General features: G+C 69.9%; 112 protein-coding genes and 5 pseudogenes (1 of these 117 cut by a window edge). 58 read left to right on the forward strand and 59 right to left on the reverse strand.

Going from position 1 to position 111,349, the window contains the following annotated elements; all coding sequences use genetic code 11:
• Window positions 1-94: 94 nt before the first annotated feature.
• Window positions 95-262 (forward strand): annotated as a pseudogene (locus ACWD4G_RS06905) (Scr1 family TA system antitoxin-like transcriptional regulator); the annotation flags it as partial.
• Window positions 259-459 (forward strand): DUF397 domain-containing protein, encoded by a 201-nt coding sequence (locus tag ACWD4G_RS06910; RefSeq protein ID WP_451291166.1) that lies wholly within the window; start codon window positions 259-261, stop codon window positions 457-459. The pseudogene ACWD4G_RS06905 and the gene ACWD4G_RS06910, both read left to right, overlap by 4 nt.
• Here the strand turns inward: ACWD4G_RS06910 and ACWD4G_RS06915 are convergent, their stop codons facing one another.
• The gene (locus ACWD4G_RS06915; protein ID WP_451291167.1) at window positions 460-1,251 is read right to left on the reverse strand and encodes a pentapeptide repeat-containing protein; all 792 of its coding nucleotides are present in this window, start codon (window positions 1,249-1,251) and stop codon (window positions 460-462) included.
• 109 nt (window positions 1,252-1,360) lie between these two features.
• Between ACWD4G_RS06915 and ACWD4G_RS06920 the strand changes: the two genes are divergently transcribed.
• The 9 genes from ACWD4G_RS06920 (at window position 1,361) to tgmC (ACWD4G_RS06960) (ending at window position 8,281) form a co-directional block, all read left to right on the forward strand.
• Window positions 1,361-1,624, forward strand: coding sequence for a hypothetical protein (locus ACWD4G_RS06920; RefSeq protein WP_451291168.1), 264 nt, complete (start codon window positions 1,361-1,363; stop codon window positions 1,622-1,624).
• Window positions 1,605-2,120, forward strand: a complete 516-nt coding sequence (locus ACWD4G_RS06925; RefSeq protein ID WP_451291661.1) for a DUF6879 family protein — start codon at window positions 1,605-1,607, stop codon at window positions 2,118-2,120. The genes ACWD4G_RS06920 and ACWD4G_RS06925 overlap by 20 nt, the downstream gene beginning before the upstream one ends.
• Before the next feature lie 12 nt (window positions 2,121-2,132).
• Window positions 2,133-2,981, forward strand: coding sequence for a helix-turn-helix domain-containing protein (locus ACWD4G_RS06930; protein WP_451291169.1), 849 nt, complete (start codon window positions 2,133-2,135; stop codon window positions 2,979-2,981).
• A 126-nt stretch (window positions 2,982-3,107) separates the two neighbouring features.
• On the forward strand, window positions 3,108-4,013 hold the full coding sequence (locus ACWD4G_RS06935) for a radical SAM protein (RefSeq protein ID WP_451291170.1): 906 nt from the start codon (window positions 3,108-3,110) through the stop codon (window positions 4,011-4,013).
• 7 nt (window positions 4,014-4,020) lie between these two features.
• Complete coding sequence (locus ACWD4G_RS06940; protein ID WP_451291171.1) at window positions 4,021-4,767, forward strand: AAA family ATPase; 747 nt, start codon at window positions 4,021-4,023, stop codon at window positions 4,765-4,767.
• Entirely contained in the window at window positions 4,764-5,609 is an 846-nt protein-coding gene (locus ACWD4G_RS06945) for an aminoglycoside phosphotransferase (RefSeq protein ID WP_451291172.1), read from the forward strand. Before ACWD4G_RS06940 ends, ACWD4G_RS06945 begins: the two co-directional genes overlap by 4 nt.
• A 34-nt stretch (window positions 5,610-5,643) precedes the next feature.
• The gene (locus ACWD4G_RS06950; protein ID WP_451291173.1) at window positions 5,644-6,522 is read left to right on the forward strand and encodes a protein kinase domain-containing protein; all 879 of its coding nucleotides are present in this window, start codon (window positions 5,644-5,646) and stop codon (window positions 6,520-6,522) included.
• Window positions 6,519-7,049: a GNAT family N-acetyltransferase gene (locus ACWD4G_RS06955; protein WP_451291174.1), complete on the forward strand. Its 531-nt coding sequence runs from the start codon at window positions 6,519-6,521 to the stop codon at window positions 7,047-7,049. Before ACWD4G_RS06950 ends, ACWD4G_RS06955 begins: the two co-directional genes overlap by 4 nt.
• Entirely contained in the window at window positions 7,046-8,281 is a 1,236-nt protein-coding gene (tgmC, locus tag ACWD4G_RS06960; RefSeq protein WP_451291175.1) for an ATP-grasp peptide maturase system methyltransferase, read from the forward strand. The genes ACWD4G_RS06955 and tgmC (ACWD4G_RS06960) overlap by 4 nt, the downstream gene beginning before the upstream one ends.
• Before the next feature lie 14 nt (window positions 8,282-8,295).
• On the opposite strand, the gene ACWD4G_RS06965 is transcribed toward tgmC (ACWD4G_RS06960), so the two are convergent.
• Together ACWD4G_RS06965 and ACWD4G_RS06970 are read right to left on the reverse strand one after the other, a co-directional pair.
• Window positions 8,296-8,895: an NPCBM/NEW2 domain-containing protein gene (locus ACWD4G_RS06965; RefSeq protein ID WP_451291176.1), complete on the reverse strand. Its 600-nt coding sequence runs from the start codon at window positions 8,893-8,895 to the stop codon at window positions 8,296-8,298.
• A gap of 296 nt (window positions 8,896-9,191) precedes the next feature.
• The gene (locus tag ACWD4G_RS06970; protein ID WP_451291177.1) at window positions 9,192-10,292 is read right to left on the reverse strand and encodes a hypothetical protein; all 1,101 of its coding nucleotides are present in this window, start codon (window positions 10,290-10,292) and stop codon (window positions 9,192-9,194) included.
• 106 nt (window positions 10,293-10,398) lie between these two features.
• On the opposite strand from ACWD4G_RS06970, the gene ACWD4G_RS06975 reads away from it, so the two are divergent.
• On the forward strand, window positions 10,399-10,956 hold the full coding sequence (locus ACWD4G_RS06975) for a hypothetical protein (protein WP_451291178.1): 558 nt from the start codon (window positions 10,399-10,401) through the stop codon (window positions 10,954-10,956).
• Between the two features lie 54 nt (window positions 10,957-11,010).
• On the opposite strand, the gene ACWD4G_RS06980 is transcribed toward ACWD4G_RS06975, so the two are convergent.
• The 3 genes from ACWD4G_RS06980 to ACWD4G_RS06990 are packed head-to-tail and all read right to left on the reverse strand — an operon-like array spanning window position 11,011 to window position 13,385.
• The gene (locus ACWD4G_RS06980; protein WP_451291179.1) at window positions 11,011-11,790 is read right to left on the reverse strand and encodes an enoyl-CoA hydratase/isomerase family protein; all 780 of its coding nucleotides are present in this window, start codon (window positions 11,788-11,790) and stop codon (window positions 11,011-11,013) included.
• Window positions 11,787-12,203 (reverse strand): Zn-ribbon domain-containing OB-fold protein, encoded by a 417-nt coding sequence (locus ACWD4G_RS06985; protein ID WP_451291180.1) that lies wholly within the window; start codon window positions 12,201-12,203, stop codon window positions 11,787-11,789. The genes ACWD4G_RS06980 and ACWD4G_RS06985 overlap by 4 nt, the downstream gene beginning before the upstream one ends.
• Window positions 12,204-12,236: 33 nt before the next feature.
• Window positions 12,237-13,385 (reverse strand): lipid-transfer protein, encoded by a 1,149-nt coding sequence (locus ACWD4G_RS06990; RefSeq protein ID WP_451291181.1) that lies wholly within the window; start codon window positions 13,383-13,385, stop codon window positions 12,237-12,239.
• A 139-nt stretch (window positions 13,386-13,524) separates the two neighbouring features.
• On the opposite strand from ACWD4G_RS06990, the gene ACWD4G_RS06995 reads away from it, so the two are divergent.
• Window positions 13,525-15,189, forward strand: coding sequence for a fatty acid--CoA ligase family protein (locus tag ACWD4G_RS06995; RefSeq protein ID WP_451291182.1), 1,665 nt, complete (start codon window positions 13,525-13,527; stop codon window positions 15,187-15,189).
• A 156-nt stretch (window positions 15,190-15,345) separates the two neighbouring features.
• On the opposite strand, the gene ACWD4G_RS07000 is transcribed toward ACWD4G_RS06995, so the two are convergent.
• From ACWD4G_RS07000 to ACWD4G_RS07030, 7 genes are all read right to left on the reverse strand, one after another.
• Complete coding sequence (locus ACWD4G_RS07000) at window positions 15,346-16,698, reverse strand: aspartate aminotransferase family protein (RefSeq protein WP_451291183.1); 1,353 nt, start codon at window positions 16,696-16,698, stop codon at window positions 15,346-15,348.
• Between the two features lie 35 nt (window positions 16,699-16,733).
• Complete coding sequence (locus tag ACWD4G_RS07005) at window positions 16,734-17,864, reverse strand: phosphotransferase (protein ID WP_451291184.1); 1,131 nt, start codon at window positions 17,862-17,864, stop codon at window positions 16,734-16,736.
• Window positions 17,865-17,915: 51 nt separating this feature from the next.
• Complete coding sequence (locus ACWD4G_RS07010) at window positions 17,916-19,406, reverse strand: gamma-aminobutyraldehyde dehydrogenase (protein WP_451291185.1); 1,491 nt, start codon at window positions 19,404-19,406, stop codon at window positions 17,916-17,918.
• Window positions 19,406-20,500, reverse strand: coding sequence for a proline racemase family protein (locus tag ACWD4G_RS07015; RefSeq protein ID WP_451291186.1), 1,095 nt, complete (start codon window positions 20,498-20,500; stop codon window positions 19,406-19,408). The genes ACWD4G_RS07010 and ACWD4G_RS07015 overlap by 1 nt, the downstream gene beginning before the upstream one ends.
• Entirely contained in the window at window positions 20,497-21,417 is a 921-nt protein-coding gene (locus ACWD4G_RS07020) for a dihydrodipicolinate synthase family protein (protein WP_451291187.1), read from the reverse strand. The genes ACWD4G_RS07015 and ACWD4G_RS07020 overlap by 4 nt, the downstream gene beginning before the upstream one ends.
• Window positions 21,418-21,468: 51 nt before the next feature.
• On the reverse strand, window positions 21,469-22,713 hold the full coding sequence (locus tag ACWD4G_RS07025; protein WP_451291188.1) for an NAD(P)/FAD-dependent oxidoreductase: 1,245 nt from the start codon (window positions 22,711-22,713) through the stop codon (window positions 21,469-21,471).
• Window positions 22,714-22,817: 104 nt separating this feature from the next.
• Complete coding sequence (locus ACWD4G_RS07030) at window positions 22,818-23,867, reverse strand: proline racemase family protein (protein ID WP_451291189.1); 1,050 nt, start codon at window positions 23,865-23,867, stop codon at window positions 22,818-22,820.
• Window positions 23,868-24,235: 368 nt separating this feature from the next.
• Here ACWD4G_RS07030 and ACWD4G_RS07035 point away from each other — a divergent pair, with 368 nt between their 5' ends.
• The 6 genes from ACWD4G_RS07035 to ACWD4G_RS07060 all read left to right on the forward strand — a co-directional run bounded on the left by ACWD4G_RS07035 (window position 24,236) and on the right by ACWD4G_RS07060 (window position 29,324).
• Window positions 24,236-25,243 carry a proline racemase family protein gene (locus tag ACWD4G_RS07035; RefSeq protein ID WP_451291190.1) on the forward strand — a complete coding sequence of 336 codons (1,008 nt, stop codon included), beginning with the start codon at window positions 24,236-24,238 and terminating at the stop codon, window positions 25,241-25,243.
• A gap of 122 nt (window positions 25,244-25,365) precedes the next feature.
• Window positions 25,366-26,238, forward strand: a complete 873-nt coding sequence (locus ACWD4G_RS07040) for a transporter substrate-binding domain-containing protein (RefSeq protein ID WP_451291191.1) — start codon at window positions 25,366-25,368, stop codon at window positions 26,236-26,238.
• 34 nt (window positions 26,239-26,272) lie between these two features.
• A complete protein-coding gene (locus tag ACWD4G_RS07045) occupies window positions 26,273-27,085 on the forward strand; it encodes an amino acid ABC transporter permease (RefSeq protein WP_451291192.1) in 813 nt (270 codons plus the stop codon).
• A gap of 5 nt (window positions 27,086-27,090) precedes the next feature.
• A complete protein-coding gene (locus ACWD4G_RS07050) occupies window positions 27,091-27,963 on the forward strand; it encodes an amino acid ABC transporter ATP-binding protein (RefSeq protein ID WP_451291193.1) in 873 nt (290 codons plus the stop codon).
• Between the two features lie 169 nt (window positions 27,964-28,132).
• Window positions 28,133-28,522 (forward strand): PPOX class F420-dependent oxidoreductase, encoded by a 390-nt coding sequence (locus tag ACWD4G_RS07055; protein WP_451291194.1) that lies wholly within the window; start codon window positions 28,133-28,135, stop codon window positions 28,520-28,522.
• Window positions 28,523-28,607: 85 nt separating this feature from the next.
• On the forward strand, window positions 28,608-29,324 hold the full coding sequence (locus tag ACWD4G_RS07060; protein ID WP_451291195.1) for a GntR family transcriptional regulator: 717 nt from the start codon (window positions 28,608-28,610) through the stop codon (window positions 29,322-29,324).
• Between the two features lie 132 nt (window positions 29,325-29,456).
• On the opposite strand, the pseudogene ACWD4G_RS07065 reads toward ACWD4G_RS07060, so the two are convergent.
• Both ACWD4G_RS07065 and ACWD4G_RS07070 read right to left on the reverse strand, forming a co-directional pair.
• A pseudogene (locus tag ACWD4G_RS07065) lies at window positions 29,457-29,700 on the reverse strand (winged helix-turn-helix transcriptional regulator); the annotation flags it as partial.
• Window positions 29,701-29,706: 6 nt separating this feature from the next.
• A complete protein-coding gene (locus ACWD4G_RS07070; protein ID WP_451291196.1) occupies window positions 29,707-30,219 on the reverse strand; it encodes a hypothetical protein in 513 nt (170 codons plus the stop codon).
• Window positions 30,220-30,361: 142 nt separating this feature from the next.
• Between ACWD4G_RS07070 and ACWD4G_RS07075 the strand changes: the two genes are divergently transcribed.
• A complete protein-coding gene (locus tag ACWD4G_RS07075) occupies window positions 30,362-30,796 on the forward strand; it encodes a hypothetical protein (RefSeq protein ID WP_451291197.1) in 435 nt (144 codons plus the stop codon).
• A 107-nt stretch (window positions 30,797-30,903) separates the two neighbouring features.
• Window positions 30,904-31,158 carry a hypothetical protein gene (locus tag ACWD4G_RS07080; protein ID WP_451291198.1) on the forward strand — a complete coding sequence of 85 codons (255 nt, stop codon included), beginning with the start codon at window positions 30,904-30,906 and terminating at the stop codon, window positions 31,156-31,158.
• Between the two features lie 113 nt (window positions 31,159-31,271).
• Here ACWD4G_RS07080 and ACWD4G_RS07085 read toward each other — a convergent pair whose 3' ends face one another.
• Both ACWD4G_RS07085 and ACWD4G_RS07090 read right to left on the reverse strand, forming a co-directional pair.
• On the reverse strand, window positions 31,272-31,523 hold the full coding sequence (locus tag ACWD4G_RS07085) for a sigma-like protein (RefSeq protein ID WP_451291199.1): 252 nt from the start codon (window positions 31,521-31,523) through the stop codon (window positions 31,272-31,274).
• Window positions 31,524-31,752: 229 nt separating this feature from the next.
• Complete coding sequence (locus ACWD4G_RS07090) at window positions 31,753-34,830, reverse strand: BTAD domain-containing putative transcriptional regulator (RefSeq protein WP_451291200.1); 3,078 nt, start codon at window positions 34,828-34,830, stop codon at window positions 31,753-31,755.
• Between the two features lie 334 nt (window positions 34,831-35,164).
• Between ACWD4G_RS07090 and ACWD4G_RS07095 the strand changes: the two genes are divergently transcribed.
• Window positions 35,165-36,436: an amidohydrolase family protein gene (locus ACWD4G_RS07095; RefSeq protein WP_451291201.1), complete on the forward strand. Its 1,272-nt coding sequence runs from the start codon at window positions 35,165-35,167 to the stop codon at window positions 36,434-36,436.
• A 60-nt stretch (window positions 36,437-36,496) separates the two neighbouring features.
• Here ACWD4G_RS07095 and ACWD4G_RS07100 read toward each other — a convergent pair whose 3' ends face one another.
• The gene (locus ACWD4G_RS07100) at window positions 36,497-36,916 is read right to left on the reverse strand and encodes a PIN domain-containing protein (protein WP_451291202.1); all 420 of its coding nucleotides are present in this window, start codon (window positions 36,914-36,916) and stop codon (window positions 36,497-36,499) included.
• Window positions 36,913-37,182, reverse strand: coding sequence for a CopG family transcriptional regulator (locus ACWD4G_RS07105; protein WP_451291203.1), 270 nt, complete (start codon window positions 37,180-37,182; stop codon window positions 36,913-36,915). The genes ACWD4G_RS07100 and ACWD4G_RS07105 overlap by 4 nt, the downstream gene beginning before the upstream one ends.
• A gap of 133 nt (window positions 37,183-37,315) precedes the next feature.
• Between ACWD4G_RS07105 and ACWD4G_RS07110 the strand changes: the two genes are divergently transcribed.
• Window positions 37,316-37,999: a TetR/AcrR family transcriptional regulator C-terminal domain-containing protein gene (locus tag ACWD4G_RS07110; RefSeq protein ID WP_451291663.1), complete on the forward strand. Its 684-nt coding sequence runs from the start codon at window positions 37,316-37,318 to the stop codon at window positions 37,997-37,999.
• Between the two features lie 9 nt (window positions 38,000-38,008).
• On the opposite strand, the gene ACWD4G_RS07115 is transcribed toward ACWD4G_RS07110, so the two are convergent.
• The 6 genes and pseudogenes from ACWD4G_RS07115 to ACWD4G_RS07140 all read right to left on the reverse strand — a co-directional run bounded on the left by ACWD4G_RS07115 (window position 38,009) and on the right by ACWD4G_RS07140 (window position 41,054).
• Complete coding sequence (locus tag ACWD4G_RS07115) at window positions 38,009-38,134, reverse strand: hypothetical protein (RefSeq protein ID WP_451291204.1); 126 nt, start codon at window positions 38,132-38,134, stop codon at window positions 38,009-38,011.
• Window positions 38,135-38,477: 343 nt separating this feature from the next.
• Window positions 38,478-38,788, reverse strand: a pseudogene (locus ACWD4G_RS07120) (FAD-dependent oxidoreductase); the annotation flags it as partial.
• 58 nt (window positions 38,789-38,846) lie between these two features.
• Window positions 38,847-39,077 carry a hypothetical protein gene (locus ACWD4G_RS07125; RefSeq protein WP_451291719.1) on the reverse strand — a complete coding sequence of 77 codons (231 nt, stop codon included), beginning with the start codon at window positions 39,075-39,077 and terminating at the stop codon, window positions 38,847-38,849.
• The gene (locus ACWD4G_RS07130; RefSeq protein WP_451291205.1) at window positions 39,053-39,637 is read right to left on the reverse strand and encodes an HD domain-containing protein; all 585 of its coding nucleotides are present in this window, start codon (window positions 39,635-39,637) and stop codon (window positions 39,053-39,055) included. The genes ACWD4G_RS07125 and ACWD4G_RS07130 overlap by 25 nt, the downstream gene beginning before the upstream one ends.
• Before the next feature lie 214 nt (window positions 39,638-39,851).
• Window positions 39,852-40,496: a class I SAM-dependent methyltransferase gene (locus ACWD4G_RS07135; RefSeq protein ID WP_451291206.1), complete on the reverse strand. Its 645-nt coding sequence runs from the start codon at window positions 40,494-40,496 to the stop codon at window positions 39,852-39,854.
• Between the two features lie 123 nt (window positions 40,497-40,619).
• Window positions 40,620-41,054, reverse strand: coding sequence for a glycine-rich domain-containing protein (locus ACWD4G_RS07140; protein ID WP_451291207.1), 435 nt, complete (start codon window positions 41,052-41,054; stop codon window positions 40,620-40,622).
• A 319-nt stretch (window positions 41,055-41,373) separates the two neighbouring features.
• On the opposite strand from ACWD4G_RS07140, the gene ACWD4G_RS07145 reads away from it, so the two are divergent.
• Genes ACWD4G_RS07145 through ACWD4G_RS07155 form a run of 3 tightly spaced genes read left to right on the forward strand, consistent with a single transcriptional unit; the run spans window position 41,374 to window position 42,984 of the window.
• Window positions 41,374-41,619 (forward strand): hypothetical protein, encoded by a 246-nt coding sequence (locus tag ACWD4G_RS07145; RefSeq protein ID WP_451291208.1) that lies wholly within the window; start codon window positions 41,374-41,376, stop codon window positions 41,617-41,619.
• Window positions 41,588-42,109: a DUF6879 family protein gene (locus ACWD4G_RS07150; protein WP_451291209.1), complete on the forward strand. Its 522-nt coding sequence runs from the start codon at window positions 41,588-41,590 to the stop codon at window positions 42,107-42,109. Before ACWD4G_RS07145 ends, ACWD4G_RS07150 begins: the two co-directional genes overlap by 32 nt.
• 23 nt (window positions 42,110-42,132) lie before the next feature.
• The gene (locus ACWD4G_RS07155) at window positions 42,133-42,984 is read left to right on the forward strand and encodes a helix-turn-helix domain-containing protein (RefSeq protein WP_451291210.1); all 852 of its coding nucleotides are present in this window, start codon (window positions 42,133-42,135) and stop codon (window positions 42,982-42,984) included.
• A gap of 47 nt (window positions 42,985-43,031) precedes the next feature.
• Here the strand turns inward: ACWD4G_RS07155 and ACWD4G_RS07160 are convergent, their stop codons facing one another.
• The gene (locus tag ACWD4G_RS07160; RefSeq protein ID WP_451291211.1) at window positions 43,032-43,256 is read right to left on the reverse strand and encodes a GntR family transcriptional regulator; all 225 of its coding nucleotides are present in this window, start codon (window positions 43,254-43,256) and stop codon (window positions 43,032-43,034) included.
• Window positions 43,246-43,581, reverse strand: coding sequence for a GntR family transcriptional regulator (locus tag ACWD4G_RS07165; RefSeq protein ID WP_451291212.1), 336 nt, complete (start codon window positions 43,579-43,581; stop codon window positions 43,246-43,248). The genes ACWD4G_RS07160 and ACWD4G_RS07165 overlap by 11 nt, the downstream gene beginning before the upstream one ends.
• Window positions 43,582-43,741: 160 nt before the next feature.
• Here ACWD4G_RS07165 and ACWD4G_RS07170 point away from each other — a divergent pair, with 160 nt between their 5' ends.
• A complete protein-coding gene (locus tag ACWD4G_RS07170) occupies window positions 43,742-44,083 on the forward strand; it encodes a hypothetical protein (protein ID WP_451291213.1) in 342 nt (113 codons plus the stop codon).
• 312 nt (window positions 44,084-44,395) lie between these two features.
• On the opposite strand, the gene ACWD4G_RS07175 is transcribed toward ACWD4G_RS07170, so the two are convergent.
• Window positions 44,396-45,298 (reverse strand): LLM class F420-dependent oxidoreductase, encoded by a 903-nt coding sequence (locus ACWD4G_RS07175; RefSeq protein WP_451291665.1) that lies wholly within the window; start codon window positions 45,296-45,298, stop codon window positions 44,396-44,398.
• Window positions 45,299-45,656: 358 nt separating this feature from the next.
• Between ACWD4G_RS07175 and ACWD4G_RS07180 the strand changes: the two genes are divergently transcribed.
• On the forward strand, window positions 45,657-46,496 hold the full coding sequence (locus ACWD4G_RS07180; protein WP_451291214.1) for a response regulator transcription factor: 840 nt from the start codon (window positions 45,657-45,659) through the stop codon (window positions 46,494-46,496).
• Window positions 46,497-46,681: 185 nt separating this feature from the next.
• On the opposite strand, the gene ACWD4G_RS07185 is transcribed toward ACWD4G_RS07180, so the two are convergent.
• Together ACWD4G_RS07185 and ACWD4G_RS07190 are read right to left on the reverse strand one after the other, a co-directional pair.
• Entirely contained in the window at window positions 46,682-47,473 is a 792-nt protein-coding gene (locus tag ACWD4G_RS07185; RefSeq protein WP_451291215.1) for a hypothetical protein, read from the reverse strand.
• 162 nt (window positions 47,474-47,635) lie between these two features.
• Window positions 47,636-48,376, reverse strand: a complete 741-nt coding sequence (locus ACWD4G_RS07190) for a hypothetical protein (RefSeq protein ID WP_451291216.1) — start codon at window positions 48,374-48,376, stop codon at window positions 47,636-47,638.
• A gap of 197 nt (window positions 48,377-48,573) precedes the next feature.
• On the opposite strand from ACWD4G_RS07190, the gene ACWD4G_RS07195 reads away from it, so the two are divergent.
• The 4 genes from ACWD4G_RS07195 (at window position 48,574) to ACWD4G_RS07210 (ending at window position 53,932) form a co-directional block, all read left to right on the forward strand.
• Window positions 48,574-49,338 (forward strand): SDR family NAD(P)-dependent oxidoreductase, encoded by a 765-nt coding sequence (locus ACWD4G_RS07195; RefSeq protein WP_451291217.1) that lies wholly within the window; start codon window positions 48,574-48,576, stop codon window positions 49,336-49,338.
• Between the two features lie 128 nt (window positions 49,339-49,466).
• Entirely contained in the window at window positions 49,467-50,585 is a 1,119-nt protein-coding gene (locus tag ACWD4G_RS07200; protein ID WP_451291218.1) for an LLM class flavin-dependent oxidoreductase, read from the forward strand.
• Window positions 50,586-50,715: 130 nt separating this feature from the next.
• Window positions 50,716-52,446 (forward strand): N-acyl-D-amino-acid deacylase family protein, encoded by a 1,731-nt coding sequence (locus ACWD4G_RS07205; RefSeq protein ID WP_451291219.1) that lies wholly within the window; start codon window positions 50,716-50,718, stop codon window positions 52,444-52,446.
• 7 nt (window positions 52,447-52,453) lie between these two features.
• Window positions 52,454-53,932 carry an aldehyde dehydrogenase family protein gene (locus tag ACWD4G_RS07210; RefSeq protein ID WP_451291220.1) on the forward strand — a complete coding sequence of 493 codons (1,479 nt, stop codon included), beginning with the start codon at window positions 52,454-52,456 and terminating at the stop codon, window positions 53,930-53,932.
• A 105-nt stretch (window positions 53,933-54,037) separates the two neighbouring features.
• On the opposite strand, the gene ACWD4G_RS07215 is transcribed toward ACWD4G_RS07210, so the two are convergent.
• Complete coding sequence (locus ACWD4G_RS07215; protein WP_451291221.1) at window positions 54,038-54,697, reverse strand: LysE family translocator; 660 nt, start codon at window positions 54,695-54,697, stop codon at window positions 54,038-54,040.
• 191 nt (window positions 54,698-54,888) lie between these two features.
• Complete coding sequence (locus tag ACWD4G_RS07220; protein ID WP_451291222.1) at window positions 54,889-55,491, reverse strand: hypothetical protein; 603 nt, start codon at window positions 55,489-55,491, stop codon at window positions 54,889-54,891.
• Window positions 55,492-55,642: 151 nt separating this feature from the next.
• Between ACWD4G_RS07220 and ACWD4G_RS07225 the strand changes: the two genes are divergently transcribed.
• Window positions 55,643-56,380: a class I SAM-dependent methyltransferase gene (locus ACWD4G_RS07225; RefSeq protein ID WP_451291223.1), complete on the forward strand. Its 738-nt coding sequence runs from the start codon at window positions 55,643-55,645 to the stop codon at window positions 56,378-56,380.
• 47 nt (window positions 56,381-56,427) lie between these two features.
• On the opposite strand, the gene ACWD4G_RS07230 is transcribed toward ACWD4G_RS07225, so the two are convergent.
• Window positions 56,428-56,829 (reverse strand): nitroreductase/quinone reductase family protein, encoded by a 402-nt coding sequence (locus ACWD4G_RS07230; RefSeq protein ID WP_451291224.1) that lies wholly within the window; start codon window positions 56,827-56,829, stop codon window positions 56,428-56,430.
• Window positions 56,830-56,938: 109 nt separating this feature from the next.
• Between ACWD4G_RS07230 and ACWD4G_RS07235 the strand changes: the two genes are divergently transcribed.
• Window positions 56,939-57,892 (forward strand): endonuclease/exonuclease/phosphatase family protein, encoded by a 954-nt coding sequence (locus tag ACWD4G_RS07235; protein WP_451291225.1) that lies wholly within the window; start codon window positions 56,939-56,941, stop codon window positions 57,890-57,892.
• A gap of 227 nt (window positions 57,893-58,119) precedes the next feature.
• On the opposite strand, the pseudogene ACWD4G_RS07240 reads toward ACWD4G_RS07235, so the two are convergent.
• Window positions 58,120-58,381, reverse strand: a pseudogene (locus ACWD4G_RS07240) (LLM class flavin-dependent oxidoreductase); the annotation flags it as partial.
• Between the two features lie 215 nt (window positions 58,382-58,596).
• Between ACWD4G_RS07240 and ACWD4G_RS07245 the strand changes: the two are divergent.
• The 3 genes from ACWD4G_RS07245 (at window position 58,597) to ACWD4G_RS07255 (ending at window position 62,125) form a co-directional block, all read left to right on the forward strand.
• Entirely contained in the window at window positions 58,597-60,156 is a 1,560-nt protein-coding gene (locus ACWD4G_RS07245; RefSeq protein ID WP_451291667.1) for a CehA/McbA family metallohydrolase, read from the forward strand.
• 119 nt (window positions 60,157-60,275) lie between these two features.
• Window positions 60,276-61,190 carry an SAM-dependent methyltransferase gene (locus ACWD4G_RS07250; RefSeq protein WP_451291226.1) on the forward strand — a complete coding sequence of 305 codons (915 nt, stop codon included), beginning with the start codon at window positions 60,276-60,278 and terminating at the stop codon, window positions 61,188-61,190.
• Between the two features lie 221 nt (window positions 61,191-61,411).
• Window positions 61,412-62,125, forward strand: coding sequence for a response regulator transcription factor (locus ACWD4G_RS07255; protein WP_451291227.1), 714 nt, complete (start codon window positions 61,412-61,414; stop codon window positions 62,123-62,125).
• Between the two features lie 72 nt (window positions 62,126-62,197).
• Here the strand turns inward: ACWD4G_RS07255 and ACWD4G_RS07260 are convergent, their stop codons facing one another.
• The gene (locus ACWD4G_RS07260) at window positions 62,198-63,838 is read right to left on the reverse strand and encodes a sensor histidine kinase (protein ID WP_451291228.1); all 1,641 of its coding nucleotides are present in this window, start codon (window positions 63,836-63,838) and stop codon (window positions 62,198-62,200) included.
• Window positions 63,839-64,110: 272 nt separating this feature from the next.
• Between ACWD4G_RS07260 and ACWD4G_RS07265 the strand changes: the two genes are divergently transcribed.
• On the forward strand, window positions 64,111-64,464 hold the full coding sequence (locus ACWD4G_RS07265) for an SH3 domain-containing protein (RefSeq protein ID WP_451291229.1): 354 nt from the start codon (window positions 64,111-64,113) through the stop codon (window positions 64,462-64,464).
• Window positions 64,465-64,604: 140 nt separating this feature from the next.
• Here ACWD4G_RS07265 and ACWD4G_RS07270 read toward each other — a convergent pair whose 3' ends face one another.
• The 4 genes from ACWD4G_RS07270 to ACWD4G_RS07285 form a co-directional block, all read right to left on the reverse strand.
• Window positions 64,605-65,786 carry an ABC transporter permease gene (locus ACWD4G_RS07270; protein ID WP_451291669.1) on the reverse strand — a complete coding sequence of 394 codons (1,182 nt, stop codon included), beginning with the start codon at window positions 65,784-65,786 and terminating at the stop codon, window positions 64,605-64,607.
• A 467-nt stretch (window positions 65,787-66,253) separates the two neighbouring features.
• Complete coding sequence (locus ACWD4G_RS07275) at window positions 66,254-67,054, reverse strand: ABC transporter ATP-binding protein (protein WP_451291671.1); 801 nt, start codon at window positions 67,052-67,054, stop codon at window positions 66,254-66,256.
• A 5-nt stretch (window positions 67,055-67,059) separates the two neighbouring features.
• Entirely contained in the window at window positions 67,060-68,424 is a 1,365-nt protein-coding gene (locus ACWD4G_RS07280) for a peptidoglycan-binding protein (RefSeq protein WP_451291230.1), read from the reverse strand.
• A gap of 2 nt (window positions 68,425-68,426) precedes the next feature.
• On the reverse strand, window positions 68,427-69,011 hold the full coding sequence (locus ACWD4G_RS07285; protein ID WP_451291231.1) for a hypothetical protein: 585 nt from the start codon (window positions 69,009-69,011) through the stop codon (window positions 68,427-68,429).
• 163 nt (window positions 69,012-69,174) lie between these two features.
• Here ACWD4G_RS07285 and ACWD4G_RS07290 point away from each other — a divergent pair, with 163 nt between their 5' ends.
• Window positions 69,175-71,781: a bifunctional FO biosynthesis protein CofGH gene (locus ACWD4G_RS07290; RefSeq protein WP_451291232.1), complete on the forward strand. Its 2,607-nt coding sequence runs from the start codon at window positions 69,175-69,177 to the stop codon at window positions 71,779-71,781.
• Between the two features lie 55 nt (window positions 71,782-71,836).
• On the opposite strand, the gene ACWD4G_RS07295 is transcribed toward ACWD4G_RS07290, so the two are convergent.
• Window positions 71,837-72,379, reverse strand: coding sequence for a DUF2165 domain-containing protein (locus ACWD4G_RS07295; protein WP_451291233.1), 543 nt, complete (start codon window positions 72,377-72,379; stop codon window positions 71,837-71,839).
• A gap of 121 nt (window positions 72,380-72,500) precedes the next feature.
• On the opposite strand from ACWD4G_RS07295, the gene ACWD4G_RS07300 reads away from it, so the two are divergent.
• From ACWD4G_RS07300 to ACWD4G_RS07310, 3 genes are all read left to right on the forward strand, one after another.
• Entirely contained in the window at window positions 72,501-75,602 is a 3,102-nt protein-coding gene (locus ACWD4G_RS07300; RefSeq protein ID WP_451291234.1) for a tetratricopeptide repeat protein, read from the forward strand.
• 271 nt (window positions 75,603-75,873) lie between these two features.
• Window positions 75,874-76,989 (forward strand): ADP-ribosylglycohydrolase family protein, encoded by a 1,116-nt coding sequence (locus tag ACWD4G_RS07305; RefSeq protein ID WP_451291235.1) that lies wholly within the window; start codon window positions 75,874-75,876, stop codon window positions 76,987-76,989.
• A 58-nt stretch (window positions 76,990-77,047) separates the two neighbouring features.
• Window positions 77,048-77,509: a GNAT family N-acetyltransferase gene (locus ACWD4G_RS07310; RefSeq protein WP_451291236.1), complete on the forward strand. Its 462-nt coding sequence runs from the start codon at window positions 77,048-77,050 to the stop codon at window positions 77,507-77,509.
• 197 nt (window positions 77,510-77,706) lie between these two features.
• On the opposite strand, the gene ACWD4G_RS07315 is transcribed toward ACWD4G_RS07310, so the two are convergent.
• Both ACWD4G_RS07315 and ACWD4G_RS07320 read right to left on the reverse strand, forming a co-directional pair.
• Entirely contained in the window at window positions 77,707-79,269 is a 1,563-nt protein-coding gene (locus ACWD4G_RS07315; RefSeq protein WP_451291237.1) for a sodium:solute symporter family protein, read from the reverse strand.
• A gap of 184 nt (window positions 79,270-79,453) precedes the next feature.
• The gene (locus tag ACWD4G_RS07320; RefSeq protein WP_451291238.1) at window positions 79,454-80,245 is read right to left on the reverse strand and encodes an SDR family oxidoreductase; all 792 of its coding nucleotides are present in this window, start codon (window positions 80,243-80,245) and stop codon (window positions 79,454-79,456) included.
• Window positions 80,246-80,325: 80 nt separating this feature from the next.
• Between ACWD4G_RS07320 and ACWD4G_RS07325 the strand changes: the two genes are divergently transcribed.
• Entirely contained in the window at window positions 80,326-81,213 is an 888-nt protein-coding gene (locus ACWD4G_RS07325) for a hypothetical protein (RefSeq protein ID WP_451291239.1), read from the forward strand.
• A gap of 38 nt (window positions 81,214-81,251) precedes the next feature.
• Here ACWD4G_RS07325 and ACWD4G_RS07330 read toward each other — a convergent pair whose 3' ends face one another.
• Window positions 81,252-81,620 carry a hypothetical protein gene (locus tag ACWD4G_RS07330; protein ID WP_451291240.1) on the reverse strand — a complete coding sequence of 123 codons (369 nt, stop codon included), beginning with the start codon at window positions 81,618-81,620 and terminating at the stop codon, window positions 81,252-81,254.
• 81 nt (window positions 81,621-81,701) lie between these two features.
• On the opposite strand from ACWD4G_RS07330, the gene ACWD4G_RS07335 reads away from it, so the two are divergent.
• Window positions 81,702-82,649 (forward strand): helix-turn-helix domain-containing protein, encoded by a 948-nt coding sequence (locus tag ACWD4G_RS07335; RefSeq protein ID WP_451291241.1) that lies wholly within the window; start codon window positions 81,702-81,704, stop codon window positions 82,647-82,649.
• 98 nt (window positions 82,650-82,747) lie between these two features.
• Here ACWD4G_RS07335 and ACWD4G_RS07340 read toward each other — a convergent pair whose 3' ends face one another.
• The 4 genes from ACWD4G_RS07340 to ACWD4G_RS07355 all read right to left on the reverse strand — a co-directional run bounded on the left by ACWD4G_RS07340 (window position 82,748) and on the right by ACWD4G_RS07355 (window position 85,642).
• Window positions 82,748-82,936 (reverse strand): DUF397 domain-containing protein, encoded by a 189-nt coding sequence (locus tag ACWD4G_RS07340; protein WP_451291242.1) that lies wholly within the window; start codon window positions 82,934-82,936, stop codon window positions 82,748-82,750.
• 237 nt (window positions 82,937-83,173) lie between these two features.
• Window positions 83,174-84,031, reverse strand: coding sequence for a helix-turn-helix domain-containing protein (locus ACWD4G_RS07345; protein ID WP_451291243.1), 858 nt, complete (start codon window positions 84,029-84,031; stop codon window positions 83,174-83,176).
• Between the two features lie 445 nt (window positions 84,032-84,476).
• Window positions 84,477-85,238: a GOLPH3/VPS74 family protein gene (locus tag ACWD4G_RS07350; protein WP_451291244.1), complete on the reverse strand. Its 762-nt coding sequence runs from the start codon at window positions 85,236-85,238 to the stop codon at window positions 84,477-84,479.
• Window positions 85,239-85,423: 185 nt separating this feature from the next.
• Entirely contained in the window at window positions 85,424-85,642 is a 219-nt protein-coding gene (locus ACWD4G_RS07355; RefSeq protein ID WP_451291245.1) for a hypothetical protein, read from the reverse strand.
• Between the two features lie 217 nt (window positions 85,643-85,859).
• On the opposite strand from ACWD4G_RS07355, the gene ACWD4G_RS07360 reads away from it, so the two are divergent.
• Complete coding sequence (locus ACWD4G_RS07360; protein WP_451291246.1) at window positions 85,860-88,856, forward strand: D-alanyl-D-alanine carboxypeptidase; 2,997 nt, start codon at window positions 85,860-85,862, stop codon at window positions 88,854-88,856.
• 135 nt (window positions 88,857-88,991) lie between these two features.
• Here ACWD4G_RS07360 and ACWD4G_RS07365 read toward each other — a convergent pair whose 3' ends face one another.
• From ACWD4G_RS07365 to ACWD4G_RS07380, 4 genes are all read right to left on the reverse strand, one after another.
• Window positions 88,992-90,665 (reverse strand): hypothetical protein, encoded by a 1,674-nt coding sequence (locus ACWD4G_RS07365; RefSeq protein WP_451291673.1) that lies wholly within the window; start codon window positions 90,663-90,665, stop codon window positions 88,992-88,994.
• Window positions 90,666-90,947: 282 nt separating this feature from the next.
• Window positions 90,948-91,949, reverse strand: coding sequence for a MerR family transcriptional regulator (locus ACWD4G_RS07370; protein WP_451291247.1), 1,002 nt, complete (start codon window positions 91,947-91,949; stop codon window positions 90,948-90,950).
• 148 nt (window positions 91,950-92,097) lie between these two features.
• Window positions 92,098-92,604 carry a glutathione peroxidase gene (locus ACWD4G_RS07375; protein WP_451291248.1) on the reverse strand — a complete coding sequence of 169 codons (507 nt, stop codon included), beginning with the start codon at window positions 92,602-92,604 and terminating at the stop codon, window positions 92,098-92,100.
• 9 nt (window positions 92,605-92,613) lie between these two features.
• Entirely contained in the window at window positions 92,614-93,711 is a 1,098-nt protein-coding gene (locus tag ACWD4G_RS07380; RefSeq protein WP_451291249.1) for a helix-turn-helix domain-containing protein, read from the reverse strand.
• A gap of 84 nt (window positions 93,712-93,795) precedes the next feature.
• Here ACWD4G_RS07380 and ACWD4G_RS07385 point away from each other — a divergent pair, with 84 nt between their 5' ends.
• From ACWD4G_RS07385 to ACWD4G_RS07395, 3 genes are all read left to right on the forward strand, one after another.
• Window positions 93,796-95,028 carry an MFS transporter gene (locus ACWD4G_RS07385; RefSeq protein ID WP_451291250.1) on the forward strand — a complete coding sequence of 411 codons (1,233 nt, stop codon included), beginning with the start codon at window positions 93,796-93,798 and terminating at the stop codon, window positions 95,026-95,028.
• A 29-nt stretch (window positions 95,029-95,057) separates the two neighbouring features.
• Window positions 95,058-95,450, forward strand: a complete 393-nt coding sequence (locus ACWD4G_RS07390) for a hypothetical protein (RefSeq protein ID WP_451291251.1) — start codon at window positions 95,058-95,060, stop codon at window positions 95,448-95,450.
• A gap of 95 nt (window positions 95,451-95,545) precedes the next feature.
• Complete coding sequence (locus ACWD4G_RS07395) at window positions 95,546-96,334, forward strand: fumarylacetoacetate hydrolase family protein (protein WP_451291252.1); 789 nt, start codon at window positions 95,546-95,548, stop codon at window positions 96,332-96,334.
• A gap of 161 nt (window positions 96,335-96,495) precedes the next feature.
• Here ACWD4G_RS07395 and ACWD4G_RS07400 read toward each other — a convergent pair whose 3' ends face one another.
• Both ACWD4G_RS07400 and ACWD4G_RS07405 read right to left on the reverse strand, forming a co-directional pair.
• Window positions 96,496-97,023, reverse strand: a complete 528-nt coding sequence (locus ACWD4G_RS07400) for a GNAT family N-acetyltransferase (protein ID WP_451291253.1) — start codon at window positions 97,021-97,023, stop codon at window positions 96,496-96,498.
• Window positions 97,020-98,006, reverse strand: a complete 987-nt coding sequence (locus ACWD4G_RS07405; protein ID WP_451291254.1) for an XRE family transcriptional regulator — start codon at window positions 98,004-98,006, stop codon at window positions 97,020-97,022. The genes ACWD4G_RS07400 and ACWD4G_RS07405 overlap by 4 nt, the downstream gene beginning before the upstream one ends.
• 824 nt (window positions 98,007-98,830) lie before the next feature.
• Between ACWD4G_RS07405 and ACWD4G_RS07410 the strand changes: the two genes are divergently transcribed.
• From ACWD4G_RS07410 to ACWD4G_RS07455, 10 genes are all read left to right on the forward strand, one after another.
• Window positions 98,831-99,235 carry a hypothetical protein gene (locus ACWD4G_RS07410; RefSeq protein ID WP_451291255.1) on the forward strand — a complete coding sequence of 135 codons (405 nt, stop codon included), beginning with the start codon at window positions 98,831-98,833 and terminating at the stop codon, window positions 99,233-99,235.
• Window positions 99,236-99,386: 151 nt separating this feature from the next.
• The gene (locus tag ACWD4G_RS07415) at window positions 99,387-99,779 is read left to right on the forward strand and encodes a DUF6415 family natural product biosynthesis protein (RefSeq protein WP_451291256.1); all 393 of its coding nucleotides are present in this window, start codon (window positions 99,387-99,389) and stop codon (window positions 99,777-99,779) included.
• 66 nt (window positions 99,780-99,845) lie between these two features.
• A complete protein-coding gene (locus ACWD4G_RS07420) occupies window positions 99,846-100,505 on the forward strand; it encodes a hypothetical protein (protein WP_451291257.1) in 660 nt (219 codons plus the stop codon).
• A 162-nt stretch (window positions 100,506-100,667) separates the two neighbouring features.
• Window positions 100,668-100,910: a helix-turn-helix domain-containing protein gene (locus ACWD4G_RS07425; protein ID WP_451291258.1), complete on the forward strand. Its 243-nt coding sequence runs from the start codon at window positions 100,668-100,670 to the stop codon at window positions 100,908-100,910.
• 38 nt (window positions 100,911-100,948) lie between these two features.
• Window positions 100,949-101,656 (forward strand): GntR family transcriptional regulator, encoded by a 708-nt coding sequence (locus ACWD4G_RS07430; protein ID WP_451291259.1) that lies wholly within the window; start codon window positions 100,949-100,951, stop codon window positions 101,654-101,656.
• Window positions 101,657-101,691: 35 nt separating this feature from the next.
• Window positions 101,692-102,780, forward strand: coding sequence for a serine/threonine dehydratase (locus ACWD4G_RS07435; RefSeq protein ID WP_451291260.1), 1,089 nt, complete (start codon window positions 101,692-101,694; stop codon window positions 102,778-102,780).
• A gap of 270 nt (window positions 102,781-103,050) precedes the next feature.
• Window positions 103,051-103,344 carry a putative ATP-grasp-modified RiPP gene (tgmA, locus tag ACWD4G_RS07440; RefSeq protein ID WP_451291261.1) on the forward strand — a complete coding sequence of 98 codons (294 nt, stop codon included), beginning with the start codon at window positions 103,051-103,053 and terminating at the stop codon, window positions 103,342-103,344.
• On the forward strand, window positions 103,341-104,294 hold the full coding sequence (gene tgmB, locus ACWD4G_RS07445) for an ATP-grasp ribosomal peptide maturase (RefSeq protein WP_451291262.1): 954 nt from the start codon (window positions 103,341-103,343) through the stop codon (window positions 104,292-104,294). Before tgmA ends, tgmB begins: the two co-directional genes overlap by 4 nt.
• Window positions 104,291-105,418 carry an ATP-grasp peptide maturase system methyltransferase gene (gene tgmC / locus ACWD4G_RS07450; protein ID WP_451291263.1) on the forward strand — a complete coding sequence of 376 codons (1,128 nt, stop codon included), beginning with the start codon at window positions 104,291-104,293 and terminating at the stop codon, window positions 105,416-105,418. Before tgmB ends, tgmC (ACWD4G_RS07450) begins: the two co-directional genes overlap by 4 nt.
• Before the next feature lie 33 nt (window positions 105,419-105,451).
• The gene (locus ACWD4G_RS07455; RefSeq protein ID WP_451291264.1) at window positions 105,452-105,769 is read left to right on the forward strand and encodes a DUF6087 family protein; all 318 of its coding nucleotides are present in this window, start codon (window positions 105,452-105,454) and stop codon (window positions 105,767-105,769) included.
• Between the two features lie 650 nt (window positions 105,770-106,419).
• On the opposite strand, the gene ACWD4G_RS07460 is transcribed toward ACWD4G_RS07455, so the two are convergent.
• From ACWD4G_RS07460 to ACWD4G_RS07485, 6 genes and pseudogenes are all read right to left on the reverse strand, one after another.
• Window positions 106,420-106,665, reverse strand: a complete 246-nt coding sequence (locus ACWD4G_RS07460; protein ID WP_451291265.1) for a PIN-like domain-containing protein — start codon at window positions 106,663-106,665, stop codon at window positions 106,420-106,422.
• Complete coding sequence (locus ACWD4G_RS07465; protein ID WP_451291266.1) at window positions 106,655-106,930, reverse strand: DUF433 domain-containing protein; 276 nt, start codon at window positions 106,928-106,930, stop codon at window positions 106,655-106,657. Before ACWD4G_RS07465 ends, ACWD4G_RS07460 begins: the two co-directional genes overlap by 11 nt.
• A gap of 202 nt (window positions 106,931-107,132) precedes the next feature.
• Window positions 107,133-107,354 (reverse strand): annotated as a pseudogene (locus tag ACWD4G_RS07470) (hypothetical protein); the annotation flags it as partial.
• A 43-nt stretch (window positions 107,355-107,397) separates the two neighbouring features.
• Window positions 107,398-108,336 carry a hypothetical protein gene (locus tag ACWD4G_RS07475; RefSeq protein ID WP_451291267.1) on the reverse strand — a complete coding sequence of 313 codons (939 nt, stop codon included), beginning with the start codon at window positions 108,334-108,336 and terminating at the stop codon, window positions 107,398-107,400.
• Window positions 108,337-108,811: 475 nt separating this feature from the next.
• Complete coding sequence (locus ACWD4G_RS07480; RefSeq protein ID WP_451291268.1) at window positions 108,812-110,995, reverse strand: ArnT family glycosyltransferase; 2,184 nt, start codon at window positions 110,993-110,995, stop codon at window positions 108,812-108,814.
• Window positions 110,992-111,349: the 3' end of a dolichyl-phosphate beta-glucosyltransferase gene (locus ACWD4G_RS07485; RefSeq protein WP_451291269.1), read on the reverse strand. Its footprint extends 572 nt past the window's final position; the window shows 358 of its 930 coding nt (coding positions 573-930); its start codon lies beyond the right edge, outside the window — the gene reads right to left on this strand; its stop codon occupies window positions 110,992-110,994. The genes ACWD4G_RS07480 and ACWD4G_RS07485 overlap by 4 nt, the downstream gene beginning before the upstream one ends.

Here is a 111,349-nt window from a genome sequence, read left to right on the forward strand (position 1 = left end):
CAGCAGGCACCGATCGCCTACGAGCAGCAGTCAGCTACCCTGACACTCGCCGCATAGCGACACGAACAGGTGTCCACCCCTCCGGGACAAGGCCCAGGCTGTGAGCGTGGAGCACCTGGGCGGTACGTTGATCCTTGAGGAATCGGACGAACTTGCCGCCTACGTCCGCACGTTTGAGTTGCTGCGGTCGGCGGCGATGACACCGGAAGCGTCGGCCGATTTCATTCGGAGTGCGCTTCGGAGGAGCAGGGAAGCACGATGACACCTGAAGCCATAGGACCTTTTCGGAAGTCGTCCTATACCCATCAAGAAGGCCAGTGCGTCGAAGTCGCCCTAACTCCCACCGGCGGCCGACTCATCCGCGACAGCAAAAACCCCCACGGCCCCCTCCTCCACCTCGGCCCCGACTCCTGGCGGGCCTTCCTGGACGGGGCCAAGGGCGGCTCGCTCGGGCGGTGACTACCGCACGTCGAGATCTTCGCCATAGGTGACGTCCAGCTCCGCCGCGAGCGCCTCGCCCAGTTGCGGGGTCTGCGCCTGGTCGATGATCACCTGCTTGAGCGTGGCAACGCCCCGGAGCTGGGAGAGGTCGTTGCCGCGTAGGTCCAGCCCCTGGTACTTGCCGTTGTCGAACTCGGTCAGCCGCAGGTCGCAGTCGTCGAACAGGGCGGCGGTGAGGTCGGCTGCGGCGAACGTGGCTTCGCGCAGGGAGCACGCGGAGAAGATGACGGGGCCCGCGGTGCGCATGCGAACCACCGTGCTGTAGTCGAGTCTGCAGTTCTCGAACAGGACGTGGTCGAGAGTGATGTCCTCCAGAGCGGCGCCCATGAGTTTGCAGTCGCGGAAGACGGCGCGGGAGATCTTGCTGTTGGTCCAGTGCAGTGTGGAGAGGTCGCAGCCGGTGAACTCGACGGAGTCGAGGCGGAGTTCGTCGAATCGGGTGCGCTGGGTTCTGAGGCCGGTGACGCGGCCGTCCAACAGGTGCGTGTCGGACAGGTCGAGGTCCCGGATGTCGGCGTCGGCGTAGCGGAACGCGGTGAGCCGGCCGCGCCCGCCTTCGAGCGAGCGGACGTTGGACAGGTAGAGGCCGGGCTCGTCGAGGGAAGGGAGGGTGACGCTCGTACGGCGGATCGTGCGGGTTTCCAAGGGGGTGCCTTCCAACGGGATGGGCCTTGTCGCGGTGTCGTGGGAGGAGATCAAGTCCATCACGACGGGTGCGTCGGATGCGGCGAGTCCTTCCAGGAGCGTCACGCTGTGCTTCCCTCTCTTCGGTTGCGAGGTCGGACGCCCTCTTGACGAGTCCTCCTGGCGGCGTCAAGGTCGTGCAATCGGCGCAATCGCAGCGGCTGAAGGGGAAGGCATGCGGTTACGGTTCCTTGGGATCATCCCGAATACGCCTGACACGGAATCGCCGACGATCTGGTTGGACGAGGAGACGGGTGACCTGCTGATCCAGTCGTACAAGGCCACGGAAGCCGAGGTGAAGGCCTGCCAGGAGATCGGTTCAATCCCCGGCCACTCGACGGATGTGCCGGAGCACGAGACGATCATCCGGCTGCCCAAAGTCATGTTGCAGTACATGCCGCGTGCGGAGGACGGCGCCACTGATGAACCCCGTTCTTGAGGCGCTGGCCAAGGCCAAGCACTCCGCCGTGCACCTGGAGATGCGCGATGCCTACCAGCCCAGTGACCCGGAGTTTGTCGCGTGGCAGAGAGGCAGGCGTCTGGACGCCACCGCCGACCGGTCGACGTGGTGGCGTCCGTTCCTGGATGTGGTGACCGAGACGACCGGACGCGGAGTCGTGATGCGGCGCGCTCGGATCGTCTCGGAGCCAGTGACGGACTACATCAAGTACGAGTACGACGTGACGTTTCCCAACATCGCGGCCGGTGAACTGGTGCGCTGGCTGCCCCGGCGGCGAGCGGCGGACATCGCGCTCCCCGGAACCGACCTGTGGATGTTCGACGGCTCCTCAGTGCTCTTCACGTACTTCTCCGGAGACGGGGAGGTCGTCGACCGTGAATGGCGCACCGAGCCAGCCGTCGTGGAGCTGGTCACCACGGCATTCGAAACGGTCTGGGAACGGGCCACACCGCACGAGGAGTACAAGCCGGTCTGACCGGTACGCACCATGCCCGCATCAGGATCGTCCAGTGTTCAGACGGCCCGGAAAGTCCTCGCCGATCGCCTTCGGGAGATGTGCAAGGACGCCGGGCTGGACGGCAAGGCGCTCGCCGAGGCCTGCGGGTGGCATCCCTCCAAGGTGTCCCGGATCTCGACGGCCAAGACCTCACCGTCCGAAGACGACATCCGCGCATGGTGCCGGGCCTGTGGGCAAGAGGACCGAACAGAAGACCTGATCGCTTCCCTCCGGGCCGTTGAAGGCATGTGGATCGAGTGGCGCCGTATGGAGCGCGCGGGGCTCCGGCATGCTCAGGAGGCCGTACTCCCCCTCTTCGAACGCACGCGACGGTTCCGGGCGTACTCGTCATGGCTTGTCCCAGGACTGATCCAGACCCACGGCTACACGGAAGATGTTTTGCGTGCCGTGCAGCTCCGGAGGGTCGAGATCGATGACGTGGCCGACGCCGTGGCCGTACGCATGGAGCGTCAGCGGGTGCTGTACGAGGGGCACCGCCGCTTCGCGTTCCTGATCGAGGAGTCGGTGCTGCGCAATGGTCTTGGCAGCGCCGACACGCAGCAGGAACAGCTTGAGCACCTGCTCAGGGTCGGCACACTGCCCAACGTCAGCCTCGGCGTCGTACCCATGCGGCTCGGCCGGACCCGTATGCCGGTGGAAGGCTTCTGGATCTACGACTCGGCGCAAGTCAATGTCGAGCTGGTCTCCGGCTATCTCACCCTCACCCAGCCCAGCGAGATCAGGGCGTACGCCGACACGTTCGCCATGCTGGCGGACACCGCCGTCCACGGAGTGAAGGCGCACGCGCTGATCAGGGCGGCAATGGACGCGCTCGGGTGATCGCCCCGCAATCACGTGCAATCGCCTGGCAGTTGGGGCGCTCGGATTCCTACGTTGTATTCATGGCGACCACCGAACTCGACCCGGCCACCCAGACCACCGTTTCCGATCACGAGGGGGGAACGAGTGCGTGAACTCAACTTCGCCTGGCTGGAGATCACCGGCAAGTGCCAACTGACGTGTGAGCACTGTTACGCCAAGTCCGGGCCCCAGGGCACCCACGGGACCATGGGGCCGAGCGACTGGCATCGTGTGATCGAACAGCTCGCCTCCTGCGGCGTAACCATGGTGCAATTCATCGGCGGCGAACCGATGCTTCACCCTGACCTGTCCGTCCTGGTTGAACACGCTCTCGACCAGGGCCTGCGGGTGGAGATCTTCTCCAACCTCGTTCACGTCCCCGCCGCCTTGTGGCCACTGCTGGAGCGCGACGGAGTGTCCCTGGCGACCAGCTACTACTCGGACGACCCCGACGAACATGCCGCTATCACCGGACGTCCCAGTCACGCTCGTACCAAGGCCAATGTCGCCGAAGCCGTGCGGCGTAACATTCCGGTCCGGGCGGGAGTCATTGATCTGCGGCAGGAGCAGCGAGTGGCCGCGGCCCAGCGTGAGTTGGTCACCCTCGGCGTCCAGGAAATCGGCGTGGACCGGCTGCGGGAGGTCGGCCGCGGCGTCCGTGAAAGCGGGCCGGATACCTCGCAGCTGTGCGGCCGCTGTACCTCCGGCGTGATCGCCATATCCCCGGACGGCGCGGTGTGGCCCTGCGTGTTCTCCCGGTGGCTGCCGGTTGGCAACGTCATGGACGCCACTCTTGCCGATATCCTGACCAGCCCGGAGGCCCAGCAGGTGAGGTCCGAGCTGGAAGCTGGCTTCGCCGAACGGGAGTCGGTTGCAGCCGGCAAGGGGCAGAAGGACCCGTGTGATCCCCAGTGCGGACCGTCATGCGGGCCGGCCTGTAACCCCTCGTGCTGGCCGACCGGGGCGGGCCCCTGCACTCCCAACGGGGGCTGCCAGCCGAATTACGACTAGGAGCCGCGTGTTCGTCGACCGGGTGTACGTACCGGAAGCTCTGGTCCCCGTCCGCGCTGAACGCGGCCAGTGGCCCTTCACGGTCCCTTGCGTCACCCAGCTCCTGGAACACGGGCTGGCCTTCACCCACCCGGTCACCTTCCTGGTCGGCGACAACGGCTCGGGCAAGTCCACCCTCGTCGAAGCGATCGCCGAGAGCTTCAAACTTGACGCCTACGGTGGACGCCTCGCCCGGCTCCGGGGGCGTCCCGACCCGACGAAGACGCCTCTGGGTGAAGTCCTGCGTGCCGACACCACCAGCGCCGGAGCGCGGATGCTCGCAGGCCCTCGCCGCAACAAGAAGGGTTTCTTCCTGCGGGCCGAGACCGCGTTCGACATGACCGAGAACCTCGGCGGCGTACCCGGCTACTGGGACCAGGACACGAGCGCGATGAGCCACGGCGAGGGCTTCCTCACCATGTTCCAGGCCATGTTCGACGCCCCCGGCTTCTACGTCATGGACGAACCCGAGGCAGCCCTGTCCTTCACCTCCTGCCTCCAACTCGTCGGGCTGATGCACCGACTGGGACAGAGCGGAGCACAGGTCATCTGCGCCACCCATTCACCCATCCTCGCGAGCACCCCCGGTGCGGACATCATCGAGGTCGGAGACCACGGCTTCCGGCGTACGCGATGGGAAGACCTGGAGCTGGTCGACCACTGGCGTCGCTACATGACCAACCCCGCCGCCTATCTGCGCCACATCGTCCCGTGACGGCGACCGGACCCGGACCCCGCGACATCGCCGAGGCGGACCGCCGCTTCCGCGTCTGGATGCGCCAGAACCTGGAAAGCGCCGCCGATCACTTCGGCCTGACCATCACCGCCGACCCCGTTCTCGGCTGGCGCGACCGCTCCATCAGCGCACCCGCCGTCGCCCCCGAGGGCTCCCGCTGGCTCCGTGTCGTCTCCGAACTGACCCGGTGGCCCCAGGGCCACGCCTGGACCGGAAACGCCGACGCCAACCGCGTACACGGGCTGCCCAAACCGCGCGTACTGGATGTCTACGAATGGACGGAAGGCGACTGGCGCCGCCAACGCGCCGAGGTCATGACCCTCCTTCCCGGAACACCATGCTCACCGACCGACACGGCCCGGCCGGGCCTCGACCCGTCCGACGACTGGTGGAACGGTCTTCGTGATGCTCTGCGGCAGCTGGCCGCCACCCCTACCGAACGCCTCAGCACCGACCAGGACAAGGTCGACCTCCGTGTGCAGGCTGCCTTCGGTGACCAAGTCGATGTCCGTATCCAGCGGTGGGAAACCGTTCACGGCGACCTCCACTGGGCAAACCTCCTCAGCCCCCTGGGCATCCTGGACTGGGAACTCTGGGGTCGCGGACCCGTCGGCACCGACGCGGCCACGCTCTACTGCTACAGCCTCCCCGTCCCCGCCCTCGCTCAGAAGGTGCGCGACCGCTTCCCCGTCCTCGACACCCCTGACGGACGCCGAGCCCAGCTCTACGTCGCCGCCCGCCTGCTCCATCGCGCCGAACTGGGCGACCATCCCTATCTCGCCGAGCCTCTCCGCAGCCTGGCGACGAGGCTTTTGCGCTGAAAGACAACGGCAGCGACTGGAAGGACATCAAACAGTGGGCGCAGCACCTCCTACCGAAGCCATCGCCCTCCTCGCGGAGCGGTGCGGTTTCCCGCTCGGCGCAGAGCCGTTGAGCGACCGGCGCGGCTCCCGGGCGTGGAAGGTCCACGGGCCGCTGGGCGCGGTGGTGCTGAAGGCCAACGCCCCCGAGAACGAGAGCGGTTCGCGCTACAAGGCCGCCGAGATGGCCCAGGAGGACCGCCATCTGCTGCGCCTGAGCGAGGCCGGAGCCCTGAGTAAGGGATACCGCGTCGATGCCGGGGCGTGGGCGGAAGGTCAGTGGCTGGCGGTGCGCTGGATCGACGGTGTTCCGCTGTGGCACGCGTTCGCCCCGGCGCGGGACCCGGAGGGAGAGCGACTCCCGTTACAGCCTCGGCTTCTCGGTGTCGCCCGCAGCTGGGCACAGCAGCTCGCACGGCTGCACGCCGCAGGGTGGGCCCACGCCGACGTGCAGCCCACCAACACGCTCGTCATGGGCGACGGCGGCACGGCCGTCATCGACTACGCCTTGGCGTGCGGCCCCGATGACGCGGAGCGGCTGCCCTACCGGGGTGCGCTGACCCACACCACCGCCCCCGAAATCGCCGACGCCGTCCTGACGACCAGCGACGACACGCACATTCAGGCGGAGCCGCCAGCCGACATGTGGGGCCTGGGCGCCTCGCTCTTCTGGTGCTGGACCGGGCGACGTCCCGTGGCGTACGAGGACGAGGTGGACCGGTCGGACAAGCTGCGCGCCATCGCCGAGGGCCGCACGATCTCGCTGAGCGACGCCCGTCCCTGGCCTTTTCCCGCCTTCGAAGACCTCATGACGGCCTGCCTCCACCCTGACCCCGACCAGCGACCCACCGCCGCCGAGGTCGCCTCGTGGTGACCCTGCGGGCACTGGAAGAGGGCGACGCCCCGGCCGTCCGACGCGTCTACAGCGGGGCCTCCGTCCGCTTCCTCGGAGGCCTCGGGATGACGCGGGAGGAAGCCGAACAGTACGTCGCCCGGGCCCGGGCGTGGGGTGGCGAAGAGCCGGTCGCTCAGTACGTCCTCGGCATCGACCGCGCCGGGGACCTGGTGGGAGTGGTGAAGCTGCGCCGTGCGAACGACATCGAGGGACACGTCAGCTACGTACTGCGCGAGGACACCTGGGGCCGAGGCTATGCCACGGAAGCCGTGAGGCTGCTCGTCGACTTCGCCTTCACCACCGCCGACATGAACCTGCTCGGCGCGAAACACCACCCCGACAACCCCGCGTCCGGCCGTGTCCTGCTCAAGTCAGGTTTCGAATACGTAGGCACACTGCCGGCCCGGGAAATCCCGGAGGGACGTATTCCGCCATACCTGGCATACGAACGGCGCCGCCCTTCGCCGATCACCGCCGCCCCCCTGGAGCAAGGAGCCACCGAGTGACGCCCGTTGACCCCGCTCGTCTTCGCCGTGCTCTGGCCGACCGGCTGGAGCAGGGCGGCGTTCTGAAGTCCTCCGCGTGGCGGAAGGCCGTCGAAGCCGTACCCCGGGAGCTGTTTCTCCCGTCGTTCTTCAAGGACGAGACCGGACCCGACGGCCTCACCCGCTACACGCCCGTCAGCCGCGACACCGACGAGGCCGAGTGGCTGACCCTCGCCTACCGGGACGAGACCTGGGTGACCCAACTCGACGGCCACGTCACCCCGGAGACGGCCGACGGCACCGTGACCGGCTTTCCCACCTCGTCCTCCACGATGCCCTCGACCGTCATCGGGATGAGCGAGGCGCTGGACGTGGAGGACGGTATGCGGGTGCTGGAGGTCGGCACGGGGACGGGCTACTCCACCGCCCTGCTCTGTCACCGCCTGGGCGAGGACAACGTCACCAGCGTGGAGGTCGACGCGGCTGTGGCGCGGCGGGCGGACGACGCCCTGGAGGACGCCGGGTACTCGACATGGACCGTCACCGGGGACGGCCTCCTCGGGCACCCGCGCCGGGCCCCGTACGACCGGACCATCGCCACCTGTGCCGTACGCCGCATCCCCTACGCCTGGGTGCGGCAGACCAGGCCCGGCGGGATCATCCTCGCGACCGTGGGGCCCAGCGCCTGGTCGTACGGCACCGGCCTGGCGAAGCTCACAGTCAGGGACGACGGTACGGCGGAGGGCCGGATCATCGGCCGTACGTCGTTCATGCCGGCCCGCGCGGAGGCTGCCGTACCGCTCTCCGGGGATCTCGCCGCCCGCGCCGCTTACGCCGACACCGAGCGGCGGACCAGCCTGTCACCCGACGCACTGAAGGCATGGATGCCCGCCTTCCTGGCCCAACTCGCCGCTCCCGGCGCCCAGTTCGTGCGAGCGGTCGGTGGCGGCCGGGAGACGGCCTACCTCTTCGACACCGGCCGTGAGGCGTTCGCCGCCCTCACCGCCGACGGCGACGAGTGGAACGTCCGGCAAGGCGGACCCGTCGCCCTCTGGGACGCCGTCGAAGGCGCCGTCACCGCTTGGCGGGCCGCAGGCGAGCCCGACATCACCTCTGTGCGTATCGAGGTCACGCCCAAGGCGCACGCCTACTGGATCGGCGGACAGCGGATCAGCACAACCGCCCGCTCGTACTGGATCGGCGACCGGCCGGCGCTCCGCTGGAGCCACGCTCACCCCCCGTTGAGCGCCTGACGGCGGCTCCGGGATCAGGTGCGGTGGAGGACGGGGTCGCCCAGGACGACTGCGCCGTCGCCGTCGAAGTGGATGGTGAGGATGGCGACGCCGGTCACATCCACGGTCACTTCCACCGGGCGGTTGATCTGCGCGTTCGCGCTCTTCAGTGTCTTGCCGTCGCCCAACTCGCCGCTTATGAAGGTCACCGTCCCCGGGTAGGCGACGCCGTCGTCATCGAGGCCCACGGTGACGGTGAGGCGCTTGTAGCGTTCGTTGATGCTGTAGGACAGCCATTCGTAGCCCCCCGAATCGTTGACGATGGAGTTGTCGAAGCGCTTGCCGCCCATGGTCGCCGCCTTGCGCTCCCAGCCGCCTTGGCCCGTGTCCACCGCCTCGACATCGGTGAGCGGCACCTCCGTGGAGGGGGTGGGTGACGTGGAGGAGTCGGCGTTCGCGCCGGGGGCGTCGGCGGTGTCGCTCGGACTCGGCTCCGCCGTGGGGGAGGCCGTCACCGTCGTGGTGGCCGTCGCGGTGACGGTGGCCGTGACCGTGCGGGCCGTGGGCGGCGTGACGAGCGAGGGGACGCCGAAGAAGCCCAGGATCAGACCGACGACACCGGTGAACGCGCTCACCAGCGCCGCCGTCTCGCCTCTGTTGCCGGGGCGTCGCCGCGGCGGGGGCGGCGTCGGTGGTGCGGGCGTGGGTGGCGGTGTGGGTGGCGGTGTGGGTGACGGGTCCGGTATCGGGTGCCCGCTGCTGCTCATGTTCGACTTCCCCCGTATGCAGCGACATTTGCGTCGTACGAGGCAGCATTGAACGGGATGGGGATGGGGACGGCAAGAAGGCCCCGCGCCATCTTCACGGGCGTGGGGGCGACCGCGACAGCCGTCGTCAGGGGCGGCCTCGCCTCCGGCAGTCGGCAGAGGGGCTATGCCGTCCGGGCGGGTCCCGCCGAACCGGCCTGGCTTTCGGGGAACTCCGTGAAGCGCACGCCCATCGATTCCAGGGCGGCCACATCCGCCTTGACGTCCTTCGCTTCCTCGGGGAAGGAGATCCCAGGCTCGGGGCGCTCGCGACCGTTCAGGCCCAGGACACGTTCCAGCTGCGTCACCGCGCCCGCTGCCGTGAGATGGGCCTGTCCTTCGGGGTCCTCGACCAGGATTCTGCGGGTGGTCGGGCCGGTCCTGAGAGTGACGGCGAACTCGTGCGAGGCGCCGGGCTTCTCTCCCGGGCTGTGCAGAATCCCGGTCCGGCGTTCCTTCGAAAGCCTCGCCCAGAGGCCGGAGTTCACCAGCGCGGCGAACACCGAGTTCGTGGCACGGCTGTCGAAGGCCATGCGCACCGACACCCCTCGCGCGTGCCCGGTGGTGATCAGTGTCGCCTGCTCGGGGCTGCTGAAGAGACGGCAGGAACGGGTCCGTCCGTCGCCGAACGTCACCCGACGAGGCTCCGACATGCCGCGCACGGTGCGGGTCTCGCCGCGCTCCCAGAGCTCGAACGGCAGGTGTACGTCGACGAAGCCGGTCGCGGAGTCGGGGCCGGTCCTGTCCTCCAGGCTCAGCAGGATGTCGATGTCGACCTGATCGGCCGGCAGGCCACCTCCGTGTGCCGCCACGGTCACCGCGGCCGCGCTCGCCATCCAGCCCGAGGCGAGGACGACCGGAGCCGTGACCGTTTCCCCCGCCAGGGTCCGGTGCGCGTCCTCGACGCGCTTCAGCCAGCGGGCGATGTCGACGAGGGGGATGCCCCGCCGGGCGGCGGAGTGCAGCAGACGGTCGTTGTGGTCGTTGACGGCCACCAGGACCGCGTCCGGCAGCGGGTCGACGGTGGCGAGCGGATCGTCGTCCGTGACATCGATCCGCACCGCACCCGCGAGGCCGCGGAGCCGTGCCGCCGCTTCCGCCTTGAAGAAGCGCCGGCCTCCGACGATCACCTCCACATCCGGATGCCTGCGGGCGATCAGCTCGCTGATCACCATCCCCACGGTGCCGTATCCGCCCACCACGAGAACCCTGCTGCTCTTCGTCATCTCCCGGACCCCATAAGTTACGAGTAGTAAGTTACGAGGTGTAACTTAACATCGGATCGACGGGCGAAGGAAGCGGGAGATCGGAAAACGTCGCTAAGGTGTCGCCATGCACATGCAAATACGGGGCCGTGGACTGCGGTTCGCGTCGATGGCGGTCGTTGTCGTACTCGCGTTGACGGGGTTCTCGACCGGGCGCGGGGGCAGCGGTGGTTCCAGTGGCAGCAGCAGTGGTGGGGGCGGCGGGTGCAGCAGCTCCAGCCAGGACCATGACAGCTCGTCGTCGTCATCGTCCTCGTCGGGCGGTTACCGCGACTACGACGACGACTACGACGACGATTACGACGATGACGACGACTACGGTTCCAGTTCCTCCGGATCGTCGAACTCCGAGTCGGCGCAGGACGCCACCGTGGAGCTGATCGACTGCGCCACGGAGGCCATGCCGTACGCCATGGTGGAGATCACCAACCCGAATTCCACCGGCTACTACTTCACGGCGACCGTGGACTTCCTCGACGCCTCGTCCCAGCGGGTGGAGCAGCGGACCGGGACCGAGTTCGTCGGCGCCAACGAGACGGTGACGGTCCAGGTGGACCTGTCCGGCCCGGACGTCGCGAAGAGCGTCGACCACTGCGAGGTCGAGCCGACCGCGACCGCGGACTGACGCCACCCACCGTCATCCGGCCTGGTCATCGCACCCGGAAACCACCCGGCCCGGTCATCGCACCCGGAAACCACCCGGCCCGCGCCCCGCGAACAGCTCCGCCTGGCGTTCGTTCGGCAGATTGCCCAGCGACACCAGATGCGGGGCGTACGCGAGGGCGTGCGCCCTGGCCGTCTCCTGGGCCGCCCAGCAGGCGCGTACCGTGCCCTGGACGGCCTCCGGCGGGTACCCGGCGATCACCTCCGCGCAGCGCACGGCCGCCGCCACGGCCTGCCCCGCCTCCGTCACCTCGCTCACCAGCCCCACCTCGTACGCCCGCCGCGCCGACATCCGCTCGGCGGTGCCCATCAGCGCCATGCGCGTGGCCTCGCCGGGCGGCATCCGCTGGGCCATCAGTATCGATTCGAAGGCGCTGACCATGCCGTACGTGGTGTGGGGGTCGAAGAAGGCGGCCGTGGAGTCCGCGATGACGAAGTCCGATTCGCCCAGGAGGTAGAAGGCTCCGCCGCAGGCCATTCCGTTCACCGCCGCGATCACCGGCTTCCAGAGGTCGTTCGACTTCGGGCCTGTCGCGATCAGCGGGTCGTCGATCGTGTAGGGGGAGTTCGGCTGGGGGATGCCGGCCACCGCGTCCCGGTCCAGGCCCACGCAGAAGGCCCGCTCCCCGGCTCCCGTGAGGACGACCGCCCGTACCGTGTCGTCGAACCTCAACTCCCGCCAGGCGGCCGACAGTTCGGCCGCCGTCTCCACGTCCATCGTGTTCAGTTTCCGCTCGCGGTCCAGCGTCAGGACCGCGACCCCCGTCTCCTTGTCCGTCCGTGTGCGCAGGGTCATGGGCGCTCCAGGGTCCACTGGGGCAGGCCCTCGGACGTGAAGACCACGTGTACGCGGGCGCCGACACGTATCCGGTCCGGCGGGGTCGAGTTCAGGGGGGCGTCCGGGGCGGTCACCAGGTTGCCGACCAGGCGGATGCGGGGGGCCTCGGCCAGTTCGACCAGGATCACGGTGTACGGGGCCTGCTCGGCGTAGTCGGGGAGGAGGGGCGGGTGGGGGCGGACGTAGGACCAGATACGGCCCCGGCCCGACATCGGCCGCCAGTCGGCCTCGAAGGAGTGGCAGTGCGGGCAGCACGGGCGGGGCGGGAAGCGGGGCTCGCCGCAGTCCGCGCAGGTCTGGACGCGTAGTTCGCCCTGGGCCGCGTACTCCCAGAAGGGGGCGCCGTCCTCGTCGACCACCGGTGTCAGCATTGCCTCAACTCCCCATCCAAAAGGACCACTTGGTCAGTTCCTCAGCAGCAGTGCCGACGTCGGGACCCCCTCGCCCGCCGTCACCAGGCACGTCGCCGCCCCGGGCACCTGGGCCGTGCTCGTGCCGCGCAGTTGTCGTACACCCTCGGTGATGAGGTTGAAGCCGTGGACGTACGCCTCGCTGAGGCCGCCGCCGGAGGTGTTCAGGGGGAGCCGGCCGCCGGTCTCCAGGGCGCCGCCCTCCGTGAAGGCGCCGCCCTCGCCCCGGCCGCAGAAGCCGTACCCCTCCAGCGACAGGGGGACGAGGGCCGTGAACGCGTCGTAGATCTGGGCCACGTCCACGTCGTCGGGGGTGAAGTCGGCGTGCTTCCACAGGTGCCGGGCGGCGGTCCAGGCGGGGCCGGTCAGGGGGTCGTCGTTCCAGTAGTTGACCATGCCGTGGTGCTGGGCGGGCAGGCCCTGGGCGGCGGAGTGGACGTACACCGGCGTGCGGCGGCAGTCGCGGGCGCGCTCGGCGCTCACGACCACGCACGCCAACGCGCCGTCCGTCTCCAGGCAGTTGTCGAACAGGCACAGGGGCTCGCTGATCCAGCGGGACGTCATGTACATCTCCCGGGTCAGCGGGCGGTCGTACATGATCGCGGCCGGGTTCTGGTTGGCGCGGTTGCGGCAGGCGAGGGCGACGTTGAAGAGGTGGTCGCGGGTGGTGCCGTACTCGTGCATATGGCGGCGGGCCAGCATCGCGATCTCGTCGGCGGGGCGGAGGAGGCCGTAGGGGCGGGTCCACTGGGCGGGGGTGGGGAGTTGGACCGCCGTGTTGCGCCAGGGGCGGGGGCCCGAGCCGCGCTTCCGGGAGCGCCAGGCGACTCCGACCGTGGCCTGGCCCGCCGCGATCGCCGCCGCCAGATGCGCGACCGTCGCGCAGGAACCGCCGCCGCCGTAGCCGACCTTGCTGAAGAAGGTCAGATCACCGAGGCCGACCGCCTTCGCCACCTCGACCTCGTCCGTCTCCTCCATGGTGTACGAGGCGAGCGCGTCCACGTCGCCGGGTGCGATCCCGGCGTCGTCGAGGGCCGCGAGGATCGCCCGGCACGCCAACGCCCGTTCGGACTCGCGGAGTTGTCTGGCGAAGGGCGTCTGGCCGATGCCGACGATCGCTGTCGCGTCCTTGAGCATGGCCATGGGGCGCACCTCCACACCGGGGGCGTTCGGAGCGTTCGGCTCAGTTGCTGACAGTCCGTCAGGGTACAGCTAATCTGACGGTCAGTCAGGTAGTGAGTCGGGTACCGATTACTGGTTCTCAGGTTGCTGGAGGCCCGCTGTGCGCGGTGACTTGGAGTGGGGGACCGTCCCGGAGCTGGTCCGCTCGGCGGTGGAGCGGTACGGCGAGGTGGAGGCCGTCGTCGACGGGCGTACGCGGGTGTCGTACGCGGAGCTGGGCGCCCGGGTGGAGCGTGCGGCGGCGGCCTGTGTCGCGGGCGGGGTGCGGGTCGGCGACCGGGTGGCCATCTGGGCGCCCAACTCCCTCGACTGGATCGTCTCGGCGCTCGGCGCGGTCACGGCCGGGGCGGTACTGGTACCGCTGAACACCCGCTTCAAGGGCGCCGAGGCGGCGGATGTGCTGGCGCGCAGCCGGGCCAGGCTGCTGTTCATCACCGGGACGTTCCTCGGGACGTCGTACGTGGCGTCGCTGCGACGGGCGGCTGGGGCGGCGGGCGCGGTGGGGGCGGCCGGGGGGCGGTTGCGGGCGCCGGGGGCGGGGACCGTGTGCGGGAGCCCGGGGCCGTTGCCCGGACTGCCGCATCTGGAGCGGGTGGTCGTCCTCTCCGACGACGCGCCCCCCGACTTCCAGACATGGAAGGACTTCCTGGCCGGCGGCGAAGGGGTGGGGGCGGCGGAGGTACGGGCGCGCTCGGCGGCGCTGACCGGTGACTCGCCCTCGGACCTCATCTTCACTTCCGGTACGACGGGCCGCCCCAAGGGCGCGGTGATCACCCACTCCCAGACGCTGCGCGGCTACGAGGTGTGGTCCGAACTCGCGGGACTGCGCCAGGGCGACCGCTATCTCATCGTGAACCCCTTCTTCCACACCTTCGGCTACAAGGCGGGCGTGATCGCCTGTCTGACGCGGGGCGCGACGATGATCCCCCAGCCCGTGTTCAACGTGGAGACCGCGATGGCGAACGTGGCGGCCGAACGGGTCTCCGTCCTCCCCGGCCCGCCCACCCTCCACCAGTCCCTCCTGGACCACCCCGCCCGCGACGACTACGACCTGAGCGCCCTGCGGCTGGTGGTGACGGGCGCGGCGGTGGTGCCGTTGCGGCTGGTCGAACGCCTGCGGACGGAGCTGCGCGTGGAGACCGTACTGACGGCGTACGGCCTGTCCGAGGCGAGCGGCATCGTGACGATGTGCCGGCGCGGCGACGAGCCGACGGTGATCGCGTCGACGTCCGGACGGGCGATCCCGGGGGCGGAGGTCAAGGTCGTGGGCCCGTCGGGGGCCGCGCTCCCGCCCGGCTCGCCCGGCGAGGTGCTGGTCCGTGGCTTCAACGTCATGCGCGGCTACTTCGAGGACCCGGAGGAGACCGCGCGAGCGGTGACGGAGGACGGCTGGCTGCGTACGGGGGACGTCGGGGTGCTCGACGCCGACGGCAACCTCCGGATCACCGACCGCATCAAGGACATGTTCATCGTCGGCGGCTTCAACGCCTATCCCGCCGAGATAGAGCAACTGCTGGGGTCGCATCCCGATGTGGCCGACGTGGCCGTCATCGGGGTCCCGGACACACGGCTGGGCGAGGTCGGCAAGGCGTACGTGGTACGCCGCCCGGGCTCCGCCACGACCGCCGACGACCTCATCGCCTGGTCCCGCCGGGAGATGGCCAACTACAAGGTGCCGAGGACGGTGGAGTTCGTGGGGGAGCTGCCGCGCAACGCGAGCGGGAAGGTGGTGAAGGGGGAGTTGCGGAGGGGGCGGGTGGGCTGAAAGGGCTTCCGCCTCACTGCGGGGCCCTCCGCCTCGCTGCGGGGTTTCGGCTTCCCTCCAGGGGCTTCCGCCTCCCTCCAGGGGCTTCCGCCTCCCTCCAGGGGCTTCCGCCTCCCTCCAGGGGCTTCCGCCTCCCTCCAGGGGCTTCCGCCTCCCTCATCTCTCAGCCGTGAGTGCCTCTTCGAGCGCGCTGAGCAGCCGGTCGGCGTCCTTCGTGTCGAAGACCAGCGGCGGGCGGATCTTCAGGACGTTGCCGTCGGCCCCGGTCGCGGAGATCAGGACGCGGCGTTCGCGGAGGCCGTTGACGAGGGCCGTCGCCAGCGCCGTGTTCGGTGACTTGGTGTCGCGATCGGTCACCATCTCCACACCGACATACAGGCCGGCGCCACGGACGTCGCCGATCGCCTCGTGGCGCTCGGCCAGTTCGGCCAGCCCGGCCCGGAGGACCTCGCCGACCCTGCGGGCGTTGGCCAGCAGGTCCTCGCCCCGGATGACGTCGAAGGTCGCCTGTGCGGCGGCGATCGCGACCGTGTTGCCGCCGAAGGTGTTGAAGTAGCGCACGTCATGGCCGAACTCGGCGACGGCGTCGTGGGTGACGGCGAGCCCGGCGACCGGGTAGCCGTTGCCCATGGGCTTGCCCAGCGTGACGATGTCGGGCCGCACGCCGTGCCGCTGGTAACCCCACATCTGTTCGCCGGATCGCGCGAACCCGCACTGGACCTCGTCGGCGACGAACAGCCCGCCGGCCTCGTGCACGGCCTTGACGGCGGGGCCCAGGAGGTCGGTCGGCTCGGCGTAGATGCCGTCGGAGCTGAAGAGCGAGTCGACCACGAAGGCGGCCACGCCCTCTCCGTGGCGTTCGAGGTCACGGATCTGCTCGCGGACGTGGCCGGCGAACCACTCCGCCATCCCCTCGCGCGAGATCCGGTAGGAGTCCGGAGTGGGGACCCGGCGTACCCACGTCCCCAGGACGGCGTTGTCCCCGAGAGCCGGCGAGAACGCCGCCGTCTGGTCGGAGTTGCCGTGGTACGCCTCGGAGGTGACGATGATGCCCCGGTTGCCGGTGCGGTACTTCGCGATGCGCAGCGCGAGGTCGTTGGCCTCCGAACCGGTGCAGGTGAACATCGCGTGGCCGTCGGCCACGGGGCCGGAGAGGGTGCCCAGCAGGTCCTCGGCGTAGTTCAGGACGCCTTCCTGCAGATACCGGGTGTGGGTGCACAGCGTCCGCATCTGGCGGTGCACCGCCTCGACGACGTGCGGATGGGCGTGGCCGACGGAGACGACGTTGTTGTAGGCGTCCAGGTACTCGTTCCCCTCGTCGTCCCACAGTCGGCACCCCTCGCCGCGGACGATGTGGACGGGCTGCTGGTAGAAGAGCCGGTACGCCGGGCCCAGCGCCTTCGTGCGGCGCTCGACCAGTTCGGCGGCGGCAGGGGAGAGTCCCGCCGCGGCGGTGGGATCGAACGCGTTGTTCATCTTTCCGCGTGACTTGGTCTCAGAGGTACTCATCGTCGTCCTCGGGTGGTGTGCGGTGGGCGGGCCGGTCAGAGGAAGGTCGCCGAGATCTCGTCGGGTGTGCGGTCCAGGAACCAGGCCAGTTGCCCCCAGCCCTGCTCGGTGTTGCGCAGGATGTAGGTGGTGTTGCCGGGGATCAGCGCCGCGCGGTGCAGCGTGATCAGTGCTCGCGCGACCACCCGGCCCATCACCAGGTGGGGGATCAGCCCCAGCTCCGTCTCGGTGAGGTCGGCGTACCGCAGATAGCCTCGCAGCACGTCGCGGGCCTCGGCGAACAGGTCCTCGACGGGACGTTGCGCGGCGTCGCGCGGCAGCTGGTTGAGCAGCGCGGTCGACACGTCCACCGCGATCGCGGTGCGCACGGCGTCACCGAAGTCGATGATGCCCGTGACGAATCCGGGGTCGCCGTGGTCGACGAGGATGTTGGACTTGCTGAAGTCGTTGTGCAGCACCTGGCTTCGCAGGAGCGGCAGCCGGGGTTCTACGACGTTCATGAAGCGGGTGAGCCCTGCGGTCAGGACCGTGCGCTGCGCCCCGTCGGTGACATCGTCGAGCAGCGGCCTGAGCGCCGGGAGGTGCCGGACGTCCCAGGCGCACGGTCTGCCATCCGCGGGATGCCGGAAGTCGGCGGTGGCGTGCCGCAGCCTGGCCAGGACCTCCCCCACGCGTTCCCGCTCCGCCGGGGAGGACCCGGTCGAGTCGAGCGGTACGCCTTCGGTGAAGGTCATCATCCGTGCCAGCCGGTGCTGGCCGGCCTCGTCCCGGAGCGGTACGAGGGTCCGGCCGTCGGCCGACCGGAGGAGTCCGGGGACCGGGACGCCGTGCGCGGACTCGTGGACGTGCCCCATCAGCTCGGTCTCGAAGGCGACTTCGTCGGGGTCCTCGTTCGGGTGCGAGACCTTGACGACGAAGGCCTCGCCCTCGGCGGTGTCGAGCCGGAACGTGTCGTCCTTCTCCGTCGCCAGCCGGGTCGCGGCGGTGACGTCGAGGGACCACCATGTGCGGGCCAGGGCGGTCGCCTCGGCCTCGCCCATGACCGTGTGGGCGGCGGCCAGCCGCCCGGTCCCCAGTCCGAGCCGGCCGAGCCCCGCGTCGGGGGTGTCGTCCGGGCCGCCGCGAGCCCGCGCGCCGTCGGCCCGCGTGGAAACAGCGTCCGTCATACGGCCCTCCTCCTTGGGTTGTCGTTCCGGCCGGCCCGGGGAACACACGGGTCAGCGGCTGGTGAAGATCACGTCGTGCCAGCCCTTGTGCTGCTCGCCGGTGATCTCCGTCATGACGTGCTTGATGTGGGTGTACTCGTCGAAGGCGTACTGGGACATGTCCTTGCCGAAGCCGGAGGACTTGTAGCCGCCGTGCGGCATCTCGCTGATGATCGGGATGTGGTCGTTGATCCAGACCGTGCCCGCCTGGATCTCACGGCTCGCCCGCCCCGCGCGGAAGACGTCACGGGTCCAGGCCGACGCGGCGAGCCCGTACGAGGTGTCGTTGGCGAGCCGGAGGGCCTCGTCGTCGGTGTCGAAGGGCAGCGCGACCAGGACCGGGCCGAAGACCTCCTGCTGGACGATCGCCGAGTCCTGGGCGGCGTCGGTGATCAGGGTCGGTTCGTAGTACGCGCCGTCGGCGAAGGCGCCGCCCGCGGCACGGCCGCCGCACACCACCGTGGCACCGGCCTGGCGGGCGGCTTCGACCATGGCGGCGACCTTGTCGCGCTGCTTCAGCGAGATCAGGGAGCCCATGTCGGTGGCGGGGTCGTCGAGAGGGCCGAACCGTACGTCGTCCATGAGTGCGGCGACGCGGGCCACGAACGCCTCGTACAGCGGCCGTTGGACGTAGGCACGGGTGGCGGCCGTGCAGTCCTGGCCCGCGTTGATGAGGGCTCCGGCCACGGCACCGCGGGCGGCGGCCTCCACGTCGGCGTCGTCGAAGACGACGAAGGGGGCCTTGCCGCCGAGTTCGAGGTGGACACGCTTGACCAGTCCGGCGGCCTGGGCGGCGACCTGGCGGCCCACGGCGGTGGAGCCGGTGAAGGAGACCATGGCGACGTCGGGGTGGGTGATCAGGGCCTGCCCGGCGACGGGTCCGGTGCCGGTCACGATGTTGATCACGCCGTCCGGGATGCCGGCCTCCTGGGCCGCCTCGGCGAACAACACCGAGGTGAGCGGGGTGAGTTCGGACGGCTTGAGGACGATGGTGTTGCCGGCGGCGATGGCCGGGAGGATCTTCCAGGCGCCCATCTGGAGGGGGTAGTTCCAGGGGGCGATGGAGCCGATCACGCCGATGGGTTCGCGGCGGATCGTCGAGGTGTGCTCGGCGGAGTACTCGGCGGAGCCCCGGCCCTCCAGGTTGCGGGCGGCGCCGGCGAAGAACCGTACGTTGTCGATGGTGCCGGGAACGTCGAACCCCTCGGTCAGCCGGATCGGCTTGCCCGCGTTGACGCTCTCGACGCGTGCGAGCTCGTCGGCGCGGGCGTCGAGGCGGTCCGCCCAGCGCAGCAGGGCCTCGGAGCGTTCGGCGGGGGTGGCCCGCGACCACTCGGCGAAGGCGGACCGGGCCGCGGCGACCGCCTCGTCGACGTCCTCGGGACCGGCCAGGATCTCGGTGGCCAGGACCTGACCGGTGGCCGGGTTGGTCACCTCGTACCGCTCGCCGGACGTGCCGGAGCGGCGCTTGCCGGCGATGAACTGCAGTCCTGTGATTTCCATCAGTGCTCCAGGTCGGTGTCGGCCGCCCCGGTGGGCGCGGAGCCCCACAGGTCGCCGAGTGTGTAGCCGTGGGGGAAGGGGTCGGTCTCGTCCAGGACGAGCTGGCTGTACGCGGTGATCCAGCCGCGTCCGCTGATCGTCGGCAGCACGGCCTCGTGACCGCCGATGCCGGTGGTGCCCACGAGGGTGCCGGTGAAGGTCGTGCCGATGATCGACTCGTGGACGAAGGGGGTGTCCAGGGCGAGTTCGCCGCGTGCGTGCAGGGCGGCCATCCGGCCCGAGGTGCCGGTGCCGCACGGGGAGCGGTCCAGCGTGCCGGTCCAGGTGGCCGGGTCGGCCAGGTCCACCTCGCCGTTGGGCACGACGACCGCGTTGCGGCCGGAGGCGCCCGGGGTCGGCGAGGGGCCGTGGATCATCGTCAGGGCGACCTGGTTGATGCCGGGGTTCAAGGGGTGGCTGACCGGGAACTGCTGCTGGGCGGCGGCCCGCAGCACCGCCCCGGCGCGGGTGATCTCCTTGGCGGCGGAGGGGTCCAACCGGATGCCGAGGTCCGCCGCGCGCGCCTGGACGAAGTACTGCCCGCCGAAGACGATGTCGACCGGCACCCGGCCGTACTCCGGCAGGTCCAGCTCGTGGTCGAGGGCGACCGCGAAGGCGGGCACGTTGGCGAAGGTGACCCGCGTCGCCTTGCCGCCGGACACCTCGACGCGGACCCGGACGAGTCCGACCGCGGTGTCCATGGTGAGTTCGGTGACCGGTTCGGTGACCGGCACCGCGCCGGTCTCCACGAGGGCGGTGACGGCGCAGATCGTGTTGGAGCCGGACATGGGGCGGAAGCCGCCCTGTTCCAGCACCACCAGGCCGAAGTCGGCCGACGGGTCGGCCGGGGGCAGGACCAGCACCCCGCACAGGGCGGGGTAGCCGCGCGGCTCCTGGAGCACGAGCCTGCGCAGGCCGTCCAGGTGCTTCTCGCAGTACTGCAGCCGCTCGGCCATGGTGGCGCCCTTGACGTGCAGATGACTGCCGATCAGCACGCGGCCGGGTTCGCCCTCGGCGTGGACGTCGATCGCGTGGACGCGGTGGTGCGTGGTCATCCGGCGGCCACCGCGTCCTCGACCGTCTCGACACCGGCGGCGACGAGCAGGTCACGGAGTTCGGCGCGGTACTGCGGGGCCAGCGGCAGGACCGGCCGGCGGGCCGGGCCCGCGCCGACACCGACCAGTTCCAGTCCGGTCTTGATGCCGGCGACGTAGTTGTGGGACTCCAGGAACTGGCAGATCGGGAAGAGCTTCGTCCACAGTTCCCGGCCGGCTTCGAGGTCACGGCGTACGGCGACGGCGTCGTACAGATCGGCGGCCAGCCGGGGAACGATGCTCGCGGCACCCCACACGCCGGCCTGCGCGCCGTTGGCGAGGGCGGCGAAGGTGAGGGTGTCCCAGCCGTTGAGCGCGGTGATGTCCCCCGCGTGCTCCTGCTGGACCGTGGACAGCCACACGTAGTCGCCGCCGGTGTCCTTGTAGCAGGTCACCGCGGTCTCGCGGGCCAGCTGCGCCAGCTGCTCCGGCGTGAGGCTGACGCCCGTGGCCGACGGGATGTTGTAGTACATGACCGGGATGTCGATCGCCTCGGACACCGCGCCGAAGTGGGCCAGCAGTTCCTCGAAGTTCGGGGCGTCGTAGAACGGCGGCACGATCATGACGGCGGACGCGCCGGCCTTCTGGGCGTGGACGCTCAGCTCCACGGTGTGCGCGGTGCTCAGCGCGCCGGTCCCGGCCACGACCGGGACGCGGCCGTCGGCGGCCTCCACGTACAGCTCGGCGACCTGCTTGCGCTCGTCGAGGCTCAGCGTGGTGAACTCACCGGTGCTGCCGCCCGGGACGAGGCCGTGGACACCGCCGCCGATGATGTGATCGGCCTGGCGCTTGATGCCCGCGGCGTCGACGGCGGAAGCGTCCGCGGTCATCGGGGTGACGACGGCGGCGAGGATACCGGTGAACTGCGTGGCGCTCATGGGGAATTCTCCTGGTGTCGAGGGATGGGAGTGGGGTGGGAGCGGGGTGGCTCAGCGCCGGGTGAAACGGCCCGGCGAGAGCGGTTCGGCGACGGCGGGGACCCGCCGCCGGGTGATGGCCTCGGTGACGATCTCGGCGGTGGCCGGGGCGAGGGTGAGCCCGAGCATGCCGTGGCCCGAGGCGACGTAGACGTTGGGGAAGGGGCCGAGGCGGCCGATGACCGGAAGTCCGTCCGGGGTCATGGGGCGCAGCCCTGCCCAGGGGGCGGCCTCGCCCGGCGGGTTGTCCCAGCCGGTGAGGGAGTCGGCGGCCGCCTGCTTGATGGCGGCGATCCGACGGGGGTTGATCTTCTCCTCCAGCCCGCCGAACTCCATCGTGCCCGCCAGCCTCAGGAAGCCGTTCAGCGGGGTCACCGCGACGCGGGCGTCCTCCAGTGTGAGGGGGGTGCGCAGCGGTACCGGGGACGGGGAGTAGTCGACGCTGTAGCCCTTGCCCGGCCGGATCGGCAGCGGGACACCGAGCTGGGCGGCCATCCGGGCGGTCCACACCCCGCCGGTCAGCAGCAGGGTGTCACCGGTGTACTCGCCCTTGTCGGTGATCACACCGGTGACGGAGTCGCCCCGGCGCAGGAAGCGGCGTACGGGCGTGTGCTCGTGTACCTCGACACCGAGTTCCGTACACCGCTTGAGCAGGCCCTGGGTGAGGGAGCCCGGCTCGACCTGGCGGTCGTCCGGGAAGAACAGGCCGTGCTTGATACGGCTGTTGAGAACCGGTTCCTTGGCCTGTACGGCGTCTCCGTGCAGGTGTTCGGCGACCATGCCGAAGCTCTCGAAGATGTCGAGGGAGGCGAGCTGCTCCTCGTAGCGCTCACGTGTCTCGAAGGCCAGCAGGACGCCCGCCTTGTGCATCTCGAAGGCGATGCCGTCCCGGGTCCAGTCGTCGAGGAGGTCCATCGTGCCCTCGGCGAGGCGCAGGGTGGTCTCCAGGCCGGCGCGGAAGTCCCGGGCGGTGCAGTGCCGGGCCATCGTCAGCATGAACTTCACGAACGCCGGGTTGAGCGAGGGCCTGACGTACAGCGGGCTGTCCGGCTTCAGCATCCACTTCAGGGACTGCAGGATCACTCCCGGGGCGGGCACCGGGCCGCTCTCCGCCAGAGCGATCTTGGCGGCGTTGCCGTGCGAGGCGGCGGAGCCCGCGCGGCGGGCGTCCAGGACGACGACCTCGCAGCCGTCCTTGGCCAGACGGTAGGCGGCGGCAAGCCCGACGGCCCCAGCCCCCACAACGATGACGCGCATGGAGACGTGTACCTCCTTACAGGGCGCGAAGAGCGCCTATGAAGTCGCTGAACAGCGTGCATGGCGAAGAACGTCGCATGCGGACACCCGGAATGCCGGGCCGGTCAGACCTCGGGTTCCCACGGCCGCCCCACAACGAATCCGCTCTGGAACGGATCGGTCGGATCGAGGACCAGCTGGTTGAAGGAGGTGAGCCAGGCACGCCCGGAGATGCTCGGTACGACCGCGTCATAGGACCCGACCGTGGTGGTGGACTCGACCCGCGCGTCGAACCGACTGCCGATCAGCGACTCATGCCGGAAGAGTTGTCCCGGTTTCAGCAGGCCGTACGCGTGCAGGACGGCGAGGCGGGCGGAGGTACCGGTACCGCAGGGGGAGCGGTCGATGCGGCCCGGGGAGACGATGGTCGCGTTTCTGGAACGGATCATCTCCGTGCCGTCCTCGTCGCGTTCGTGCAGGAGCGGCCCGGTGAACACCGTGTTGGTGATGCCTGGGATCAGAGGGTTCTCCGGATGGCTCACCTCCAACTGGCGCACAGCGGCCTTCTTCAGTCGCTGCCCGAGGTCGCACAGCGCCGCCTCCTCGCTCACGTCGAGCTTGAAGCCGAGCGACTCCGCGTCCACGAGAACGTAGGTCATCCCCCCGTAGGCGATGTCCACCGTCACCCGGCCGACGCCGGGAACGTCCAGATCCGCGGACCGGTGGTAGACGAAGGCGGGTTGGTTCACCAGCTTCACCCGCCGCACCTTGCCGTCGGCACACTCGCACTCGACCGCGATCAGGCCGGCCGGGGACTCCAGCGTGAGGTGGGTGACCGGCTCGGTCATGGGCAGAATCCCGGTCTCCAGCAACACCGTGGCCACGCACATGGTGTTGGAGCCGGACATCACCGGGTACTCCGTCGACTCCAGGATGATGTATCCCATGTCGGCCCGCCGATCACCGGCCGGCAGTACGACGTTGGCGTTGTGCCACACCGCGCCGCGCGGCTCCTGAAGCAGCAGCTTGCGCAACTGGTCATAGTGCTCTTCGAAGTAGCGCATCTTGTCGAAGACGCTCTCGCCCGGTACCGGCCCGATCCCGCCGACGACGACCTTGCCGGACTCGCCCTCGGCGTGCGCATCCACCACGTTCAAGGTTCGGCTGAACCTCATGGGGCATTCCTTTCGCAACGACACCTGCGGATTGTCAAACAATCCATGGCGTGTCGGTGACGCTAGACATGACCGGGTGGGCCAGTCAATACCCCCGGGCAGATCGCTCCGACCGGCCTGGATCGCCGACGCGCACCGAGCGGAACGCGGGCGAACCGTTGGGGCGCTCAAAGGCACTCCTGTCATCACCTGCAACTCCCTCATGCCCGCATCAGTGTCCAGCTCTGCGCGACGCCGGTCGGGACGGAGTCGCCCGGGTGGCTCGCCCCGACCGAAACCGTCACCGTTCCGGCCATTGACACGACCGATTCTCGTTCCTAACCTTCCCCCAATCGTGCTGCCTGTCAGACAATATTTTGGTAGGGCCTATGAGAGCTCAACACCTCTTCCAGTGCGTCGACTCGCACACCGCAGGCAATCCCACCCGCACCGTCCTGTCGGGCGTTCCCCGCCTCAAGGGGAAGACGATGCTCGACAAGATGCGTGACCTGGAGCAGAACCACGACTGGGTCCGCACCTCACTGATGTTCGAACCGCGCGGTCACGCCGTCATGTCCGGTTGCGCGCTCGTCGAGCCCTGCGACCCGAGTGCCGATGTCGGCGTGCTGTACATCGAGGCCAGCGGGCATCTGCCCATGTGCGGCCACGACACGATCGGCCTGGCCACCGTGCTGGTGGAGACCGGCCAGGTCCCGGTCGTGGAACCGGAGACCCGCCTGCGCTTCGACACCCCGGCCGGGCTGGTCGACGTCGTGGTGGAGGTGTCCGACGGCCACGCCGGACTCGTACGGTTCCTGTCCCCGCCGTCCTTCCTCCTGCATGAGGGCGTCGAGGTCAGGGTCCCCGACCGCCCGCCCATCACCGTCGACATCGCCTACGGCGGCAACTTCTACGCGATCGCCGACGCCGACGCCCTCGGCCTGACGATCACCGCCGACGACACGGCCCCCGCCATCGCCCTCGCCCGCCGGCTGCTCCCGGCCGTCAACGAGGCGATCGACGTACGCCACCCCGTCCACCCGGAGATCGCCGGTGTCACCCACATCCAGTTCACCGCCCACTCCGACTCGCCCGAAGCGGACGGCCGGGTTCTGGTGATCATCCGTCCGGCCGGCGCGGACCGCTCCCCCTGCGGCACCGGCACCTCGGCCCGCGTGGCCGCGCTCGTGGCCCAGGGACGGCTGCCCATGGGCCGGCCGTTCACGCACCAGAGCATCACCGGCGGCACCTTCCGCGCTCGCGCCGTGGAAACGGCCCATGCCGGCGAGATCCCGGGTGTGCGCGTGGAGATCGCGGGCCGGGCCCACCTCACCGCGACCTCGACCCAGCTCCTCGATCCCGAAGACCCCCTGCGGCACGGATTCCTCGTCACCTGAAGCCCGCTCCCCCCACCGCCGTGCTCCCCCACCGCCGCGCCGTCGACCGCGTGCACCCCTCGTCCCCGGCGGATACGTATCCCCGCCCCGCGCCACCCACCCTCTAGCACTGGAGCACGACCATGGCCCTCACCAAGCAGAGCAGATACACCTTCTATGTGATCGGAGTCCTCATCCTGGCCTGGCTGGCCGGCTACTTCGGCGGAAAGGCCGGCTCGGACGGCGGCTCGTCGCAGACCGTCGCCGCTTCCGGCGACTCCGGCAAGGCGGCCTGGGTCGACAAGATCAAGAAGGCGGGCGTGCTGCGGATCGGATGCGCCGACGCCCCGCCCACCATCGTCGTCAAGGCGGACGGTACATGCACCGGGCCGGACCTCCTGCCGCTGGAGAAGTTCGCCGAGGGCATCGGCGTCGACGTCAAGACGGTGGCGACGACCTGGCAGAACATCGTCGCCGGACTCCAGGCCGACAAGTACGACGTCGCCGCCGACCTCGACCAGACGGTCGAGCGCAGCCTGGCGATCCGCTTCACGCACGGCTCCTGGTCCTACCCGGGCGTGTTCCTGGTCGAGCGCGACAGCGACTACACCAGCAGCAAGCAGATCCTCGACGCCGACAAGCCGATCGCGACCTCGCAGGGCACCGCGCTGGACGCGGCCCTCCAGCAGGCCGGGGCCAAGGAACTGCGCGTGGACACCTTCCAGAACGCCGCCTCCGGTGTGAAGGCGGGCCGGGCCATCGCGGTCTTCACCGACCTGGCCACCGCCGTCGACATGGCGACCAAGGACACGTCGATGGGCATCGTCGTCCCCGACCCGGCGATCTTCGTGCACCACGTGGCCTACGGCGTCCCCGCGGACATCGACGCCCGCTCCATGGACATCCTCAACGTCGCCGTCGACAACTCCGTGGCCAGCGGTGAGATCGCCCGCGCCTTCGCCGAGGCCGGCTACCGGGACGTGGACGCCCTGGGCGACCTGCAGATCAAGCCGTGACCCGGAACCGCCGTCCTTCCGGAGGTAGCCCGCGATGAATCCCGCGTATTCCGTGAACCTCGCCTACTCACCCGACTGGAGCGTCTGGGGGCCCGCCCTGCCCACCTTGCTGGACGGGCTGTGGCTGACCCTGGAGATCTCCACGATCGTCATCCTCGCCAGCGCCGTCCTCGGCTTCCCCCTCGCCGTGGCCCGCATGTCGAAGATCGAAGTCATCCGCTGGCCCGCGCAGTTCTACATCGAGGTGTTCCGCTGCACCCCCCTGCTGGTCCAGCTGCTGTGGGTGTTCTACGCCCTGCCGGCGCTCCTCGGCATCGACCTGCCCGGCAAACTCTCGATCATCATCGCGCTCACCGCGCACCTGACCGCGTTCATGTCGGAGACCTACCGGGCCGGCATGCAGGCCGTGCCCGTCGAGCAGGTCGAGGCCGCGCAGATGCTGCGGATGAACCGGTTGCAGATCCTGCGGCACATCATTGTGCCGCAGGCCTTCCGCCAGCAGATCCCGACGATCCTGTCCCTGAACGTGAGCATGTTCAAGGACACCTCGCTGGTCTCCGCGCTGGGCCTGGCGGACCTGACCTTCCAGGGCAACATCCTCTCCAGCCAGACCTACCGGCCCATGGAGGTCTTCACCCTGGTCGCCCTGCTCTACTTCGCGATCGCCTTCCCCGCGACCCTGTTCACCAGCTTCGTCGAGCGGCGCCTGCTCACCAACTCCTCGCGCGGTGCCCCGCCGCCCTCCTCGGGGCTGCGCGGCACCCTCGCCCGGCTGCGCCCCGGTTACCGGCCCCCCGCCCTGGCCAACCCCTCCCTCAAGACGCTGCTCAAGCCGGAAGGTGTCTGATCACGATGACAGAGACCAACCCGACCCTCGACAAGACACCTGCCGCCGACACCGACACCGACACCGGCACCGGCACCGACACCGGCACCGGCACCGGCACCGGCACCGGCACCGGCACCGGCACCGACACCGACGGTGCGTTCCTGCGCACGCGGGGGGTGAGCAAGGCCTTCCACGGCCGCCCCGTCCTCAAGGAGGCCGACTTCCGGATCGGCGCCGGCGAGATCGCCGTACTCATCGGCAAAAGCGGCTCCGGCAAGAGCACCCTCCTGCGGGTCATCGCCGGTCTGGAGGAGCCGGACGCCGGCGACATCGAGATCGCCGGCCAGACAGTCGTCCAGGACGGTGAGTACCAGGACGCATGGCAGGAACTGCGCGGACAGGTCGGAATGATCTTCCAGAGCTACACCCTGTGGCCCCATATGAACGTTCTGGAGAACCTCACCATCGCGCCTCGCCTCACGCTCGGCGAGTCCAGGTCCCAGCTGGTCGAGCGGGCCGAGCGGGCCCTGACCGAGGTGGGCATGGCCCATCACCTGCGCAGCCGCTGTACCCAGCTGTCCGGCGGTGAACGCCAACGGGTGGCCATCGCCCGGGCGTTGATGATGCGGCCACGGCTGCTGCTGTGCGACGAGATCACCTCCGCGCTCGACCCGCCGGTCGCGGCCGAGGTCCTCGGTGTGCTCACCAAGCTGAAGGAGGAAGAGGGCATCGCGTGCGGCATCGTCACCCACGACATGGCCTTCGCCTCCAAGGCCGCCGACCGCATCTGCTTCTTCGAGGACGGCCTGATCAAGGAGGACGTGCCGCCGGAGCAGGCCTTCGACGATCCGCAGACACCGGGACTGCGGGCCTTCATCGACGCCGTCCGCTTCTGAACGGCCTCCCCCGAACCGCAGCCCGCTCACCGCACCGGACCGTACCGGCTCCCGCTGCCCCGGTCCGAGCGGAGCTGCGTGCGGTGGCAGGCCCGAGCTCCCCCTTCGCGGCCTGCCCACCGTGCCTTTCCCCCCACCTGTCCCAGCCCCGCCTGAAAGGATCTCCGGTATGACCCTCCTCACCGAGTTCGCGCGCAAACTGGCCTCCGGACCGAACTTCGCGACGGTCGCCACCATCGGCAAGGACGGTCTGCCCCAGCAGACGGTGGTCTGGGTGAAGGCGACCGAGGACGGGGTGGCCTTCTCCACCGTCGAGGGCCGCGTCAAACACCTCAACCTGCTGCGCGATCCGCGAGCCAGCGTGCTGATCACCGACCGCGACGACGCCCATGTGTACGCCGTCGTGCGCGGAGCGGTCACCATCACCCGGGACGGCGGCCCGGAACTGATCGACGAGCTCTCCCGCAAGTACGAGAGCCGCCCCTGGCAGGAGACGGCGACAACCCCGAGGGTGGTCGTGACGGTCCGTGCCGAGCGCGTCACCGCATACGGTGCATGACGACTGCCTCGGCGGTGAGCAGACCGGCTCCTCGTAGGAGTACCACAGTGCTCTACGATGTGGTCTGACAATCTGCGGAGGATCAATGAGCGAGCACGCCCCTCAAACGGCCACCGGCCCCCGGGCGGTCAACAACCAGACCCGCCGGGACGCCGTCGTCAACGAGCTGCGGCGTTCCATCCTGGCCGGTGAGCTGGAGGCCGGGCAGCGGCTGCGGGAGGTCCAGATCGCCCAGCAGATGGGGGTCAGCCGACCGACGCTCCGCGAGGCCGTCTTTCAGCTGATTCATGAGGGCCTGCTGGAGCAGCAGCCGTACCGCGGGGTCGTGGTCACCACGATCGACGAGAAGTTCATCAAGGACGTGGCCGCGGTCCGTGTCGCCCTGGAACAGCTGGCCGCCCGCGCCCTGGCCGACGACCCCGACGGCTCCCGCAAGGCCATGCTCCGCGCGAGCTGGGAGGAGTACAGGGCCGCGCACGCCTCCCGGGACGCGGATCGCCTCCATCAGGCCCACATCAACCTGCACCGGACGATCTGGACCGCCTCGGAAAACTCCATGCTCGAACGGCTGTGGCCCACCGTCGAGGCCCAGATCAACATCGCCATCACGGTGGACGAGAGCACCCGCTCCGATCCCGAGCGCGCCCTGCACGTCCACGAACGAATGATCGACGCGATCCTCGACGGCGACCACAGGCTCATCGACGTGGAGGTCGAGCGGCACACGGCCTGGAGCGCCGCGGAACTCATCGACATGCTCGCGGAGCGGCGCAGGAGCGGCACGAAGTCGAACACCGCGTAAGAGCTCGCAGATCACCGGCGACGGGATCGGCAGCGCGCATTCGTCCACCGGGCTCGGCCGTCGCCATCGCGTCGAGCCGCCCGGCCACGACGGCCTCGATGAGGGACGGGGGCGCCAGGGCAGGGCCGAGGGCTACCGGGCCGGGCTCCTGTCGTAGTCCTGCCTGGCCTGCTCGACCTTGTCCAGGTCGCTGGTCGCCCACTCGGCGAGGTGTCCGAAGAGCGGGGCGAGGCCGCGGCTCAGTTCGCTGATCTCGTACTCGACTCCTGGGGGCCTCCAGGTAGTACGCGCGCACGACCAGGCCGTCGCGCTCCAGTTGCCGAAGCCGCAGGGTCGACACCTTCGGGGTGATCGAGCCGATACGTCGCTCCAACTCGAACGGTCAGCGCGCGATGTCGTCCTGGTCGGCGAAGTACACGGACGTCGTCGTACCGGAGACCACGTCGAGGAGGAACCGGCCGCACGACACCGGATGGGCCTCCCAGAGAGGGCCGCGCCCCTCGTTGAGGATGACGGTCCAGTCGTCCGGGGCCACCCCGGGCCGGACCAGCCAGTACAGGACGTGCCCCGCGCCCTCCACGTAGCCCCACGGCACCAGCCGGACCCCGTCGTCGAGGAGTTCCGACGGCTTGGCCTCGCCGCCCTCCCAGAGGTCGGTGAGGATCTCCTCGCGCTCCACGGTCTGGGCGAGCAGGTCGTACATGGCGTCCGGGCAGTCCGGCGTCAACAGCAAGATGCTCTCCGCGAAGATGACACGGCCGTACGTGTCGACGAGCCGCTTGTAGTCGGCCGGGAGGGCGAGGCCCAACTTTCCTTCCACGACCGACCAGTTGGTGGTGCGGCCGCCGTCGGAGGGAGGCGGACACAGGGCTGTCAGCTCTTCGAGGATCTGCATGCGCACACGGTAAACGGCGAGTTCCACGAAATGTTCACCCGGTGGGTCCGGGGATCTTCGCGCGCGGATGATCGGCTGTTTCGGCCCGCAGGGCGTGACCTTCGAGAAACACGGCAGAGAAACACAGAAACGGGAGAGAAACATGCGGAACAAGGCGCGGTTCCTCGTGGCGGCCACCGCCGCCACGGCGATCATGGGGCTGTCGGTGCCCGGGGCCACGGCGGTGTCGTCGTCCCCCGCGCAGGCGTCCCAGGCGGCGAGCGCGAAGGCCTCCAAGTGGGCCTGCACGGGCAAGAAGCTGCGGCGCTGCATCATCAAGGTCGCCGAGAACAAGGTCAAGGTCAGCTTCACCAACAAGACCGGCAAGGCCGTCAGGGGCCCCTACGGTGTGGTCTGCCTCGGCGAGGGCGGGCAGAAGTTCGTCGAACTGCGCAAGAGCAGCCTCGGCGCCCACAAGAGCTGGATGTCCAAGGTGTACACCTGCAAGCCCAAGAGGCTCAGCGACGGCGCCCGTGGCTTCCAGGACACCAATGACCCCGTCAACGGGATGAACTTCACCCCCACCATCTACATCTGACCCCCACAACCGGCCGCCGCCGCTCGCTGGTTGAACCGATCCGGGCAGAGAACACCCGTAGGACGCGCAACGGCGAGAGGGGACGCAAGCGCGCGACCGTGATGGACGTGGTGCGGGATGTCGTGGACCAACGGGCCCCGGAAGAACGCCCGTTGGTCGACGATCTGGCGGGACTGGACTACGGGCTCGTCATACAGCGGGTGCGACGGACGAGCGACGGAAGGGGCACGGACCCCCTCGGCTTCGGCCGGATGCTCATGCGACTCACCGAGGCCGTCCAACAGGCCGAGGTGACACTGACGCCCCTGACGGAGCGCGTCTCCGCCGCGACCGAGAGGTGGCCGCAATGGGTGGGCAACTGATCGGGGTCGAGTGGAACGGCGACCCGACAACCAGCCCTTGGGCATGACTCGGCCGCGGTGGCTCCCCCTCCGCGCCACCGCGGCCGATCCCCGTCGGGAAGAAGGTCTGTGGGTTACTTGCCGCCGTCGAGGTCGAGGGCGGGCGGGGCCGGCATGGCGTTCTCCATGGTGCGGATGTCGGCCGGCGGGGCCGGCATGGCGTTCTCCATCGTGGTGATGGTCTCGTCGGCGGGCGGCGTTGGCATGGCGTTCTCGGCCGTGGCGGCGGTCGTGGCCGTCGCGGTCGTCGCGTCCGCCGCGTCCTGCGCGTCCGTCGTGGGCTTCGGCTTCGCGGCGGTGTCCTTGGCCTGCTGCTGGTCGCTCATGTGCTCGCGTCCTCTGCTCTGGTGACTGCTGTCTGACTAGTGAGCAACGCCCGCCCGGGAACTCCCCCGAGGGCCACCGGACGGGCGTACGGAGCCGCACGATAGTCGGATGCGCTCCAGGTCAGACCGTCTGCTCCCCCGCAAGACGGTGTGACGGGTACGAGAGTGCACGAGAGAGATAAACGAACGCTGAACGACGTTCAGCGGGGTTGGCACCCGCCCTCCCCTGTCACGCCGCCCGAGGTGTCGCGAGCAGTGCGCGTACCTCGTCGGCCTCCGGCGCCCCCGTCTGCTCGTACAGGGCGAGCGCGTCGCGCCAGCACGCCCTGGCCCGGTCGGCCTGGCCCAGCGCCCCGAGGGCGCGGCCCAGGAGGATGAGGACGTTGCCCCGCATCCGGTCCCCTCCGATACAGCCCAGCGCGAGGGCCTGTTCGGCGTGCTGCGCGGCTCTGGCCGGGCGTCCGGCGGCCAGGTGCACCTCGGCGACACGGAAGTTGGTCACACCTTCCCAGAGCCGCTGCCGATGGTCGGCGAAGATGCCCAGCGCGTGCCCGAACTCGCCGAGCGCCTCCGCGTGCCGGCCCGCCCGGGTGAGGGCGACGCCCAGCGCGAAGTGACCGTTGCCGAGGCGTACGGTCCGGCCCAGTTCGCGGTGTACGGCGAGGCCGCGCCGTGCGATCTCCACGGCCTTGGTGATGTTGCCCATGCCCAGGTGGGCGCGGGAGAGATTGCCCAGGGCGGTGGCCTCGACGGGACGGTTCCCGGCCTCCCGGCAGCCCTGGATGGCCTGCTCGAAGAACGGCTTGCCCTCGTCGTACCGGCCCTGATGCAGACAGATGAGCCCCAGGCTGTTGGCCATCCAGCTGACGGCGGTGGTGTCCCCGGCGGACCTCGCGCACTCCATCGCGAGCCGCGCCTGTTCCTCCGCCTGCTGGATGCGCCCGGAGAACAGCAGCACATCGGTGAGGGCGGTCCGCGACCTGCCCTCAGCCCAGGCGTCACCGTCCGCCAAGGCGTGTCCGTCCGCCCAGGCGTTCCCGGCTGCCGGCGTGCCCCCACCCACCGACGAACCCCCACCCACCCGAGTCGCCTCGCACATCGCTCGCGCTGTCGTCTCGTACTGGTGGGAGTTCGCGCCGGATTCGGACAGGTCCTTGGCTGCCAGCAGGAGGTCGACGCCGCCGCGCATGCGGCGGGTGCCCGCCGCCTGGCGTACGCAGGCCAGCAGGCAGGACGCCTCCGTGTACAGCCAGTCCAGTGCCGCCGAGCCCTCGGTGAAGCGCAGCCCCGGGTAGCGGGTCGGCTCCAGGTGGTCCACCAACCGGTCGCCGGGCCGCTCGATGGCGTACACCCCGGCCGCCGTCGCCAGATAGAAGTCCAGCAACCGCGACAGCGCCGACTCCGCCTCGCTCGGCGGCTGTTCGTCGCGTTCGGCACATGCACGCGCGTAGAGCCGTACGAGATCGTGGAAGCGGTAGCGGCCGTGCGCCGCCGACTCCAGCAGCGACGTGTCCACCAGGGACTCCAACAGGTCCTCGGTGTCGTCGGCCGGCAGGTCCAGTACGGCCGCGGCCGCCGCCAGGGAGATGTCGGGGCCGTCCGCGAGCCCGAGCAGCCGGAACGCCCGCGCCTGCGCCGGCTCCAGCTGGCCGTAGCCGAGCTCGAAGGTCGCCTTCACCGCCAGGTCGCCCGCCTGGAGTTCGTCCAGCCGTCGCCGCTCGTCGGCGAGTTTGGCGGCGAGGACGGAGACCGTCCAGGTGCGGCGGGCGGCCAGCCGCGACGCGGCGATCCGGATCGCGAGGGGGAGGAAGCCGCAGGCCGCGACGACGTCGAGCGCGGCCTCGCGTTCGGCCGCGACCCGTTCCCGGCCGACGATCCTCGTGAACAGCTGCAGCGCCTCGTCCGGAGACATCACATCCAGGTCGACGAGATGGGCCCCGGCCAGGTCGACCATGCGGATACGGGCCGTGACCAGCGCCGCGCAGCCCGCCGTACCCGGCAGCAGGGGGCGCACCTGGGCGGCGTCGCGCGCGTTGTCCAGCAGCACGAGGACCCGGCGGCCGTCCAGCACCGACCGGTACAGCGCGGCCCGCTCCTCCAGCGAGTCCGGAATCGAGGCGTCCGGCGTGCCCAGGGCCCGCAGGAACGCGCCGAGGACCGTCTCCGGCTCGGCGGGTCTCGCCCCCGCACCCTGGAGGTCGACGTACAACTGCCCGTCCGGGAAGGCCGAACGCGCCTGATGGGCCACATGCACCGCGAGGGTCGTCTTGCCGACGCCCCCGATGCCCGCCAGCGCCGACACGGCCATCACCTGGCCCTCGCCCCCGGACGCCGCCGACAGCACCTCGCTCAGCTCGGCCACGAAAGAGGACCGTCCGGTGAAGTCGGGGACGGTGGCGGGGAGTTGGGCGGGGCGCACGGGGGCGGCGGCCGGCTCGGGGGAGAGGGGGGCGGAGGGTTCGGCGAGGCCGGGGTCGGCCCGCAGAATCCTCTGCTGCAACTCCCGCAGCCCCGGCCGGGGATCGACCCCCAGCTCGTCGGCGAGCAGCCGGCGGGTGTCCGCGTACACCGCCAGCGCCTCCGCCTGACGCCCGCTGCGGTAGAGGGCGAGCATGAGCAGCTCCCGCAGCCGCTCCCGCAGGGGGTGCGCGGCCGTGAGCGCCGTGAGTTCCGAGACGGCCTCCGCGTGACAGCCCTGCTCCAGGTCCATGTCCAGCCGGGTCTCGACGAGTTGCAGTCGCCATTCGTCCAGCCGGGCGCGCTGGGTCTCCGCGTACGGCCCTGGAACGCTCGCCAGGACCTCGCCGTCCCACAGCCCGAGCGCCTTGTTCAGCAGAGCGCGGGCATGGCACAGATCACCGGAGTTCTTGGCCTTCTCCGCGTCGGACGCCAACTCCTGGGCGACCGCGAGATCGAGCGCGCCCCTCGACAGCGCCCGCACCGCGTACCCGCCGGACTCGCTCACCAGCACATCGGCGGAGAGCGCCTTCCGCAGCCGCGAGGCGTACGTCCGTACGGCGGCCAGCGCCTGCGAGGGCGGATCGTCGCCCCACAGCGCGTCGATCAGCTCGCTCGCCGTGGCCGTGCGGCCCTCGCGCAGCAACAGGGCGGCGAGCAGGGCGCGTTGCTGTGGCGAACCGGTCTGCAAAGGCTCGCCGTCGCGCCAGGCCCGTACCGGTCCGAGCACGCTGAAGCGCAGCTCGGCGGTGACTCGGGGGTCCCGAACCGGAGTCCGTCCGTCCCCGGGACCCCGCTGCTCCGGCACCCTCGGCGCATCGGCCTCCGGCACTCGCGATTCACCACCCATCGACGCCCCCCAAGGCTTCCTGACAACCAGGCCAGTTTGCCTTGTTCATGGCAGATACGTCAGCCGCGCGAGACTCCCGTCACAGGTAGCCGCACGGGATATCACCGGGCCCACACATTCTTTTCGCCCTTCGACGACGGTGTGTGGGGGCGGCCGTTGGCGGTGGGGGGCGGGCGGCTGTCGGGGGTGCGGGGCGCGGGTGGCCGTCGGGTGGGGCGGGCGGATGGTCGTCGGCGGAACGTGCGTGTGGCCGTTCGGCGGAGCCTGCGGGGCGGCCGGCTCGTGGTGCCCCGGCTAGCTGACGGAGCGTCAGATCGGCGCTACCGTGGCGGACATGGACACCATGGAGACGAGCGCCACGGAAACCGGTACCCCTGAGGCCCCCACCTTCCCGAAGATCATCTCCGTCGACGACCACACGGTGGAGCCCCCGAACGTCTGGCAGGACCGCCTCCCGAAGAAGTACCTGGACATCGGCCCCCGCATAGTCCGCGCCCCGCTGAAGGAGATGACGTTCCTCGGCGGCCGTTTCAAGCCGGTCATGGGCGCCCCCGGCGACGACGGCCCGATCGGCGACTGGTGGGTCTACGAGGACCTGCACCGCCCCCTGACCCGCCTCGACACGGCGGTCGGCTACAGCAGGGACGAGATCAAGCTGGAGATCATCACGTACGAGCAGATGCGCCCCGGCTCGTACGACGTCCCGCAGCGTCTCGCGGACATGGACGTCAACCACGTCCAGTCGGCCCTCTGCTTCCCGACGTTCCCGCGCTTCTGCGGCCAGACGTTCACGGAGGCGGCGGACCACGAGCTGGGGCTGCTCGGGGTGCGGGCGTACAACGACTGGATGGTGGAGGAGTGGTGCGGGCCGGAGGCGGAGGGCCGCCTCATCCCGCTCACCCTGATCCCCCTCTGGGACGCGGAACTGGCGGCGGCGGAGGTCCGCAGGAACGCGGAGCGCGGCGTCCGGGCGGTCGCGTTCTCCGAGATCCCCCCGCACCTCGGTCTCCCCTCCGTCCACACCGACGACTGGGACCCCTTCTTCGCGGCCTGCGACGAGACGGGAACGGTCGTGGCCATGCACATCGGCTCGTCCAGCCGTATGCCGTCCACATCGGCCGACGCCCCGCCGGCCGTCGGCTCCACCATCACCTTCGCCAACTGCTGCTTCTCGATGGTCGACTGGCTGATGAGCGGCAAGTTCGAACGCTTCCCGAACCTCAAGGTGATGTACGCCGAGAGCCAGATCGGCTGGATTCCGTACATCCTGGAGCGCGCGGACGTGGTGTGGGAGGAGAACCGGGGCTGGGGCGGAGTGGCGGACAAGGTCCACCGCCCGCCGTCCGAACTCTTCGCCGACCATGTCTACGGCTGCTTCTTCGACGACGCCTTCGGGCTGCGCAACCTGGACGCGATCGGCGTCGGCAACGTCCTGTACGAGACCGACTACCCCCACTCCGACTCGACCTGGCCGAAGTCGAGGGAGGTGGGCGAGGCGCAGATGGGCCACCTGGACCCGGAGGTGGTGGACCGGATCGTCCGCCGGAACGCGATCGAGTTGCTGGGGCTGACGGACGAGGGGCTTTGGCCGGGTCCGGGGGCGTGAGCGCTTGATCCCAGCCGGTGTCGGTCATGCATGCGCTGTCCGCACGGCGAAGGGGCGGGGTCAGACCTTGATCACGGTGGCCCCTCCGCGGCACAACGCGGTCAGGTCCTCGGGGTCCGAGGTCAGGATCGTGACGGGGCCGGGGGCTGCGAGAGCCGTGGCGCCGAGCATGGCGTCGATGGCGTACTTGTGGCCGTGCAGGCCGGCGTCGGCGAGAAGGGCGGCGGCGTGCCGGGCGATGGGCTCGGTGACCGGTTCGACGACCAGGCGGGAGAGGGTCCAATCCAGGGCTGGGCGGTTGATCCGAGGGTGGATCACCTCGACGAGGGTGGCCGTGGAGGTGATCACGCGCAGGTCGTCGGCGCGGGCGAGGGCGAGCCAGCCGGTGACCGTGCGGTCGCGCAGCACGGCCTTGGCCAGTCCCTCGCTGTCCAGGACCAGCGTCCCGCCGGGAACCGCAGGGGACGGGGATCGGGTCACGCGGCCGCCCCGCCCCGCGTCTGCCCGGTCTGCTCCCGGCGCGCCTGATGGAGCTGGTCACGCAGGGCCTGGATCTCCTCGTCCGTGACGGGGCCGTGCTCGGCCTCGGCGACCTGGATGAGTTCGTTGAGGTTGTCGCGCTCGATCTGACGGGTGACTGCGGCCGTGACGTAGGCGGACAGACCGGAGGGCCCGCCGCGGGCCTTGGCGGCCTCGGCGATATCACGCGGCATGGTGATCGAGTACTTGCCGGTAGGGTCACTCATGCCACCAATCCTACCTCTGGTCCTCCATCGCTCGTCCAAGAAGGAACTCGGCGTGGTGCCCATGACGCTGTACGCCTACGTCCCCGGCAAGGCCGAACTCCTCGACCTCATGCTCGACGCCGCCTACGCCCGTATGCCCCGCACCGACACCACCGGCCGGCCCTGGCGCGAGCGCGTCACCGCGGTCGCCGAGGAGAACAGAGCCCTCTTCGAACGCCACCCATGGGCCGCGGCCGTCTCCACCGTCAGACCTCCGCTCGGGCCGGGCCAGATGGCGAAGTACGAGCACGAACTGTCGGGGCTGGACGGTCTGGGCCTCAGCGACATCGAGATGGACGACTGCCTGACCCACCTGCTCACCTTCGTGCAGTCATGCGCCCGCGCCACATACGGGAAACAGCCGATGAGCGCGCAGCCCGACCACGCCCCCGCCCGGCGTATGAACCTCTACCGTCGCTACTTCGAACTCGTGGCCTCCGGCCGCAAGAAGATCGAGGTCCGCAGTACGCCAAGCTGCGCAACCTGGCCGCCAGCCACTACATCAAGTTTGCTTGCGGCCAGGACGAATGCCTGGTCCGCGTCGCCCGCTACGCCTCCTTCGAGGAGTGCTCGACACTGCTGCTCCCGGGGAACGCCAACCCCGGCGCCTCCCGAAGCAACTGCTGACGAACATCCGCCGCATCTACGCCCCCGAGAAGGATGCCTTGGGTGTCCTTGCCATCGAGATCGAGCGCGTAACGGCCTGACCCCGAAAGCCACGCCCCACCCAGCACCTCCAGATGCCGGGTGGGGCACTTCGCGCGCTAGCTGCGCCTGACCACGGTGGTCACCGACGGATGTGGACGGTCACGTTGACGATCGTGCCGCCGGCGAAGACGGCGCCGCCGAACCACGCCACAGCAGCGATCTGATCCGTGTGCCCACGGGCGGCCAGGAGGCAGATGGCGACCATGGCCAATAGCGCAGTGATGCCAGGGGCAGCCCGGCTGACCTGGACAAGCCGGGACACTGGTCTCACTGCTGTACTGTTTCGCGGTGTCGCTTCAGGATTCATCTCTCATGATTTCGCTCGTGCGGATGCGATCTCAGCGCGACACCGGGGAGTCCTCGGTCGTACCCCGCCGCCAAGCTCTGGGCACGACCTCCAGGGCTCCCCATTGCGTGCGGAGACCAAGATGGCCAAGCAGAAGATCGCGCGGTGTTAGCCGCCACCCCCTGCAAAGAGATCCAAGACGTGTGTAACTGCTGCGCAGTTACGTCGAGAAGCTCAGGGCGCATCCTGCACCCGTCCGCAGCAGGAAAGCCAATCCGGCACTCTTGGGAGTCACACGATCCGTGGCATCGGTGAGCAGCAGCCGGACTCGTGACCAGGCGCCGTCCGCGCCGACCAGCAGGCTCGTGGCAACGGTGCACCTGCTGGCGAACGTCACCTCGTGGCGGCCCTTGCCAAGAGCCCGGGCACCGTTGACCTCGTGCTCCCACCGGACGGTGCCGGCGGGAGCGAGTCGATCAGCAGCTGTCGCAGGTTGCCGCGCATCACCTTGGGGCGTCCGCCATCGTCATCGGCTTTGTCCGTCAGGACGGTCCCGTCCTGGTCGGTGAGGCGTGACCGTACGGTGGGGGCCCACTCGCGGGGGGAGGCGGAGAGAGAACCAGGGAGCACCTCAGTTGGAAATGATGGCGCGATGCCGCCGGGGATCGAACTTCTCGGGGCTGCCGATGAGGAAGTTGAGGGAGTTGGCGCACACGAAGCATGTGCCGGGCTGGTCATCCCAGCGTTCGCGGGCGTAGTCGGTCTGGCTCGCAGCGCTGGTCCTGAGACGCCAGCGGCCCGCCCACGGGTGGGAGCGAGCCGTCGTGCTCGTGCCGGTCAGCGTAGATACGTCTGCTGCCACTCCACCGACGACATGTTCAGCGCGGCCTCGGCGAGGGCCTGCGCGCTCGCCGTCTTCAGCTTGGCCTGTGAGGTGTCGATCCAGTTCTGCACGTTGCCGCAGCCCTGTTCCCGGTACTCCACGGCCTGGACGAGGCATTCCAACTTGTCGGCGTCGTGGGCGCAGATGACTTCGAGGCTGTCACCGTGTTCGTACTCCTCCACGACGCGCTGAACTCCGGCGCGGACGGCGGGGTGTGCGGCCGAGACCTGATCGGCGGTGACCTTCTCGTTCGAGGCGGCTTCGAGGTAGCGGCGCCCGATGTGCGGGATGTCGGAGACGCGGGTTTCCTGGGTGTCGTGGAAGACGCACATCAGGGCGACCTTTGCCGGGTCGGCGCCCTCCATCATCGCGAGGACGGACCCGATGATCGCCGTGCGGAATGAGTGCTCCGCGATCGTCTCGGGGTCCTTCACGCCGGCGATCCACCAGCCGGACCGCTTGGCACGCTTGAGCATGCCCAGCTCCAGCAGATATCCCGCCGTTCCCTTGGCCTGCTCGGGGGTTGTCTCGTCCGCCATGGTCCCTCCGGGTTCATCGGTGATCGCGTAGAACTTTATGCACGGTGGACAGTTCCTGCGTGGCCCTGGCAGAAATCCGGCTCTCGTCCAGCAATAGGCTCGTGCGCTCGCTCAGCGTCGCGGCCAGGTCGGGAACCGCCTGCGGCAGCCATCTGTGAGCTTCCGGCGCGGTGCCCGCCCTCCGCAGGGGGAAGGACGGGGCTCTGATGGGCTGTCAGACGACGTGGGCCTGGACAATGAGTGTGCCGAGGTTCTTCGGGTCGGGGGCCTCGAAGACCTTCGCGTAGACCTCCAGGAAGCCGTACGTACGCAAGACGCCTTCCCACATCTCGGGCGTGTAGGCCCAACGCTGGACCGGGGTGACCTCACCTCGGAAGCCGTTGCCGTACATGCCCTGTGCGCCGTAACAGCCTTCCACGGGCGGGGCGCAGGAGAAGACGAGAACGCCCCGGTCGGTGAGGCGTGACCGTACGGCGGGGGCCCATTCGCGGGGATCGGAGAACCAGAGCGCACCCCAGTTGGAGAAGATGGCGTCGAACTTCTCGGGGCTGCCGACGAGGAAGTTGAGGGCGTTGGCGCAGACGAAGCGTGTGCCGGGCTGGTCACCCCAGCGTTCGCGGGCGTAGTCGACCTGGCGGGGGGAGAGGTCGACTCCGACGCCCCGGATGCCCTTGCGGGTGAGGTAGGCGAGATCATCCCCGGTTCCGCAGCCGAGTTCGAGCACGGTGTCAGGCTGTCCCAGCAGCTCCTCACCAGGCCCGTGGCCGGGGTATTGCGTCCAGCCGAACCCCTTCTCCAGCGACTCCTCCACGCTGATCGGGTCTTCCGCGTACCGGTTCCAGTAGGTCTCCAGACTCATGCGCCGCACGCTACTCACACGCCCCTCTTGATCACCGGATTTCCATAAATTTTCATGGGTTTATGCGGAAATGGCGGAGGCCGCCGCCCCGAAGGGCAGCGGCCTCCTTGGTTCCCCGGTTGCTCAATGGCAGCCGCTCTGCGTCTTGGACGAGCAGGGCGTGCAGTTGGCCGCGTCCTTTTCCCACAGCGGCCAGTCGACCGCGAACCCGAACGCGGCGATGGCCTCGGCGGTGCGCATCACCGAGCCGTCGGCCTTGCGGTCGATGTAGGGGATGTGGTCGAGGAACTGGCCGTAGTGCTGCTGGCAGAACTCGCGGTAGATCTTGGTGTCGAGGATGAGCTGATGAACGCCCTCGTCCACCAGCTCACCGCAGCCGAGCCCCGCCGTGCCGGACTGCATGGCGGTGATGAGGTAGGCGACGGCCTGACCGAAGACGCGTTCGGCCATGACGGTGTCCCAGGTGTGGTGGTCGCGGACCAGAAGCGCGATCTCCCGCCCCCAGACCTCCGGAGTGACGTAGGTACGTGGGTCGCGCGTGATCGTCGGTGTTGCCATGCGTCGTGCTCCTCTCGTATGTGTCGAGTGGTGCGGTGGTGTGACGCCGGAGACCTCGGGGTACGTGGTTTCCGGCGCCGTTTCCCCATGGCGGCGCTCCTCAGCAGGGGATGGCGGAACCCGGGGAAGTCGTCGCCTCTCCGGGTTCGCTCGTGAGCGTCGACGCTAGGAGTCCGCGCCTCACAGTCGCCAGGAACTTGCAGAAGCTTGCACCTGAATCATCCTTCATGGCTATGACTTGTTTGCGCTCTTGACTGATGTAGCTGCAGAAATTGATGGTGATGCAAGTCTCTGTAAGCAACTGGCTTTGGAGGGTGGCATGGCCCTACGGTTCGTCGGCATCGACCCGAACACCGATGAGAAGAACTGCCCCAGGGTGTGGGTGGACGACGAGAAGAAGGAGTTCGTCTTCCAGGGCTGGAAAGCGAGCAAGGAACTGGAGGACGAGGTGCGGGCTACGGGGCCGCTGCCCGACTACGAGGCAGTCGTGCGTATCCCCGCGCGTATGCTGCACATCCTGAGGGAGGCCATCGATGCCATCGAGCATTCCGACGTCGTACGATGAGCAACTGGCGGGTGCCAAGCGCTCGGCGGTCCACCTGGAGATGCGGGACGCGTACTACAGCAACCCGCGCTTTGAGGCGTGGCAGCGAGGCGAGCGCACCAACTGGGAGGACCGGGCCTCATGGTGGCGCCCCTTCCATCAGGCCATCGCGGAGGCCGTGACCCGCGGTGTGGTCGTACGCCGAGCGCGTGTCGTCTCCGAGCCGGTGACCGAGTACATCCGCTGGGAGCATCACCAGACCCGTGCCAACGTCGAGGCGGGCGAACTCGTACGGTGGCTGCCGCGTCGACACACGGCGGATCTGCTGCTGCCCGGTCGTGACTTCTGGATCTTCGACGACCGGGTGATCCGCCTGCATGACTTCGCCGGGAACGGCGACTGGCTCGGCGAGGATTTCCACGACGACCTGGTCCTGCTCGAACTCAACGCGGCCGCTTTCGAGCGCGTCTGGGAGCGGGCCATCCCGCACGACCAGTACGAGATCCGTTAAGTACGACCGAGACCAGAGCGATCATGCCTCCAACATCCCCGTCGTCCAGCGTGCAGGCCGCACGTGAGGCGCTCGCCGCTCGGCTCCGGGAGATCCGGCTGGACGCGGGGATCACCAAACGCGAACTCTCCGTCAGGTGCGATTGGAGCGAGGCGAAGTCCTCACGCATCGAGAACGCCCGCACCGCCCCCTCCGACGACGACCTGCGAGCCTGGTGCCTGGCCTGCGGGGCAGCTGACGAGGCACCCGCCCTTGTCGCGGCCAACCGTCAGGCCGACTCCATGTATGTCCAGTGGAAGCGGCTCCAGCGCACCGGGCTGAAACAACTGCAGACCGCCAACCTGCGGCTGTTCGAACAGACGAGGCACTTCAAGGTGTACTGCTCCAACGTGGTGCCCGGCTTCCTGCAAACCCCCGGCTACGCCACCGCGCTGCTGCGCGCGATCTCCGCCTTCCGCGGACTGCCGGACGACGTGGCCGACGCCGTCGCCGCGCGCATGGAGCGATCCGGAGTCGTCCGGAAGAGCGGCCGCACTTTTGCGATTCTCCTTGAGGAGACAGTCCTCCGCTATCGGCTCGGTGACTCGGACATGATGGCCGGCCAACTGGGCGCACTGCTCCCGGCGATGGCTCTCCCCTCTGTCTCCATCGGCATCATCCCGGCTTCCACCGAGCGCACCATGTGGCCGATTGAATCGTTCACGGTCTTCGACGACGAACGGGTCGACCATGAACCGCTCTCCGCTTCCGTGAAAATCACCGAGCCGGACGAAGTCACCCAGTACCTGAAGGCGTTCGGCGAACTGCACCGGCATGCCGTGTACGGGGCGGAGGCACGGGCCCTGGTTCTGAAGGCCATCGAGGCCCTGCGCTGACTCGGACGCCGCGCCCAACCTGGGCTGTTGAGTGCGCGGACACGCTCTCACCTGACGACGAACGAGCCCTGCCCCAGCACCGTACGGAGCCTGCCCTCCGCGGGGAGGGCGGCCACGGCCTTCTGGATCGTCGATGCGGCCACGTCGAACTCCGAGGCGAGGTCCACGACGGCGGGGAACCGCGCACCGGCGGCGTAGGTGCCCGCATCGATTCGGCGGCGCAACTCATCCGCGATCTGGGGCCAGACGGGCTTGGAACGGTCAAGATCCACGCTGCGACCCAGCCTCGGGCTGATCCTCCGTCGCGCGGCTCTCGGACGCGTCGGCCGACTCACGCTCAATGACGAACGACCCCTTGCCCACGACCGTACGCACGTAGCCCATCTCGGCCAGCAGGACCAACGTCTTACGGGCCGTCCCGCGCGCGATCCCGAACTCCTGCATGAGTCGGTCGACTCCAGGCACGGCTCGGCCCAGCGGGTACACGCCGGTGTCGATCCGGGAGATCAGTACGGCAGCGAGTTGCAGGTAGAGCGGGTCCGCTGCCTCCGGGTCCAGTTCGTCGTCGGGGCCGTAGCCCTCGGGGATGTCCACCATGGGTTGACCGTATGCGGCCAAGGAAAACCAAGCTCATTTGTGTCATGCCATGGCAGGGCATGACCAGGTTGCCGTAACGTCGGTCATGACACGAGAAGACCCCCGCGACGGATGCGACCCGTCCGGGGGCGTTGGCCACCAACTGAATGGAGTTGACGACATGAGCATTGTCCATGCGTTGCTGCGCTGGGTGCTGGGCGTATTGGCACCCGGCACCGGCAGGCGGCGAGCGGACTGCCGACTTGCCCCGCCGGTCCCCAAGCTCAGTCCCGAGGTCCTTGCAGCGGCCGTACCGCAGGCCCAGACCCCACGCTCCCCCTACGGCCTGGACGACGGCCCGCACGACGGGAGCGCTTCCCCCTTGGTCCGCCCGTATCTCGTCGCCGTCGAGCGGGAGCAGGCCCGGCAGGCGCGACGGCGGATGGCGCTCGTACTCGCGGCCGACTTCGGTATCGATCTGGACCGGCATGTCGTGGGAGCCGAGGCGGTGGTGGGGTGTTGAGGCCGCTGGGGGTGGACGCGGCGTCCTTTGCCGTCGGGTGCGGCGGGGTGCGGTGACCGGGCGGTACCCGGAGGGGGATGCGTCCAGGCTGACGATCCGTACCTACGAGGTCGGGGCCGGCGGTGAATCCGATGGCCGTGTGCGCGGCGCACTGTCACCGCCAGGCGCGACGGTGAGCGGCTGTCGGAGTCGCTTCAGTGGCCGCCGTGCCGGTGCCCCCGGTGCCGGACCGGGCCGGGCCCGGCGCATGGGTAGCGGTGAGGGAGGGGCGTCCGTTTCGCTTCCCGTCCTCACCGGCGGAGACGGACGACCCTACAACTGCGGTCCCACCTTCGTGCCGAACTCGGCCATCTGGTCCGTGAGTTCGGCACGGCTTCGGCTGCGGAACCGAACCTGGATCTGGTGCACGCCCATCGCCGCGTATGCCCGTAACGACTCGGCCAGAGCCTCCGGAGGGCCGGTGAGGGTGCGGTGGCCGGTGTTCCAGGTCGGGGTGCCGAGGTGGAGCGGCTCGGTGATGGCGCCGATGGTGAAGGGGGCGGACAGGTTCGCCTCGGCGCGGAGTCGGCGGATGCGGGCGATCTGGGCCGGGAGGCGGTCGCGGGGGTCGCCCTGGGGGAGCCAGCCGTCCCCGTGCAGGGCGGCTCGGCGTACGGCGGCGGGGGAGGAGCCGCCGACCCAGAGGGGGATGTGGGCCTGGGCGGGGCGGGGGCGCTGGCCCAAGCCCTCGAAGTCGTACGACTTGCCGTGGTGGGCGGGGAATTCATCGGGGCCCAGGGCCGCCCGTAGAGCCTCGACGCATTCATTCAGTACGGCTCCGCGTCGTTCGAAGTCCAGCCCCAGCGCCTCGAACTCCTCCCGTACGTGGCCCGCGCCCACCCCCAGGATCAGACGGCCGGCGGAGAGGTGGTCGAGGGTCGCGTACTGCTTGGCCGTCAGCAGGGGGTGGCGGAGGCCGACCACCGCGACATGGCTGAGGAGTCGTACGCGCTCGGTGACGGCGGCCAGGTGGGCGAGCGTGGCGACCGGGTCGTACCAGACGGTGCCCATCGCGGGCGCGAGGCGGCGGGGGATGGCGACGTGGTCGCAGGTCGCGATGTACGCGAACCCGGCACGGTCGGCGGCGCGGGCGACCTCGACCAGATCCTCGGGCCCGGCATCCGCCTCCCAGCGCTCGGCGTAGAGGGTGCTCTGGGACTGGATGGGGAGTTGCATCCCGTAGAGGAGCCGGTCGCCGGCTGCCTGTTGGGCATGGGCCTGTTGGACTTGGGGCTGTTGGGCATGGGCCTGTTGGGTCTGGGGCTGTCGACCGTCGGACGGAACTCGCATGGTGCGCCCCCTGATGGACGGTTCGGTTCGTCGGTCAAGTGCGTGCTTTCCTCGCCTCATCGTCGTATCTGACGGATCGTCAGGCAAGGGAGTGGGCCGGTCGGTCTGGCCCGACCCGGCCCGGCCCTGGGCGGTATTCGGCCAACCTGTCAGACAGGGTGACATGTGTCATTGAAGTTTTGAACATGTCCACGGCGGCACCCGTATGTACGGACGTCATGGCTTCGGCGGAAGGACACGCGAAGTGCGATCGCCCCGGCACGTCAGAACGTCCAAGCTCGGCTCTTCCCCGCACAACTCCGCACTGCAGGGCACCGCACCGCACGGTGTGGCGCCGCTGTACGGTCCGTCCTCCTCACACGACACCGCCGCCCACACCTCCCCACAGCGCGGCGCGGCCCCGTACCCGGGTTCCCCGCTCTCCGCCGGCACCCGGCCCCGCGGCAACCTCTCCGTCGTAGTCGTCTGCGCGGAGGGTGAGTGGCCGCACCATGACTGGCCGGCGGGCGACGACACCTATGTGGGCCGGGTGTCGCTCATGGCCCCGCCCTGTCGAGGGCTCCACGAGAGCCGCGCCGACGTGGTGATCCTGCGCTGCGACGATCCGCTGGAGTCGTTCCCCGTGCTGCTGAACGCCATGGGCGAGATGAGCGCCCCGGTGATCGTCGTGAGCCCGCGCCGGGACAGCGAGACGGTGGTGGAGGTGTTCCGGGGCGGGGCGGGATATCTCGTCGAGGGCGACTACTGCACCTGCATGCTCTCCTCGGCGGTGATGGCCTCGACCGTCGGCCACACCTATCTCTCGCCCGCCGCCTGCGCCGCCCTCCGCGACGCGGCCCAGGGGATGTCGGGCCAGGGCGGCGAGGCGAGCGAGCGGCTGCGCTCGCTCCTCTCGCCCCGTGAACGGCAGATCATGGAACTGCTCTCCACGGGCCTCGGCGCCCAGGAGATCGGCCTCCGCCTCACCCTCAGCGAGAAGACCGTCCGCAACAACCTCAGCAACATCTACGCCAAGTTGGACGTCCGGGGGAGTACGGAGGCGGTGCTCAGATGGCTGGGGGCCACGCCCGCGGTACGTATGTGACGAGCGGGGCGCGTCTGACGGCGGGCGCGCCGCGCAGACCGGCGGGCGCGGTGCGTCTATGGCCGCTGCTGTTCGCGTGCTTCGCAAACGAGAACGAGCCCCCGTGCCCAGCACAAGGGCTCGTACTGCCGTCTTCCGCCGGCGTGGCCGCTTTTTTCACGCCGGTTTCCGGAACGGCTGGATAATTACTCGATGGTGATGTCCGACAGCGAGACCTCGACGTCGGACACGTTCTCGCCACCCTCTCCGAATCCGGGCTCGGCACGGACGCTGTTCTGGTTGTTGAGAAGGCCGTCCGCCTGCGGCGTACCGCACTGCACATTACGTAGCCAGAGACGGCCGTCAGGGGTGCCGTTCTTCAGGATCTGCGGATAGAAGACATGCACGGTGGTGGCTCCCTCGCTGGGGGAGAAGAACACCTTCTGGCCGTCCTGCGCTTCCTTGTACGTGGCCTTGAGGAAGCCGCTGACGTCGGTGCGCTTGTGGGACCACATGAAGAAGGCGATGTGGTCGGCCTTCACCGTGTCGCTCCGGGAGAAGGAGAACGACTGCGTGGTGTCGTCACGCTTGATGTTGAATTCCTGCGTGCCAAATTTGATGCCGATATCGAAGATCGAGCTTCCCAGCTTCGTACTGCCGTCCGTGTTGAAGCCGTCCTCCAGCTGAATGACGCGTGTCACGGACGCCGTACCGCTGAATGTCTTCGTCGCCGCCGACGAGATGCCGCAGTTGTCGGTGATCGTGGTGACCCGCTCGTTGGGGCCCAGGCTGTCGGCCTTGTTCTGGACGTCGACGAACTCGCAGTTCTCCAGCTTGTCCGAGTCCGTACGGCAGTCCGTGGCCACCTCGTCGGGGGTCGCGGCACCCGCGCTGTACATCAGGGGGACTGCCAGCCCGAGGGCGGCGACCGGCGCCAGCGCGAGGGTGATGCGCTTCTTCTTGCCGCGGTGGTTGCCGCTGCGGCCGCTGCGTGTCATCTGTGTCTCCTGCAGAGGGGTGGAAAGAGGGAAAGTGCTGGTGAGTGGGGGGATGTGGGCCCGTCGGGAGGGGAGGTTCCCGAGGGCCCGTGCGATCCCGTGGGGGGAGAAGTGTGTTGGGGTGAGGGTGGGTGTGGGGTGGGGGTGGGCCTCGGCGGCCGGTCAGCAGTCCTCAAGTACGGCCTTGGTGGTGCCGTCCACGAGGCCGGGCGTGCCCGCGGCTCCCGGGCGGACGACCGGGCCCTCGACGACCTCCGGTGCCACGAAGTTCTTCTCGGGGGAGGGATTCACGGCGAAGCTTCCGGGGTCGGCGTCGATATGCACCCGCCATTCGCCGGTCATGCGCTGCATCTTCGGCGTGAACGTCACGTGCATGACCTTGCCGACGGGGACTTCCCGGACTTCGGACTCGCTGGCGGTGGCAGACTCGATGGTCATGTCCAGCGTGCCCTTGTGCTTCACCCAGCCGCCGCTCAGAACTCCGAAGAGACCACCGAGCGCGCCCTGCTGGGTCGCGGTGTACTTGCCCTGGCCCTGACCGATGGTCTTCGAGAACTCGGTGGTCACCTTCGCCGGTTCGGTGGCGTTCGGCTCGCAGTTCGGGAAGTCGACGGTCACCTTCTCCGTGGGGCCGTCGAAGACCTCGAAATTCGTCTCGACGAAATCACAGGTGTCGGACTCGAAACCGTCTCCGAAGGAGGCCCCGAAATCACTCACCGACTGCTGTTTGCCGTTGAGCTTCTCGGTCCTTTCACACATCCTCATGATGCGGTCGACCGAAGGCTCGTCGGCGGCGTTGGCCGACGGAAGCAGGACGGTGACGGTGGCCGCACCGGTCGCGAGTGAAGCGCCGATCGCCAAGTATCGGACCTTCTTGTTCTTGAAGCGCCTCTTGGCTGCCATGATCTGCTGTCTCCTTGGGGGTAGCTTTACCTTCTGGTGAAGGATTATTGGGGCCCCGTACAGCCTGTGGACAGAGTCAAATATCCCTACTCGCAAGTCACTTGAGATCGCATGTGCAAGCGATTCAGTCGTATCTGACGTACCGTCAGCTCTAGCGGTACCCTGACCTCGGCCAACGCACCGCGAAGGGAGTCCGCATGGGCAAGCTCGACGGACGTGTCGTCCTCGTCACAGGCGCCGCGCGCGGCCAGGGCGAGCAGGAGGCCCGGCTGTTCCGGGCGGAGGGCGCCGAGGTCGTCATCGCCGATGTCCTCGACGACCTCGGCGAGGCCCTCGCCAAGGAGATCGGCGCGCTCTACGTCCACCTCGACGTCGGCCGCGAACCCGACTGGACGGCGGCCGTGACCGCCGCCAAGGAGGCGTACGGCCGTGTCGACGGCCTCGTCAACAACGCCGGCGTCCTCCGCTTCAACGCCCTCGTCGACACCCCCCTCGACGAGTTCATGCGGATCGTCCAGGTCAACCAGGTCGGCGTCTTCCTCGGCCTCAAGACCCTCGCCCCCGAGATCGAGGCGGCCGGCGGCGGCACGATCGTCAACACCGCCTCGTACACCGGGATGACGGGCATGGCGTACGTCGGCGCGTACGCGGCGACCAAGCACGCGATCGTCGGCCTCACCCGCGTCGCCGCGCTGGAGCTGGCCCGCAAGGGGGCGAAGGGGATTCGCGTCAACGCCGTCTGTCCCGGCGCGGTCGACACCGCCATGTCCGACCCCGGCGACGGCGTCACCGCCGAGGCCGTCGACCGTCTCTACCGCAAGCGCATCCCGCTCGGCCGGATCGGCCGGCCCGAGGAGGTCGCCCGCCTCGCCCTCTTCCTCACCTGCGACGACTCCTCGTACATCACCGGCCAGCCGTTCGTGATCGACGGGGGGTGGCTGGCGGGGGTGAGTCTGGGCTGACGATCGCGATGTGGTCGGTCAGGTCAGGACTGACGGGGCGTCAGCTATTGACCCTCCAGGGGTGCGGTGCGACAGTCGGCATGTATCTGACGATCCGTCAGGAATAACCTCGGGGACGGTGAACCTCCTTGGAATTCGGGCTCTTTGTACAGGGATACGTGGGCAAGCGGGCCGAGACCGATCCGCTCGCCGAGCACAAGGCGCTGATGGAGGAGACCGAGTACGTCATCCAGGCGGACAAGTCCGGCTTCAAGTACGCGTGGGCGTCCGAGCACCACTTCCTGGAGGAGTACTCGCATCTGTCGGCCAACGATGTGTTTCTGGGGTACCTCGCGCACGCGACCGAGCGCATCCACCTGGGGTCGGGCATCTTCAACCCCCTCGCCCAGGTCAACCACCCCGTGAAGGTCGCCGAGAAGGTCGCCATGCTCGACCATCTCAGCGAGGGCCGCTTCGAGTTCGGCAGCGGACGCGGCGCCGGCTCCCACGAGATCCTCGGCTTCATCCCCGGGGTGACCGACATGAACCACACCAAGGAGATCTGGGAAGAGACCATCGCCGAGTTCCCGAAGATGTGGCTCCAGGACGAGTACGTCGGCTTCCAGGGCAAACACTGGTCCCTGCCGCCGCGCAAGATCCTGCCCAAGCCGTACGGGAAGTCGCACCCCGCGATGTGGTACGCCGCCGGGTCCCCGCCCTCGTACGCCATGGCCGCCCGCAAGGGGCTCGGGGTGCTCGGCTTCAGCGTGCAGAAGGTCTCCGACATGGAGTGGGTGCTGGAGCAGTACAAGACCGCGATCGTCGACGCCGAGCCGATCGGGGACTTCGTCAACGACAACGTGATGGTGACGACCACGGCGATCTGCGCGCCGACGCACGAGGAGGCGGTACGGGTCGCCGTGAACGGCGGGCTGCACTATCTGCCGTCGCTGGTGTTCCGGTACCACGACACGTTTCCTCGTCCCGAGGGGTTCCCCGTGTGGCCCGAGACGCTGCCCGAGTACGACGAGGAGTTCATCGAACTGCTCATCTCCGAGGAGCTGTTGATCTGCGGCGATCCGGATGAGGTGCTCACGCAGTGCAAGCGGTGGGAGCAGGCCGGGGCCGATCAGCTGAGTTTCGGGTTGCCGGTGGGGGTGCCCAAGGAGGAGACGCTGCGGACGATTCGGCTGGTGGGGGAGCATGTGATTCCGAAGATCGATACCGATCCTGTGCATCGGACTTCGCGGTTCCGGGGGGCGAGTTGAGGATGTACGGCGGCTGCGGGTCGGTGGGGGTTGCTCGCGCCCACGCGGCGGAGCCGCAAGTCAACGCGGCCCCGCGCCCCTAAAAGCATGGTGGCACCCCGTTCTTATTAGGCGCCCGGAGGGGAGAGGCATGCTCGATCACGTCATCAAGAACGCGACCGTCGTCGATGGGACCGGTGCGGCCGCGTATACCGCCGACGTCGGGATACGGGACGGCCGTATCGCCGTTGTCGGTGCGGTCGCCGGCGACGCGCGTACGTCCGAAGACGCCACCGGGCTTGTGCTGTCGCCCGGGTTCGTCGATCCCCATACCCATTACGACGCCCAGCTGTTCTGGGACCCGTATGCGACTCCCTCCCTCAACCACGGGGTGACGACCGTGGCCGGGGGCAACTGCGGGTTCACGCTCGCGCCGCTCAACCCCTCGCGGCCCGGCGACGCCGACTACACGCGGCGGATGATGTCCAAGGTCGAGGGGATGTCGCTCGTCGCGCTGGAGGAAGGGGCGCCCTGGAACTGGAACTCGTTCGGCGATTACCTGGACGCGCTCGAAGGGCGGATCGCCGTCAACGCGGGCTTCATGGTGGGGCATTGCGCGCTGCGGCGGTATGTCATGGGGCCGGAGGCGATCGGTGGGCAGCCGAGCGGCGAGCAGATGAGCGCCATGCTGCGGCTCCTGCACGAGGCCATGGACGCGGGGGCCTGGGGGCTGTCGACCACGCAGTCGTCCACGCACTCCGACGGGGACGGCAAGCCGGTCGCGTCGCGGCACGCGTCGGTGGACGAGTTGATCGCGTTGTCGCGGGCCGTGGGGGAGCACGAGGGGACGCAGATCGAGGCGATCGTCGCGGGGTGTCTGGATCAGTTCAGCGACGACGAGATCGATCTCTTCGTGGAGATGAGCGCGGTGGCGGGGCGGCCGCTCAACTGGAATGTGCTGACGATCGACTCGGCCGTTCCCGAGCGGGTGCCACGGCAGCTGGAGGCGAGCGAGCGGGCGCGGAAGGCCGGGGGCCGCGTGGTGGCGCTGACCATGCCGATCCTCACGCCCATGAACATGTCGCTCGGCACCTTCTGCGCGCTGAACCTGATCCCCGGGTGGGGGCCGATCCTCGCTCTGCCGGTGCCGGAGCGGATCGCGCGGCTGCGGGACCCCGACACCCGCGCCGAGATGCTGCGGCACGCGGAGTCGAAGGAGGCGGGCGTCTTCCGGCGGTTGGCCAACTTCGCCCGGTACGTCATCGGGGACACCTACAGCGAGGCCAACGAGGGGCTGACCGGGCGGGTGGTGAAGGACATCGCCGAGGAGCGCGGGCAGGAACCGTTCGAGTGCCTGGTGGAGATCTGCGCCGCCGACGGACTGCGTACGGTGCTGTGGCCGATGCCCGCCGACAACGACCCCGCGAGCTGGGCCATGCGTGCCGAGGCCTGGCGGCACGAGGACGTTCTCCTCGGCGGCTCCGACGCCGGCGCCCATCTGGACCGGATGTGCGGGGCGCCGTACACGACGCGGTTCATCGGCGACTGTCTGCGCGGCCGGAAGCTGACCTCGCTGGAGCAGGCGGTGAAGATGCTGACGGACGACCCGGCGCGGCTGTTCGGGCTGCGGGAGCGGGGGCGGATCGCGGAGGGCTTCCACGCAGACCTGGTCCTCTTCGACCCCGAGCGGGTCGACGCGGGCAAGGCCACCCTGGTCCACGATCTGCCCGGCGACAGCCCGCGTCTCGACTCCAAGGCCATCGGCGTACGGGCCGTCTGGGTCAACGGGGTCGAGGCGATACGGGACGACGTGGTGACCGGGGCGGTGCCGGGCAAGGTGCTGCGCTCGGGGCGCGACACCCGGACCGTGAGCACGAGGTGAGGGCGGGGTGAGTGCGGGCGGTGCCGGCGCGGGTGGCGAGGCGCGGCGGCTGTTCATCGGTGGGTCGTGGGTGGAGCCCGACGGTGGCCACTACGAGGTGATCGACCCGGCGACCGAGACGGTCGTCGGCCTCGCGCCGGAGGCCTCGCGGGATCAGGTGCGGGCCGCCACCGCCGCGGCCCGCGAGGCCTTCGGCCCCTGGTCGCGTACCCCGGCCGCCGACCGCGCGGCGATCCTCGCCCGTACGGCGGAGCTGATACGACGCCATCTCGTGCCGTACGCGGAGCTGTCCCAGGCCGAGACCGGCGCGACGACGGGTACGGCGCGAGGGATGCAGGTGGGGGTGGCCGCCGCCCGTTTCGCGCGCTACGCGCGCGTGGAGCCCGTCGAAGAACCGATCGCGCCGCAGGTCAACGAGGCGGGCCCGTTCGGCGGGGCGGCGGTGATGGGGGCGCTGGCCGTACGCCGCCCGGTCGGCGTAGTCACCTGCATCACCTCCTACAACAACCCCTGGGCCAACCCGGCCGGCAAGATCGCCCCCGCGCTCGCCATGGGCAACACGGTCGTCGTCAAACCCGCCCCCCAGGACCCCCTCTCCGTCTACCTCATGGCCGAGGCCCTGGAGGCGGCGGGTGTACCGCCGGGGGTCGTGAACGTGGTGAGCGGGTCGGGGGCGGAGGCCGGCGAGGCGGCGGTGGACTCGCCGGACGTCGACATGGTGAGCTTCACCGGCTCCACGGCGGTCGGGCAACGCATCGCCGAGGTGTGCGGGCGGGGCATGAAACGCCAGCTGATGGAGCTGGGCGGCAAGGGCGCGGCGATCGTCTTCGACGACGCGGACCTCGCGTCGGCGGTGGCCGGGATCTCGACCACCTTCTCCTTCTACAGCGGCCAGATCTGCACGGCCCCGACGCGGGTACTGGCGCAGCGGGGCGTGTACGGCGAGGTGGTCGCCCAACTCGCCGAGTACGCACGCCGGTTGCCGCTGGGCGACCCGCGTGAGCGGGGCACGGTGGTGGGCCCGGTGATCTCGTCGACGCACCGGGACCGGATCGAGTCGTACGTGGAGCTGGGCCGCAAGGAGGGCGCGAGAGTGGTCACGGGCGGCGAACGCCCCCGCTCGCCCGACCGGGGTTTCTACGTCGCCCCGACCCTCCTCGCGGACTGCGCCCCCGATATGCGGGTCGTCCGGGAGGAGATCTTCGGCCCGGTGGTCGTAGCCCTCCCCTTCGAGGACGAGGCCGAAGCGATCCACCTCGCGAACGCCACCGACTACGGCCTGATCGACTACATCTGGACCGCCGACGTGGCCCGAGCCTTCCGCATCGCCCCCCACCTCCGCACCGGCGGCGTCGGCGTCAACACCGTGGGCCGCAACATGGAGGCCCCGTTCGGCGGCTTCAAGAAGAGCGGAGTGGGGCGCGACGTGGGCACGTACGCTCTGCACGCGTACAGCGAGACCCAGGCGATCGTCTGGCCGGGGTGAGAGCGACGACCGGGGTGAGAGCGACGACGGGGGTGAGAGCGACGACGGGGGTGAGAGCGATGACCGGGGTGAGGCCGTCGCCCCGCGTGCTCACCCGGGCGGAGGTCAGTCCTTGCGGCCCGTCGCCGCGACCGTGACGCCCAGGCCGATCATGGTGAGGCCGCCGATGCCGCCGACGAGGGAGAGGCGGTCGGGGGAGCGGGCGAACCAGTCGCGGGCGGTGGCGGCGGCCAGGCCCCACAGGGAGTCGAAGACGAGGGCGATGAGGTTGAAGACGAGGCCGAGGAGGAGCATCTGAGCCTGGACGTGGCCCTGTTCCCGGTCCACGAACTGCGGCAGCACCGCGGCGAAGAACACGAAGGTCTTGGGGTTGGTGACGCCGACCGCGAAGCCCTCCCAGAACGTACGCAGACGACGCAGTCGACCGGGGGCGGCGCCCTCCGCCGCACCGAGACCGGTCACCGTGTCCCGCAGCGAGCCACGCTCCCGCCACGCCTTGACCCCCAGGTGGACGAGATAGACGGCCCCCGCCAGCTTCAACAGCGTGAAGACGAGCACCGACCGCTCCACGACCGCCCCGACCCCGAACGCCACGGCCGTGATCAGCACATACGCGCCGAGCGTGTTCCCCACGACCGTCATCAACGCGGCCCGCCGCCCCTGCGCCAGCGCCCGCCCGATCACGAACAGCACACTCGGCCCCGGCACCATGATCAGCAGAAACGACATCGCCGCGAAGGCGAGCAGACGGTCGGTGGACATCATGGGGCCCATGAAGCCCCCGGGGAGGCCCCCGACGCAACCACTTTTCCGGCGCCCGCCGGCAGACTGGAGTGCCCCCGCGACATACGAGGCCTCGGCCTCACCCCCCACAGCCCGGCTCCCCGGGCGCTCGGCCGCAGCCCTGCTCCCCGGGCGCTCGGCCGCGCACAGCAACCGTCGCCGCAAGCCGCCGACTAGCCTTCCCCTCCGGCAGCAGCCCCGAAGATCGCCCCGAACTCCGCCAGCGCCGTGAAATCCGTGTCGAGCAGGCCGAGGCGAGGGTCGATGCGAAGGAGCAGCGCTCGGGCCGGGTGATGCGCCGCGACGAAGGACCGGTCGGGGTCGCCCAGTTCGTCGTCGACCCAGGCGAAGGGGCGACCGGCGGCGTGCGCGACGAGCTGAGGGGTCTTCCAGAACGTCCCGGAGGCCACCTCCCGTAACACCGTGGAGTCGATCTCCGCCTCCGCCCGGCCGTTCACGCGCTTCCAGTCCACCACGGCCAGCTCCGGCAGCCCCAGCACGGGCGAGATGAACGTATTCGCCTCGGCGCCCCAAGTAGTCGCCCACACCAGCTCGAACGCCGCGCCCAGTTCGAGCAGTTGACGCCCGTGATCCGGCTTCAGCCACACCCGCAACGGCTTCACATACGCCCTCGGCTCCCCCGGGTGCTGAGCGAGCCACCCCTCCGGTTTCATCCGATGGGTGGTGTAACCGGCGGGCCGCCGCTCGGGTTTCGCGGCGTACGGATTCAACGGGCCGTCGACATCGAGGTAGAGCAGCGGACGGTCATTCATCATCACCGGACCGTACGCCATCGCCAGGGCACCGATGCGTTGTCGATGCGTTGTCGACGCGGTGTGGACGCGGTGCCGCCGGCGTAGGACAGGGGGGCCGGTCGACGGCGGAGGAGGGGGCCGGTTGATGGCCCTTGTCCCTAGGCTGCCGCCCATGGCCGACGAATGCTTCAGGGACCGGCGGCTTGCCGCGATCTACGATCCGCTCGATCCCGATCGTGCCGATCTGGATGTCTATGTGCGTATCGTCGAGGAGTTCGGGGCCCGGCGGGTGCTGGATGTGGGGTGTGGGACCGGGGCGTTCGCGTTGATGCTGGCCGGGTGTGGGGTCGAGGTCGTCGGGGTGGACCCGGCTCGGGCTTCCGTCGAGGTGGCCCGGGGAAAGCCGGGGAGCGGGCGGGTGCGGTGGATCGTCGGGGACGCCGGTTCGCTGCCGCCGTTGCGCGTCGACCTCGTGACCATGACCGCCAACGTCGCCCAGGCGATCGTCGAGCCCGAGAGGTGGCGGGAGACCCTGCGCGGGGCCTTCACGGCGTTGCGGCCGGGCGGGCGCCTCGTGTTCGAGACCCGGGACCCGGCCGCGAGGGCCTGGGAGGGGTGGAACCGCGAGCAGTCGTACGGGGTGACGCGGGTCGCGGGGGAGGGGCGGGTCGAGAGCTGGGTGGACCTGGTCGGCGTCGACGGGCCGCTGGTCACCTTCCGGTGGAGCTATGTGTTCCTCGACGACCACCGGACCACCCTGACCTCCACCTCCACCCTTCGGTTCCGCGAACGGGCCGAGGTGGAGGGGGAGTTGAGGGCGGCAGGCTTCGAGGTGGCGGAGGTCCGGGGGGCGCCGGACCGGCCGGGGAAGGAGTTCGTGTTCATCGCCCGGCGACCGGAGGGGAGTTGAGCCGACCCTCGTCGCGCCTCAGTCCCGTAGATCCACCCGTACGGTCATCAGTCCCGCAGATCCACCCGTACCGTCATCAGCCCCGACGCCGATCCCAGCAGTCGTACGGCCGCGCTGTTGAAGCGGGGCAGGGAGCGCAGTCGGGCGATGGGGTCGTCCTCCGGCATCGGGTGGGCCGTGCCCTCGTGCCAGCGGCCCCGGAGTCGGACCCGTACCTCCGGGTTGGCCCTGATGTTGCGCACATACTGGGACTGCTCGCCGAACTCCGAGACCAGCCAGAAGGAATCACCGATCCGCCGCCCGCCCACCGGCGTCCGGCGGGGGAGACCGGACTTGCGGCCGGTGGTCTCCAGGACGGTCTGGAGGGGCATCCGGCGGAGGACCGGGTTGCCGACGCGGCGCTGGAAGGTCGTGACGGCACGGTGCTTGAGCTCTGCGGCGCGGGACATCGCTTGGTTCTCCTCGCGGGGTGGGAGGTACGAGGTGGACGGGCTGTACGAGCTTCATGAGCCTTATGACGTACAGGATCAGGCACAGGGTGAAGGCGGTGGGCGGCGGGTGCGGGTCGTTACATGGAATCTGTGGTGGCGCTTCGGTCCCTGGCAGGAGCGTCAGAAGGCGATCCTCGCCGTACTGCGCGAACTCCGGCCCGATGTGGTCGGCCTGCAGGAGGTCTGGGGCCGGGACCCGGAGGGCCCGGACGCGCGGGGCCGGGGCGCGCGGGAGCGGGGAGCCGAGGACGGCGAGAACCTCGCCGGATGGCTCGCCGGGGAACTCGGCATGAACTGGGCCTGGGGCGCGTACGGCGACCCCGAACGCTGGCAGCGGCGCGGCGGCGACGTGAAGGCCGGCGTCGGGGTCGCCGTACTCAGCCGATGGCCACTCCTGGAGAGCGAGGCCATCCACCTGCCCGGCGGGGAGGAGGACGCCGAAGGGGAGGGCGATGAGCAGGCGAACGGGGAGGGCAACGGCGTACGGGGCGCGCTCTACACACTGCTGGACGCGCCGGAGGCGCCCATCCCCTTCTTCACCACCCACCTCAGCTCCGATACCGACGGCTCCGCCCTGCGCTGCCGACAGGTCACCGCACTCGCCGAGTTCATCGACCGCCACCGGCACCGACACGGCCAACGGTCCGGCAACCGCCTCCCGCCCCTCGTCACCGGCGACTTCAACGCCTTCCCGGACTCGGACGAGGTCCGCCTCTTCGGCGGCTACAAGACCACACCCCCCGTACCGGGCCACTGCTTCTACGACGCCTGGGAGTACGCCGACCCGGCCGCCCCCTCCGCCACCTGGGACATGACCAACCCGTACGTCACCCGCGCCCACGGCCCCAGCGCACGCATCGACTACATCCACGTAGGCGTCCCGACCCCCTATGGGACCAAGTACGCCGTCCACTCCGTACGAAGAGCGGCCCACGCCCCCTCGAACAACCACCCCACAGGAGTCTGGCCCTCGGACCACGCGGCGGTGGTGGCGGACTTGGAGGTCCCGGGGACGGATTGAGCCGACGGCCGACGGCCGACGGCCGACTGCCGCCGGCCAATGGGGCGGGGCGAAGCCCCGAAAGGGGCGCGGGGCTGTATCCATATGCGGCTCCGCCGCGTGGGCGCGACCAGCCACGACGGACCGGCAGCCGCGACAGTTCTTTAGCCACCCCACCCCTCAGGCGCCCCCAAACCCCAACCCCCACCCCCTCACCCCAAAAACTCCCCCAACGAATCCAACGCCCCGATCGGGTCGTGCTGGGCGACGAGGGTGATGCCGGTGCCGAGCCCCAGCCGCTCGGTGACGGCGGCGGCCTGGCCGAGCGCGACGAAGGGGTCCAGGGTGCGGCCGTACTCGCGCGGCAGTTCCCCACCGGCCGGGTACGACGTGGTCCGGTCGACCGGTGGGGGTCCCCCCGGACGAAGTCTGGGGGAGGGTGTGCTCGGGGACGTACAGCCCGGCGAACCCCCGTTCCTCCAGCTCACGTGCGAGCCGGACGGGGGTGATGGTCTAGTCGGTGAGAAAAATCGTCACGAAGATACGCATAAGCCATCTGTACCGCCGGACCGACCTCTTGTCCCACGACGTAACTCGGCCAAGTCGAAAGCCGTCGATTCCCTCCCCTTGCCCCGCAGTTCACCACCCCCTACGAAAGTGGCACGCACCACCCCTGCACCACCCGAGCCATGTCAGTCAGTCACGACACCCTGGGGAGCGGCAGCATGTGCGACGACCACCACGAGAACGGCAACGACGGAAACGCGCTCGGCAGGCGTGCGCTGTTCGTGACGTCGGCGGCGGCCGCGCTTACGTTGGGAAGCGTGACCTTTGGGACGAGCGGCGCCGACGCCGCGGACGGCGACACCGAGACCCGTACGATCAAGGGAACCCTCCCCACCGGCTCCCCGGACTTCGTCTATCTTCCGGTCGAAGTGCCGGGCGGGGTAAGGGAGTTGAAGGTCTCGTACACGTACGAGAGACCGACCGTACCGGCGGGCACGATGGGCAACGCGCTCGACATCGGAGTCTTCGACGAACGCGGCACCGCGCTGGGTGGGAAGGGCTTCCGCGGCTGGTCGGGCGGGGCGCGCACGGAGTTCTTCATCCGGGCGGAGGAGGCGACACCCGGATACCTGCCGGGCCCGGTCCGCCCGGGTACGTGGCATATCGCGCTGGGTCCGTACACGGTGGCGCCGCAGGGACTGCCGTACGAGATCACGATCACCCTCACCTACGGCCGCCCCGCCGAGACCCCCGAGCCGGTCTACCCGCCGGAGCGGGCGAAGGGGCGGGGCCGGGCCTGGTACCGGGGCGACTGCCATCTCCACTCCTGGTACTCCGACGGCCGCCGTACGCCCGCCGAGATCGCGGCGCTCGCCCGTGCCGCCGGGCTGGACTTCATCAACTCCTCCGAGCACAACACCCCCTCCGCGCACGCCCATTGGGCCGACCAGGCGGGTGACGACCTGCTGATCCTGCTGGGCGAGGAGGTGACCACGCGCAACGGCCATGTCGTAGCCATCGGCACCGACCCGGGCACCTTCGTCGACTGGCGCTACCGGGCCCGGGACAACCGCTTCGGCAAGTACGCCCGCCAGATCCGCCGCGCCGGCGGCCTCGTCGTCCCCGCCCACCCGCACGCCACCTGCATCGGCTGCAACTGGAAGTTCGGCTTCGGTGAGGCGGACGCGGTGGAGGTGTGGAACGGCGGGTACTCGCCCGAGGACGAGGTGGCGCTCGCCGACTGGGACGGCATGCTCGTCGCCGCCGTACGGGCGAGTGCCTCCGGCGGGGACGGCCGTACGGACTGGCTCCCGGCGATGGGCAACAGCGACGCCCACCGCGACCCCGACCCCGTCGGCCGCCCCCAGACCGTCGTCCTCGCCGACGACCTGACCCGGGAGGCGATCCAGGAGGGCATCCGGGCGGGCCGCTCGTACGTCGCCGAGTCGAAGGACGTCTCGGTCACCTTCACGGCATCCGGGTCGCGCGGCGAGCACGCGGGCATCGGCGAACGCCTGAGGACCGACCCCGACACCCCGGTCACCGTCCGCCTGGAGGCGGTCGGCGCCCCCGACTGCACGATCCGCTTCGTCACCGACCAGGGCGTCCTGTTCACGTCCCCCGCGCTCCCCGCCTCCGGCACGGGCGCCGCGGAATGGCGTACGACGGCCTCGTACGCGGCGTACGTACGCGCCGAGGTCCGCCACCCCCCGATCGTCGCCGGGCTCCCGGGCCCGATGGCGGCGTTCACGAACCCGATCTTCCTCGGGCGGCGTTGACGGCGGGGCGGGCGGCGCCGTAGCGGCCAGCGGAAAACCGGGGGGAACCCGCGTACGAAAAAGGTGTGTTGGGCCTTAATGTTTGGCTCGACAGATCACATGCGGAGGAGACGGCGCCCATGACCGACAACCCGACCACGCCCGAATCCGCGGCGAACGAGACGGCGGACGACACGGCGAACGACACGGCGGACGACACGGCGAACGACACGGCGGACGAGACGCTGAACGAGGCGGCGAGGCAGGCGGCGAAGGAGAAGGTCGACACTTCGGTGCCCGCCTCCGCCCGCATCTGGAACTACTGGCTCGGCGGCAAGGACAACTACCCGGTGGACGAGGCGGCCGGCGACGCGTACGCCGGCGCGTTCCCCGGCATCGTGACGATCGCCCGCAGCAGCCGCGCGTTCCTGCGGCGCAGCATCCGTCATCTGGTGGAGGTGGAGGGCGTACGGCAGTTCCTGGACGTCGGCACCGGCCTGCCCACCGCCGACAACACCCACCAGGTCGCCCAGCGCAGCGCGCCGGAGGCCAGGATCGTGTACGTCGACAACGACCCCACGGTCCTGGCCCACGCCCGCGCCCTCCTCTACTCCTCACCGCAGGGCGCCACCGCGTACGTCGACGCGAGCCTGTACGACCCCGAGCACATCCTCAAGGCCGCCGCGAAAACCCTCGACCTGACCCGCCCCACCGCCCTGATCCTCAGCGGCATCCTGGGCCACGTGGCCACCTACGAGGAGGCCCGCGAGATCGTCGACCACCTCATGTCCGGCCTCCCCTCCGGCAGCTACCTCTCCCTCAACGAGGGCTCCCGAGGCACCGACCCCCACTACGAACGCGCCCAGGACGCCTACAACGAGACCGGCGCCGTCCCCTACTACCTCCGCCCCGTCGACCAGATCACGGGCTACTTCGACGGCCTCGACCTGATCGCCCCGGGTGTCGTGTCGGTCCCGCTGTGGAGGCCGGACGGAATGGAGACCGGGGAACCGAAGCCGATCGGGCAGCACGGCGGGGTGGGGCGCAAGCCGTAGGCTCCGCCGGTTTGGCCGGGTGCCTACGGGGAGGGGTGGTGGGGGAGCGGGTCGCGGCTGCGGGTTCGTTGTGGCCGGTCGCGCCCACGCGGCGGAGCCGCATATGGATACAGCCCCGCACCCTTTCGGGGCTTGCGGTCTGCGGTCCGCGGTACGGGACGCACGCGGCGCCAGGTGTATTACCGTTCAGGAACGCGTGGGACCTTACTGGGGGTGAATCCGTGAGCGTCGCTCGGATTCTGGTGGCTGAGGACGACGACAAACAGTCTCGACTGATCCGGATCTATCTGGAGCGGGAAGGGAATGCGGTGCAGGTCGTGGGCGATGGGCGCGCGGCATTGGAGCGAGCCCGCTCGTCCAAACCCGATCTCATCGTTCTCGATGTGATGCTGCCGCTGGTCGACGGACTTGATGTGTGCCGAATTCTGCGCACTGAATCGGATGTTCCTATTCTGCTTCTCACCGCCCGCACCACCGAGGAGGACATGCTCCTCGGCCTCGACCTGGGCGCCGACGACTACCTCACCAAGCCGTACAGCCCCCGCGAACTGACCGCGCGGGTGCGAGCGCTGCTGCGCCGGTCCAGGAAGGCCGCCGGCTCGGCGGAGCCCGTGGTGCTGCGGGTCGGCGCGGTGGAACTGGACACCGCGCGCTTCGAGGTCCGGGTGGCGGGGCAGCCCGTGGCCCTGACCGCCAAGGAGTTCGCCATCCTGGAGGCACTGGCCCGGGAGCCGGGCCGGGTCTTCACCCGGGCCCAGGTCATCGAGCGCGTCTTCGGCTTCGACCACGACGTGCAGGAACGGACCGTCGACGCCCATGTGATGAACCTGCGCCGCAAACTGGAGGCGGACCCCGGGCACCCCCGCCACCTGGAGACGGTGTACGGCCGGGGCTACCGGCTCAACGACGACGGCCAGGGCTCGGCGGTCTCCTGACGCCCCGCCAGGGTTCAGCTTCCTCCTGATGCCCCGCCAAGGTTCAGCTTCCTCCTGACGCCCCGCCAGGGTTCAGCTTCCTCCTGACGGCCCGCCTCCCGGTGCCATGGGCAGCGCGACCGTGAATGTCGTGCCCACCCCGAGCTTGCTGCGCACCTCGATCGTCCCTCGGTGGTCGGTGACGATCTGGCGGGCGATGGACAGTCCCAGGCCGCTGCCGCCGGTCGCCCGGCCCCGGGAGGCGTCGGCCCGCCAGAAGCGGTCGAAGAGATGCGGCAGGTCCTCCTCCGCTATTCCCTTGCCGGTGTCCCGTATCTCGATGGCGGCCAGCTCACCCCGGGGGGTCAGGGCCAGGGTCACGGTGCCGCCCGTCGCGGTCGCCCGCAACGCGTTGCCGACCAGATTGCCGACGACCTGGCGCAGCCGGTCCGGGTCCGCGGTCACGAACACCGGCCGTGGCGCCCGCAGTTCGAGCGTGATGCCCGTCGCCTGGGCCTGGGCGTGGTGGGCGGTGCGGGCGGCCTCCAGCAGCTGCCTCAGGTCGACCTCGGCGGGGTGGTAGGTGAGGGTGCCGGCCTCCGCCAGCGCGAGGTCCTGGAGATCGTCCACGATCCGCTGTTGCAGCATCGCCTCCTCGTGCAGGGACGCCAGCAGCTCGGGGGTCGGTTCGACGACGCCGTCCCGCAGGGCCTCCAGATAGCCGCGCAGATTGGCCAGCGGGGTGCGCAGTTCGTGCGCGATATCACCCGTGAGGCGGCGCTGGCGCTCCTCCCCGGCCTGGATGGAATCGGCCATGCGGTTGAAGGTGCGGCCGAGTTGGGCGATCTCGTCCCGGCCGGAGGCGGGGACCCGGCGGCCGAGGTCGCCCTCGCCGAGCCCTTTCGCGGCCAGCGTCATGGCCCGGACCGGCCGGAGTACGGCCCTGCTCAGGAGCAGTGCCCCGAGGACGGCCGCGAGGGCGACCGCGACCGCCACCGCCACGGTGGGCGCGACGGCCAGGGTGGGCGGTGACTCGTTCTGGACGCCCAGGCGGATCTCCAGGCGCGGTGGGGCGACGGAAGCGGTCCGTTCGCCGAACACCCGCTGCAGACAGTCGATGAGCTGTCGCCCGGCCTCGCACGACCGGACCGCGTCGAGATCCCGCGAGGTCGGCGGGTTCGCGCCCGGCTCGGGCTCCTCGCACCGCGAGGGCCGCCGGTCGGCGCTGATCCGGGGTATCCCGAAGTCGTCCGCGACGGCCGTCACCTCCGCCCCGGCCCGGGTCAGACAGGCCGCGTACGCCACCGCCGCCCGGTAGTCGGTGATCGCCGTGGCGGTGAATTTCGTCGAGGTCTGGGGTGTCCAACCCTGCGGGAACCGCAGTACGGGGCGCGGGTCGACCAGGACCGGGGGCTGGCCGCTCAGCGCTCGGGGCTCACGGCCGGCGAGGGCGTCGGAGTCGGCGAGCAGGACGTCCGACTCCGTGATGACCCGGATGCGTTCACCGGTGTCCCGGGCGAGCGCGGCCACCGTGGGCGAGAGTCCTTCCCAGGTGCCGTGGGCGAATCCGTACGCGCGCAGTTCGCCGGTGATCCGGGAGACCTCCTGGCGGCCGGCCGTCACGGTCTCCTGGACCTGGCGATTGGCCTGGCGAAGCGTCAGCCAGGCGGTGGCGGAGGTGGCGGCCAGCGCCACCAGCATGAGCAGACCGAGAACGCGGAGCCGGAAACTCACCATTCCTCCTTCCATCGCTTGCCTTCCATCGCTTCCCGTCCGTTGCTTCCTATCCGCTGCTTTCCGTCCGTTGCTTTCCGTGCCTCCTTTCATTGTTTTCCGGATTTTGAAAGGGGTGTTATCGGCCAATGTCCTTCAGGAATATTCCATTCCATTCGTTCTGGTGATTGTCGGCCTCTCTCACATGAGTTTCGGCCAGTCCCGCAGGAATCATTTCTTCCGCTGAAATCGGGGGTGATCGTACATGCTCAGTCAACACAAGGGGGTTCATCATGAAACGACTCACAGCTCTCGTGCCCATGCTCGCGGCCGTCGCCGTGGCGGTTCCGCTGTCCCTGGCGACGCCGGCCGCCGCGCACGCGTCGTGCGGTACGTCGGTCTCGGACCGGGACGGCAGCGGGTGGGTCAGGTCGGCCAACGGGGTCAACATGCGCTCCGGTTCCAGCACCGGCTGTAGCAGCAATGGCATCGCCTACAGCAGCCACTCGCTGGACTACCACTGCTACACGGTCGGCAACGACGGCTACACCTGGACGTACACGAGAAACGACGCCACCGGTGTCTACGGCTGGATGCGTGACGACGTGCTGAGCGATGGTGGCAGCCTCGTGTACTGCGGCTTCTGACAGCCCGTTCAGCCCGTTCAGCCCGTTCAGCCCGTTCAGCCCGTTCAGCCCGTTCAGCCGGTTCAGCCGGTTCGATGAGCTGAGCACCACCTCGCGGTGACGCGACGGCAGGGGCGATCCCGAGCGGGTCGCCCCTGCCCTCAGGTGGCGGACAGCGCCTCGGTCGGGGACAGCCCGCTCGCGCGGACCGCCGGATACAGACCGGCGATCATGCCGATGACCAGGGTCGAGGCGATGCCCGCCAGGCTCGCCCAGGCCGGGACCACCGTCGGCCAGTCGCGGCTCAGGGCGTATCCCGCCGTGATCAGGGTGCCGAGGACCGTTCCGGCCAGACCGCCGATGAGCGACAGCAGCAGTGACTCCGTCACGAACTGCGTACGGATCTGGCCCTTGGTCGCCCCGAGGGCACGCCGCAGACCGATCTCCGAACGCCGTTCCAGTACCGAGATGACCATGGTGTTGCCCACACCCACACCTCCGACGAGCAGGGCGACCCCGCCGAGACCGAGCAGCAGCCCGGTCAGCGCCGACTCGGTGGCCTCGCGGGCCGCCAGCGCGTCGGAGGGCCGCGAGATCCGCACCTCGCCCGGCTTCTCGGGGTACGCCGTGGCCGGGAGCACCGCCCGTACCGCCGTGACCCGGCTGTCCTCCGCACGGACGTACACCGTCGACGGGTGGCCGTCGAAACGCAGATGGGTCCGGGCCGCCGGCCATCCGACCAGGGCGGCGCTGTCGAGTTCCGGCGCCAGCGGTACCGGATCGAGGACGCCGATCAGCGAGAACCAGCGACCGCCGAGCCAGACCCGGGTGCCCGGCGTGTACACATCGAGTCGCTGGGCGGCGGTGGCGCCGAGCACCACCGCCGGGTACTCGTCGGTCGCGGAGTCCAGCCAGCGTCCCGTACGGACCCGGCCGCCGACGGCCGGCAGGAGATCGGTGCCGGCCGCGAGAACGGTCAGGGAGCCGGTCCGGCCGATGGCGATGTGGTCGTTGCGGTAGATGTGCGCGTCGGTCGCGCCGGTGGCGGCCACCTGCCGCACCGGCGGGATACGACGGATCATCGCGACGGCCTCGTAGGGCAGTTCGGCCTGCTCTCCCGTGAGGGACTCGCCGGGAGCCACCCGCAGCAGATTCGTGCCGAGGGCGTCGAGCCGCCGGTCCACCTCCGCCTGTCCGGAGCCGGAGATGCCGACCACCGCGATCATCGCGGCGACACCGATGGCGATGCCGAGCGCGGAGAGGAAGACCCTCAGCGGACGGGTCCGCAGGCCCGTCCCGCCGAGCCGTACGAGATCCGCGGGCCCGAGCCGGGCGGCCTGCAGCCGGTCGCCGGATTCCTTCCCCCACCGGCGGCCGTTGCCACGGTCCCGCCCACGATCCGGCACCGCCGGAGGGGGCGCGTCGAGACGGCCGGGTGAGCTTTGGGAATCAGGTGGGTTGGGAGAGCCGGGGGTATCGGGGGACTCGGGTGGGTTGGCGGAGTGGGGTGACTCCGGCGGGTTGGTGGAGTCGGGTGACTCCGGCGGGTTGGTGGAGACGGCCGACTCCAGTCGGATGGGAGAGCCGGGCGAGCCCGGTGAGTTGGATGAGCCGGAGGCATCGGAGGCATCGGAGGCATCGGAGGACTCGGAGGACTCGGAGGACTCGGGGGACTCGGGGGACTCGGGGGACTCGGGGGACTCGGGGGACTCGGGGGTAGCGGGCGGGTTGGGTGAGTCGGGGGACTCGGCGGGGTTCGGTGAGTCGGGTGATTCCGGTTCCCGCCCAGGAGAGTTCGAGGCGCTGTGCGTCATCGGGACACCCCGGTCGCCGTCCCGGTTGCCGCGCCGGTAGCCGTCCCGGTCGTCGTCCCGGGCGTCGTCCCGGCCGTCGCCCCGGCCGACGTGTCGGCGACCACGCGTCCGTCGCGCATCTCGATGCGTCGCGGGAGTCGTGCCGCTATCTCACGGTCGTGCGTGATGACCACGACGGTGGTGCCGGCCGCGTGCAGTTCGCGCAGCAGGGCGAGTACGGCATCCCCCGACGCGGAGTCGAGGTTGCCGGTCGGCTCGTCCGCGAGCAGCACCGAGGGCTCGCCGACCACGGCACGGGCCACCGCGACCCGCTGCCGCTCGCCGCCGGAGAGCTGGTGGGGCAGATGCCGGACGCGGTGGCTGAGACCGACCCGGGCGAGCGCGGCCTCGGCCCTGGCCCGGCGGCGGCGCATCGGGACACCCGCGTAGAGCAGTCCGTCCGCCACCGAGTCCAGGACCGGGACCCCGACCGCGAGATGGAACTGCTGGAAGACGAAGCCGATCCGGGTGGCCCGCAGCGCGGAGACCTCGCGGTCGGACAGTTTCGCCACGTCGTAGCCGTCGACCAGGACCCGGCCCGCCGAGGGCCGGTCGAGGCTGCCCATGAGATGGAGCAGGCTGGACTTGCCGGAGCCGGACGGGCCGACCACCCCGACCAGTTCCCCGCGCCCGATCCGCAGACTCACCTCGCGGACCGCCGCCACTCCGCCCGGATACGTCTTGGAGACGGCATCGAACTCGACGACGGCCTTGGAGACGGCGTCGGCTTCGACGGCAGCCCGAGACCCGCCGCTCACTCCGCTCACTCCGGAATCCTCACCTTCAGTCCCGCGCGCACGGCGGAACCGCTCACTTCCACCTTGCCGTCGGCGAACAGCCCGGTCTTCACGGCGACGAAACCGCCGTCCGCCGTCTCCAGTCCATGGCCGCCCTCCGCCAGCGCCACCAGCGCGGCGACCGGGACGGCCAGCACGTCCTTCGCCTCGCGGCCGACGTACTCGACGGTGACGGGGCCGCTCTCCAGCCGCCCCACGGATTTCTGGTCCTCGATGGTGACGGTCACCGGCAGCGTCGCGCCGCCCTGCCCCGAACCGTCCTCGCCGGAACCGCCCTCGGGCGCACTGGCCTGTCTGCCCACCGACGCCACCTCACCCTTCACGGACCTGCCGTCGGGCAGCAGAACCCGGACGGCCGTTCCACGCACGGCCCAGAAGGAGTCGGAGGCCGAGGCGTTGACGACGACCTTGCGTGCCGTGCCGGTGTATGTGAGGGCGTTCTCACCGACGGCCTCGCCGAGCCGGACGCCCGGCCGGCCGATCCGCACCTTGCCGGCGGAGTAGATGACATCCCCGATGCCGACCGTCCCGGTCTCGGGCACCCCGAGCGACTTCTGCCAACGTTCGACCGCGTCGGCGGTCCTGATGGTGAACGTCTCGTCCACCGTGAAGCCGGTGAAACCGAGCGCGGCCAGGTTCGTCTCGAACTGCAGGACGTCCATGCCCTTGAGCTTCGGCGCGGCGGCGGTCCGGGTATCCGTCGGAGTCGGGGTCGGGGTCGGTGACGCGGAGGGGCCCGGGGCGGCGCCCTTGCCGGTCCCACCGGCCCCGGTCCCGCCGGCCGCGGGCTGCTCACCGGAAGCCCCGGTGCCTTTCGCGGTGTCGCCCCCGGACACGGCCTCGCCCCCGGACGGGGCCTCGTTCCCCGACGCGGTGTCGCCCCCCGACGCGGTCTCGCCCCCAGACGCGGTGGACGGCAGCCCCAGGTCCCGGTACATGGGCAGCGCCCCGTACAGCAGCACCACCGGCCGGTCGTCGGCACGCAACAGCGTCTCGCCCCGTTCCGCCGTGGTCCCCGCCTCGGGCAGCCAGGTCACGGTGCCGGTCGCCTTGACCGGCAGGGGTATCTCCGTGCCGTATCCCAACTGGCCGTCCACCTGGGTGCGTTCGGTCAGCGTCTCCCGGGTCACCGGAACCAGCGACCCGGTCCGGGGCGGTGCGCCCGGCCCCTCGTCCTCGCCGCCGCCGAGCCCCAGGGCGCCCACCACGGCGACCGCCGCCACCGCGACCACGGCACAGGCGATCAGTGCCGCCCGCCGCCCGCGTCTGCCGTGGGGCGGCTCGGAGGCGGCCTGGGGCTCGTCCTCGATGTGCGTCACCGCGTTCGCCACGATCAGCCCTTGCCCGGACTCGGGGTCGCCGGGACGCCCACGATCGGCCCGCAGATCCGGATGGCCCGCTTGGCGCCCGCCGAGCTCTGGTCCCATTCACCCTGTCCGAGACCGTCGGGGCCCGGGTCGGGGAAGTCGGGCGCCCCGTTCTCCTGCATGCACTTCGCGTAGTCCTGCTTCACCTTGATCTGCGCGGGGGTCAGCTCCGCCTGGTTGCCCTTCTCGATGCTCTCGGGCACCGCCACCACGAACTCGGCGCACTTCTCCGAGGCGGCCAGGAACTTCGGGTCCTTCTTCAGGGCCGCGTTGTCACCGAAGTCGATGTTTCCCTTGTCGTCCGGGTCCGGAGCGTCGACCCCGTTCTCCCGCAGACACTTCACATACTCCCGCTGTGCCTTCACATAGGCGGCCACGTCGTCCCCGCCGCTCTCCCCGCCGCTCTCCCCGTCCGTGCCGGCGGACGGTGTGACGGCGCCGTCGCTCGCGGCGGACGGGATCTCCGAGCCGCCCTCGTCGCCGCCGCAGCCGGCAAGGGCCAGCGTCATGACCGAAGCCACCGCGGCCAGCAGTACCCGATTCGTCCTCACCGGTTCCCCGTCCTCCTGTCGGAGGTTCCCCGCCCTCCTGCCGGACCCGTCCGCGGCCGCGGCGGGCGGACCGACCGTAGGACGGAACCGATGAAGAACTCTTGAAGAACCTGTCAGCTGCCCGTGCGACGGCACGGAAACAACTCGCTCGTATGCTCGACCAATGACGACGCCCGCGAACTCCGGAACCGGCCCCACCGACAACGCCATGCGACGCGCGTTGAAACGGGCTCGGGACGGGGTCGCGCTCGATGTCGGTGAGGCGGCCGTGTTGCTGCGGGCGCGTGGTGCGGCGTTGGCGGACCTGGTGGCGTCCGCCGGGCGGGTGCGGGACGCGGGGCTCGCCCAGGCCGGGCGGCCCGGGGTCATCACGTACTCGAAGAGTGTGTTCATCCCCCTCACCCGGCTCTGCCGCGACAAGTGTCACTACTGCACCTTCGTCACCGTCCCGGGCAAGCTGCGCCGCGCCGGGCACGGGATGTTCATGTCGCCCGACGAGGTGCTGGACGTGGCCCGCAAGGGCGCCGCCCTCGGCTGCAAGGAAGCCCTCATCACCCTCGGCGACAAGCCCGAGGACCGCTGGCCGGAGGCCCGGGAGTGGCTGGACGCGCACGGCTACGACGACACCATCGCGTACGTCCGGGCCATCTCCATCCGGATTCTGGAGGAGACGGGACTCCTGCCTCACCTCAACCCGGGCGTCATGACCTGGACCGACTTTCAGCGGCTCAAGCCCGTCGCGCCGAGCATGGGCATGATGCTGGAGACCACCGCCACCCGGTTGTGGTCCGAGCCCGGCGGGCCGCACCACGGCTCCCCGGACAAGGAGCCCGCCGTACGGCTGCGGGTGCTGGAGGACGCCGGGCGGTCGTCGGTGCCGTTCACCTCCGGGATTCTGCTCGGGATCGGGGAGACGTACGAGGAGCGCGCGGAGTCGCTGTTCGCGCTCCGCAAGATCTCCCGCGCCTACCACGGCATCCAGGAACTGATCATCCAGAACTTCCGCGCCAAGCCCGACACGGCGATGCGCGGGATGCCGGACGCCGAACTCGACGACCTGGTCGCCGCCGTCGCCGTCGCCCGGCACATCATGGGGCCCGCCGCCAACATCCAGGCCCCGCCCAACCTCGTCGACAGCGAGTACGAACGGCTCATCGCGGCCGGTATCGACGACTGGGGCGGGGTCTCCCCGCTCACCATCGACCACGTCAACCCCGAACGCCCCTGGCCGCAGATCGAGGAGCTGGCCGAGCGGTCGCGGGCCGCCGGGTTCGAGCTGCGGGAACGGCTGTGCGCGTACCCGGAGTTCGTGACGCGCGGTGAGCCCTGGCTCGACCCCCGGCTGCTTCCGCACGTACGGGCGCTCGCCGAGCCGGGGACGGGGCTGGCGCGGCAGGACGCCGTCGTGGAAGGGCGTCCCTGGCAGGAGCCCGACGAGGTGTTCGTCGCGTCCGGCCGCGTCGATCTGCACACCTCCATCGACACCCAGGGGCGTACCGGCGACCGCCGGGAGGACTTCGACTCCGTCTACGGCGACTGGGGCGCGCTGCGGGAGGCCGCCGCGCCCGGTATGGCTCCCGATCCCGGCCGTGTCGACCCCGAGCGCATCGACACCGACGTACGGCAGGCGCTGCGCGTCGCCGCCGACGACCCGACCCGCCTCACCGACGCCGAGGCCCTGGCCCTGCTGCACGCGGACGGGCCCGCACTGGACGCGCTCTGCCGTATCGCGGACGACGTACGCCGGACGGCCGTCGGCGACGACGTCACCTACATCGTCACCCGCAACATCAACTTCACCAACGTCTGCTACACCGGCTGCCGTTTCTGCGCCTTCGCGCAACGCCGCACCGACGCCGACGCGTACACGCTCTCCCTGGACCAGGTCGCCGACCGGGCCCAACAGGCGTGGGACGTAGGGGCGGTGGAGGTGTGCATGCAGGGCGGTATCCATCCGGATCTGCCCGGCACGGCGTACTTCGACATCGCGAAGGCCGTCAAGACCCGGGTCCCCGACCTGCACGTCCACGCCTTCTCACCCATGGAGGTCGTCAACGGGGCCACCCGCACCGGGATGTCCATCCGCGAGTGGCTGGCCGCCGCCAAGGAGGCCGGGCTCGGGTCCATCCCCGGCACCGCCGCCGAGATCCTCGACGACGAGGTCCGCTGGGTCCTCACCAAGGGCAAGCTGCCCACGGCCACCTGGATCGAGGTGGTGACGACCGCCCACGAACTCGGCATCCGCTCCTCCTCGACCATGATGTACGGCCATGTCGACCAGCCACGCCACTGGCTCGGCCATCTGCGGACGCTGGCCCGTATCCAGCAACAGACCGGCGGCTTCACGGAGTTCGTGACCCTGCCGTTCATCCACACCAACGCGCCCGTCTATCTGGCGGGTATCTCCCGCCCCGGCCCCACGATGCGCGACAACCGCGCGGTCACGGCCATGGCCCGGCTGCTCCTCCACCCGCACATCCCCAACATCCAGACCAGTTGGGTCAAGCTGGGGACCGAGGGCGCGGCCGAGATGCTGCGGTCGGGCGCCAACGACCTGGGCGGCACCCTGATGGAGGAGACCATCTCCCGCATGGCGGGCTCGTCGTACGGCTCGTACAAGTCGGTCAAGGACCTCATCGCCGTCGCGGCGGCGGCAGGCCGGCCCGCGAGGCCGCGTACGACGCTGTACGGGCCGGTGCCGGAGGAGCGCCGGCGCGCGGCGGCGGCGTCGGACGGCCATCTGCCGGAGCTGCTGCCGGTGCTGGACTGAGGGGGCGCGGGGCGGGGCCGGGTCCGCCGTGACCAGGCCCCGCGCCGAAGTCGCCCTAGCCGTCCGTCCGTTCGTTCGCCGGCAGGTACGTCACCACGAGGACCACGGCGCTGAGGAGGAAGACGCGGAGGGCGGCGTCCAGGCCGTTCCAGTCGCCGGACTGCCACATCACGAACCACTCCCCGCCGATGGCGATGAAACCGGCGCCGAAGAGGAGGAGGACCATCAGGAGGCCGAGGGTGCTGTAGCGGCGGGCGGTGTGGAGGGGGCCGCGGCCGCGCAGGGCCGTCGTCCAGAAGTAGGTCGCGGCGATGAGGAGCAGCGCGGAGACCGTCTCCCAGATGATGATCAGGACGTACGCCGTGTTCTGGACGCCCTTCGACTCGATCGCCCGCCACATCAGGTCCTCGTCCTTGAACGTGGTGTCCATGGCGAACACATGCTGGACGAACTGCTGGTTCGTACCGAAGTCGGTGATGTTGCTGAACGCGACGAGCGCCATGTAGAGGGCGACCGTGCCGACGAGGAGCGTCGAGGCGAGGGGGAGGGGGCGGGCGAGGGAGAGGAGGGAGCCACGGGAGGTCTGTTTTTCAGCCATGGTCCAACTATGTGTGTCGCGCGGGGGTCAACCCCAGTTGTTTTTCGGCGCGTTGGGTACGTCCCATGGGTACGTCCCATGGGGATGTCATGACTGGTGGAGGAGTGCTGTGGTGCGGGGCATGGGGCGTGGGCAGTCGTCGGGCGTTCCCACGATGAGGGAGCTGATCCGGCGGCGTACCCGGCAGGGCTTTGTCGGCCGTACCGCCGAACGCGCGGCCTTCCGCGCCACCTTCGACCTCCCCCTCGAAGACGAACGCCGCCGCTTCCGCTTCCACGCCCACGGCAACGCCGGCATCGGAAAGACCTTCCTGGTACGGGAGTTGGAGCAGATCGCCCGGGAGTGCGGGGCGCTCACCGCGTACGTCGACGACGGCGTGGGGAGCGTGGTGGAGGCGATGGCGGTCGTCGCGGACCGGTTCGCCCGTGAGGGGCGGCGCCTCAAGGAACTGGAACGGCTGCTCGCCACGCATCACGAACGGCGGTACGAGGCGGAGTCGGCGGCGGCGCGGGCCTGGGCCGAGGCGGGGGAGGACGGGGAGGGGCGAACTGTCGAGGGCGGGCCCTCCGCGGTCAGTATGGCGGCGGCTCGGGCGACCCTCGTGGCGCTGGGCCTCGTACCGGTGGTGGGGCCGTTCGCGGGTGCCGTCGATCCGGCTCAACTCGCCCGGCAGGCCGACCGGTTGCGGCCCACCGGGCTCGGCGGGGCCCGTGCGCGCGGTGACCGGGACGCCGAGCTGCTGCTCGCGCCCGAGCGGGTGCTGACGCCGGTGCTGCTGGAGGAACTGGCCGGGGTGGCCGCCGAGGTGCCGTGGCTGGTGCTGCTCTTCGACACCTACGAGCGGACCGGCCCCTTCCTGGACCCCTGGCTCCACGACATCGTCATCGGCGACCGCTACGGCGCCCTCCCCGGCAACGTCGTCCTCGTCACCGCCGGCCAACTCCCCCTCGACACCGGCCGCTGGGCGGGCCTCACCGACTTCGTCCTCGAACTGCCGCTCCGCCCGTTCACGGAGACCGAGTCGCGGGGGCTGCTGGCGGCGAAGGGCGTGCTCGCGGAGCCGGTGGTCGCCGAGGTCCTGCGGCTCACGGGCGGCCTGCCCCTGCTGGTCTCCACCCTCGCCGAGTCCCGCCCCACCGGCCTCGACGACCTCACCGACGCCGGCGACCCGAGCGCGACCGCCGTGGACCGCTTCCTGAGGTGGGAACGGGACCCCGTACGCCGGGCCGCCGCACTGACCTGCGCATTGCCCCGCTGGCTGGACGCGGAGGTGTTCCGCGCGGCGGTGGACGAGGCCGCCGACGGCGGCGAGGGGCCCGGTGCGGCCGAGGAGTTGTTCGGCTGGCTGCGCGGGCTGCCGTTCGTGACCGACCGGGGAGACCGGGTCGTCTACCACGACGTCGTACGAACCCCCATGTCCCGCCTCCAGCGACTCCGCGCACCCCGGGCATGGACGGAACGGCACCGGGGGTTGGCGACGGCGTTCGGACGATGGCGGGTGGAGAGGGAAGCGGACCTGCGGCGGGATGCGGAGACGGGGGAGGCCGCAGGGCGGTTGGGCGCCGGTGGCGATGCGGGTGCGGGCGCCCGTGCGGGCGCCGGAGGCCGTGGGGACGCCGGGCGGTTGTGGGCCGACGCCCGCTGGCGGGAACTGCGGCTGGCGGAGACGTACCACCTGCTGTGCGCGGGGGAGCGGGGCGCGCTGGACGGGGCGTTGCGGGACGTCGTGGACGCGTGCGGCGAGGGCGGGGACGTCGCCCGCCGCTGGGCCGAGACCCTGACCCAGGCGGGCCGGGACGCCGACGACGAGCACACGGGCCGATGGGGGGACGACCTGCTGACCGCGTTGGAGCGGGGCGGTGGAGGAGGCGGCGACATGGCCGGGGGCGAGGCCGGTCGTGCGACATTCGGCGGCGGTCAGGCGGGGCCTGGCGGTGGCTATGCGGCGCCGGGCGGCGGTCAGGCGGGACTCGGTGGCGTTCATGTGGCGCCCGGCGGCGGTCACGCGGCGCCCGGCGGTCACGCGGCGCCCGGTGGCCATGCGGCACCTGATGGTCAGGCGGCACCTGATGGTCAGGCGGGACCCGGTGGCGGTCAGCCGGACCTTGGCGGGCATCACGCGGCGCCTGGCGGCGGTCACGCGGCCACCGGCGGACCTGGCGGGCCCGGCGGACCTGGAACCAGCTCCAGCCCCGAAGCCGGCCCCAGCCCCAGCCCCAGCCCGGGAGCCACCCCCACGCCCACCCCCGGCATCGGCGGCGGTATCCACGACGCCCTCGGGCTGCTCATCCTCCGTGCCGGTCTCGGCCCCCGGCGGGAAGCGTTCGCTCGGGCCCTTCGGGCGCGGGAGTTGTCCCGTGGCGAGGCGTACGAGGCCGCCGTGGGCGAGTACGACCTCGCCCTCGGTCTCGACGCCGAGCTGGTCACGGCGTACCGGGGCCGGGCCGTCGTACGGGCCCGTACCGGTGATCACGCGGGTGCCGTCGCCGACCTCGACCGGGCCGACGCGCTCGCCCCCGACGACGCCGAGACCCTCATGCTGCGCGGCGACCACCAGCGCCTCCTCGGCCACCTGGACGCCGCCGCCGACGATCTCGACCGGGCCGTGGCCCTGGCCCCCACCCGCCGTTCGACGTGGGCCTCGCGGGGCGCCGTACGGCAGGCGCAGGGCCGGCTCGACGAGGCGCTCGCCGACCTGGACCGCGCCCTGGAACTCGACGGCTCCTACGTGTGGGCCCTGGTGCGCCGGGCGCGCGTACGGCGGGCCCGGGGCGAGCGGGAGCGGCAGTTGGCCGATCTGCGCCACGCCGCCGCCCTCGCCCCGGACGTCCCCTGGGTACTGTGCGAACGGGGCGACGCCCTGCGTGCCGCCGACCGCGACGAGGAGGCCCTCGTCGACTACGACCGGGCCCTCGCGCTGGACCCCCTCTACGCCTCCGCGTACGCCAGCCGAGGCGTCAGCCGTTTCCGGCTCGGCCGCCACGAGGACGCCCTCACCGACCTGGACACCGCCCTGGCGCTCCTGCCGGGTTATGCCTGGGCGCTCCGCCACCGCGCCGCCCTCCACCTCGAACTCGGCGACCCAGCAAGGGCGTTGACCGACGCGGACGCCGCCCTCGCCCTCCGCCCCGACGACTCATGGCTCCAGGACGTACGCGAGCGGGCGGCGGCCGCCACCGCCGAGACGGCGCCCCGGCCGGACAACCACACGGCCGGCGGGTGACATGCCCGAATCCGTCACCGCCGCCCCCGAATCCTCCTGAAGTCGGCCCCCGGGACGTCGTACAGACTCTGCCAGTACCTTGTCTGTTCACATCCGATCGGTGTCGCGGCCGGGGGGCGGGAATCGGCGGCGACAACCGGGCGATCGTGCTTTCCGAGAGGGCTGAACGGACCGTTCCCGTTCGATTACAGTGCTGGACTGGTCGGGGGGTACGGGCGTACGGATGTACTTACGTACTGACGTACGTCGTGGTGCCGTGAGGGAGGCCGGGGTGGGTGCGACAGTCGGTGCCGTGTGGGGGCGGAGCGAGCAGCAGGACTTCCGCAGCCGGGTGCGCGGAACACTGCTGGGCGCCGCCGTCGGCGACGCCCTGGGCGCGCCGGTCGACGAGCTGACACCGGCCGAGATCGTCGAGACGTACGGCCCGGAGGGCCTGGCCGACATGGCCCCCGCCTACGGCAGACGTGGCGCCGTCACCGATCTGACCCAGCTGACGCTGTTCACGGTCGACGGTCTGGTCCGCGCCCAGGTGCGCAGGGACACCGGCGCCTGGCATCCGCCGACGGATCTGCACCGCGCGTATCTGCGCTGGGCGGCCACCCAGCGCGACTGGGGCCCCGACGAACGCCGCAAGGACGACGGTTGGCTGGCCCGCGAGGAATGGCTCTACGCCCGCCGTGACCCGTCCCGCGCCTGTCTGCTCGGCTTCGGCGACGACACGATGGGCACCCTCGACGCCCCCAAGAACCCCGGTGAGGCGGGGGCGGAGGCGGCGGCCCGTTCGGCCCCGTTCGGGCTGCTCGTCGGCTGGGAGCCGCAGCTCGTCTTCCAACTCGCCGTGGAGTGCGCGGCCCAGACCCACGGTCACCCCACGGCGTATCTGGCGGCCGGTTCGTACGCGGTGATCGTGCACGCGCTGGCGCGCGGGGAGAGCCTGGACGCCGCCGTACAGAAGACCCTCGTCCTGCTGGCCGCGCGCCCGGGCAACCAGCCCGTCGCCGACGCCCTCCAACAGGCCCTCACCGCCGTACGCCAGGGCCCGCCCTCGGCGGTCGTCGTGGAGGCCCTCGTCGGCAACGCCACCGCCGACCGCCTCCTCGCCATCGCCATCTACTGCACCCTCGTGGGCGAGGACATACGCCACGGCCTCTGCCTCGCCGTCAACCACAGCGGCCCCTCCGCCACCGCCGGCGCCCTCACCGGCGGCCTCCTGGGCGCCCTCCACGGCGAGACGGCGCTGCCCCCGGCCTGGCTGGCGGAGTTGGAGGGCCGCCCGTCCCTCCTCGTCCTCGCCGACGACTTCGCCCTGGAGATGACCCAGGGCCCGGCCCTGCACGGGCCCGGCGGGGCGTCACCGGGGTGGCTGGCGAGGTATCCGCGAGCGTGAACGGTGACCCGCCGGGCCCCGCCGAAGAGGCCGGACGGGGCCGGGTAACGTGCCGATCATGGCGGACTGGAAGCTACGGCAGGCGCGGCCCACGGACATCGAACCCCTCGTGGAGCTGCGGGCCGTCGTCATGCGACCCGATCTCGAACGCCTCGGCCGCTACGATTCCCACCGCGTCCGCCAGCGCCTGCGCGACGCCTACGACCCCGCCCACACCTGGATCATCGAGGTCGACACCGCCCTCGCCGGCTGCGTGGCCCTGCGCCCGACGCCGGAGGCCCACTGGCTGGAGCACTTCTACCTCGCCACCGAATTCCAAGCCAGCGGCATCGGCACGGCCGTACTCCAGCACCTGCTGGCCCGCTGCGACCAACAGAACCTGCTGGTCCGCCTGAACGTCCTCCAGGGCAGTCCCGCCCGCCGCCTCTACGAACGGCATGGCTTCACCCTGGAGACCGAGGACGAGGTGGATGTGTTCATGCGGCGCGAGCGTGGTGGTGGCGGAGTGGTCGCCCAATAGCTCGGGGGGTGGGGGTTGTGGGGCGGCTGCGGGTGGTGTGTGGTTGCTCGCGAAGTTCCCCGCGCCCCTTAAAAGCAGGGTGCCTGCGCCAAGTTTTGAGGTGCCGCAGGCACCAAAGGGGCGCGGGGCGATGTCGACGTGCGGCTCCGCCGCGTGGGCGCGACCAGCCCCCACCCACCCGCACACGCCCCGCAACCTCAACCCCCCGAGCTCTCCCGCGCACTCACCCCAACCTCCGCCCCACCCCGGCCGTATCCGTCCCCGTCCCCATCGGTATTGATCTTCTCGATGAGCGCAAGGCGTTCCGGCGTGTCCTCGGGCTTGATGTAGCCGATGACGATGTACAGGACGAGGGAGACGGCCAGCGGGATGGAGACCTGGTACTGGAGGGGGACGCCGCCGTCGATGTTCCAGTGGATGGGGTAGTTGACCAGCCAGAAGGCGAACAGACCGCAGGCCCAGCTGGTGAGGGCCGCCGTCGGCCCGGAGCGGCGGAACGGCCGGAGCAGACCGAGCATCATCGGGATCGCCATCGGGCCCATCAGACCGGCCACCCACTTGATGACGACGGTGATGATGTCCTTGAAGGCGGGGGAGTTGACCTGGGTCGCCGCCGCCATCGACAGTCCGAGGAAGACCACCGTCGTCACCCGGGCCACCCGCAGCCCCTGCCCCTCCGTCCACGTCCGCGCCCGACGCCAGATCACCGGCGCGCAGTCACGGGTGAAGACGGCGGCGATGGCGTTGGCGTCGGAGGAGCACATGGCCATCGTGTGGGAGAAGAACCCGACGATGACCAGCCCCAACAGCCCGTGCGGCAGCAGCTGTTCCGTCATCAGGGCATACGAGTCCGATCCGTCGCCCTTCTCCGACGTCACCAGCAGCGGTGACATCCACATCGGGAAGAACAGCACCAGCGGCCACACCAGCCACAGGATCGCCGACAGCCGGGCGGAGCGCTCGGCCTCGTACGGCGTCGGCGTGGCCATGTACCGCTGGGCCTGGTTGAGCATGCCGCCGTTGTACTCGAAGAGCTTGATGAAGAGGAACGCCAGCAGGAAGACCGTGCCGTAGGGGCCGACCAGTGGTTCGGCGTGGCCCTGGAGCTTCGGGTCGTCCCAGACGCCGAAGAAGCCGCCGTGGTCGTCGAGTTTGCCGACGACGGCGATGAACATCGCGATCCCGGCGAGGAGTTGGATCGCGAACTGGCCCAGTTCGGTCAGGGCGTCGGCCCACAGACCGCCGATCGTGCAGTAGATCGCGGTGATGCCGCCGGTGATGAGGATGCCCTGGTTGAGGGAGATCCCGGTGAACACGGACAGCAGGGTCGCGATCGCGGCCCACTTGGCGCCGACGTCCACGATCTTGAGCAGCATCCCGGACCACGCCAACGCCTGCTGCGTACCCAGGTTGTAACGGTTCTTCAGATATTCGAGCGGGGACGCCACATGCAGCCGGGACCGCAGCCGGTTGATACGCGGTGCGAAGAGCTTCGAGCCGATCGCGATGCCCAGGGCGATGGGGAAGGACCACGTCACGAAGGACGTCACGCCGTAGGTGTACGCGATACCGGCGTATCCGGTGAACATCACCGCGCTGTAGCCCGACATGTGGTGCGAGATGCCGGAGAGCCACCACGGCATCTTGCCGCCGGCGGTGAAGAAGTCACTGACGTTGTCCACCCGCTTGTGCGACCAGACACCGATCACGACCATCACACCGAAGTATCCGATGAGCACGGCCCAGTCGAGACTGTTCATGGGCCCCCTTCCAGGGTCCGCCGCCAGGGTCAGGCATGTGAACTGTGAATTCCGTGGCATGTCTGCGGCAAGGAAGGGGTAGGTCAAGAGGGGGTAAAAAAGTTCCGAGCGGTGACTTCAATTCAGGTACATGAACGGCTGGTTGGCCGAAAAAGATCTACTGGGCCGGTGCGAGGCCCGGCTCTCAGCGCATCAGCTCCCCGGCGTTGACGAGCAACGACTGCCCCGTGATCGCCCGCGCCCGGTCCGACGCCAGGAACACCGCCGCGTCGGCGACATCCCCGTCCGTGGCCAGCTCCGGCAACACCATCCGCTCGGTGAGCCGCGCCAGCACCTCCGCCTCCGGTACGCCCTCGCTCCGCGCCGCGAACCGGACGTACGCCTCGACCGGCGGCCCCCACATCCACCCCGGCAGCACGGTGTTGACCCGTATCCGGTACGGCCCCAACTCCCGCGCCAGCGAGTACATCGCGCTCGTGAGCGCCCCCTTGGACGCCGCGTACGCCGCCTGCCGCACCCGCGAGGGCGCGGCGACCGCCGACTGCGTCCCGATGAAGACGACGGACCCGCCGCCCCCGGCCTTCAGCGCCGGCAGACAGGCCCGGGTCATCCGCAGCGTCCCCAGCAGATTCACATCGAGAACCGACTGCCAGACGCCGAAGTCGGCGTCCTCCAGCCCCCCGAAGTACGAGTCCCAGGCGGCCACATGCACCACCGCGTCGACGCCCCCGAACCGCTCCCGCGCCAGCGCCGCCAGCGCCTCGCACTGCGCCTCGTCGGTGATGTCGGTGGCGCGGTACGCCGTGTGCGCGCCGCCCGGGTCCAACTCGGCCGCGGCCTTGGCGAGGTTCGCCTCGGTACGCGCCCCCAGCACCGCGTTCCCGCCGTCCCGTACGACCGCCGCGGCCACCCGTCCGCCGAGCCCGGCCCCGACCCCCGACACGACGACGGTCTTGCCGGCGAGCAGTGACGTCATCCGATGCCTCCCGGCTCTGGCGCCCTATCTGACGGACCGTCAGAGTAGGACCGACCGCAGGAGGACGGAAGGGGAGCACCGTGAGCGAGGAGACCAACAGCCAGACCCGCAGTCAGACCCGCAGTGAGACCCGTAGCGAGACCCGTAGCGAGACCTATGCCGAACTGGCCGCCGTCGGCCCGTACGGCGTGGGTCTCGGCCACGCCCTGATCACCATGGTCGAGCCGCATCCGGGCCACGAACACGCGTACAACCGCTGGTACGAGGACGACCACTACTACGCGGGTGCGATGGCGATGCCCTGGATGTACGCGGGCCGCCGCTGGGTCGCCACCCGGGACCTCCAACTCCTCCGCGTACCCGAGAAGTCGGCGATAGCCGAACCCGTCACCGCGGGCTGCTACCTCTCCACGTACTGGATCACCGACGGCCGCTACGACGACCACATGCGCTGGACGGTCGCCATCAACAAACGGCTCAATCGCGACGCACGCGTCTATCACGACCGTACGCACGTCTTCACGGCCTTCCAGGACCACGAGGCGACCGTCTACCGCGACGGTGCCGCCGGCCCCCGGGACTTCCACGCCCTCGACCACCCGTACGCGGGCCTGGTGCTGGAGGTGATCGACGCGGAAGGCCCCGCCGAACGCGCCGAGTTGCTGAAGTGGCTGCGCTCCCGCCATCTCCCCAAGCGCCTCGCCGGTTCCCCCGCCGCCATGGTCACGCTCTTCCGCCCCACCCCCCTCCCCCTCGACCGCATGTCGTACGTCAAACAGGTCGAGGGCGTCGATACCCGGCTCACCCTGCTGTGGTTCCTGGAGGCGGACCCCAGGGAGTGCTGGACGGACCGCTTCGAGGGACTGGGGACCGCCGTAGCCGAATCCGGCCTGGGCAACCTGGAGTTACTGGCCCCCTTCATCCCCACGGTCCCGGGCACGGACCGCTACGCGAACGAACTCCGCTGACGGCCAGTCCCCGAGTGTGCTGCCCGACCCGAACTCGCTTATGCGAACCGGCTGTTGTGGGACTGGACCTCGGTCCACCCCATGGAGTGGATGAAGCCGCCCACATCCGCCACGCGGCGGGTCACCTGGTCGTACTCCGTCGAGAGCGGCGAGATCATCCCCGGCGAGACCGTGAGCAGTACCGATGCCTCACTCGTGTCCAACGCCTCGATGGCACGGGCCAGGGCCGGACGTTGGCCGCTCTCGGTCGGATCGCTCTGCCCGGTGGCGTCGTGCAACGAGTCGAGGACGTACCAGCCCCGCCGGGCGGCGTAGACCGCGCACGCCTGAAGCAGGGGCTGTGGGTCCGTGTGGACGGTGGTGCAGAGATAGACGACGGCTGCTCGGGATGTTCCTGGCTGAGACATGACGTTCTCCGCGCTCGACGGACGCGGGCCGAGGGACGGCCGCGTGCAACTGGCGACGGATGGAGTGTGCTCCGCTCCCGGATGGCATTGCAAGGGAATCTGATTGCTCTGAAAGTTTTCACCCTTCAGGGTGATGTGATGGAGGTGCTGCAAGTGCCAGACTTCCGGCAGGAGGTCTGCATGAGTGAGGGAACATCCGCGCGCCGGCGCCGAGTCGGCGCACAGCTTCGACAGTGGCGCACGGCAGAGGGGCTGACGCTTCAGGAGGTCGCGGACCGGCTGGAGGTCAGCTTGGCGACGGCGAGCCGGTGGGAGACGGGGAGGACGAAGCTGTCGCTCGACACGTACTCGCGGCTCGCGGATCTTTATGGGGTCGAGGACGACAGCCGGGTCTACTTCGAGCGGTTGTGCAGGGACGCCGACGATGTCGGGTGGTGGACGCGGTACGGGGATGTGATCTCACATGGGTTCCGTGACTTTGTCGAGCTGGAGTCGCAGGCGGTGCGAGAGTTCATTTTCAGCTCCATGATTCTTCCTGGCCTGTTGCAGACGTCGGAGTATCGACGAGCTGTGGTGATCACCAATGACGGTCCGGGCGCCTCGGCCCGCAAGGCGGATGTCGTCGCAGACATGAACTCCGCACGCCAGGCCATCCTGACGCGCATGTCGAGGCCGTTCGAACTGCATGTCGTGATCCAGGAGTCGGCTCTGCACAATGAGTTCGACGGGCAGCCGCACATCATGCGGGATCAACGCCGAAGGGTGCAGGAAATGTCGATGCGCCCCAATGTCACCGTGCAGATCGTGCCGCTGCATCGATCGGTCCATGCCGGAAGCCACGGTGACTTTGTACTTCTCGAGTACGAGGGCGGGGGAACTACCGTCTGCAATGAACTGCTCGCCTCCAATCTCATGTCGAACGACTCCGAGGAGGTGGGCGCTTATCAGAAAGCGATGAGGGCTCTGATCGATGATGTCGCGCTGTCGGTCGAGGACTCCGCAGCGTTGCTCGGCAAGTTGGCGGGCTGAGCACGGCTGAGCCCCCTCGGCAGGGACGGCGGGCCGGTCGAGAGGGCTCTTGCGGTGATGCTTGTGAAGTTGTGCTGTAACGGATGTGGATCGGTGGCCTACTTGACCGATGCTACGAATGTGCTCCACGCGTCGGCGGGGAACGTCACCTTGGGGCCATCAGGGATCTTGGTGTCCCCGAGTTCCAGTGCCTGCTCGGTGGTCGACCTGACCATGACGCATGCGCCGTTGTTGTTGGTGTAGGAGGACGTCACCCACGATTCCGTGACACCCAGAAGGATTGCCATGTGTGCTCCGCTAGCCAGTTCGTCGCTGAGTTGCTGTCGCCGTACCGCGAGATCTGTCCGGAAGTCGCGGTACGGGTTTACGCCAATGGGCATTGCTTGATTGGCGTGATCGACGCTACTCGCCAGGATCGGCAGATGAAGCGACCGTTCACTCGTGCGGGTGGAGTATGCCTCTGTGGTCTTTCCCTGGTATGTGCAGAGGTGTACCCTGTCGCGCCCTCTGGGTGTTGGAGTCGCTCAGCGGGCGTACTCCTTCGCCACGTCCTCGATGAACTGACGTGACCGTTCCGCGCTGAGGGCCTGCGCCCGCAGGTGCTCGTACATCACCGTGTACTCCTGGACGTCGTGCGGTTTCTCCAGGTACAGATCGCTGTTGACGCCCTCGATGTAGACCACGGTCGAATCGGCGGCGTCGGTGAACTCCAAAATCGAGTACTGGCCGTTGATGCCGGTGTGCGCGCCTACCTCGAACGGCAGCACCTGAACGGTGACATGAGGCAGTTTGACGATCTCGGTCAGGTGCTCCAATTGCTCGCGCATCACCTGACGGCTCCCGACGACACGACGCAGGCACGCCTCGTCCAGAACTGCCCACAGACGCAAGGGCTCTTTCTGGGTCGTGATGCGTTCCTGTCGGCGCAGGCGGACTCCGACCCGCGTCTCGGTCTCCTGCTCCGACGCCTCGGGCGACCCGCCCCGCACAACGGCCTCGGCGTACGAACGCGTCTGCAACAGACCGGTGATGGTCTGGGGCTCGTACACCCGCAACGACTCGGCGTCCGTCTCCAGGCCGATGTACACGCTGTACGGCACATCACCGAACGCGTGCCACCAGCCTTGCTGGCGTGAGTCCTTGGCCATCTGCATCAGATGCTCGACGAGGCGCGGGTCCTCGACCTCGTAGACCCCGCAGAGGTCGCGCACATCGCGTTGGTTGATGCTGCGGCGGCCGTTCTCCAAGCGGCTGATCTTGGACTGGGAGACGAGCAGACGGTCGGCGACCTGTTCTGCCGTCATGCCCTTGTCCTCGCGGAGCTTGCGCAACTCCTGGCCCAGCCGGCGGCGCCGGACGGTGGGATTGACATTGGACGCCACGGGACGTGCACCTCCGGCTGCTTACTCTACTTTGCGTATCTGCTGCTGAGCAGATTGCCACCAAGGTGCCGTGTACCGCTGGAAAACAGCGGATATGCGCTGTGCATGCGCCGTTTGCGCCGGTGTTTTTCCGCCGCGGGGCGATCTCCGCCGGAAACGAGGTCATTTGAGGCCGACGACAGCGCGCTCGCGCGTTTCCAGCCACGGCCCTCGACGAGGTGCCCGGCACACGCGGCCGCGCGGGGCCGTGGGGTCGCCGTACGAGTCGTCGTCGTTCTTCGACGTTGTCCAACTCGTCGTACGGATACGACCCCACGCGCCCCGCGCGAGCCTGCGGCTCCCGAACCGGGCTCTGGGTCCCTTGTGGCGGTTCGGTGCTCAACGGTACGTGTGGTGCTGGGTGTTGCGAGGGTGGTGCTGGGTGCGGCGCTGTGCCGGGGGCGGCTCAGTGCGCCACGACGCGGGCCATGGAGCCCCGGCGTGGCTGCATCGGAACGCCGCGCGCGGGTTCCGGTGCGGCGGGTGGCCTGGCGCCGGGGGCGGCCTGACGGCCGGTCGGTGCCGGGCTGCGACGTGGCTGTGCGGCCACGCCGTTCTGGACGTCCATGACGGCGTGGGCCACCAGGCCGCCCATGGGGTCGTGCCGGATCAGATCCCGCAGCCGGGAGCGGGACGAGCGTCCCTCGTTCCCCGGGTACAGGTGCTTGCCCAGGCCCACCGCGTGGGCGAGGGCGGCGAGCGCGGCCGTGCGTGGGTCCGGCGGTACACCGGTACGGATCGCGGAATCCAGCCGGGCCCTGATCTCCCGGCTGATGGCCGTGTCCGTCGCCTGGTAGCGCGTCGTCGGCAGCACTCCGCACATCTGGCCCGCGACGGCGTGCACCATGCCGCAACGCTCCAGATGTGACAGGTAGGTCTGGCGGAGCCCGAGACGGGGTCCGCCGATCCAGTGGACGGCGCGTACGGGAGCGCCGCGCCTTCGCAGCAACTCCAGTGCGCAGTCCAAGGTTGGATCTCCAGTCGGCCGTGGGGACACCACGGCGATACGATCCCCGTCAGGGGCTATCCGTCCGGCCAGCGCCAGCTCCACTAGCTGTGCTCCGGCCAGACCAAGGTCGAGCGACTGCGGCTGTGCGGTGGTACCCGTGGCCGGGTCCAACGCCAGCAGCAGAAGCTCCTCCGGAAGTGTTCTGCGGCTCCTGCCCATCCATGCCTCCCCGCGTGGATGAATGACAGGGTGACCCCTCTCACATTGGTCTGTCGAGGGTGCGTGACCGGAATGTAGTGGAACCAGTAGGTATGTCGTTCTCGTCTACCGCATGGGGCAAGCCCGCACACAGGACACTGGTACATGGTTCGGACACCGGCAGGGCGCGGTGGCGTACGGGGTCACTAGTGTCCGGGCGGCGGGTTCCAGGATTTCACGGATTCACGGTTCGGTAGGGCGCGGGCTCCGAGGGCGGGCGGCGCGCGGGAGGAGGCATCGGTGGCGGGCACGTCCCCCGACAGGTCGAAGCGGTACGAGTCGTCGACGACATCGACGACGGGGGACGAGGCACCGGTCCCGAACCGGCCGACGGCCCCCGACCCCCGGGTCTCCATGGCCGGCACGCCGGATACCCCACGAGGCGGGGCGGAGCCGACGGAGCCGGGGGGTTCGGCTGGGGCCGCGCCCTCGACGACAGGTTCGGCCGAGGGTGCGTCGGGGGCTACGGACTCCGGTCGGGGTGGCTCGTCGGCGACGGGTTCGCCTCGTAGTGCGTCTCGTAGTGCGTCGACGGGGGAACCGTTCCGTAGTGCCTCGACCGCTACGGATGCGGCTCCGAAGGTGGATCAGGCGACGGCGGTCTTCTCCCGCAAGGCGCTGCTGGAGGCCACCGAGGCGGAGGACCGGAGGCCGTCGTGGGCCCGGGGTGCGAAGCGGGAGGAGCCGGAGACCGGGGAGGCGAACTCGGAGGAGCCTCCGGGGAGGACCGAGGAACCTCCGACGAAGGCCGAGGCGGCGGAGGAGGCGGAGGTCGCGCAGGACGCCGGGGGTGCCGACGACGTCGGGGAGACCGCTGAGGGCTCCGGGGGAGAGGGCGCTGAGGGCTCCGAGGACGAGAACTCGGGCGGCGATGAGGCGGAGCGGGCGGCCGACGCCGGGCCCGGTCCCGACGCCGACTCGCCTGACGGGGCCGACGGGGCGGCGAAGGACAGCACCGGTGGCGACTCGCGGGCCGTCCCGGTCGGTGGCGCCACGGTCGCCCTGAAGCTCGGCGCCGCCGGCGCGGGGAATGGTCCGGGGTCCACCCCGTCCCGCGAGGTTGCCGAAGAGGCCGCCGGGGGCAAGAAGCCCGCCGAGAACGAGGCCGAGCCCGCTCAGGGCGCTTCCGACAACTCTGCGGGCAACACGAAGAGCCAGACGGACGCCGACGACGGGACCGGGTCGGGCGACGGCGCGGAAGCCCACTCCGCCGCTGAGGCCGCCTCGGAAGCCCACTCCGCCGCTGAGGCCGCCTCGGAAGCCCACTCCGCGCGCGGCGCCGGCGGGGCCTCGGAGGGCAGTTCCCGACGTGACGTTGACGGCGCCGCGGAAGCCCGTTCGTCGCGTGATGTTGATGACGCTTGGGACGGCCGCTCCGCGCGCGACGTTGAGCGCGTCTCGGACGGCCGGTCCGCGCGTGACCTTGGCGGTGCTGCGGAGGGGGGCCCTGCGTACGACGTGGACGGCGTCTCGGGAGACGGTTCCGAGCGTGACTTTGGTGGCGTCTCGGACGGCCGGTCCGCGAGTGACCTTGGCGGTGTTCCGGAGGGGCGCTCTGCGCGCGACGTTGACCGCGCCTCGGAAGCCCGTTCGTCGCGTGATGTTGATGACGCTCGGGACGGCCGTTCCGAGCGCGACGTGGACGGTGTCTCGGACGGCCGGTCCACCCGCGACCTCGGCGGTGTTCCGGAGGGCCGCTCCGCGCGTGGCGGTGGTGCTGTTTCGCCGGGTTCTTCTGTCCGGGACGGTCAGCGTGTTTCGGCAGACGGTGGGGCGGAAGTCGCCGACGGTGAGGACGGACCGGATGGGCCACCCGCGGGTGACGACGAAAGCCGCACGGGTGGTGCGGGTGGGGAGTCGGGGGGCGATGGCGGAGCCGAGGCGGTTGGGCCTGTGGATCAGGCGACGGCGATCTTCAGGGCTCCCCGGCTGCCCGCCGTGGACCAGCCCACCACCATGTTGAAGCTCGGCGGCACCACCAACCCGACCTCCAAGGGCACCCACACCCCCGAGAACACCAAGACCCCCGAGAACACCGGCAGCAACGCCAAGGGCACCCAGAACGCCGCCGGCACCGGCAAGGGCACCCATGACGCCGAGGCCGCCGCCGAGGGTGTCCGGGACTCCGCGGTGCCCCCGACCGAGCGCACCAGCAAATTCGTAGCCCTGAAGCCCCTGGACGAGCCCAGCCGGCCGAAGCCCCCGGTCACCCCGCCGGAGGCGTTGAGCCCCGCCGAAGCCACCCGCGCGCTTCCGCACATCGGCCCGGAGCGGACCACCCAGCAGCCGCTGCCGCCCAAGCCCCCGCTGGACCTGCTCGCCGAGCTGACCAACACACCCCCGCCCCCGCAGACCCCGCTGCGCACGGCCGTCCGCCGGGTCAAGATCTGGACCCCGCTGGTGATCCTGCTGGTGATCATCTTTGCGGTCGTACAGTACCTGCGCCCCCTGCCGACCCCGTCGCTCACGCTGACCGCCGAGGCGTCGTACGCGTTCGAGGGCGACAAGGTCTCTCTGCCGTGGCCCGCCGAGGGCCAGGGCTGGATGGACGTCAACGGCATCGGCACGATGGACAGCTTCGGCGAGCAGAAGCCGGTCGCCATCGGATCGGTCGCCAAGGCGATGACCGCGTACGTCATCCTCAAGGAACACCCGATGAAGCCGGGCTCGAAGGGCGAGACGATCCCCGTCGACGCGACGGCCGAGACCGAGGGCGGCTACTACAAGGACGGCGAGTCCACGCTCAACACCGTCAAGGAGGGCGACCAGCTCACCCAGTACGACGCCATCGCGGCCATCATGATTCCGTCCGCGAACAACATCGCCCGACTGCTGGCCCGCTGGGACAGCAACGGTTCCGAGGAAGCGTTCGTCAAGAAGATGAACGCCGCCGCCAAGGAACTCGGCATGAAGAACACCACGTACACCGACCCGTCCGGCCTGAAGGAGACGACCGTCTCCACCGCCGAGGACCAGGTCAAACTGGGCAACGAGCTGGTGAAGATGAAGGCCCTGACCGACATCACCAGGCTGCCCGAGTGGACCGACCCCTCCGGCCTGAAGCACCGGAACTACAACACCCTCGTCCCGTACGACAACGCCATCGGCATCAAGACCGGCTCCACCACGGCCGCCGGCGGCAACCTCCTCTTCGCGGCCACGAAGGAGGCAGGCGGCGAGACGGTGATCGTCGTCGGCGCGATCCTCGGCCAGCACACCCCGCCGATCATCGACACCGTCAACGCGGTCAGCAAGACGGCCATGGTTGCCGCCCAGGACGCGCTGACCTCCGACACCATCCTGAAGAAGGGCGACGTCGTCGGCTACGTGGACGACCAGCTCGGCGGGCAGACCCCGGTCGTCGTCACCAAGGACGTCTCGGCGGTCGGCTGGGCCGGCAAGACCGTCAAGCTGGAACTCGACGCGAGCGAAACGCTCCCGCACGAGGCCGCGGCGGGCACCGAGGTCGGCTCCCTCATCATCGGCGATGGCTCCGGCGACGGGGTCGAGGTACCCATCGCCCTCCAGAAGGCCCTCACGGAACCCGGCTTCGGCCCCCGGCTCACCCGAGTGAGCTGACCTCACCCGAGTGAGCTGACCTCACCCGGGTGAGCTGACCCGTACGACAGACAGGCGCCCCTTCCGCCGACAGGACGGAAGGGGCGCTTCTCTCGCCAAGGCTCACGGCCCCGGCCGCACTTCACGGCCCCGGCCTCACTCGTCCGTCTCCGCCTCTTCCTCCTCGCACTCCAACACCGTCTTCCGCGACGGCCCCCCGTATTGCGAACTGATGCGTACGTCCCCCGCCTCCTCGACGGTCAGGCGGGTGAACTCGGTGAGGTCGCCGTTGGATTCGCGGTCGGGGGTGAGGCAGCCGTTGTCGGCCCAGAGCCAGGGGGAGTAGGCGACACGGACGATGACCTCGCCGGGTCGGGGCATATGGACGACGAGGTTGGCGCCGTCGGCGCTGACGACCGAGGCCGGCTTGTCGACCAGCGGCGTCGCGTTCTTCACCCGGTAGATCTTCCAGTTGGCGTCCTCCCAGACCCGCTGGAGATAGTCCGGCTCGCTGGTCACCAGGGCGTGTTCGAGCTTGGCGGGGCCGTCCGGTTCGCCGTTGACGAGGACGACGAAACCGACCGCCCACTGCGAGAGCCACGCCTTGTACGCCTCCGGCGTGAACGCCCCCTCGGGCACCTCGGTCCCGCTGTGGCCCTCGTAGAAGAGCCGGCCGCGTTCCACGTCGGCCTGACGGTTCCAGCCGCGCGCCATGTTGATGTACGGGGCGAGGATGGCGGCCTCGCGGTGGTCGCGGGCCGGGACGACCTCGACGCGGGTCTTCCAGGCGCCGAGCCGCTTCAGCTCGTTCACCACCCCGTCGGTCTTCACGGCCCACTCGGGCACCTTGGTGTTGGTGACGATGTCGGCGGTCGTCTTGCCGGTCAGCCAGGTCAGGGAGAGGACGAGGGCGAGTACGCCGGCGACCGTCCGCCGCCGGGGGGTGAACCACGACAGCGGCAGCCGGGAGCCCGAGGAGTCGCCGTCCCCCCGATCGTCCCCCCGGTGCAGGGCGATGGCGAGGCCCGCCGCCGGGCCCGCAAGCTCCAGGAGCCGCTCGACGTTCGTACCGATGGGGGTCGGGATCAGATAGCACAGCACCACGCCGAGGGCGTAGATCGCGGCGCTCAGCCGCAGCACCCGCCACGCCCTCGGCGCGATCAGCACCACCACCGCGCAGATCAGGACCGGCGGCCATATCCGGCTGAACGCCATTGGCTGTTCGCCCTTGAAGGGGAACAGCAGCGTGGTGACGGCGACGACGGTCACCGGCGGCACCAGCAGCGAGGCCGCGCGGCCCCACTCCCGCAGGAGCAGACAGGCGGCGCCGACCACGAGGAGGAACAGCCCGGAGACGGGACTGCCCAGCGTGGACAGCGTCGCCAGCACCGCCGCCACCGCGAGCTGCCGAGGGGTCCGCCCGCTCAGCACCGCCACCAGCGCGCCCAGGGCGAAGGCCGTGCCCAGCATGAACGTGGAGCGCCCCGACACCACCTGGCACCACAGCGAGAACGTCACCGCCAGCGCGACCCACACCGGCTTGCGTACGCCCATGCGGGTGACGGCCTCGCCGGCGAGCCAGGAGGCGGTGAGCCCCGAGAGCAGGGTGACGGGGACGACGCCGAGCGCCGCCATCAGATACGGCGAGAGCACGCTGTAGTTCGCCGCGTGCAGTCCCCCGTACCAGAACAGATTGACGGCGGAGTCCGGGTACATCTTCGCGAACTCCGCCCATGCCACCTGGGCCGCCAGATCGCCGCCGCCGGTCGCGAACACCGCCCACCACACGAAGTACAGCGGCAGCGCGCACAGGGCGGACATGAGGGCCACTCGATGGCGCTGCCGCCACGGCTCGCGCGCCGGTGACGGCTTGTCGGCGCGTGAGACGGGGCGTCGTGGGGTCAGCTCGGCAAAGGCCACTGCGGCTCTTCCGTTCCGTTTCGGCTCGTGCGGGCGGGTGCGGGTCCAACCAGACGTTCTCCGTGTGTTGAGGTAGACGCTAATCAACGGCCGACCGTTGGCCGACAGCGCGTGTGCGATCCGCTACGGCCGTAGGGAAAGCCCTGCGGCCCTCCGCGGGGCGTTCCCGCGAAGGGCCGAGCCCTACGAGGGTCAGGATGCGACCGGGAACGCCACGTCGCACACCGGGTCGTCGGGGCCGGACGAGGCCCAGTCGGCGAAGTAGACCTCACGGCACGGGCCGACGATCCTCAGCCCCCGGTCGGCGATCCACCGTTCGACCGCCTCGAACGCGGCGAGGATCTGCGGATGCCCCACCTGCGCCTTGGCGATCCGGGTGTACGCCAGCCGTCCCGCCGGCTCCACCCGCACCCGGGTGTCCCAGGCCCGCCCGTGCTCCGTCGCCCACGCCCGGGCGGCGCGCTCGTCGCCCACCGGCACACACGACTCGGCCGGGCCGTCGCTCTCCAGCGACACCTCCGAGTGGTAGACGACGAACGGCGCCCCGGCGATCCCACCGCACGCCTTCGCACCCTCCTCCAGCCGCCCGAGCGAGGCCCCGATCCACGTGGGCAACTCGTCGGCGAGGGTGTGCCGTGACTGGGTCAGCAGCACCTGAGGCGCCGTATCGACCGTTTCGACCCTGAAATCACCGTATGCGTCGCTCATCCCGTTCTCCGTTCCCGACAACCGTCCACGGAGGTAGGCGACAAGGGCCCGCCGGGACGCGAACCGCTCCTCGGCCGCGGCCCAGTAATCGACCAGCAGATCGGCGGCGCTGGGCCTGCCGTGGCCGCCGTGGCCGTCGCAGCCCTCGTGCCCGCCGTGGCCGTCATGACCGTCGTGCCCGCTGCGGCCTTCGCGGCCTTCGCGGCCCTCGTGACCGTCGCGGCCCTCGTGACCGTCGTCCGACTCGGCGGCCGTCACGATCTCCGCGATCCGGGCGAGCGGCATGTCGAGCTGGCGCAGCAGGGCCACCAGGCGGGCACGTTCGACCTGGTCGGCGCGGTAGTACCGGTAGCCGTTCACCTCGTCGACGTATGCCGGGGGCAGCAGGCCCGACCGGTCGTACAGCCGCAGCGCCTTCGCCGACAGCCGTGCGCGGGCGGCGAAGACACCGATGGTGAGCAGACCGCCGTCGGTGTCGTCGTCCATGTCCACTGGGTCATCCTCCGTCACCGGGCGCGGTTCGCCCGGCGAGGAGGACGGTGGGCCTTGCCCCAGGGACAAGGTCAACGGCCGGCTTCGGCCGGGGCCGGGACAGGGGCAGGGGCCGTGCCCAGAGAGTGTGCGCGCGGGGCGGTCAGCCGATGGCCTTCTCCACGGCGGCGATCAGCTCCGCCGCCTCGGGCTCGGTCTGCGGCGAGAAGCGGCCGACGACGGAACCATCACGCCCGATCAGGAACTTCTCGAAGTTCCAGCGGATGTCCCCGGTGTGCCCCTCGGCGTCCGCGAACCCGGCCAGCCGCTCGTACAGGGCGTGCCGCCCCTCCCCGTTGACCTCGACCTTCTCGGTCATCGGGAAGGTCACGCCGTACGTCGCCGAGCAGAACTCCGCGATCTCCTCGGCCGACCCCGGCTCCTGCCCGAGGAACTGGTTGCACGGCACTCCGAGCACGGTGAAGCCCTGCCCGGCGAACCGCTTCTGCAGCGCCTCCAGGCCCGTGTACTGGGGGGTGAGACCGCACTTGGACGCCACATTCACGACGAGCACGGCCTGACCGGCGTACTGCGACAGCTCCGCGGAACCACCCCGCAGAGCACCGATCTCGACATCGAGGACAGAGGTACCGGCGTTGTTGGAAGTCATAAACGGATGCTATCTCCGGTACAGCGGCCCCCTCGGTGCGGGTTCCCGCCCGGCTCCCACGAGCACCTCACCGACCGCCGTACGGACATACAGCACCGTCCGCCCGGCCCGTCCCCGCCGTATTAGCCCGGCGTCCAGCAACACCCTGAGATGCCGTCCGACGGACCCGAGCCCCTGCCCGGTCACCGCGCACAACTGGGTCGTACTCATGGGCGAGTCGAGCAGGACGAGCACGCGTGCACGGGCCTCGCCGAGAAGGGGCCCGAGGCCAACGGGCACGGCCGCCTCCGGGGCCCCGCCGGAGCTCCCGGCCCGGCCCTTCCCGGGTTCCTCGCACCCGGCCTGTCTGGTCTCCCCACCCCCGGCCAGCACGCCCGAGCACGGGTACACCACGGCGTACCGCTCGCCCTCCTCCCAGGCCACCCACCCGCCCCGCCGCGGAGTGACCGGTACGAACAGCAGCCGCGCCCCGGAGATCTCCCGAGGCGGATACTCATGGAGGTTCACCTGGAGCCGGTTCTCCCCGAGCCACCGCATTCCCGGCCGCAACGCGTCCAGCACGCCCGCCCACCCCGCCTGACCCAACCGCGCCGTACGGGCGAGTACATCAGCCTCCAGCACACGCCGCCGTCGCTCCCAGTACGGCCGTACGGTCTCCTCCCAGACGTAGGTGAGGAGGTCGGCCGCACGCCGGGGCAGGTCGTCGCGGTCGAGTACGGCGGGCAGCGGGCCCCGGAGAGAGACCGCGAGATGGGCTCGCGCGGCCCCCGGATCGGCCCCGCGCACCCGGGCGACCTCCTCCTCGAAGCCCTCCCCCTCACGCGGTGTGGGAGTGAGGAAGTCGGCGATCCTCCCCCACTCTCGGCTTCGCTCGAGCGGGGGGACCCCCATCTTCCCGAGCCCCGCGCGTACGAGCCGTGCGGTGACCGGGTCCCGCGCCAACTCGGCGCGATACGCGGCCAGATGGGCCGCCAGCCACTCCCGCTCGCCCGGATGCCCCGCGACCCCCGCGTGCAGCGCCTTCAGGCTCGCGAACGTCTCGGCGAGCGGCGACACGACGAACCGGCTTCCGGCGAGGGTGTCGGCGTTGACCTGCCACAGGCCCAAGTGAACTCCCGGTGCTCCGGAGTGAGCTTTCGCGTACGCGCGAAACATTAACGGCGGTCCGGCGGACGGAGTGATCGTCCACCCATGTCCTCCTCGCCTTACGAACTCCTCTTCAGCACAAGGGAGTTCACCCCTCTCTTCGTCTCCTCCTCTCTCCAGGTGGCCGCGTCCACGATCGGCGGCCTTGCGCTCGGCACCTCGGTGTACGAGACCACCGGCTCCCCTCTGCTGTCGGCGCTCAGCATGTTCGGCCCCTCCCTGGCCCAGGTGGTGGGCGCCACGACCCTGCTCTCGGCCGCCGACCGCCTCCCCCCCCCGAGGGCGACGGTGTCGGGCCTGGCGCTCCTCTTCGCGCTCAGCACGGGCGTGTTGGCGCTGCTCGGCCTGCCCCTGTGGACGGTGTTCACGGTGATCGCGGCCCAGGGCCTGGCGGCGTCGCTCGGCGGCGGCGTCCGCTGGGGCCTGCTGAACGAGATCCTGAGGGAAGAGGGAGAGGGGAACGACGGCCGGGACGACTATCTGTTGGGGCGGTCGGTGTTCAACATCATGCACGGGGTCACCCAGATCGCGGGCTACGCGACCGGCGGCACCCTCGTGGCCCTCCTGACCCCAGAGGCGACCCTCCTGATCTCGGCGGCCCTGTACGCGACGGCCGCCCTCACCTCCGCCACCGGTCTCACCCGCCGCCCACCCCGGGCCCCCGGCCGCCCGTCCATCGCCGAGACCTGGCGCACGAACGCCCGCCTCTGGTCGTACGCCCCCTGCCGCCGCCTCTATCTGGGCCTCTGGGTCCCCAACGGCCTGATCGTGGGCTGCGAGTCCCTGTTCGTGGCGTACGCCCCCGCCCATGCCGGCCTGCTCTTCGCCTGCGCGGCCCTCGGAATGCTGACCGGCGACGTGACGATCGGCCGCTATCTCCCGCCCCGGATACGCGACCGTCTGGCGACGCCTCTGCTGTTGCTCCTCGCCGCCCCCTACCTCCTCTTCGCCCTGGGCCTGCCCATCCCCGTGGCGGCGGCCTGCACCGCCCTCGCCTCGATCGGCTTCGGCGCGAGCCTGATCCAACAACAGCGCCTCCTGACCCTGACACCGCCGGAACTCACGGGCCACGCCCTGGGGTTGCACTCGGCGGGCATGTTGACGATGCAGGGGTTGAGCGCGGGGCTGGCGGGCGCGGTGGCCCAACTGACGTCGCCGGGTGCAGCGATGACGGTGATGGCGGGGGCGTCGACGGGGGTGACGCTGGCGCTATGGGTGGCGGGGCGAGACGAGCGGGCAGGGCATTCGTCACGGCGTGAAATGGCTGATGGCCCGTGACCGCTCTCGCTGAGAGGTTGACCTCGTATGTGAGCGGCTGCAGCAGCTCGGACGACGACGGCGACGCGAAGCTGGCCGCAGCCTTGGGCACGGTGAGCATCTCGGACGCGACCACCGAGTTCCAGGCCGCGGTCTCGAAGTTCGACGCGGACGGCGGCTGCCTCGAAAAGGCGCCGGGGACGTGCTGGGAACAGATGCAGACACTCATGACGCGGACCCGCGGCTTGCGGAAGGCGATGAACGCGGAGAAGTCCGTGGGCGCCGACTTCTGGTCACCAGCGTACGAACTGATCGACACCATGGAGGACGGCATCGCGGTGGGCGAGGACAAAGGCGCGACAGCCGTCGACACGAACCGGCCCGATGCCCTCGGTTCCGCCCATGACCTGTCGGATTGGCTCGACGAGAACCCAATCAAGTAAGGCCCGGTGCGGCATCCGAGCGTGGCGTACGGAATTCGCGTAGACGCTGACGGATGCCGTGTTCCCGAGGTGAGCGGGCGGATACGGTGCGGGCTATGGGACCACGGTACAAGACGCAGCGATACGCGAGGTTCGACTGGAAGGGTGGGACTTTCCATGGCCTGGTCATGGGTCAGGAAGGTGCGGAAGTGCTGGAGGTGCTGAGCGGCGATCCCATACGTGGGTCCTCAGCACCCTCGGGCGACACTGTTGCGGTGGCCGACGTGCGGCTGCTGGCCCCCGTTGAGCCGGGGAAGATTGTTGCTGTGGGCAAGAACTACGCCGACCACGTGGCCGAGATGCATATGGAGACGCCGACGATGCCCCGGCTGTTCTTCAAGCCGCCGTCCGCGGTCATCGGTCCGGGAGCTGGCATCCGGTACCCGCAGCAGTCGGAGGAAGTGCACTACGAAGCGGAACTCGCCGTGGTCATCGGGCGGGAAGCGCGGAACGTCGCTGCGGACACCGCGCTGGAATACGTCTTCGGGTACACCTGCGGGAACGATGTCACCGCACGGGACATCCAGCGTGCGGATGGCCAGCCCTCGTGGGCGAAGGCATTCGACACGTTCTGCCCTCTGGGCCCCTGGATCGTTCCCGGACTAGATCCGGTGAAGCTTGAAGTGCGCTGTGATGTGAACGGGGTCGAGCGGCAGCGTGCGGCAACGTCCAGCATGCTCATACCGGTCGCTGAACTGCTGGAACACATCACGGCGGCCGTGACGCTCAACCCCGGTGATGTCGTCCTCACCGGGACTCCGGCCGGCGTCGGCCCGGTCGTGCCCGGTGACGAAGTGAGCGTCCGCATCGGTGGGATCGGCTCGCTGACCAATCCGGTCATCTGAATCTCACGCGCGCAGCAGGGAGGTGAGAGCTTCGGTGGCGGTTCAGTACGCGCGATACCGAGTCACCCTGCTCACGCAGCAGTGCTTGAAAACTGAATACGACCGTGGTGGCTCGCCCCCTCATCCGGGCTGACCCTCCATGCTCGATGGCAACAGTGCCGCTATCCGCGTAGGTTCTTGATCATCACCGCATACAGCGGGGAGTCCGCGAACGGCTGCCGCTCACCTGCCTTCACGTACCCCCACGACTCGTATAGCTCTTGGACCTTCGGGTGCGTGACGTCCACCAGCAACACCGCCAGGTCCTCGGTGCGCCCTTTGAGGAGGGTGCTGTGGAGCTGCTCGGAGATGCCCTGCTTTCGCCACTGGGGGCGGACCATGACCTCCGATACGGCGTACGTCGCGGTGTACCCGTTGTTGGGCTGGTAGGCGGTGTTGCGCCACCACTCACGGCCGTCTTGAAGTGGGGCTCCGTACGCGAAACCGGTCGGCTCATCGCCGTCGAAGGCTACGACGCAGGTGAAGCCCTCCATGCTCGTCCAATGGTCGACGAACCATGGGAAGCGCTGGTTGAACTCGTCGTCCATGGCGTCGGCGTAGGCGTCCGCGTGCACGTCAATCAGCATCTTCTTGAAGCCCTCGGAGAGGTTTCCGTGCTGGTATTGCCGCAGGTCGATCACGCTGGTCACGCTCGACTCCATTTATCTCGCATACGGTCTGCCCAGTCCCGGGCACAGGGACTCGACGGCGCCACGCGGAGCAGATCCCTGTGGAAGTCTCCGATCAAGGTCCGCATCCGTCCGGGCAGAGGAGTGCCCTCCATGATGGTGAACACGTTAGCGGCCGTTTCTGTGGCCCTCTCCGGCTCTTCCTGGTGGAGTTGCGCGATCGCGAGCTGGCATGTGGCCAGGGCGCGGTTTCGGCGGAATTCCCTCGGCATCCTGGCTAGAGCCCGGTGCGCCATCGCCTCAGCTTCAGAGGGCTTCCCGTTCCGGTTGAGGATGATGGCCCCGAGCCCGTCGAGTTCGGCCTTGCCGTAGAAGGCTGCCCAGCGAGGTCGTTGCTCCGCGGGAGCCTTCCCGAGGGCGTCCTGTGCCGCCCCGAGCGAGCGCTGTGAAGCTCTGGTGTTGCCCAGGTCGGCGTGCGCGAGGGCGGCGCGGGCGTGCCCCAGGGAGTTGAAGAAGGGGTCCCTGCGGGCGGCGGTGGATGCCTGAGCCGCTTGAGCAGCAGCCAAGGCCTCTGGCCAGTTCTTCCGCTGGCGGGCGAGTAGGGTCATGTTGTTCCACACGCGCATCTGTGTGTGCGGGTCCTGAGAGAGGCCGGCGAACGTCGTCGACTCGTGCAGGTACTTCTGAGCGAGGTCCAGCTCGCGTAGGTCGATGTAGAACCAGGCCGTCATGCTCGTGTACTCGGTGGCCAGCGTGTAGAGGGCCCGGCGGACTCGCTCACTGGCGTTGCGTCGCTGGAGGTCCAGAACCTCGGCCCGGCATTTGAGCGCTGCGGACGCCAGGGCCGTATGGCCGCCCTGGCGATCGTCTGCCTCGACGAGCGCGTTCATTCCCGCAGCTGCGCGCGCCACGTCGGACATGCCGACCGACCGCTGCTGTTTGGCGACCGGAACCGCGGTGACAGCCGTTCCGGCGGTTGAGGCGATGAACTTGCGTCGCCGCACAGAGTCCTCCGGGGGGTGTTGCATTGAGCGTGGTGCGCTGAACCCTAATTCCCCCACCGGGCAGCCGAACACCCGCTCCAGAGCCGCGCACGTCCTGCCGATCGGTCTGCGATGGGCGCCGGCCAGCCAATTGCGCACCGTGCGTTCAGAGATTCCCCCTGCCGTCCGGTGATCTCCCGCAACGCATCGTTGAGCTGACCAGCCAACTCTTCCTGTTTGAGCCCGAGTTCTTTCATCCGACGTCTGAGGATGACGTTCTCGCCCATGCACTGACGGTAGCCCTGTCGTCACCTTCACCACCAGGTCTCAGGTTACGGAAGGGCAAAGTCTTCCGGTCGGTGTCGCTGCAGAGAGGAGCAAGGCTTCCTGTATTTCGCCGCACGAGGCTCGTTGACTGGGCATCAGCCGCCAGGCCCAAGGCTCATCAGGTCCGGCGGCGAGGAGAGGAGCCCGATCCTGCCGATCCCCGTCAGGGCCGGGTGCCCTCGCCGGGGTGCCGCGAGCCGGAGTCCGCGGACCGTCGCAACGCTCGTGACAGCCCTCGGTGACCGCGCACGTCCGAACATGACTGTGGACCAGGGAGTCCCCCGATGCCCCACCCCAGAGACGCAGGACCAGCCATCTCTCCAGAAGTGCGCGCCCCCGTTGAGGCAGGGCCCGGCGTGCTCGTGCACACCCGGGGGGACCGTGACGTCGCGGTCCGGTCCTGGCTTCTGGCTGCCGCGTTCGAGCCGGGCAAAGCCTCGGCGCAGTGGGCCGGGAGGGGGCCGGCGCTGATTCGCTGCGGTGGTCTCCTGGGTGCGGTTCGGATCTCGACTGCCCTGGTGCACGCGGCCGTTGGTACGGATGACCCCCGGGATGTCGACGCCTTCCTCGCGGAGGCGTTGCGGGGTGGCCCCGTGTTCGTGGACCGGTATGCCCAGTGGTACTACGTGCTCGTGCCGGTGAGCACTGGGCGGCGCGCGGAGTGGAGGACCAGGTCGCGCCGTAATTTGGGGGCGGAGTTCCTCGGGATCGGGTCCGTCGTCGGTGTGCCGCGGCCGGAGGCCACCCATCCGGACTCCGAGCGCTCGTACTGGTGCGTTCCGATGGACGGCCCCGGCACTCTCGCCGACCCGAGCCTGGTGTCGCGGTTCCTGACGTTCGCCTTGCGCCGACAGGCGAAGGCGGCGGAGAAGCCGGCCGGTGCGTCCGGGGACGTCCCGCCGCTCACGCCGGGTAGCGCGTAGACCGGCGTCGGCCGCGCGTGTCCCCTGCCGCGCGGCCGACGCCCTCCCAATCTCCCCAACGCTGTGAGAGAGACATGCCCGAACTCCTCATCCTCAAGGGCCACCCCGTCCGCTCCCCGGACCCCGAAGCGGGCGCCTGATGGTCGCGGTGATGAGTGACGCCGACGTCGCCGTCGAACTGCTGGACCGTCAGTGGCGCACCGACCGCGAGGCGCTCGAAGTACTCCAGGCGGCGCTGCTTCGCTCCCTCGCCCTTGAGGTCCTCAACCATCAGTTGTTCGAGAACCTGGAGGCGGTGCTCGGCGAGCACGCGCGCCCCACGCCGCAGGAGATTGCCGCCCTCGCCTGGTGGCTGCGGGGGGCCACCACGAAGCTGGTCGAGTTCGCGCCGCGCCTGGTGACGCCGTACCCCATCGCCGAGGTGAGGCGTCTGATCGATCTGAGTGCCGAGCACCCCCGCTCCGGGCATGCGCTCGGTCATCTCCGCCGGTTCGCCCTGGCTGTCCTCGCGCTCGTCGACCTGGTGGGAGTTGACGCCATATGACGCGCGCTTCTCCTCGACGGTGTTCGGCCGATCCCGTCTGCTTCCCCCTCACTCGCGAGAGAGAACATGTCCGAACGGCTTCTCCACAAGGGCCGCCCCGTGCCCTACATCGCCGCATGGACTGGTGAGCGCAAGCCGCAGCCGCGTCTCACGGTCGTCAAGGACGGCATCGCGTTCGCCGGCGCGGTCACCGCCAGCGGCTTCGCTCAGGGCCGTGACACGAACGGTGCGCTGTGGCAGCGGTGGGCGCTGCGTCAGGGCGACGGAGAGCCCTTGCTCGGGGTCGTGCACGGGCCCCGGCAGCGACGGGCGATGCGGAAGCTGTTGTGCCAGGTGTGCGGCGGTCCTTCGGACAAGAACGAGCAGGGCCACCTGTGGCTGCTGGAGGACTACTGGGGCGTGGCGGGCTGGCCTGAGAGGGAGAACACCGTGCATCCGCCGGTATGGCGGCCGTGCGCGCCCGTGGCCGCACGCCTGTGCCCGCATCTGATGGGCAAGTGTGTGGCCGTCCGGGTCGGCCGGGTCGAGGTCGATGGCGTGTACGGCAACCTCTACGAACGCGGCAGGGGGCCTGGGCCGGTCCTGTGCATGGAGAAGACGACCCTGTACGACACCGACTGGCGTGTGCAGTGGACGCTGGCCACGCAACTGGCGGCCCCCCTCCACGACGTCACACTCGTTGACGTGCCCGGCATTGCGGTAGGAGACCCGGCGGCATGCCGATGACGCGACACGGCCTCCAGCGCCGTACGCCTTCCTCATCAACGGGGTGCTCACGATCACGGCCGTCACCGGCGCTGCTCAACTGCTGTCCCCGCGGAAGGGCAGCGAGAAATGACCGTACGCCAAACGGCCGACGGAACCCAACGACCCAGAGGAGAAACGCTGTTGAACGATCTGACCCGCTTCGCCGAGATCAGGGGTCGTCTCAACCCGTCCCAGCGGGAGGCTTTCCGCGAGGCGGTGGCCGCCAAGTACAGGAGCGACACCAGCGTCAGTATCCGGTCGCTCGGGGATGAGACCGGTCGGTCGTACGGGATGATCCACAGAACTCTGACCGCTGCGGGCGTGGAACTGCGCTCGCGCGGCGGCTCGCACCCGAAGCGGGACGAGAAGAGGGCCGCCATATGAACGGGCACCAGCCGTCAGTCGACAGCAGACCGCCCGGCATGTCCAAAGTCAGATGGGTCGAGGGCGTCATCCGGCAGCGGATTCAGGACGGCACGTACCGTCCCCGCACGTGGCTGCCGACGTCGAGAACGCTGGCTGGCGAACTCGGCGTGTCGACCAGCACCGCCTATGTCGCGTTCACGCGGCTGCATGGGGAGAAACTCATCGGGCTGGAACAGCGCGGCTTCTACGTCATCGACCCGAAGGAGCCGGCCACATGCCCGCAACCAAAAGGCATCCATCCCGCGAACAAGGTCGCGAGGATAGAGGAAGCCGTCCGGAAACGCATTCAGGACGGCACCTACGCTGCCCTGGACTGGCTCCCGAAACTGATCACGCTCGCCACCGAATTCAGTGTGGCGCCCAGCACCGCTTGCGTGGCGCTGGGGCCGTTGAAACGCGAAGGGCTCGTCGGTAGTTCCAGCAAATATCAGCGGCTGTACGTGATCGACCGAAGAGAGCCCAAGGCACTCCCGGCCGGGGCCTACCGAGTCCAGGACATCGAAGCTCTCCTCCAGGCACGGTTGAGCGACGGCACCTACCCGCCCGGAACCCTCATACCCCCTCACACCGCACTGGCCGAGGAACTGGGCGTGGCGTTGTCGGCGGTCACCACGGTCTTGCAGCGGCTCAGTTCGGACGCGCTGGTCGTCGCCCGTGAGCGAGAAGCCACCTACGCCGCCGAGCGGACGCCAGACAGCGTCTAGCCGAACACGGACACAACTCACCCAGGAGCAGACACGTGCGCCTCTTGTACGGCGAAGTGAAAAACGCCCTCGACCGGATCGACGGACACATCCGTCCGGTCACCCTCGCCCGGGTCGATCCCGGCGCGATCCGCACCGCACCCTCCGACCCCCTCGACGACGGCCCCCAGCGGCCGTGTGAGGTCTGGCTGGCGCTGGAGTACATGCAGCACACCGGATCGTTCAAGGCCCGGGGTGCGCTGAACTTCCTGCTCGCCCACAGGGACGCCGACAGGCTCCCCGGGGCCGGGGTGACCATCGCGTCCGGCGGCAACGCGGGTCTGGCGTGCGCGTGGGCCGCACGGCAACTGGGCGTGCCCGCCACGGTGTTCCTGCCCGAGACCGCCCCCGCGGTGAAGGTGGCCAAGCTGCGCGGCTACGGAGCGGATGTACGGCTGGCCGGCTCCGAGTACGCAGAAGCCCTCGCCGCCTGCGAGGCATACGCGGCCGCCACCGGCGCGCTCGCCTCGCACGCCTACGACCACCATCTGATCGCGGCCGGCGCCGGAACCCTGATGGAGGAGATCCACACCCAACTGCCCGACGCGGACACCGTCGTGGTCGCGGTCGGCGGCGGCGGCCTGTTCACCGGCATGGCCACCGTCGCCCGGCACTACGGCATCCGCACCGTCGCCGTCGAGCCGGAGAACTGCCGCGCCCTGAACGCCGCCATCGAGGCCGGACAGCCCGTCGACGTCACCGTCGACTCCATCGCCGCCGACTCCCTCGGCGCCCGCCGCACATCCGAAATGGCCCTGAACGCCGTGGACTCCGTGGACCAGGACCTCGTCCGCTCCGTGCTCGTGCCCGACAGCGAGATCACCCGCGCCCGCCAGGCCCTGTGGGACCACCGTCGCATCGCCGTCGAACACGGCGCCGCCACCGCCCTGGCCGCACTGCTCAGCCCCGACCAGCACACAACCGACCAGCACACAACCGACCAGCACACAACCGACCGGGACACCCCGACGCCCTCCGCGCAGCCGCACCGCAGCTACCGGCCCGCCGCCCGCGAAAAGGTCGTCGTGGTCCTCTGCGGAGCCAACACCGACCCCTCCGACCTCGTACGGCCTGGGCAGGACTGAACTCGCCTCGCCAACCGACAGAGTCGGCCACAGGGCCCCTACAGACCCCCGCCCCGAGCACCAGCCCTGGAAAGGGCGAACCTCGGAGCGGGTGCATGACGGCCCGGATGCCGGTTCGGCCCCGGCCGTTGGGCAGGTAACAAGCTCCGCCCGTACGAGCGGCATTCGGCGCGGGCGGGAACGACGCTGGGGCCACGTCCCCGGCCTCAGCTGCAGAGGAAAGGTCCATGACCATCCCAGGCGGGTCCTACCACGACACAGAGGAGAGGCATGTTCGTCCACTCTGACCGGCTGCCCACGAGCGAGGCGGTTCCGCAGGGAACCATCACCCCGCGCCCGTGGGGCGTCGGCCGTATGGCGCCGTATCCCACGATGGCCGCTGCGCACACCACTGTTCGACTGGACCCGGTCACCCAGACCGCCGCGTTCTTCGACGCGTCCGGCCACGTGATGGAGATGCCGGGACACGGAACGAGCACCGGCACCCAGCCGTCCACGGGCACCAGTCCGGACGGCGACGGCACCACGCAGGACACCGACACCGGGAGCGACAGCGACCAGTGACTGACACGCGTCCGGTGTTGGTCGTCACCAGCCTGAACGACCCCACCGCCGACGTGGTGATTCGCGAGCTGCACGGCCGGGACATCCCGGTCGTGCGGCTCGACTCGGGGGACTTCCCCGCATCGCTGTCGGTGGAGGCAGAGATCACCCCGCACGGGATCGAGGGCCGCCTCCTCACCCCCTCCCGCACCGCAGACCTGGCCGACGTCCGCGCCCTCTACTACCGTCGGCCGACCGGGTTCGCCTTCCCGCACCTCAGCGACCAGGACGCACGGTTCGCCATCACTCAGGCCCGTTACGGGCTCGGCGGTGTGCTGGCCGCACTGCCTGGCTGCGTGTACGTGAACCACCCGCACCGTATCGGGGACGCGGAGTTCAAGCCGTCCGGGCTGGCCGCAGCTGTAGAAGCCGGCTTCCTGGTGCCGCCCACCCTCGTCACTTCCAGCCCCGACGCGGCCCGGGCGTTCATCAAGCGGCACGGCTCGGTCATCTACAAGCCGCTGCACAACCCCGTGTACCGGGTGGACGATGTGCCGAGCGTCGTCAAGGTCGCGGAGGTGTCGGCGGCGGACATCGACCAGGGCGTGGCAGGTACGGCGCACCTCTTCCAAAAGCGCGTGCCCAAGACGGCTGACGTAAGGGTGACGGTCATCGGCAGGCAGGTGTTCTGCGTCCGTATCGACTCCGACCTGTTGGACTGGCGCACCGACTACGACCGGCTCACCTACACCCCTGTGGAACCGCCACCGGGCATCGAGTCGGCGCTCCACCACTACATGGACCACTTCGGGCTTGTCTTCGGGGCTTTCGACTTCTGCGTCGCCGAGGACGGGCCATGGTGGTTCCTGGAGTGCAACCCCTCCGGTCAGTGGTACTGGCTGGAACCTGAGACGGGTCTGCCCATGTGCGCAGCCCTGGCCGACCTCTTGGAGAGGAAGACCACGACGTGACCGACGACAAGGGCCTCCGCCTCGCGCTCGCCGAGCGCCTGGCCGACAGCGGCCATCTGCGCACCGACCCGTGGCGGGCCGCCGTCGATAGTGTGCCCCGGCACGAGTTCCTTCGTGCAGGTTTCTTCGAACGGGTCGAGGCCTCCGGCCCCACCGCGTGGCGGTCGATCCTCCCCGATGACCCCCGGTGGCTGGGCAGCTGCTACGAAGACACCTCCCTCGTCACTCAGATCGCCGGGACGATCGCCCCCGGGGACATCCGCGGCGAGATCCTGCGCGAGCCCACTTCATCGAGCACCCTGCCCGGCCTCGTCGTCCGTATGCTCGAAGACCTCCAGGTCGAGGACGGCCACCGCGTGCTGGAGATCGGCACGGGCACCGGCTACTCCACCGGCCTGCTCTGCCACCGACTCGGCGAAGACCTCGTGACGTCCATGGAGGTGGACCCGGAGGTCTCCATCCGTGCCCGTGCAGCGCTCGGGCACGCCGGGTACGCGCCGTTCCTGATCGCAGGCGACGGGCTGGCCGGCCACCCCGACGGTGCACCGTACGACCGGCTGATCGCCACCTGTGGCGTCACCGAACTCCCGTATACGTGGGTGGAGCAGACCCGACCCGGCGGGATCATCCTCGCCACACTGTCCGGCTGGCTCTACTCCTCCGAACTGGCCCGGCTCACTGTGGAAGAGGACGGGACGGCCCGCGGCCGACTCCTCGACGGGCAAGTCTCCTTCATGATCGCCCGCCCCCAGCTCCCGCCCCCGCTCGGCCTCCTGCCCAACCTGGACGACGGCGACGTACGCAGGACCCCGCTCGCCGCCGAGGCCCTGGACGACTGGGACACGCGCTTCGTCGCCCAGCTCGCAGCCCCCCATGCGCAGCGCCTCACCATCAACCGGGACGGCCGCACCGAACACCTCCTCGTCGACGTGGACGCCGAGGCCTGGGCCGCCCTCACGCAGGACGGCGACACCTGGACCGTCCGACAGGGCGGGCCCGCTCGCCTGTGGGACGACGTCGAGGAGACCGTCACCCAATGGCGGGCCGACGGCGCACCGGGCCTGAACCAGTTCGAGGTCACCGTCACCCCGGACGAGCAGACAGTGACCTGGTCTAGGGTCTGACGGCAGCGAGCAAAGCATCGGGAGGCGCGGACGATGGCAGAAGAGGAGCCCCTGCACGAGTGGGCTGCCCGACGAGACCGGCGCCGGGCAGCGGACCGGGAGATCACCGGTACACGAAGGGCCGTTCCTCTCACCGGTGGAGCCCGCGCCTCCCACGTCGTTCCCGACGCCCCGCGCGCTCTGATGGAGTGGGACGGACACGCTTGGGTGACGGTCGGCGTCGCCGCGAACGCGGACGCCGCCCGGGAATTCCTCGGCCATGTGCCCGCTCCTGCCCCCGAGACCGGGCCGGACGTCCAACCTGCCCCGCCCGGTCTTGGCCCCGGCCGAGGGCGTCACCGAAGGCCCTGAGTGAGGAAAGGGGACGGGCGCCAGTATTCCGCGTCCAATGTATTGCGCATTCCGGCCAGGCTGGCGCATTGTGGTCGCCCGTCGCCTCACCGGACGCCCCCTTGGAGGGTTCCGGCTCCTCCCGGGGGTGATGGCGCGCGCTCCTGCTTCCCAGGCGGGGCGTTGCACTGGTGTCCCGGCCGGGCGACCCCCGCCCCGGCCGGGACATCACGATGTGCGGTCGCGCTCGGCACGGAGCCGGTCCACCTCCTCCTGCTGGGCCTCGGCGATCACGATGTCGTCCCTTCGGACTCTCCATCCAAGCCCCAAGGCGTAACAGAACACGGCTGTTGACGTTCCGTGAGTGAAGGGGGTTGCGCCCGGAGGCCACGAGGAAGTCCAGCGTGGTGCGACCGAGGTTGGCGAGGCCGTCGGTCATGTGGCCGACGACGCGGGAGTTGGTGCCCGCGATCGTCTTGAAGTCCTTGCGGAAGACGCCTGTCTTCATGAACTTGGCGCCGCGTTCCGCCAGGGTACCCATCTGGTCGGCGCTGTCGCCGAGGGCGTTCTTCAGGAGCGGGAGGATTGAGGCCGACAGAGTCTTGACGTCGTCGGCGATCCGGGAGAAGAAGCGTTCCTGGACGGACTTCTTCATCTCCCGCCAGGCGCCGTTAGAACAGCACCGCCTCGCGTTCCAGGACAGGTCGGATCTCCAGATCCCGGGTCTTGAACCGTCCGTCCTTCGACAGCGGAACCCAGGAGCGGTCGAGACCGTGTGTGATCCACTCCTCGTCCGGGATGTCCTGGCCGTCGTCCGGGAAGACATCCCCGATTCGGTGAACCGTCCACCCGCAGGCTCTCAGCCCCTCCGCCACACGACGACCGAGATTCCGGTCGAGGAAGAACTCAGGCGACAAGGTGCACCACTGCCTGGCAGAGCGCGTCCACCTGCTCAGGCGTCATGTCGTAGTCGTACGCGATGTCCTCGACGGTTTCCCCGGCCTCCCACAGGTCGGTGATCGCCTGGACCGTGACGCGATTCGCGGCGACGACAGGGAGACCATGGCCGAACCTCGGGTCGATGACGACGGGGACGGAGTCCGGGTACTGCCTCAGTCGCAGGCTGGAGGGGAAGTCGTCGCCCGGCTCCCAGGTGAGGTAGCGGAGGTAGTCGGAGACCACTTCGTGGATGGGGACCTGGCCGTCGCGGGCTCTGCGGAGGTCCCCCCCAACCGTGCTCGATGAAGATGTCCACGCCGTCCGTGGCGATTCGCTTGGACACAAGGCCATAGGGGGTGTCGAAGGCGTTCCGTACGGCGGCTGCAGCCTCCCTGATCTCGCTCATGCGGAGCCCCAGGGAGCGCAACGAACGCAGGACGTGCGCCTCGGCCACCGCGATGAACGGCACCGAAGGCTGCCCCTTCCGCACCGGCTCCACCTGGTGGACCAGTGGTGCTCCGGCGGCCCTGCCCTTCAGCCACGACGTGAGGGTCGACTGCGGAATCTCAAGGTAGGAGGCCGTTTCCGTGGGTGTCAGAAGCCCGTCCGTGAATCTGTCGACCATGCCCCACCTCCTCTTGGCAGCAGATTTCGCATCGTGCCACATCAAGGTTCCCACCTGCGGATGGACCGCACGCCTGGCCACCGGCTCAGCAAACCGCGGGGAGTTGCTCCCGGGACCGGCAGTCACGGCAGCGGCTGTGCTCCGCGGAGCGAAACCCTCGGTCGCAACCGTCGCAGTTCCGCATGCGCACGACCACCGGGCGTCCTGGGACCTCCGCGCTTCCGGCCGGTGCGGGCAGAGGAGTTCTCTTGAGCCGGTAGGCGAGGATGCCGACTGGGCGGGTCAGGAGGTGGTCCGGGAGTCCGGCGGTGAGGTGGTCGGTGATCTGTGTGGGCAGGAGGCCCGTCGCGAGCCACCGGGTGACGGCAGGGGAGAGGCGGGCGGCTTCCTGTTCGGAGAGGACGAGGCGGGGGTCGACGCGGCGCAGGGCGGCGAGTACGGCGATGGCGCGGGGGTCGGCGTCGGCAAGTGGGGTCGCTGCCCCCGCATCTGGCTCTGCACCAGGCTCTGTTTCTGGCTTCGCTTGTACGGGCGCCCGCACCGCTTCTTGCGCGGCTGCGGGTGTGGGCGCGGCTGTGGCGGCGGGCTTTTTCCGGGTCCGGCGCGGCTTGGGCGGGCGGGGCGGCTCGGGAGGTCCGTCCGGCTCGGGATCGTCGCCGTCGTCACCACCATCGTCGCCTGGTACGTCGTAGAAGTACGTCCGGGTGCGGACGTGCCCGGAGAGCAGGCGCTCGCGGCGGCGTTCCAGATACCCGGCGGCTTCAAGCTCCCTGAGCGCTCGGGAGATCAGGATCTCCCCTTCCGTGAAGTGCTCGCGCAGTGCGGCGATGCTCACGGGGGAGCCGTCGGGCAGAGAGGCGATGTACGCCGCGACGCCGACCGTGACCGCGCTGCCGCGCCGCTGGGCGAGGGCGTTGGAGAGCACGGTGAAGTCGGCTGTCAGCCGGGTGCGGATATGGATCACGCCGGACGTCGGTGCTCCAGCGGCGGCGCGCAGGGGCGCGTTAGACTGCGATTCAGCCATTGGGAAGGGGATGCTTCCTGATCGGTCAGGCCCTCGTTCGGGACGGCAATCCCGGCCGAGGGCCGAAGTCTGTGTGCGGTTGTCGCCGCGAACGTAACCGCCCACATCCCGCGCCTGCAAGCCGGTCACTCGAACGGGTGGCGAGGGCTTCCAGGCCGGGGAGGGTGGGTGGGCGGGTAGTTCTTTCCCCCGGTTCTTTAGGGAGGTCAGGGGCCTGCCGGACCCTCGCGGGCAAGGGCCCGGTGAGCCCGGAAGACGGACGGCGGCCGGAGCCCGGCCGCCTCAGGGACGGCCTCAGGGACGGTGGGGTCCGGTCTTCAACGCCGGACCGACGGGACCTTGCCGGCACGGACGGGGGCGCCTCGACTGTTCCGTCTCGTCCCTGCCGGTTGGTTACGTCGGAGTAGACGGGCGGGCCACCGGAGGGAGATCCGGTGGCCCGCCCTGGTGTGCGGTCGGTCAGGTAGGGGTGCTGTCAGCCGACGTCCGACGCGTCCAGCCGGTACAGCCCGCTGTAGTCGCTCACCGCCGAACCGTTCTCCTTCACCCACTCGGCGATCTCGGAGGCGGCGCTGTCGCCGCCGCCCTGCCCGCTGTCGCTGACGACGATGTAGTGGAGCTTGCCGGCCTTGACCAGTTCCTTGAGCTTGGCGAGGGTCATGGCCTCGTCGCTGCCGGACCAGCCGCCCATGGAGATCACCGGCTCACCGGACTCCAGGATGATCGAGGAGGCCGTCTGGTCCGTGGCGACCGCGACCAGCCAGGTGGCGCCGTCCTGGTTCTTCTTCAGATACGTGATCATCTCGGACGAGACCTGGCTGTCACCGCCGCCGCCCATACCGCCACCGCCGCCTGTCTGACTGTTGGTGGAGTCGGTGGAGCTGTCGGCGTCGGTGTTCGTGGAGCTGCTGGAGTCGTCGGCGTCCGAACTCGTCGAGCCGGACCCGGAGTTGCCCGTGCCGCTCTGGGCGTCGCCGTCGGAGGTCGACCCGCCCGGCGCGGTGCCACCGGGAGCCGTACCACCCGGCGCCGTACCGCTGGGCGCGTCGCCGCTGGGCCGCTGGCCTCCGCCCATGCCGCCACCGCCACCCATGCCGTTGCCCGTGTTGGGGCCGGCCGTCGGGTTGGTGCCGTTGCTGGAGGCCGTGGTGGCCGCCGAGACGGAGTACGCGGCCGGACCGGCCAGCAGGGCCACGATCGCCGCCACCGACGCCAGCCCGACCAGCTTCCGGCGGCGCATGAAGCGGCCCACGAGCAGGCCGATCACCGCGACCGCACCGGCGACACCGGCCACCACCTGCGCGACGGTGTACAGAGTCCCCGACCCGGAGACCCGCTGCAGCAGCACCACCGACCACACCGCACTCGCGGCGACGGCGAGCGGAAGCACCCAGCCCCACTTCGCGACCGCCCCCTCCTTGAAGGCGCCGTAGAGCATCACCCCGCCCGCACCGACCAGGGCCGCGATACCGGGGGCCATGGCGGTGACGTAGTACGGGTGGAACGTGCCCTCGGCGAGGGAGAAGGTCAGGTAGTGCAGGACGAACCAGCCGCCCCACAGCATCAGCGCGGCCCGCTTGGCGTCCGTACGCGGCGTCCGACCGCGCAGCACCAGCCCGCCCACGAGGGCGATGACCGCGAAGGGGATCAGCCAGGAGATCTGGCCGCCCATGATCTCGTTGAACATCCGGTAGACGCTCGACTCACCGCCGAAGCTCGCCCCGTTGCCCTGCGAGCCCACCGACGAGGACGCCCCGAAGATCCGGCCGAAGCCGTTGTAGCCGATGACGAGGTCCCAGACGGTGTTGTCGGTGGAACCGCCGATGTACGGCCGGGAGGAGGCGGGGATCAGATCGACGACCACCATCCACCAGGCGCTGGAGACCACCAGGGCCACGGTCCCGGCGGCGAGATTGCGGACACGGCGCCCGAGCGAGCCCTTGGCGGCCCACAGGTAGACCAAGAAGAACACCGGCAGGACGACGTACGCCTGCATCATCTTCGTGTTGAAGGCGAACCCGATCGCCACGCCCGACCAGACCAGCGGCATCGCACGCCCCGTACGGACGGCCTTCATCAGGGCCGCCGCGCCCAGCAGCATCAGGAAGACGAGGATCGGGTCGGGGTTGGTGTCCCGGGTGATGGCGACGGTGATCGGCGTGAGGGTGAGCGCGAGCGCGGCGATCGTACCGGCCACGGCCCCGAAGTCCCGCTTGACCATCCGGTACAGCAACGCCACCGAGCCGACGCCCACCGCGACCATCGGCAGCGCCAACTGCCAGGTCCCGTAACCGAAGACGCGGGCCGACAACCCCATCACCCACAGCGCGAAGGGCGGCTTGTCGACGGTGATGAAGCTCCCGGCGTCGAGGGCGCCGAAGAAGAAGGCCTTCCAGCTCTGCGTACCGCTGTAGACGGCGGCGTTGTAGAAGGTGTTGCCCGTGATGGAGGACATGTTCCAGGCGTAGAGGGCGGTGGCCAGGACGAGGATCGCCCACAGCGCCGGCCGCGCCCAGCGCGGGTCCTCGGGCGCCCCGGTGAACAGCCGCCGGGCCCGATGGGCGAGCCCGCCCACGGCTTCGGAGGGCGGCGTCGCGGCGGCCTTGTGCCGGGGGCCGCTGTCCCGCCCGGTGGTGGGCGGCGGCGCGAGGGTCGTCATGACGCGTACTCCATGTCCTTGAGGCCCTGGGGGAGGGAAGCGGGGGTGGTGTGGTGAGCGGTGTTCTTACGGACGGCCGTACGGGTGGCTGTATCGGTGGCCGTACCGGTGCCGGTACGGGACGCGGGCGTCGTCGTCGGCGTCCATGAGCGGGGCGCCCGGCGCGGTACGTCCGCGACGACGACCCGGCGGGCGACGGTGGCGCGCAGCATGCGGCCCATGCCCTTGAGGTCGTCCACGGCCGTACGGACGATGTCGACGCGGCTGTCGGGATCGTCGACCCAGTCGACGGGCACCTCGTGGATACGCAGCCCGTTGCGCTGGGCGAGGACGAGCAGTTCGGTGTCGAAGAAC

Source organism: Streptomyces sp. NPDC002643 (genome assembly GCF_053592555.1).

Excerpts from the sequence above, each read along its gene's own strand:
- ACWD4G_RS06910 (WP_451291166.1), top strand. The coding sequence starts at position 259 with ATGACACCTGAAGCCATAGGACCTTTTCGGAAGTCGTCCTATACCCAT.
- ACWD4G_RS06920 (WP_451291168.1), top strand. The coding sequence starts at position 1,361 with ATGCGGTTACGGTTCCTTGGGATCATCCCGAATACGCCTGACACGGAA.
- ACWD4G_RS06930 (WP_451291169.1), top strand. The coding sequence starts at position 2,133 with ATGCCCGCATCAGGATCGTCCAGTGTTCAGACGGCCCGGAAAGTCCTC.
- ACWD4G_RS06970 (WP_451291177.1), bottom strand. The coding sequence starts at position 10,292 with ATGACGAAGAGCAGCAGGGTTCTCGTGGTGGGCGGATACGGCACCGTG.
- ACWD4G_RS06975 (WP_451291178.1), top strand. The coding sequence starts at position 10,399 with ATGCACATGCAAATACGGGGCCGTGGACTGCGGTTCGCGTCGATGGCG.
- ACWD4G_RS06980 (WP_451291179.1), bottom strand. The coding sequence starts at position 11,790 with ATGACCCTGCGCACACGGACGGACAAGGAGACGGGGGTCGCGGTCCTG.
- ACWD4G_RS06985 (WP_451291180.1), bottom strand. The coding sequence starts at position 12,203 with ATGCTGACACCGGTGGTCGACGAGGACGGCGCCCCCTTCTGGGAGTAC.
- ACWD4G_RS06990 (WP_451291181.1), bottom strand. The coding sequence starts at position 13,385 with ATGGCCATGCTCAAGGACGCGACAGCGATCGTCGGCATCGGCCAGACG.
- ACWD4G_RS07000 (WP_451291183.1), bottom strand. The coding sequence starts at position 16,698 with ATGAGTACCTCTGAGACCAAGTCACGCGGAAAGATGAACAACGCGTTC.
- ACWD4G_RS07005 (WP_451291184.1), bottom strand. The coding sequence starts at position 17,864 with ATGACGGACGCTGTTTCCACGCGGGCCGACGGCGCGCGGGCTCGCGGC.
- ACWD4G_RS07010 (WP_451291185.1), bottom strand. The coding sequence starts at position 19,406 with ATGGAAATCACAGGACTGCAGTTCATCGCCGGCAAGCGCCGCTCCGGC.
- ACWD4G_RS07015 (WP_451291186.1), bottom strand. The coding sequence starts at position 20,500 with ATGACCACGCACCACCGCGTCCACGCGATCGACGTCCACGCCGAGGGC.
- ACWD4G_RS07020 (WP_451291187.1), bottom strand. The coding sequence starts at position 21,417 with ATGAGCGCCACGCAGTTCACCGGTATCCTCGCCGCCGTCGTCACCCCG.
- ACWD4G_RS07025 (WP_451291188.1), bottom strand. The coding sequence starts at position 22,713 with ATGCGCGTCATCGTTGTGGGGGCTGGGGCCGTCGGGCTTGCCGCCGCC.
- ACWD4G_RS07030 (WP_451291189.1), bottom strand. The coding sequence starts at position 23,867 with ATGAGGTTCAGCCGAACCTTGAACGTGGTGGATGCGCACGCCGAGGGC.
- ACWD4G_RS07035 (WP_451291190.1), top strand. The coding sequence starts at position 24,236 with ATGAGAGCTCAACACCTCTTCCAGTGCGTCGACTCGCACACCGCAGGC.
- ACWD4G_RS07040 (WP_451291191.1), top strand. The coding sequence starts at position 25,366 with ATGGCCCTCACCAAGCAGAGCAGATACACCTTCTATGTGATCGGAGTC.
- ACWD4G_RS07045 (WP_451291192.1), top strand. The coding sequence starts at position 26,273 with ATGAATCCCGCGTATTCCGTGAACCTCGCCTACTCACCCGACTGGAGC.
- ACWD4G_RS07050 (WP_451291193.1), top strand. The coding sequence starts at position 27,091 with ATGACAGAGACCAACCCGACCCTCGACAAGACACCTGCCGCCGACACC.
- ACWD4G_RS07055 (WP_451291194.1), top strand. The coding sequence starts at position 28,133 with ATGACCCTCCTCACCGAGTTCGCGCGCAAACTGGCCTCCGGACCGAAC.
- ACWD4G_RS07060 (WP_451291195.1), top strand. The coding sequence starts at position 28,608 with ATGAGCGAGCACGCCCCTCAAACGGCCACCGGCCCCCGGGCGGTCAAC.
- ACWD4G_RS07070 (WP_451291196.1), bottom strand. The coding sequence starts at position 30,219 with ATGCAGATCCTCGAAGAGCTGACAGCCCTGTGTCCGCCTCCCTCCGAC.
- ACWD4G_RS07075 (WP_451291197.1), top strand. The coding sequence starts at position 30,362 with ATGCGGAACAAGGCGCGGTTCCTCGTGGCGGCCACCGCCGCCACGGCG.
- ACWD4G_RS07085 (WP_451291199.1), bottom strand. The coding sequence starts at position 31,523 with ATGAGCGACCAGCAGCAGGCCAAGGACACCGCCGCGAAGCCGAAGCCC.
- ACWD4G_RS07090 (WP_451291200.1), bottom strand. The coding sequence starts at position 34,830 with ATGGGTGGTGAATCGCGAGTGCCGGAGGCCGATGCGCCGAGGGTGCCG.
- ACWD4G_RS07095 (WP_451291201.1), top strand. The coding sequence starts at position 35,165 with ATGGACACCATGGAGACGAGCGCCACGGAAACCGGTACCCCTGAGGCC.
- ACWD4G_RS07105 (WP_451291203.1), bottom strand. The coding sequence starts at position 37,182 with ATGAGTGACCCTACCGGCAAGTACTCGATCACCATGCCGCGTGATATC.
- ACWD4G_RS07110 (WP_451291663.1), top strand. The coding sequence starts at position 37,316 with ATGCCCCGCACCGACACCACCGGCCGGCCCTGGCGCGAGCGCGTCACC.
- ACWD4G_RS07115 (WP_451291204.1), bottom strand. The coding sequence starts at position 38,134 with ATGGTCGCCATCTGCCTCCTGGCCGCCCGTGGGCACACGGATCAGATC.
- ACWD4G_RS07130 (WP_451291205.1), bottom strand. The coding sequence starts at position 39,637 with ATGGCGGACGAGACAACCCCCGAGCAGGCCAAGGGAACGGCGGGATAT.
- ACWD4G_RS07135 (WP_451291206.1), bottom strand. The coding sequence starts at position 40,496 with ATGAGTCTGGAGACCTACTGGAACCGGTACGCGGAAGACCCGATCAGC.
- ACWD4G_RS07140 (WP_451291207.1), bottom strand. The coding sequence starts at position 41,054 with ATGGCAACACCGACGATCACGCGCGACCCACGTACCTACGTCACTCCG.
- ACWD4G_RS07145 (WP_451291208.1), top strand. The coding sequence starts at position 41,374 with ATGGCCCTACGGTTCGTCGGCATCGACCCGAACACCGATGAGAAGAAC.
- ACWD4G_RS07150 (WP_451291209.1), top strand. The coding sequence starts at position 41,588 with ATGCCATCGAGCATTCCGACGTCGTACGATGAGCAACTGGCGGGTGCC.
- ACWD4G_RS07155 (WP_451291210.1), top strand. The coding sequence starts at position 42,133 with ATGCCTCCAACATCCCCGTCGTCCAGCGTGCAGGCCGCACGTGAGGCG.
- ACWD4G_RS07165 (WP_451291212.1), bottom strand. The coding sequence starts at position 43,581 with ATGGTGGACATCCCCGAGGGCTACGGCCCCGACGACGAACTGGACCCG.
- ACWD4G_RS07170 (WP_451291213.1), top strand. The coding sequence starts at position 43,742 with ATGAGCATTGTCCATGCGTTGCTGCGCTGGGTGCTGGGCGTATTGGCA.
- ACWD4G_RS07175 (WP_451291665.1), bottom strand. The coding sequence starts at position 45,298 with ATGCAACTCCCCATCCAGTCCCAGAGCACCCTCTACGCCGAGCGCTGG.
- ACWD4G_RS07185 (WP_451291215.1), bottom strand. The coding sequence starts at position 47,473 with ATGACACGCAGCGGCCGCAGCGGCAACCACCGCGGCAAGAAGAAGCGC.
- ACWD4G_RS07190 (WP_451291216.1), bottom strand. The coding sequence starts at position 48,376 with ATGGCAGCCAAGAGGCGCTTCAAGAACAAGAAGGTCCGATACTTGGCG.
- ACWD4G_RS07195 (WP_451291217.1), top strand. The coding sequence starts at position 48,574 with ATGGGCAAGCTCGACGGACGTGTCGTCCTCGTCACAGGCGCCGCGCGC.
- ACWD4G_RS07205 (WP_451291219.1), top strand. The coding sequence starts at position 50,716 with ATGCTCGATCACGTCATCAAGAACGCGACCGTCGTCGATGGGACCGGT.
- ACWD4G_RS07215 (WP_451291221.1), bottom strand. The coding sequence starts at position 54,697 with ATGATGTCCACCGACCGTCTGCTCGCCTTCGCGGCGATGTCGTTTCTG.
- ACWD4G_RS07220 (WP_451291222.1), bottom strand. The coding sequence starts at position 55,491 with ATGATGAATGACCGTCCGCTGCTCTACCTCGATGTCGACGGCCCGTTG.
- ACWD4G_RS07225 (WP_451291223.1), top strand. The coding sequence starts at position 55,643 with ATGGCCGACGAATGCTTCAGGGACCGGCGGCTTGCCGCGATCTACGAT.
- ACWD4G_RS07230 (WP_451291224.1), bottom strand. The coding sequence starts at position 56,829 with ATGTCCCGCGCCGCAGAGCTCAAGCACCGTGCCGTCACGACCTTCCAG.
- ACWD4G_RS07245 (WP_451291667.1), top strand. The coding sequence starts at position 58,597 with ATGTGCGACGACCACCACGAGAACGGCAACGACGGAAACGCGCTCGGC.
- ACWD4G_RS07250 (WP_451291226.1), top strand. The coding sequence starts at position 60,276 with ATGACCGACAACCCGACCACGCCCGAATCCGCGGCGAACGAGACGGCG.
- ACWD4G_RS07265 (WP_451291229.1), top strand. The coding sequence starts at position 64,111 with ATGAAACGACTCACAGCTCTCGTGCCCATGCTCGCGGCCGTCGCCGTG.
- ACWD4G_RS07290 (WP_451291232.1), top strand. The coding sequence starts at position 69,175 with ATGACGACGCCCGCGAACTCCGGAACCGGCCCCACCGACAACGCCATG.
- ACWD4G_RS07295 (WP_451291233.1), bottom strand. The coding sequence starts at position 72,379 with ATGGCTGAAAAACAGACCTCCCGTGGCTCCCTCCTCTCCCTCGCCCGC.
- ACWD4G_RS07300 (WP_451291234.1), top strand. The coding sequence starts at position 72,501 with ATGGGGCGTGGGCAGTCGTCGGGCGTTCCCACGATGAGGGAGCTGATC.
- ACWD4G_RS07310 (WP_451291236.1), top strand. The coding sequence starts at position 77,048 with ATGGCGGACTGGAAGCTACGGCAGGCGCGGCCCACGGACATCGAACCC.
- ACWD4G_RS07315 (WP_451291237.1), bottom strand. The coding sequence starts at position 79,269 with ATGAACAGTCTCGACTGGGCCGTGCTCATCGGATACTTCGGTGTGATG.
- ACWD4G_RS07320 (WP_451291238.1), bottom strand. The coding sequence starts at position 80,245 with ATGACGTCACTGCTCGCCGGCAAGACCGTCGTCGTGTCGGGGGTCGGG.
- ACWD4G_RS07330 (WP_451291240.1), bottom strand. The coding sequence starts at position 81,620 with ATGTCTCAGCCAGGAACATCCCGAGCAGCCGTCGTCTATCTCTGCACC.
- ACWD4G_RS07335 (WP_451291241.1), top strand. The coding sequence starts at position 81,702 with ATGGCATTGCAAGGGAATCTGATTGCTCTGAAAGTTTTCACCCTTCAG.
- ACWD4G_RS07340 (WP_451291242.1), bottom strand. The coding sequence starts at position 82,936 with ATGGCAATCCTTCTGGGTGTCACGGAATCGTGGGTGACGTCCTCCTAC.
- ACWD4G_RS07350 (WP_451291244.1), bottom strand. The coding sequence starts at position 85,238 with ATGGGCAGGAGCCGCAGAACACTTCCGGAGGAGCTTCTGCTGCTGGCG.
- ACWD4G_RS07370 (WP_451291247.1), bottom strand. The coding sequence starts at position 91,949 with ATGGACGACGACACCGACGGCGGTCTGCTCACCATCGGTGTCTTCGCC.
- ACWD4G_RS07375 (WP_451291248.1), bottom strand. The coding sequence starts at position 92,604 with ATGACTTCCAACAACGCCGGTACCTCTGTCCTCGATGTCGAGATCGGT.
- ACWD4G_RS07385 (WP_451291250.1), top strand. The coding sequence starts at position 93,796 with ATGTCCTCCTCGCCTTACGAACTCCTCTTCAGCACAAGGGAGTTCACC.
- ACWD4G_RS07395 (WP_451291252.1), top strand. The coding sequence starts at position 95,546 with ATGGGACCACGGTACAAGACGCAGCGATACGCGAGGTTCGACTGGAAG.
- ACWD4G_RS07415 (WP_451291256.1), top strand. The coding sequence starts at position 99,387 with ATGAGTGACGCCGACGTCGCCGTCGAACTGCTGGACCGTCAGTGGCGC.
- ACWD4G_RS07420 (WP_451291257.1), top strand. The coding sequence starts at position 99,846 with ATGTCCGAACGGCTTCTCCACAAGGGCCGCCCCGTGCCCTACATCGCC.
- ACWD4G_RS07430 (WP_451291259.1), top strand. The coding sequence starts at position 100,949 with ATGTCCAAAGTCAGATGGGTCGAGGGCGTCATCCGGCAGCGGATTCAG.
- tgmA (WP_451291261.1), top strand. The coding sequence starts at position 103,051 with ATGTTCGTCCACTCTGACCGGCTGCCCACGAGCGAGGCGGTTCCGCAG.
- ACWD4G_RS07455 (WP_451291264.1), top strand. The coding sequence starts at position 105,452 with ATGGCAGAAGAGGAGCCCCTGCACGAGTGGGCTGCCCGACGAGACCGG.
- ACWD4G_RS07475 (WP_451291267.1), bottom strand. The coding sequence starts at position 108,336 with ATGGCTGAATCGCAGTCTAACGCGCCCCTGCGCGCCGCCGCTGGAGCA.
- ACWD4G_RS07480 (WP_451291268.1), bottom strand. The coding sequence starts at position 110,995 with ATGACGACCCTCGCGCCGCCGCCCACCACCGGGCGGGACAGCGGCCCC.